The sequence below is a fragment of the Ochrobactrum sp. C6C9 genome, from assembly GCF_022627935.1.
GTDB lineage: Bacteria > Pseudomonadota > Alphaproteobacteria > Rhizobiales > Rhizobiaceae > Brucella > Brucella teleogrylli.
In genome coordinates, this window is record NZ_JABXGB010000010.1 from 1 (window position 1) to 115,343 (window position 115,343).

The following is a 115,343-nucleotide window of genomic DNA, read 5'->3' on the forward strand; positions in this document are numbered from 1 at the left end:
GGGCAGGTCAACGCGGGGCGCATTTTCTTCGAGGGGCGGGATGTCACCCGCGAAACGCCGGCAGGTCTCGTGCGGCTCGGTCTGGTGCAGGTGCTCGAAGGCCGCCATTGCTTCAAAAGCTTGAGCGTCGAGGAAAACCTCGTCACGGGCGGGATCGGGCGGAGCGGTTCACGGTCTGAAATCGCGACGGACCTTGAGCGAGTCTATACCTATTTTCCACGGCTGCGTGATAAGCGCCAGGCGCTTTCCGGTCTCACTTCCGGCGGCGAACAGCAGATGACCGCCATCGGACGCGCCTTGATGTCACGCCCCCGATTGCTGGTGCTTGACGAGCCGTCGATGGGTCTGGCACCGCGTGTCGTACAGGATATTTTCCGCACATTGCGCAAGCTTAATCGCGAAGACGGGCTTTCCATTCTTGTCGCGGAACAGAATTCGGCAGTGGCGCTTACCTACGCCGACAAGGCCGTCATTCTTGAAAACGGTGTCAGCGTACTCTCCGGCAGTGCCGCCGATCTCAAAGCGCGTGACGACGTGAAGGCTTTTTATCTCGGACAGAAACCGGTCTCGGGTTCTGTGGCGCTCGCCCATTGAAATTCAACGAAAACGAGGAGACATGCGATGACCATTTCCAATGTGAATACGAAGGACGTGAGCCAGGGCGTGCCCGCTGTGCCACGACCGGGCAAACCCGCCTATGTCATTAAAAGCGATGCGGAGGCCATCGAGATTGCGAAGAAGCTGGCGGCAGAAATCGCTCCGGGTGCAGCCATCCGCGACCGCGACCGCATCTGGCCGGTCAAGGAACTGGATTCCTTTTCGCAAAGCGGTCTGTGGTCGATTAACGTGCCGAGGAAATTTGGCGGTCCGGAGGTCTCTTACGCGACGCTCGCCAAGATGATCGAAATTGTCTCCGCTGCCGATTCCTCCATAGGGCAGATTGCGCAAAACCATCTTGGTGTTCTCGCCGCCGTGCGTACGGTTTCTGACGAGGCGCAGCAGAAGTTGCTCTTCGGCGAAGCACTGCGCGGCACCCGCTTCGGCAACGCGTTTTCCGAGTTCGGGTCCAAGCGTGCCGCCGATTTTGAAACGAAATTCGTCGATGCCGGTGATCATGTTGTGGTCAATGGCCAGAAGTTCTATTCGTCTGGTGCTTTGCTGGCGCATCTGGTGCCTATCGTCGCGCTCGATGAACAGGGCCGAGCCTGGTATGCAATTGCCGAGCGGGATGCTCCGGGTCTGAACGTTATCGACGATTGGTCATCCTTCGGCCAGCGCACAACCCTGTCGGGCACCGTCATCCTCAATGATGTGAAGGTCCCGAAAACCCATCTGGTGCCGGGTTACAAGGGTTATGAAGTGCCGACTGCCGATGGGGCCATTTTCCAGATCATTCAGGTCGCCGTGGATACGGGTATCGCCAGTGCGGCTATCGCCGAAACGATCTCTTTCGTGCGAACCAAAAGCCGTGCATGGGTGGATAGCGGTCTCGAACGCGCTTCGGACGATCCTTATACGATCCACGCTATCGGCGATCTCACGCTTCGCCTTCATGCGGCTCAGGCGCTGCTCGAAAAGGCGGGTTATGCCATCGATCGCGCCATTGAGAACCCCAACGCAGAGACCGTCGCAGAAGCGCAGATTGTGACGGCTGAGGCGAAAATATTGTCGACGGAAATCGCGATCGCTGCGACCAACAAACTGTTCGAACTTGCGGGTACGCGCTCGACGCTCGCCGAACATCAGCTCGACCGCCATTGGCGCAATGCCCGGACGCATACGCTGCATGATCCGGTGCGATGGAAATATGCGATACTCGGCAATTATTTCCTGAACGACGAAAAGCCGCCGCTTCATGCCTGGAGTTGATAACTCACCCCGACGCATGGAGCGCGGTTAGAGGCGCTCCATGCGTTTGGTGTCGAAATGCGACGGCTAAAACACGCCACAAACGCCTGCTCCGTTTCTTATCGTGGTCATTGTCAATTGAGTTCTGCGACCTTCTCGCCGGACTGCCAATAACCGGACTTCCCGGCATCTAATCAAAGAATTGCGGCGAACCCTCAACGGGGCTCAGAGATATTTTCACGTAGTCCTTGCAAGTGTATCGCAACTTGTATACTAGAATATATCAGGCCGGAGGGAGTGCTGGCCGTTGTATGGGAGGAGTGATTTCAATGAAAAAGTTGCTATGGGCAGTGGTGGCCGCCACAGCTATGAATATGGTGTCTCTGCCTGGCATGGCGCAGGCGCAGGAAGTTCCAGCACCCGGTAAGAGTGCGCGTATCGACGCCATCAAGAAGTCGGGTGAATTGCGTGCCGGTGTTCTGGCCAATCCGCCATGGCTTGTGGAAGATACCACCGGTTCCGGCCAGCCATGGCGCGGACCGGCCTGGACGCTTGCGCAGACCTATGCCGAAAAGCTTGGCGTCAAACTGGTTCCGGTGCTCGTTTCCCACGAAACCAAAGTGCCCGTTCTGGCCGCCAATCAGGTGGATATGACGATTTCGCCACTCTCCATGACCAAGCAGCGGCAGGAAGTTGTTGATTTCGTCACCTATTCGCGCACGGCTTTGTGCGTGTTCGGAAAGGCGTCCAACCCCAAGGTTTCGGGTGCCAAGTCGGTTGACGATTTCGACAAGCCGGAAGTGACCATTGCCTATTTCACGGGTGGCGGCGAGGAAAACTGGGTCAAGGAACGTTTCCCCAAGGCCACGCTGCGCGGTGTGACGAGCGCTGGAACGGCGGCTCCGATGGAAGAAATCATGGCGGGGCGCGCGGACGTGGCGCCGATCAATCGCATTCCCTTCGTGGCTCTCAGCCGCAATGTGAAGGGCCTTGAAGCGTTGCCGCGTGAAAATAACTGTCAGGACAGCACCGAGGCCGTCAACGAAATTGGTCTGGCTATCGACAAGAACCAGCCTGAATATCTCGCATGGCTGAAAGCCGTGGCTGAGCCAATGCTTCCAGAACTTCTCAAGGAAGAAGAAGCCGAAGTCTCCAAAATGTAAGCCATTATGGACTTTGCGCGCGCCGGATCCCGGCGCGCGCAGATCATGTTCTGTTCAGGCAGAACTTTCAGGGTCCCGGATCTCTGGATATTGACACATGGAATTCAATTTCAGCGCTATTTTTGATAGCTGGCAGTTCCTGCTCAGCGGCTTGGTGGTGACGCTTTTGCTGGCTGCCAGTGTGAGCGCGTTGAGCTTCTTCCTGGGGCTGCTGCTCACCGTCGCCCGCCTTTATGGTCCCAACTGGCTGAGCCGCATCACGATCTTCTATATCGATACCATGCGCGCCATTCCGGTTCTGGTGGTTCTTGTCTGGGTTTATTTTGCGCTGCCAATCGCAACGGGGATCAATCTGCCGCCATTCTGGTCGGCGCTGTTCTCGCTGTCGCTGCATCTCGCCGCCTATGTTGCCGAAGTGATGCGCGCTGGCATTCAGTCCGTGCGCCCCGGTCAGATTCGCGCCGGTCTGGCGCTCGGCATGTCGCAGGCGCAGGTTCTGCGCAAGATCGTGCTGCCGCAGGCTTTCGTGCGCATGCTGCCATCCTTCGGCTCGCTGCTGTCGCTCGCGGTAAAGGACACGGCTATTGCCACCGTGATCGCCGTACCAGAACTCATGCGCCGCGCCGAAGCTATCGCCGGGCAGAAATATGCGCCTGTCGAGGCCTACACCACCGTCATGATCCTCTACTTCATCATCATCTTCCCGCTCACCCGAGGCGTCGACATGCTCTATCGCCGCATTTCCTTCCTGGGGCGCTCATGAGTTTCGACTGGTCTATCATCTGGAAAAGCCTGCCCGCATTGGGGCATGGTGCTTTGATCACCATCGCGCTGACCGTGCTGACAATGCTGTTTGCCACGCCGCTGGGTATCCTGATCGCGGTCATGCGGGAATCGCGCTTCAAAATCGTCGCGCTGATTGCGACCTGTTATGTGGAACTGTTGCGCAATTTGCCGATCATACTGGTCGTCTATTGGGCGTTCTATGTGCTGCCCATGATGAGCGGTCTTGCACTTTCGCCATTTCTGACTGGGCTTCTCGCGCTGGTGGCCAACAATGCCGCCTATAATTCGGAAACGTTCCGCTCTGGCATCCGTTCAATCCGCAAGGGGCAGACCGAGGCAGGGCTGGCGCTCGGAATGAGCGAATGGACGGCTTTCCGCAAGATCGTGCTGCCGCAGGCTTCGCGCCGTGTTTTACCGGTGCTGGCAACCACATGGGTCACGCTGTTCAAGGACACCTCGCTGGTGTCGGTGATTGCGGTTGGTGATCTGGCGCATACGGCGCTGCAAATCCGCTCGCAGACTTTCCGCGTAATCGAACTTCTGACCGCAATGGCCGCGATTTACTGGCTGCTGGGCTATCCGCAGGCCAAAATTGTTGACTGGATTCACCGCAAATACGGGGTTACCGAATGATATCTTCCAACACAGCACCCGTAAAGACCGGCGATGTCGTCATTGAATATCGCAATGTCTGCAAATCCTATGGCACATTTGAAGCTCTCAAGAATGTCAGCCTGAAAGTGCATCGCGGACAGGTCGTGTGTCTCATCGGCCCGTCCGGCTCCGGTAAATCCACACTGCTTCGCTGCACCAATGGTCTGGAAGCAATCAATAGCGGCGAGATCAGGATCGATGGCACCGTGCTAACGCAGGACCCCAAACAGGTTCGTGCCATGCGCCAGCGCATGGGCATGGTGTTTCAGAATTTCGAGCTGTTTCCGCATAAGAATGCGCTCGGCAACATCATGATGGGGCCGACCACCGTTTTGGGCCTCTCGGAACGTCAGGCAAAGGAACGCGCTCTGGCTTTGCTTGCCAAGGTGGGGCTTTCGGACAAGGCGGAAAATTTCCCGTCCAACCTGTCCGGTGGGCAGCAGCAGCGGGTCGCCATCGCCAGAGCCCTTGCAATGGAACCGGAAGTCATGCTCTTTGACGAACCGACATCGGCGCTCGATCCCGAAACCATCGGCGAGGTGCTCAATGTCATGAAACGGCTGGCGGATGACGGAATGACCATGATTGTCGTGACCCACGAAATGACCTTCGCCCGGCGCGTTGCCGATCAGGTCGTGGTCTTTGCCGATGGGCAGATCATCGAACAGGGGCCGCCGGAGCAGATTTTCGAAAATCCGAAAACTGCGCGCACGAAGGATTTCCTGAGCCATCTCGGCTGGGACGGCTGACGCATGGCAGTGCTTCCCGGATCGACCCATAATCCCGAAAAGCCGGTGCCTGGCGCGGGCGCTCCTCCCACAGTAGGGAGCATTCTCGACGCCATTCGTAACGATATCATCACCCTGCGTCTCATGCCGGGCAAACGGGTTTCGGAAAACGAACTCGCCCGACATTTCGGTACGAGCCGCACGCCGGTGCGTGAGGCCCTGTTGCGGCTGGTCGATCAGGGGCTTGTCGAGGTCTGGCCGCAGCGCGGCACCTTCATCATGCCGATTTCACTGGCCGCAGTACAGCGCGCGCGTTTCGTGCGCAATGCGGTGGAAGTTGCGGTTTTCAAACGTGCCGCCGAAGAAGGGCTTGCTGCGTCTATATCGGATGAACTCGACGCCATTATCGCGATGCAGGAAGGCTCAAAGGACTCTCCTGAGAATTTTACCATCGCCGACGATGCCTTTCATCGCACTGTCGCCAATGGAATCCGGATGGGCGACATATGGAGCCTGTTGGAACGGGAAAAAGCCCAGTTTGATCGCTTGCGCTTTCTGAGCCTGCCCAATGTTACCCCCGTCGAATTGCTCATCGAGCAGCACAAGGCCATGCTATCAGCGGTTAAGCGTCGCGATCCGATTGCGGCGGAAGCCGCCGTGCATGTTCACCTTTCGGAAGTTTTGAAAGTCACCGAACATCTGGCCCAGCGTTATTCCGATCTCATCGTCAACGATCTTTGAACGGCTCGATCAACAGCTCTCCGCTTCATGATGTATGGCTGCGACTATGCTATCGGCAAGCATTCGATTGAGACGTGAAACCACCTGTTCGGCAAATGGCCCTTCTTTCAGCTTGGGCGGCATAAGACCCGGCAACGCGGCAAAAGCGGCAAATATATCCGATGCGGACTTTGTATTGGCCAGTGCTGCGGTGATTTCCTCATCACGGGGATCATTCAGCGGATATGGCTGGCCGTTCTCATGCTGGCCCAGACCATAACGCATCCACGCCGCTGTGGCGAAGGCGAAGGCTTTCGTGTCACCGCCTTGTTCAATCAATTCGACGGCTGGCGCAAAGATGCGCTGTGGCATTTTTTCGGTGCCGTCCATGGCAATCTGGCGGGTTTCGTGCGCAATGGCCGGATTCGCAAAACGAATGGCCAGTGCCTGCGCATAAGCGTCGAGATCGGTTTCCATCGCGGTCAAGGTCTGTGCTGCGGCGTGCAAATGGCGCTGCACCAGCCTGTTGAGCGCCGCGTCCGCCATTACATCGCGTACATAGGTCTTGCTCGAGAGAAACCCGGCATAGGCCAGCATTGAATGACTGCCATTGAGCATGCGCAGTTTCATTTTTTCAAAGGGGCGGACGTCTTTCGTAAAGGTGGCACGCATCGCCTCCCATGCCGGACGCCCGGCAGGAAAGTGATCCTCGATCACCCATTGCGAAAACGGTTCTGTCTCGATTGCAGCTTCGTCTTCGCAGCCGATAACGCGCGCGGCGTCGGCGCGGGTCTGGTCGGTTGGTTGCGGTGTGATCCGGTCCACCATGGTTGCCGGAAACGCGACCTCTTGCGCGATGCGTTTCGCCAGTTCAGGGCCATGCGCGCGCGCCGCAAAATCGATGACCGCAGCGCGTAACAACGCGCCATTGTCCGGCAGGTTATCGCAGCTTAAGACGGTAAATGCAGGCAAGCCCAATTCGAAGCGTCGTTTGAGACCCAATGCGATGAGGCCGAGTACGCCTCGTGGCTGGTCCGGCGTTTGCAAATCGGCCATGACCGCGGGATGTGCGGGATCGCAACCACCGCTGCGCAAAAGGCCATAGCCTTTTTCCGTCACGGTGATGCTGACAATCCGGCAGTTGGGTTCTGTCATAAAAGACAGCGCTTCAGCGCCAGCCGTCGGCCCGGCAAGCGCCTGTCTTACTGAGCCGATGACGTGGGCGCGGCTTTCCTCGTCACGCACGATCAGTGTGTAATAGCCATCCTGCGGATTAAGCGCCTCGGCCACGTCGGTTCCACGCAGCGAGACGCCGACGATCCGCCAGTCAGACGGTGTTTGTGTCAGGGCTGCGTCGGTATAGGCGGCCAGATGAGCACGGGCAAAAGCGCCCAGACCCAGATGCAGGATACCTGCATCAAGAGCCTGTGGATCATAAGCGGGCCATGTGGCTCCATCCGTTGGGCTGCTTTTGGCCGACAGTCTCATCACGCGTTTCCTGTCGTCAACGGATGCTCCAGCGCGGTCATGATTCCCCGCAGTTCCGCCAGACCTTTCAGGCGACCGATGGACGGATAACCCGGTTGTCCGCGTCGTCCAAGATCATCCAGAATATCCTGCCCATGGTCGGGGCGGAACGGAATTTGCCAGTCTTTGCGACCTGCTGCCTTGCGGCGGCGTTCTTCGGCCAGAATGGCCGCGACCATGGCGACCATATCGGTGCCGCCTTCCAGATGTCCTGCCTCGTGGAAAGAGCCATACTGGCCCGCATCTTCAATAGTGACATTGCGCAGATGCAGGAAATGGACGCGGTCGCCCAGACGCTGCATCATTCCGGGCAGGTCGTTATCGCGCCGTGTGCCAAGCGAGCCGGTGCAAAGCGTGATGCCGTTGGCTGGAACATCGACTGCCTCGATGATCTGACGGTAGTCGTCCTCGGTGGACATGATGCGGGGCAGGCCCAACAGTGGGAAAGGGGGGTCGTCCGGGTGGCAGCACAGACGCATACCGAGTTCCTCGGCAAGCGGAGACACTTCCGATAGAAAATCAATAAGATGACGACGCAGCCTGTCCGCGCTGATATTGTCATATTTTGCCAGTTGGTCGCGCACATCGGCAAGGGTAAAGTTTTCGGCTGCACCCGGCAGACCGTAAACGGTATTGGCGGCGAGTTCCTCGCGCCGCGCATCGCTCATCGTTGTAAAGCGCTCTTTTGCGGCAAGCGCCACATCGGCAGGGAAGCTTTCCGCTGCGCCTTTGCGTTGCAATATGTAAATGTCGAAAGCGGCAAAATCGACGAGATCGAAGCGCATGCATGTCGCGCCGCTGTCCAGACGGAAGGCGAGATCCGTGCGCGTCCAGTCCAGCACTGGCATGAAATTATAGCAGATGACCTCTATGCCAGCGCGGCTGAGATTGGTCATGCTGGTTTTCCAGTTGGCGATATGGGTCTTCCAGTCGCCAGTCTGCCGCTTGATATCTTCAGATACGGGCAGGCTTTCCACCACTTCCCATGCCAGGCGGGAGGGTGCGCCGTCATTCATGCGTCCGATCTGAGCCTGCCGCAGCGCAATTTCGTCCGCAGTCCATACCTCGCCGGTCGGCATGTGGTGCAGGGCCGAAACGACACCTTCCACGCCGGCCTGCCGCATATCGTCAATTGACGTCAGATCCTTTGGACCGAACCATCTCCAAGTCTGTCGCACGTTTTGCCTCCATAGTTTATCCTTTAACTAGCAGATGGTAGACTAGTATGGAAGATGAAATGCATCAACGTGAAGCGTGAATCGAGGAAAGTTCTCTGTTGCTGCATGTGAGGGGGCGGTGTTTGGTGCAGATCAGCCGTCGACCCTGATCTTGTGGGGGCCGCAGGATGGCTATATGCCTGCAGACTCTGCGCGCGCCTATCGAAGCGATCTGCCGGACACTGAGGTTAATTTTCTGGAACAAGCAGGCCACTGGTTGTTGGAAACCTATTTTGACGAAGCGCTGCCGATCATCCGCGGTTTTCTCGCTCGAATGATGACTGCTGAGAAGCTGTAACAAGACATATTGGTCCAGCATCACTAAATAAGGTGTTCAGGCGCGTTGATGCTACGAAACTCTTCCTCGGAGGGCCAGAAAGTCGAGAAGTGCCCTCACGCGGGAGGGCACTGGGCCGCCCTGACCGATATGTATGGCGTGGAAGGATTCCCGATCCCCGGGATTAAATTCCTCCAAAACCGGTACGAGACGTCCACTTGCAATGTCCTCCCGTACGGTGAAGTTCGGCGCGCGGACAAGGCCCACGCCGCTCAGCGCCAGTCGGCGCAGAGCTTCGCCGTCGCTGGCTTGAACACGTCCAACGACCGGCACCACGACGGTCTCGCCATTCCTCATGAGCGGCCAGCCATCTCCAGAGCGCACATAGCCAAAGCCGAGCCTGTTGTAGCCTTCAAGGTCTTCGATTGTTTTCGGTTCGCCCAATTGGTCGAGATAGGCTGGGGCGGCAACAATCAGCATGGCGGAGTCGCCCAGTTTTCGCGCAACAAGGCTGGAACTCTTCAGCGGTCCCGCACGCACCGCTACATCGGTTCTTTCGGCAAGCAAATCCACGACGGTATCAGTTTGTATAAGATCAAGCGAGACGCCGGGAAATTGCGCCAGAAACTCCGGAAGAATAGGAGCGAGGATATGGGTGGCATAGGATGCGCTGGTGTTGAGGCGGATGCGACCGACGGGCTCTTCGCCTGTGCCTGCGCCCCTCTCGGCGTCGGCGATATCTGCGAGAATTCGCATGGCGCGTTCGTAGAACACGCATCCCTCCGGGGTGAGTTGGAACGCTCGTGTGGAGCGGTTCACCAATCGTGCGCCAAGGCGGGTCTCTAACCGTGTTATCAACTTGCTGACTGCGGACGGTGTCATGCGACAGGCGCGTGCCGCCGCCGAAAATCCGCCCCGCTCGACCACGCAGACAAACACTTCCATTTCACCCGAGCGATTGATTTCAGCGCGCGCCATTTTCTTTCCTTAGATACGTCGACTAGCTGATGAGGGAAGCGCGACGACGGTGGTGCTGGAATTGGTCTTTGAATTCACAAATGATATTACAATGAGCAATCTATATCACTATCGTAACACGATCTATTCTCTCGCGAACGAAACATCGCGAGCAAAATGCATCGCCCAAGCGATGCGCTCGTAACGAGAGGATAAGAAGATAATGTCGCTTCGACTAAACAGCGCGCGCACTGGCCGTCGAGCTGGTCGGAAATTCCTATTTACTGGCTGGATTGCAAGCGCCCTGGCTATGGGAGCCATCCTTCTCGGCCCAGCGCCCGCGATCGCCGATGATGGGCAGTGGGTCGGCACGTGGACGGCCAGTCCACAACCGGTCTGGGGAGGGGATTTCGCCTTCCCGACAAAAATCCCTGCAAGGGTGAAAGATCGTACTTTCCGCCAGATTGTTCGAATTAGTCTTGGAGGCATGAGACTGAGGTTCGTTTTCTCAAACATCTATGGAAAACAGCCTTTGAAAATTGGCGCAGCCAGCGTTGCCCCCGCTGGTCAGCAGGCGGCAGTAGCCCCGTCGACTATCCGAAAGCTCACTTTTGGCGGTAAATCGAGCGTCGTCATGCTGCCCGGCGCACCGGTGGTTAGTGATCCGGTGGATTTGCAAACCGATGCGCAATCGCGGCTCGCGGTTTCCATTTTTCTGCCGGATGAAACGGCTCTGGACACCTTTCATTGGGATGGCCGTCAGACAGCATGGTTCGGCCATGGTAACCTTACTGCGGCGGGCGACTTCACGGCATTTGACACGACCGATGCACGCATTCTTTTAACAGACGTTCTGGTCGATACCCCTAACGAAGGTGCAGTCGCCATCATCGGCGATTCCATTACCGATGGTAACGGAGCGACAGTGGATGCAGACTCGCGCTGGCCCGATTTTCTTGCAAAGCGGCTTGCGCCCCGACGCATCGCCGTCCTTAACGCGGGTATTTCCGGCGCCCGCCTGCTCGAGGACAAAATGGGTGTTAACGCAGTTGCCCGTTTGGAGAGCGATGTACTGTCCAAGCCCAACGTGAAGGCGCTCATCGTATTCATCGGCATCAACGATATTTCGTGGCCAGGCACTGCCTTTGCTCCGAACTCCAAGCGACCGAGCGTTGAGGCTATGATCGAGAGCTACGGGCAGCTCATCGCGTTGGCACACGCGCACAACATCCGTGTCATTGGCGCAACACTGACACCATTCGAGGGTGCGCTTTCTGGGACCCCACTCGAGGGCTACTACAACGCCGACAAGGACGCGCTTCGCAACGAGATCAATCAGTGGATTCGCAAGAGCGGTGCGTTCGACGCGGTGGTCGATTTTGATGCGCTTCTTCGCGATCCAGACAATAACGCCCGCATCGCGCCAGCTTTCGATTCCGGCGATCATCTTCACCCCGGCGATAAGGGCAATCTGACAATGGCCGAGTCGATTAATCTCGAAACGCTGCTCGGGCGCTGATCGTCAGTGGGGTTCGGGCAGTGCTTCGCGCTCGAGCCATTCCGGGTCGATTTCCGGCAGTGGGATCGCGTCGAGCAGCGCGCGGGTATAGGCTGACTTCGGATCAGCGAAGACTTGTTCGCACGCTCCCGCCTCGACGACCTTGCCGAAACGAAGCACATAGACGCGGTCGCAGATGGCCCGAATGACGCTAAGATCGTGACTGATGAAGGCCATGGAAAGGCCCATATCACGCGACAGGTCTTTCATCAAGTTGAGTACCTGCGCCTGCGTCGAAACGTCAAGGCCGGAGACGATTTCGTCAGCTAGAACGAAGTCCGGTTCGAGAAGGGCGGCGCGGGCGATGCCCACTCGCTGGCGCTGACCGCCCGAGAGTTCGTGGGCATTGCGGTCAAGCACGACCTCGGGCAGGGTGAAGCGGTCGAGAATTTTGAGAACCTTCGCCTCGGCCTCAGCGGCGTTGGCCGCCAATCTGTGCAACAGCATTGGCTCCACCAGAATGCGGCGAATGGAATGGCGCGGATTGAGCGATGCCATCGGGTCCTGGAAGATCATCTGCATACGTCGGCGCAGTGGTCGCATCCTGTTATCGGGCAGACTGGTAATATCCTGACCGTCGAACCGGATTTCGCCGGCGGAGATGTCGACGAGGCGCAGCAGCGCCCGGCCAAGCGTTGTCTTACCCGAGCCGGACTCGCCGACGATGCCGATCGTTTCTCCGCGCGCGATGTCGATGTCGATGCCATGCAGCACCTTGTGGCCAGCAGACCTGCCGAAAAGGCCACCCGCACCGTAAGCGACTTCTATGCCGCGAGCTGTGAGAAGCATGTTGGTCATCAGCTTTTTCCGATCTCGGCGCGCAGTTGCTCGAACACCGATTGTGGCACCGGTTCCAAGCCGCTATTGGGGCGGTCGTAACGCGGGCCAGCGGCCATCAGCGCCTTAGTGTAGATGTGCTTGGGTCGCTGCAGGACATCGGCGGTGCTGCCCTGCTCGATCACCTTACCGGAGTAGAGCAGCGTTACGCTGTCACAGATTTGGGCAACGACGCCCAGATCATGCGTCACGAATATGACGCCCGTGCCATGAGTGCGCTGCATGCCGCGAATGAGGCGAAGGATCTGCTTTTGCACGGTCACGTCGAGCGCGGTTGTCGGTTCGTCGGCAATCACGAGCTTGGGTTCGAGCGCAAATGCCGAGGCAATCAGCACGCGCTGGCGCATGCCGCCCGATAGCTCATGCGGATAAGCGCGCAAAACCCGCTCCGGATCGCGGATATGCACTTCCTCCAGCAGGGTCAGCGCGCGTTCACGGGCCGCCTTGCTTGACAGGCCGCGCTTGAGGCGCAAGCCGTCGGTCAGTTGGGCCTCGATACGACGGCCTGGATTAAGCGCCGTCTGCGGGTCCTGCGGGATGAGCGAGATTTCACTGCCCATAATCTGGCGTAATTGGGGAGCCGGTATGGTCAGGAGGTCGCGGCCCTCGAAATTGATGGTGCCGCGGGTAATGCGGACCGTGTGCGGCAGGATACCAAGCAGCGCCTTGGCGATGGTCGATTTGCCGGCGCCGCTCTCACCGACGAGGCCGCGGACCTCGCCGCGCCCGAGTGTCAATGCGACATCACGAAGAACGGGCGAGCCGCCATCCCGATCCGAGACCGCCGACAGGCTGTTGATGGAGAGAAGGGGTTCGGTCATCGGCGCATCATCGGGTCAAGGGCGCGGCGCAGGCCGTCGCCGAGCTGGTTGAAGGCAAGAACGGTCAGGAAAAGCATCACGAGAGGCGCCACCAATACCCACCATCCCTGATAGATGATCTGTCGGCCCTGCGCGATCATGCCGCCCCAGGTTGGCGTGTCGGACGAGACGGAAAGACCGACGAATGAGAGAATAGCCTCGACGATGACGGCGATACCCATTTCCAGGCTGATGAGCGCGATCAGGACCGGGGCGACATTCGGCAGGATCTGGCCGATCAGGATCTTGAAGCGGGAGAAGCCCAAAACTTGCGCTGCCGTTACATAGTCCATCCGCGCCTGCGCCATCGTTTCCGAACGGACGACACGACAGAAACGCGTCCAGTCGATGATGACGATGGCTGCGATGACCGAATGCACGCCCGCGCCGAAGACTGCCACCAGCAGGATCGATAACAGTACCGGCGGGAACGCCATCCAGATGTCGACGAGACGCGAGATGACGGAGTCGACCCAGCCGCGATACCAGCCTGCGAGCAGCCCGAGCGCGGTGCCAACCAGCGCCGCAAGACCTGCGGCGATGAAGGCGACCAGCAAGGCGACGCGCGTGCCGTGGATCAGGCGCGAAAGCACGTCGCGACCAAGATCGTCGGTGCCGAACCAGTAACCGGGCTCGGTGCCAGAATAGCCTGCTGGCGGCAGCGTGGCGAGCATCAGGTCCTGTTCGAGCGGATCCTTGGGCGCGAGCCACGGCGCAAAGATCGCGACCAATATAAGGCAGAGGATAAAGCCGCCGCCGAGAATTACCTTGGGTTCAGAAAGCGCCGCGCGCAGTGACTTAACCATGGCGCAGCCTCGGATTGAATGCGGCGACGAGGACGTCAACCATAATATTGATAACGATGAACAGGGCGCCGAAGACGAGGACAAGGCCCTGAATGAGTGGCAGGTCGCGGTTGATGACAGCGTCGATTGCCATATTGCCGATGCCGGGATAGGCGAAGATACGCTCAACGATGACTGTGCCGCCGATCAGGAAGGTGAACTGCACTCCGGTCAGCGCGATGGTGGGGCCAACGGCATTGCGCAGTGCCTCTTGCAACACCAGCCGTAACGAGGACATGCCCTTGAGCTTGGCGAGCAGCACATAGTCCTGCACCATGGCTTCGAGCAGCGCCTCCTTCAGCACGCGGGCGATAATCGCCGCGAGTGGCAAACCGAGCGCCAGTACTGGCATGGTCATATGGGCGGCGATGTCGGCGAACTGCGCGAAGCGCAGGCGTAGCAGGCTTTCGAACAGATAGAAGGGGGTTGCAAAATTGCTCTGCACGCTCGGATCGATCCGCCCGGAGAGAGGTAATATGGGGAAGAACACACCCAACACCAACACAAGCGCCAGTGCCCAGACGAAGTCGGGCACAGCCAGCACCACGCCGTTGACGGTATCGATGACGGGTTCGGCAGGGGTGCGGCGCACGAGCGTGCCAGCAATCGCCACGGCAGCGCCGAGCAGAATAGCGAAGATCAGTGCGATGAAGGCGAGCTCAAGGGTTGCTGGCAGGCGTTCGGACAACAGTTCCAGAACATTGCGGCGCAGCGAGATGGAGGTGCCGAAATCTCCTGAAAGCAGTGACGTCAGCCAGATACTGAACTGGCTGAAGATACTGCCATCGAGTCCATAGTTCGCGCGAAGCTGCGCGATCTGTTCCGGTGTAGCGCCCGGCGAGATCATCATGGCGATAGGGTCGCCGGGAACGACGCGCAACAGGACAAAAACCACAACTGCAACCCCAAACAGGGTCACCGCCGCGAGAACCAGACGGTTCAGGATAGAAAGAGCAAGCAATTGCATGGTTATGGAGTCTCGCGCAGGCAGACGTAGACACTATACTGGTGTGTCCGGCCAAGCAGGCCGGACATCAATCAAGCAATGGAAGGCTGGCACAGCGCGTGCCCGGCCAACATGCTATCAAGCCTTTGATACCAAGGTTGGTTGCAGCGCGCCCGAAACATTCGGGGTGACCTTCAGCGTTGATTTATAGACAATAGGCTGTGCGTATTGCAGCAACGGCAGCACGTAACCTTGCTCCGCAATATACTTGCAGACGGCTTTCCAGCCAGCGATGCGCTTGGCCTCGTCTTTCTCACCCCAAAGCGGAGCGATCATGCCATCCAGATCGTCGGTGTTCCATACCGAGTGGGGCGAAGGGCCGAACATGGCGAAGCCTGTTGAGGTGGTCGGGTCGCCGATCGCATTGCCCCAGTTGTAGAAGGCAGCTGGTGCAAGCTGGTCGGCGGCGCGCAGCTCATAGTGCTTGGCTATCTCGTAGACCTCGATTTCGGCTTCGATGCCGACCTTGCGCCACATGCCCACAATGGCCTGAACCATTTCGTAGTCCTTCGGCTTCAGGCCACGGGTGGTCTGAATCTTGAACTTCACGGGTTTGTCGGTCGAATAGCCGGAGTCGGCCAGCAGTTTTTTGGCGAGTTCGGGATCGTAAGGAACCTTGATTGATGGATCATAGGCCGAATATTCCGGCGCTTCGAGCGTGTCGATTGGTACGCCGTAGCCACGCAGCAGGCGCTTGACGATAGCTTGCTTGTCAACGGCGTGACAGGCGGCCAGGCGCACGTTCTTGTCGTTCATGACTTCGATATTGTTAAGGAAGATCATGCCGATATCTGAGATCGGAGTCGCGACGCCTGCCAGACCGTTCTTTTCCTTCAGGCGGTCGAATTCTTCATACGGGATTTCAAGCGTGACGTCGGACGAGCCGGATTCGATCTCGGCAACCCGGCTGGTGCCATCCGGCACGAACTTGAAGATCACAGTTTCGAAAGCTGGCTTGCCGCCCCAATAATTTGGGTTGGCCTTCAGGCGCAGGAAGGCATTGCCTTCATAGGCGTCAACCATATAGGGGCCTGTGCCGACAGGCTTCTTCTCGAAGCCCTCCGCGCCCACTTTCTCATAATAGGCTTTGGGCAGGATGTAGCCTGTGAGGAAGGCCATCCACATGAAATAGGTGGGTTCGAAGCGCAGCACATCGCCAGTGATCTTGTTGCCTTCGATCTTGTAGTTGCCGACAGTGGACCAGACAAACTGGATCGGGTTGCCGGTCTTTTCGTCGGCGGCGCGCTCCAGCGCCCAGACCACATCTTCCGGGGTGAACGGCGAGCCGTCATGCCAGGTCACACCCTCGCGAACATCCATCCAGACCTTGGTCTTGTCGTCGTTCCAGCCCCAGCCTGTCAGCAGGCCCGGAACGAATTTGAGGTCGGGGTCCTGGCCGATATACTGGTCGAAAATCGAGCGGTAGATTGCCTGAATCGTCGGATTGACCGCTGACGGACCGACGGTCGGATCGAAGGACGGAAGATTGACGTTGAAAGCGATGGTAAGCGTGTCGGTTTCTGCCGCCTGCACCGGCAGACGCCCTGCCAGAATGCTCGTCAAAAAGGCAGCAGCGCCCATACCCAACGTCTGGCGACGGGTGAATTCAGTCATGTTTTGCTCCGCGTTCCCCTGATCCCGGCTTTTTTGAGCGTTCCCGCGCTCGCCAAGGTTATTTATTGGTCGGAATATTTTAATCTTAAAATAGCGGCGTTTGACTGGCAAGCGAATTGTACGGTCAGGAAACAATTTTAGGTCGCACTATATGCTTACGCATATTACTTCTTTATCAATTTCGCCCTTTGACCTAAGTAAGTACAAGCTCAAACAGCCCTAATTTGCAGTTTTGCGGACTTGAAGAGCCAGAAATATGATTCTGCATGGGTTCAAAGATGCAGTCGCAGATGCGAGCGCACCCGTCTTACGACAATCCTATTTCAGCGAGGCCGCGAGCAGCATTCCCGAGCCGCCTCCCAGCCCCGGGCCGGGATGGGTCGATGCGCCGATATGATAAAGACCGGGAACGTGGGTGCGGTGGTTGACCGATGACTTGAACGGACGCCAGATGAAAAACTGATCGACGCCGCAGAAGCCCCCGTAGGGGTCGCCGCCCACGAGGTTCATATTCATGGATTCAAGATCGGCTGGTGAATACGCCTTGCGGGCGATGATCGTCTCGGCGAAGCCTTCGATGTGCTGGGCGAGGATGCGCTCGACACGGTCGGCATAGTGTTCGCGCAGTTCGTCGGTCCAGCGGCCATCGGCAGGCGTGGCGAGTTCTCCGGCAGCATCGCCTTCGATGTGTCGCGGGGCTTCAGGCAATTGTAGCCAGAGGATCGCCTGGCCTTCCGGCGCGCGGGATGGGTCGAGCGCGGTCGGCTGGCCGACGCAGATGGTTGGCACCGCTGGCAGCATGCCACGGTCACATTCATTCGCCGCACGAGACACACCGTTGAGGCCCGGTGTAAGATGCAAGAGCGCAACTTTCGACAAGTCCTCGCCGCCCTTCCAGCGCGGCGGCGACTTGAGCGCGTAGTGTATCTGCATGTCGCCCTTGCCATAGCGATAAGCCCGCAGCCCATCCGCAATATCTGAGGGCAGCGGCCTGCTGGAGCCCTTCAGCAGGTGTCCATAAAGCTGGTTGGGCGTGACCGATGCAATGACACCCTTGCCTGCCTCCAGCACCTCGCCATCGGCAAGCTTAACACCCGTGGCCTGTCCTTTGTGGTCCTCCAGTATTGCATCCACATCCGCGCCGGTGCGAATGGTGCCGCCCTGATCCGTAATGAGCTGCGTGAACGCCTTGACGAGATTTTCGGCGCCGCCTTTGACAATCGGACAACCCGCCAGTTCGATGGCAAAACCGATGACCCGGAGCATTGCCGCAGAATAAGTGCTTTCGGGATTGAGCCCGCAATGGAGGACCCAAGGGGCAAAGAGCCCGCGCATCACATCCGACCGATAGGTGGTTTCAAGATGATGGCGGCCATTGACGAGCGCCTCGCCGAACCACGCGGCGAGATTGCGGGGCCCGCGTTTCCAGGCTTCCTTCAGCACGGTCTTGAATATGCCGCCGGACCAGAGCGAGCCGCCTAGCAGCGAGAACATGAAGGGTGCGTCGGCACCCATCCGGTCCATCTCACGGGCAAAGGACTTGCCGTCGCCCTCGGCGAGCGCGTCGAAGGCAGCGATGTTGGCTTTACGGTCTTTGGACAGGATTGCATGTCGCCCATCCGCCAGTACGACGCCGGTGGGGAGGTCTGCGTGGGCGAATTCGAGGCCTCGCGCCTCCAGATCCTTGCCAAGCGCAGCATAGGCGGGCGAGGTCAGGAATAGCACCATGGTTGTTGCCATGACGTCGTGACGGAAGCCCGGTGCAGTGATCTCTTCCGTGCGCAGGCAGCCGCCGAGCCGGTCATTGCGCTCGAGCAGCAGAACCTTTTTGCCCTTTTTGCCAAGCATGGCTGCCGCTACCAGTGCGTTTATGCCGCTGCCGACCACGATATAGTCATGTGCTGTCATAGTGTCGTCGCTCCCCGAAAAATAGCCTCGCGCTGGCTCGATTCCGATTACTTTATTACCCGTGTTAGCGCGCGTATCGGCGAGCCTGTTCACTCGAGTCCAACTGAGAATTTTGCGACATGGCGCCCCTCATTCGCTTTTTAAAAAAGCTTGATATGAATTTTCTTGAAGCTTAAAAGATATCATATGTGAATGCAACGAAATGCCTGCTCTCAAAGGTGAACTTTACAACATATCGGGCCTTCAATATCCGCGATGACCTGATGATTTAAATCTGCGAGGTCAGAAGCCTGCCGAGATCGATCTACACTATTATATGCATTTGAAAATAATGGGGGCCTGAATGAGTGGACATGACGTTGAGTTCGATGCGGTGGTCGTAGGCGCGGGGCATAATGGCCTCGCTGCGGCGGTGCATCTGGCGGCAAAGGGTTGGCGTGTTGCTGTTGTCGAAGCGGCAGCTTCTCCTGGCGGGGCGGTGAAGACCCTGGAGTTGACAGAGCCGGGCTTCCGTCACGACTGGGCTGCCATGAACCTTTCGATGTTCGCTGGCTCAGCTTTTCACGCAACCTATGCCGCGGATCTTGCTGCACAGGGTCTCGAATTCGTACCGGCGCAAAATTGCTTTGCCAGTGTCTTTCGCGACGGTACTCATCTTGGCGTTTCCAGCGATGTGACGGTAACGAATGCAAGGATTGCGGAACTGTCGCCCGTCGACGCCGAGGCGTGGGCGACTATGCTTTCTGATTTCGAGCGCAATGCGCCGCATATTTTCGGCCTACTCGGCTCGCCGATGCCTTCTCTAGCCGCGGTAAGGACAGTCTGGAAGGCCTACAGGTCGCTCGGCATGGATAATCTCTGGCGTATCGCGCAGCTTCTGCTGGCGACGCCACGTGATTTTCTTGACGCGAATTTCGAAAGTCCCAAACTTAAGGCCATGATGGCCGCTTGGGGTCTGCATCTTGATTTCGCGCCCGACGTTGCAGGCGGAGCACTATTTCCCTATCTCGAGTCAATGGCAAATCAGGCGTTCGGCATGGTTATTGGCAAGGGAGGCGCAGATACGATCATTCGCGCGATGGCGGGTCTCCTGCAGGAGAAGGGTGGACAACTCATTCTCGGTCAGCGTGTCGAAAAGATCAGTCTCGACAAGGCCGGAAGAGCGACGGGCGTGGTGTTGTCCGACGGACGCACGTTGAGTGCGAAGCGGGCGGTGATCGCCAACCTCAATCCCAAGGTGCTGTTTGGCAGTGACATGTTGCCCCGGTCGGCGGTCCCCCAAAAAGTTAACAAGGCGACGAATGCTTTTCGGGCCGGACCCGGCACGATGATGATCCACCTCGCCATGGACGAGTTGCCAAACTGGACTGCGGGCGCTGAACTCAAGCGCTTCGCTTATGTTCATATTGCCCCGGACCTTGCCATGATGGCGCGGGTTTACGCGGAAGCTATGGATGGATTGCTGCCTGGAGAACCGGCCCTTGTGGTTGGCCAGCCCACGGCCATTGATCCATCGCGTGCACCGGAAGGCAAGCATGTTCTCTGGGTGCAGGTCCGTGTCCTCCCGGCGGAGATCAAGGGCGATGCGATGGGAGAGATCGCTGTTGCGGATTGGAACAGTGCGAAGGACGCCTATGCCGATCGGGTCATCGGAATCCTTGAGCGCTATGCGCCCGGGATCAGCGGCATGATCCGGGCGCGCTCGGTCTTTTCACCCGCAGACCTTGAACGTGAGAACGCCAATCTTATCGGCGGTGACAATTTGAGCGGCTCACACCATCTCGATCAGAATTTCCTGTTCCGCCCCATTGCAGGATACTCGCGCTACAAAACGCCCGTCCGCTCACTTTATATGTGCGGCGCCTCCACCTGGCCCGGTGCTGGCACCGGCGCCGGCTCTGGCTTCATGCTTGCAAAGATGCTTGCCGGAAACTGATGGGTGGCGGGGTCAGGTTCTGACTCCCAATCCGACTATGTTGAATATCGCGCCAACGCGAACTGTTCTATTGACCAGGACGGTTGGCGCAATTCTACCAGATCCGCGATAATACGAGCCATGCCCGGACCTATGCCGAAACCGTGGCCGCTCATTCCTGTGGCAATCGTAAGCCCGCTTATACTGGCTTGATCCACGACGGGCAACACGTCTGGCATGGTGTCGATCATGCCAGCCCAACTTCGTATAATGCGCGGTGTCCCGATCTTCGGAAATGCCGCAGCGAATTGCTTGAGAACCCGGCTGAGCTCTTTCTGGTTGGGCTTCGGATCCAGTACACGGCACCGCTCAAACGGCGTTTCGTCTATTTTCGACCAGCGTCGGGGCGTTCGCCATGCATCTGGATAATTCTGCGGAGCGGAAAGCCGGAACCGCGTGCTTGTAAAGTCCTCGCGCAACTGTGGAATGTAAGCTGAAAAGTTTCTGAAGGCATCCGGACCGATGAAGAAATCATGTGTGGACCAAGGTGTTAATGTGTAGCTCCCGTCAGTGCGACGCCGGAACGCGATGCGGTCATCGGCGGCAGCGGCATCGTGCGGCGCTGTCGCCAGTTCTATCTGCAAGGCAGAAGATAGGACGGACAGTTGGGGGAGATGAATGCCGTGCCGTTTCAAAAACAGGGCGCTCCACGCGCCAGCCGCAACTACCACTCTCTCACATTTTACATAGCCGCTCTCAGTGGCGACACCTTGAATGTGATTGCCTGTAATGTCCAATGTGCGAATGGCGCAATTTTCGCGAATGATGACACCGTCTTCAGCGGCTGCCTGAGCCAATGTCGGGACCGCAACGAACGGTTCAGCCATAGCATCGGACGGTGTGGTCATGCCGCCAATCCAGCCTCTACCTTCGGATATCATCGCGCCAACTTCGCGTTGGGATAACATGCGCGTATCGACGCCGTATTGGCGCGCACCGTCGAGCCATTGCTCGAATTTTGCGAGCTTGGCTTTGCTGCGTGCGAGATAAGTGATGCCTTTCTGGCGAAAGCCGATCTGCTCGAGGATCTTCTCGTTTAAGCTTTTCCAGAGAGGGATCGTGTCCATCATGATGGGCAGTTCTGCGTAATCACGACCCTGTTGACGGATCCAGCCCCAGTTTCGGCTGGATTGCTCGCCAGCGATGCGACCTTTCTCGCAGAGAAGGACCTTCAATCCACGTTTCCGCAGTTCCCAGGCCGCCATAACTCCGATGATGCCACCGCCGATGATTGTTACGTCAACAACATCAGGAAGGGGGCCATCGAATTGCGGAGTGTTATCAAGATTAATAGGAAATGCAGACATCGGATTTCAGAATCTCGTGGGGCTGTATGGTGTAATATCGATAGCAGGCGTACGTTCGCCGACCAGATCAGCAACAAGCTGGGCGGTTATAGCGGAGAGAGTCACTCCCAGATGCCCGTGTCCGAACGCATAGATCACGTCGCGGCATTTATGGGCTCGGCCGATCACCGGTAATGTGTCGGGCGTTGAGGGTCTATGGCCCATCCATTCAGATGCCGGGCGCCAGTCCTTGAGGGCTGGTACGGCCATCATAGCCTCCGGCAGTAGCGCGCGAATGCGCTTGTAGTTTGGTGGTGCTTTCAGTCCCGCCAGTTCATCGCCGCTTATCAGGCGCAACCCGTCATGCATTGGAGACAAAACAAAGCCTTTGCCGGGAATGACGACCGGACCACGTAACAATGACTGGGACCCTTCACCGAAGCTGATGTGGTATCCGCGTTCGCTCTCAAGCGAAACCTTGTCTCCAAGTTGCCTTGTTAAAATGGAGGACCATGCACCCGCTGCAATGACCACACGATCAAAGTGCTGCTCTCCGGAGAAAACCCGGAGCGCGACGCCGCCCCGTTCTGAAGGTCGAACTGAGCTGACGTGCTCGCGAACGAAGGCCGCACCAAAAGTATGTGCTGTTTCCAGATAGACGCTTGCGAGTTTCTTCGGAAAGCGGACATTTCCTGCTTTCGGCTGATAGAGGCCCTTAAAACACGAAGCGGGATTGAGCGCCGGTTCAAGATCCAGAAGCGAGGATTGGCTAAGGATTTTGTGGCAGACGTCGTGACGTTCCATAAGTTGGCGTTCAAGTGCAGAGCTTTGGAAATCCTTGGCGCTGTCATAGACTTTCAGCCAACCTTCTTGCGTGATCAGATCCTTGACTGCAGCAATCGCCGTCAGTTCCTGATGCGCGACCAGAGCTTGGGAAACGAGAGGATGCATCGCTGCAGCAATGCGATCAACCGCTGTTGTGGTGCCCGCCGCGATGAAGCGCTTTATCCAAGGCAGCGCTTTCGCGGTATGATGAAGGCGCAAGACTGCCGGAGAGTTGCAGTTAAACATATAGGTTGGCAGAGAGCGGACCACCGCGGGTGTTGCGGTAGGCGTAATCGAACCCGTGACAATAGCGCCCGCGTTTCCATAGGAAGTCCCGGCCCCCGGCTCCTCATCACCAAAAACCGTGACGCTGTGACCTTCTTTGGCAAGAGTGAGTGCGGCGCTACATCCGACAATTCCCGCGCCGATGATGGCAACAGAAAGTCGTTCACCGTTTTGCTGACGATGCTGCATGAGGATCGATCTATCTCAATTATGCGACGAAGGTCGCGTCAGTGGTGGAGGACTTTGCTCAGGAAATCGCGCGTGCGCTCATTTTGCGGGTTCTTGAAGAAGTTTTCCGGTTCGCCGCTTTCAATAATCGAACCACGATCCATGAATACGACACGATCAGCAACGCTTCGGGCGAAACCCATTTCGTGGGTGACAACCATCATTGTCATGCCTTCTTTGGCAAGGCTGACCATGACATCCAGCACCTCGTTGATCATTTCAGGATCAAGCGCTGACGTAGGTTCATCGAACAGCATTATCCGGGGCTGCATGCAAAGTGAGCGCGCAATGGCGACACGCTGCTGTTGACCACCCGACAGCTGGTTCGGATAATTATTCATGCGGTCGGCGAGGCCTACTTTGGCAAGCAGTTCCCTGCCGCGTTTCTCGGCTTCGGCTTTTGATAATCCACGCACATGAATGGGAGCGAGGGTTACATTCTCAAGTGCTGTCTTGTGCGGATACAGATTGAACTGCTGGAAGACAAACCCGACTTCCATGCGCAACTCACGCAAGGCAGCTGCCTTGGAACTCAAATCAATGCTGTCTACGACAAGCTTTCCAGACTGAAAGGCTTCCAGTCCATTGACACATCGAATCAGCGTGCTCTTGCCGGAGCCGGAAGGTCCGCAAACCACGACGACTTCGCCCTTGCTGACTTTCAGATCGATATTGTTGAGCACATGAAGCGCGCTGCCGAACCATTTGTTCAGACCCTGAAACTCAATCATTAGACCTGTCCAATTACAAAATAGGAGATTGCGTGCCGCGTTCGATGCGACGTGAAAGATAGATCATCGGATAGCAGACGATAAAGTAACCGATACCGACGACGCCAAAGACCAGCAGACCGTTAGGAATATTCTGTACGATCATCCAGCCGGAGCGGGTGAGGTCCATGATACCGATCGCGGAAACAACAGAGGAATCCTTGACGAGCAGGATGAATTGTCCAACCAGAGAAGGGCGAACAATACGCAAAGCCTGCGGCATGACGATCAACCGAAGCTGTTGAGCATAGGTGAAGCCCGACGCAATTGCCGCCTCGGTCTGCCCGCGCGGAACCGCCTTGATGCCGGAAGCAACGATTTCACCAATAAAGCACGCTGACAGATTCGAAAGTGCTATCACGCCCGCATTGAATGCAGTGAGTTCAATCCCAATCGTTGGCAGAATGAAGAAGCAGATGAAAACCTGAACCAGAAAGGGCGTGCCGCGAAACAGATCGATATAGAACCCGGTTATCGCTGATAGCCATCGATTTCCGCTGCCGCGAAGCACTCCAAAGATCAGTCCAATCACCATCCCGATGACGAGGGACAGGAGTGACAGCGCAACGGTCATCCCAAGGCCCTTCAGCAGAACGGGCCAGAAGTTCAACAAACGTTCGACTTGAAACCAAAACATATGCGCCTCCTGTTAGCGTTCCGGCATGCGATTGAAACGCGACCAGGTGCCAGCCATTGCCTTGAGCAGATAATAGATCAGCAGGAAGCCCGCAGCTGTCGCTGCAAGCCCTTCAACGGGCATGAAGCGATCAAGCGCGATCTGTTGCCCGACGCGGGTAAGCTCAACGACGGAAATCAGAGAAAGAAGGGACGAATCCTTCACAAGTACGATTGCCTGTCCGATCATCGGCGAAATTGTCGGTCGCACCGCCTGCGGCAGAACGATAAGGCGCATACGCTGCATATAGGTGAAGCCAGAACTTAAAGCCGCTTCGAACTGGCCGCGCGGAATGGAAAGGATGCCCGAGCGAATAATCTCAGCAACATAGGCACCGGAATTGATTGACAGGGCTATGATGCCGATGACCATTTCCGGCAGGATGACGCCGAGACGCGGCAGCCCGAAATAGAGAAAATAGAGTTGCGCGAGCAGCGGGGTTGCCCGGATAAGATCGATATAGGCAATGCCGATCGTACGCAGCCAGCGGGTGGGCTGGATGCTGAGCGCACAAGCAACAATGCCTATGATCATTGCGCCGGTGAACCCGGCTGCCGACAACATCATTGTATTCAGAAAACCCTGCCAGAGATCTGGGAGATATTCCGAAATGACCCGTATGTTCAGATTGCCAAACATGTCTCACCGGTTGGATTCAATTTTTGATCAAAGGTGCGGAACGGAATGGTTCCGCACCTCTGTCGGTATCAGTGGTCAGCTTGCCACTTGTTTGAATTGACCCAATAATCCATGTTTTCTTTCAAACGGCCATCGAGCGTCACGTTGTCAAGAAACAGGTTCGTCCAGATCATCAGGTCCTGAGAGTCGTAGCGCACTGCATAGGCAAGCGGTTCTGCGCTAAGCATTTCCGGAAAGACTTCAAATGTGCCTTCAGGATAGTTCTGCACCTGGGCCGCGACCGCCGTGTTGTCGTTTACACCGCATTGGGCTTGGCCGGATGCAACCGCGTCAAGAACCACCGTACCGCCGCCTTTGAACGCCTTCACGGTCGCTTCTGGGAAGTATTTCGGCATGTTCTTTTCCGCAGTCGATCCGAGAATGACAGCGACCGTCGTTCCGGGCTTTTTGCAGTCTTCCACACTCTTGAAGTCGCCGCCTGCAGCGGTGAAAGCAACAGTGCCGACGTGAATCCATGGCTTGGTGAACGCAACCTTGGTCGCACGGCTCATCGTGGCGGTCATATCTGCTGCCAATATGTCAGCCTTACCGGAAAGGAGCGCCGGGATGAGTCCATCCCAATCGAAATCGAGATATGTTACCTTAACGCCCATTTCCTTGGCCATCAGTTCGGTCAATTCAATGGCGCTTCCTGTCCGCTTACCGTTCCTGTCCATGAAGGAATAGGGTGGGCCCTGGGTTTGAACCGCAACGCGCAGTTCGCCGCGGGCGAGGATATCGTCAAGTGTTCCAGCGTGCGCTGTCGTGGTCTGCGCAGCTGCTCCCATGAGCGCAACAAACATTGCAGACGCCATGAGTGCATTGATTTTCTTCAACATTTTGTTTCAGTTCTCCCTCGTTAGGCAATAGTCGGTCGTCTCCGCGCAAGGCGGCCAAATAGAACGGTCATTTTGGTGGCGGATTATTGAGCCTGCTTGTCGCTCTCTTCGTCTTCCCATACACCGCGCGGCAGGCTCAGCCACTTATTATGGGATTTCATGACAACGAAGGTTTCGCTGCCTTGAATTGTTCCTGGCTCTGCCAGTCCGGGCAGCAACTCACTCGTCACCCGGTATAATTCTTCCATATCTCCCTCGAACATCACTTCGCAAAGAATGTCGTATCTGCCGGTGACGATACTTACGGAAGTGACGAAAGGCAGCTCGGACATCTTTCGCGCGATTTCGTCGAGACGGCCCTGTCCATTAGCGTGAATGCCCATCATCGCGACGACAAGCTCGGGACGCTCCGAAACGTTCACAACGCCGGAAATCTTGAAAAGCTTATTCTCGATAAGGTTTTTCAGTCGCGCCCTAATTGTGGGTGGGCTGAGCTCAAGCCGCTCGGCGATCTGGTTGGCGCCATCGCGTGCGTCGTCTGACAGAAGCTTGACGAGCTTCCGATCGATTTTGTCCAGCAATGCACGCATTTACTTAACGCCCCTCTTATTTTGTTGAGGCATAGATATTTCAAAATGACGTGCGGAGTCAACAGAAATTTTCTAATAGAAAAATATTGAGGTTGATTATTTTGGTTTTGGAAAAGTGCAAGGCCTTTCAGTTTGGCGGCTTGCTCATCCCGTTTCATGCGTTGTCGCAGCCATCGAGATGGGGAAGTGCTGATTTTTGTCTGACAAAGCGCGTGTCAGATCATCGAACGACTGAGGCCTCCGTCGATTGGCAATGCCACACCGTTGACATAGCTTGCCGCCTCGCTGGCAAGGAACGCCACAACCTCGCCGAATTCCTCCGGTGTGCCATAGCGTCCGACGGGAATTTCTCGCTGGCTCTCGGCAGCAATGACCGCTGGATCTACACCTCGCTCGGCGGCATCCAACTCGTCCAGACGGGTTGTACGCTCGGTCGCAAAACGGCCCGGCATGACGACATTGACAGTTACGCCATCTCCAGCCACTTCAGTGGCAAGCGTCTTGGCCCATCCCGCGAGGGCAGATCTTAAGGCATTGGATGCAGCCAGATTGGGAATGGGTTCCCGGATGCTTGTCGAGGATACAGCGATGATCCGACCGAAATGACGTTTCCGCATGGCTGGCAGATAGTGAGCGGCGATCTCGATTTGGCTGAGGAACATGCTTCTGATCTGCGTGTTCCAGTAGGCTTCGTCATATCGTGACGCTGCGATTGGGGCGGGGCCGCCGCCATTCAGAAGCAGGATATCGATGCTGCCAATGGCATTGTCCACATTTTCCATCATTCTGGTGACACTGGCAGCATCGGTTAGATCGCAGGTGAACGACTTCACCGAACCAGCATGTGTGCCAAGGCGCTCTTCCGCTGCGCGCATGGCGACCTTGTCCCTACCGACGAGTGCAACATTCACGCCGCGCCTTGAAAGAGCCTCTGCAACGCCCAAGCCAAGTCCTTTGTTTCCACCCAGAAGAAGTGCAGTCTGCTTTCTGTGATTCATTTTGATACTCGAACTCTGGAACTGGTGATTGATCTGACTGCATTGACGATCACGGCGATATGTTCATCGGTAGTGCTCAAATGTACGGAGGCTCGAAGTAGTTCCGAAATCCCGCGTATCGACATGTCGTAAGGCGTGTAGCCCGTTCCGTTCATGCCGATGTTGATGCCCATATCAGCGAGATGTTGTTTTACAGGCGCGCAAGGAAAGCTATCAATTACAAAGGTGACGGCAGCGCCTTTACTGTCTCCAAGATCAAGTAAATGGACGCCCGGTATTTCACCAAGTGCCCGACGAAGAACGCTCGCTTTGTGATCCAGATCCAGTCGGATGCGGTCCACACCCAAAGCGAGGGTTTGTTCTATTGCTTTCCCGAGACCGAGTTTGAGGGCCACCGATTCCTCACCAAACTCAAAAGCCCGAGCGCTGTTTGCCACCAAAACGTTTCCGGTGCTCAAGGTTGAGGACAGGTTGTCGATGCTACGCGGCACGATTTCTGCTGCAAGGCGGGGAGAAATATAGGCCAATGCCGTTCCGCGCGGCCCGCGTAGAAATTTCCGCCCGCACGCGATCAGAGCATCACAGCCTAATTCGGCAACATTGATCGGCACCTGTCCAATTGCCTGACTGGCATCGATGATAAAAAACGCTGATGAACCGGCCTCACGAATGGCGGCGCCAATCGCGGCCGCAGGATTGATCAATGCGCTTCCTGCTCCAATCCAGGTAAGAGCGACAATGCGCACCTCCGATGAGAGGTTTTCAAGGAGCGCAACGGGGTCCACAGCGCTCGTATCATCCGAAGCCATCAAGGAGAGCGAAGCGCCGCTCAAATCTGCGGAGCGTTGCAGGCATAAAACATTGCCAATCCATTCCTGACGGCTGACAACAATCTTGTCGCCGGCAGATAGCGGTATCGAAGCAATCAGGTTGCCATAAAGCTGGCCATGGCTGGTTCCGAAGGCGACATCCTGTGGCGAGCAGCCCAGCAGTTGTGCTGCCGCCTGATAGGTGTTCTGGATGGCATCGGATGCAAACGCACCAGCCTCCATCGGACCGCGTTCCGCTTCGACGCGCAGATGATCAACGACCGCTTGAACCGTTTCGGCGGATGGCAGCCCCGCGCCGCTATGATTGAAATGCACGACGGACATTTGCAGGTCCCTTGATCAACGAATGTGAAAAACGGCTTCAACTTCGACTGGCACGTTGGCTGGCAGCCCCGCCACGCCAATGGCACAACGCGCATGCTCGCCGCGTTCGCCGAAAACCGCGTTCATGACCTGCGAGGCGCCATTGCCGATCTGCGAATAGGCGGTGAACCCGGGCACGGCATTGACGAAGACCGTAAGCTTGGCCAGCCGGACGACGCGATCAAGATCGCCATCGAGAGCTGCATTCGCCCAGAATATGACATTCGCGGCGCAAAGTTTCGCGCTCTCGAGTGCGGTTTCTATATCAATATCGCGACCGACCTGCCCGACATAAGCAATGTCGCTGCCCTTTTCGGGTATCTGGCCTGAAACATAGAGAAAATTATCGACTTTCGTTGTTGGCGAGAAGGGCAAATCAGGCCGGGCTAGATTGGGCCAGTCGATACCGCAAGCAGCCAATTTATCTTTATAGTGGGACATGTGATGCTCCATTTCCTGGTTTCTGGTGTGATATTGCCAAAGGCCTCGCCCCTCGTGTACCCTTATAATTATTAGTGAGGTATAAGGATTCATTATGGACGCGAGTTACGATCTCAGACTTCTCAGGATGTTCATCGCCGTTGCCGAAACGGGCGCCTTGAGTAAGGCAGCGGATCGTCTTGCGCGCACACAGGCTGCCGTCAGCATGCAATTGCAGCGGATAGAAAAGGAGCTGGACAGGGAACTGTTCACGCGATCCTCGCGCGGGGTTTCTCTGACTGAAGCTGGAGAGGCCTTTCTGACTTATGCGCGGAGGGTCATTGCGCTCACCGAGGATATGCAGCGTGGATTGCTCGATAAGAAACTGGTGGGTCGTATTCGGCTGGGGCTCTTCGAAGATCTCGCCGTCACGCGTCTGCCAGGCGCGATTGCTCAGTTCCGGCAGAAACATCCTTCGGTTGACATTGAGCTCAGTTCATCCAATTCGGCGCAGCTTGCGCGCTCCTTTCATGAAGGGCAGACCGACATTGTTGTCGCCGATCCCGCTCGGTTCGCTCTACCGCCGCTCAGTTTCATATCCTATCAACTGGTCTGGTGCGCAAGCCGATTGCTCGACGTGGACGAAAAGAACCCGCTTCCCGTCGTTCTTTTTGAAACATCCTGTTCGTGGCAGGACCGGATGATCGCGTCCCTCGCAGAAGCAGGCATTGCATGGACCGTTGGCTGTCGCGTGAAAAGTTTACCCGCCATGTTAACGGCTTTGCGGGGAGGGTTGGGCGTTGGGGTGCTGTTTTCCGAAGCAGTCCCATCAGATTGCCAGACTATCAATGGAAGATACAACCTGCCCATAGCGCCGATCGCCGAATTTGGCATATACACAGTCGATGCCCCTTCACCGCTCATCAGCGAACTCGCGAAAGCACTGGAGACGCTATCATAACGTCTCGAAGCTGAAAGCTCGGCGGAAGGATAACGCAATATCACGCCTGACGGCTGTCGAACTCTGCCTGGAGATGCCGGATCGTATCCATATGCTCAACCGTCCAGTGATAGAGGCTCGCGAAGGGTGCCTGTAGTGAACGCCCCAGTGGGGTCAGGCATATGCTTGCAATGAAGGAATGGGGGGAAAGCTACATCGAAGAGAGGCACATCGTGTCCTAGACTAACCGCAATCATTTGATTTGGAGTACTACCAGAATACAAACATTGCGACGGCAGCTGCCGCCATCGCGACGGTCGCAATCCATCCGAACAATCTTGTTGCAAAACCTATCGTGAATTTGCCCATTTCATCGCGCCTGCTCGCTACGATCATCATGGCCGCCATTATTGGAACCGCGACGATACCGTTGACAACCGCGCTCCAAAATAATGCGGCAATAGGGTCGATGGACGAAATCGCAATCGCAACTCCCACTAGGAAAGCCAGTGCGATTACGCCGTAGAATCCAATCGCTTCCCAGGGCTTGTTCGCCAGACCGCATTTCCAACCTTGGGATTCGCCAAAGGCGTAGGCGACCGAGCCCGCAAGCACAGGTAACGACAAAAGCCCAGTTCCAATAATCCCCAAACTGAAGATGAGGAAAGCAAAATCGCCTGCCAATGGCTTGAGGGCTTCGGCGACCTCGGCTGCGGAATTGACCTCGGTCTTTCCCGCCGCATGCAGGGTTGCTGCTGTGCTCATGATGATTGCGATAGCCACAATATTAGAAACAGCCATGCCAGCGAAAGTATCGATACGAATACGTTTCAGTTCCTTCTTTGCTTCTGCGGGATTTTTACGAAGCGGCTGCTCATCTTCTGAATTGTCGATTTCTTCTACCTCCTGAGAGCTTTGCCAAAACAGGAGATATGGGCTTATGGTCGTTCCGAAAATGGCAACGATCATCGTGAGGCTTTCGCCTTGGAGCGGAAAGTTTGGCCAGAAAAAGCCTTTTAAAGCTGCCCACCAGTCGACATTCGCCACGAACAATACTGCTACATATGCAAGTAAAACGAGTGTAAGCCACTTGAGATAGCGAGCATATGTTTCGTAGGTTATGAAGAGTTGCAATCCGAGCGATAAAACCCCAAAAGCTAACGTGAACACGACGGGAGAGCCGTTTGTCACCAGACTGGCGGCTGCGCCCATGGCGGATAGATTGGCACCCATATTGATGGTGTTGGCGATCAGTAGCAGCCCAACAAGCGAAAGCAGCGCCCAGCGGGGAATGATTTCGCACAAATTTGCAGCGAGCCCCTTACCGGTAACTCTACCAATCCGGCCGCTGACCAGTTGGATCGCTGTCATAAGCGGAAACGTAAACAACATGCTCCACAGCATGTTGTATCCAAACTGGGCACCTGCTTGCGAATAGGTTGCTATGCCGCTCGGGTCGTCATCCGCTGCGCCGGTAATAAGGCCAGGACCCAGCTGCTTGAAAAGCGCTGCGCGACGCCAGCGTGGGAGTGTTTGATTGATGTCCGAAGATGAATCATCACTTGCGTCTTTGGGCACGACCATATCCTAATCCATGGACACCATAGGAATCCTATGATTTTCGCTGGGTCGAACAATTGGCGGGCAAATTTGTTCCAATGCCGGATCGCTTGTGATGCCATGAACATGCAGGAACAAAGGCAATCGCTTGCGGTTGGGAAGAGCGGCTTTGAGCCGCTTTGACGTGACGTCTGCGGTACATGCGAGATTGAGGCATATAGGATTGAGCCACGAAGAACTGGATATAATTGCTGAGAAAGCGCGTGTTCGCTATCTAAAAGCTCGCAATCTTCTCATTCTGGAAGCAGCGATTGCGGCTCTGTTGGACACTGAAACGCCCCATGAAGCTGCCGCTATTTTGCGAGAGCAGGCTGATCTGCTGACCCGCTATCTATAACGTATCCCACAATTTGTCGTCGATTATCCGGCTGAGCGATAACTCCGATTGTCCATCTGTGTTAATTCAGCAAACCAGAATGGCTGTTCGTCCGGAATCTCTTGATAAATCCGAAGCCTATGGCAAATCCTTTCAGGCAGATAAGTCAATTTGTCGGGGCAATGTCGAATGGGCGATTTGAGACAGCTGAAGTTCGGTTTTCTCAGACAATGCGTTTTCGGTGCAGAGACGGCGTCAACCAAAATCGACTGTGGCAAACGTCGGTTGGCGAGTACAACCGCGCTCGGTCGGATTTTCTGCGCGCTCATGGTTTCTGCGACAGTTATCGGTTCGCCCTTGATGGTCAGAAATGCTGATGCACAACAGCAATCCGGGACTGGTGGGGCAGGTGGAGCTGAAGGTACGCCGCCGTCGCATTACGATGCGAAAGGCAACCCGGGTGGGCAGGGATTGGGCGCTTCCGCTACATCGGGCGGTGGCGGCGGAGGAGGAGGTGCCGGTGGCGCCGCGGGCGGTGTCCATAATGGCAATCATGCTTCCTCGACAAGTGGCGGCGCCGGTGGCGAGGGTGCAAGAAAAGCTTATGGCGGCGCTGCGGGCATCAACGGTATTTTCGGATATTCAGGAGTTTCAGCGCCCGATGTTCTCGTGGTGCACGGCTTCGATGGCGATAGCGGCAAGCCCGGCGAGGGTGGGAAAAAGGGGCAAGGCGCTTTCGCCACCGGCAATGGCGCTTCGGGCGGAGGCGGTGGTGGCGGTGGGGGTGGTGGGAACGGCGCGATCTTCACCGATTCCGTGACGACGCTTTCCGGCCAGACCTTCATCGGCGGCGCGGGTGGGGCTGGTGGTGGTGGCGGGCAGGGTGGCGATGGCGTGACGGTATGGAACGTTTTCACCGTTACGCCCGGCGAGGGTGGCAGTGGCGGTGGCGGTGGCGGCGGTGGTGGTGGTGGTATCGGCATTTCCACATCGTCCGACCTCACAGTCAGCAACGGCAGCACCATTATGGGCGGCAATGGTGGGGCAGGTGGTGCAGGCGGAATTTCTGGTATGCACGCCGACGAAAACACTAGTGGCAGCGTGATGGTTTGCGAGGACGATGAGGGCGAAATTGAATGTTCAAGCCCCATATCGCTCCCATCTGCTCCCTACGATACCCTGACAACAGGTGGCGGACGTAGCGGTAATGGCGGCGGAGGCGGTGACGCTATCAGCTCCTTCGGCCAGTCTACGATCGCGATCGAAACAGGTGTTACCGTAAAAGGCGGCGATGGCGGAAACGGCGGAGCGAGCCTTCCGGGTGGCAATACAGCTTCTGATGGTGGCGATGGCGGTCGTGGTGGAAATGGTGTTACCGCGACGGCAACGGCTGCTGCGGTTTCGAATGCGGGCACGATTACAGGTGGAAACGGTGGTGATGGCGGTCGCGGCGGCGGTGGTGCAGACACTGGTGGCAATGGCGGCCGTGGCGGTGATGGTGGCATTGGCGTTTCCATGGCCGCGGGGGGCACACTGACCAACAGTGCCGGTGCAAATATTACGGGCGGCAATGCAGGGGCGGGCGGAAAAGCGCCTTCGACGCCGTCGTCGCCACCTTCCTGGTGGTATAATGGCTCCGACGGACAATCTGGTGCTGCCGGTGTGGGGGTCTATTTCTCTTCGGGCGACGCAACCCTTTTCAATGCCGGAACGATTTCCGGCGGCGTCAATCAGGACGGTTCGCGTGCCGCCGCCGTGCAATTCAGCGGTAGCAATAATACGCTGGTTCTGGGGCCCGGTTATGCCTTCAGCGGCAAGGTCGTCGCGGATAAGAACGGCCAGAACACTTTGGTTTTTGGTGGGGCTGGTGCGGCCCAGTTCGACCTGACCGGTTTTGAAAAAAGGTTTCAAGGATTCGATGCGCTCGAAAAGCGTGATACCAGTACGTGGACTTTGACCGGGTCGCCCGAAACATTCAACGGTAACCTCGGCATACATGGCGGCACGCTGGCCCTGATTTCGGGCGCGCAACTGAATGCCGAGAATGTTGTTGTAGGGTCTGCTCAGGGCGAAACGGCATCCGGGCAAGTAAGCGGCATCGGCACTAGTCTTAATGTCAGCGGAACTTTGTCGGTGACGGGCTATGGCAACGACTCACTTGGCATAGCGAATGGCGGCAGGGTGAATGTTGGTGGAGACGTCGTTGTGGGCGACACGCCATCCGTTGTTGCCGGCCCAGAAAACTCATTGACTGTCAGCGGAGCAGGATCAAGCCTTCATGTCGGTGGCGCCGTCAATATCGGTGATCTGCTTTCCATCACTGAGGGCGGCGTGGCGCATGGCGGTCAGTTGATGCTTGGGACGGGCGATCCCGGCAGCAACACAGCGCGGGTCCTGGTGGACGGGGCCGGTTCGCTTCTGAATATCGCCGAAGTCAATGTGGGCTATGCCGGTATTGGAACACTGACCGTTTCCAATGGTGCACGCATTGGCCTGGCGGCAGGCGGCAGCATCGTGCATGTTGGACAGAACGGAGCGCAGGGTACAGTGAATATTGGCGCAGCTGCGGGCGAGACAGCGGTCGCAGCCGGAACGATCTACAGCACCATAGTGCTCGGTAGTCAGGGAACGCTCAACCTCAATCATGATACCGCTGGCTACCGCTTTGATACGACGGTGCAGGGCACTGGCACAATCAATTTTCTGGGCGGTGAAACCACAATCATTGGTCCGCGATTGGCCCAGTTCGCCGGTCAGTCGACCGTTTCCAACAGCAGTGTCGTGCTGAAAAGTTCGGCTGTTGTCGGAGGCACGATCACAGTTAATGCAGGCGGGGCGATCAGCGGTTCCGGCACATTGGGCAACACCACGATCAACAATGGTGGCAAGATCGCACCGAGCTTGCAATCACCGTTGACGGTTAATGGCGACTTGACGCTTCAAAGCGGTGGCACATTTGTCTATGGGTTCGGCGCCTCCAATGGGGAGAAGGCGGCGTCCATTCAGGTTAACGGCGATCTGGCGTTGAACGGCGCGACGCTGAAGGTCGATGGAAGTTCGACCAGTTCGCTGCTCGGCTATCATCGCATGATTTCCTATAGCGGCAGCCTGACGGAATCCAATGGCGGTTTGATAGTCGGCGAGACGCCGGCTACCGGTCCCATCGCGTATAATTATAGCATTGAAAACGCGCCGAACGCCGTGGACCTTCTGGTCTCAGCCAACGGCCTCAATATTCTTCAGACCTGGGGCGATACCGGCACATGGTCCGCAACAGAACAGAACTGGTACGATCCTGTCGGCGGTAATCCTTCGCTTCTTTCCCAATGGGGAAGCGGCTACGCGGTTTTCCGCGGTGCTGGGGGCACGGTCACGCTGGATGGAACGCAAACAGCCGTCGGGCTCCAGTTCGCAGGCGGTGACTATACGATCACGGGTGGCGCGGCCCTCAATCTCACCGGCTATTCGGACAATGTCATAACCATAGCCGTGCCGGAATTGCGTGTGCTGGCCGGTGAAACCGCAACTATCGCATCGACGATTACAGGCAGCGACGGGCTGGAGAAAACCGGCGACGGCCTGCTTGTTCTGTCGGGTTCCAACAGCTATTCCGGTGATACGATCATCAGTGCGGGAATATTACAAGTTTCTGCCGCGAATAATCTGGGACAGGCCACCAATGGTCTGACGATCAACAATGGCACGCTGCAGACGACTGGCGCACTCTCGCTCGCCAGCTTCGTGTCATTGGGCGGTGAAGCGGCATTCGACGTGGCGTCAGGGACCCAACTGCAACTGAGCGGAAGTATTTCCGGCGCGGGTTCGCTGACCAAGCAGGGCGATGGAACATTGCTCGTCGGAAATGCGGCGAATAGCTGGTCCGGCGGCACGCTGATCGAGGCTGGCACGCTCCGTATGGCGGCCAATACACCCGGCGCGCTGCCGAACATGACCGATTATCTGATGACAGGCGGCACGCTAGATCTCAACGGCAATGCGCTCACCATACGTTCCTTGTGGGGAAGCGGCGGCACCATCGCCATCGACAATGCGAGTCTCACCGTCAATCAGGGCGGTGATACGGTTTTTGCGGGCGACATCACCGGCGCGGGCGTCAATAGCAGACTGACCAAGGATGGCGACGGTATTCTGGTCCTGACAGGCAATAACAGTTTTCAGGGCGAGGCCAATATTCTCGGCGGCACGCTTGCGATCTATGAAGCGCAGAATATCGGCACCGGTTCGGCGACCATTCAGATCAGTGACGCGGCGCTGGCGACGCTCGGCAATATCACTCTCACGCGGGATGTGGAACTGTCCGGCACGGCCACGATCGACACATTGCTGGGAACAGCGCTCGACCTGTCGTCCGATGTCTCGGGCAGCGGAGCCTTGTACAAGGAGGGGGCGGGTTCGCTCATTCTCAGTGGCGAGGCCACCCATGGTGGAGGCACGACCATTGCCAATGGTTTCCTCCAGATTGGCAATGGTGGCGCAACGGGTTCGATTGCGGGAAATATCGTCAATAATGGCGGTCTCGTATTCAACCGGCAGAACAGCTACGCCTATTCGGGGATGGTTTCGGGTGCAGGCGCGCTGTTTCAGGCAGGCGTGGGCACGACGGTTCTGACCGGCGACAACAGCTATACCGGCAATACGTTCATTTCTGATGGCACATTGCAGATCGGTGACGGCGGAACGACAGGCTCCATCATCGGTGGGATTTTGAACGAAGGGGTTCTGACAGTCGCCCGGTCGGACAGTTACAGTATCGAAGGCCTAATCGTCGGAACTGGTTCGTTCGTGCAGGCCGGGTCCGGTACGACCATCCTTGCAGCCGACAACGCCTATTATGGCGGAACGACCATCGCCAATGGTGTCCTGCAACTCGGCACAGGCGGCAATTCCGGCTGGATCGAAGGCAGTGTCGTGAATAATGGCGCACTTGTCTTTAACCGTTCGGATGCGGTGCTTTTCTCCGGCGATATCAGCGGTAGTGGTGGGGTAAACCAGATCGGGTCAGGCGCCACAATCCTGTCAGGTTACAACAGCTATACGGGCGGCACCTCTATCACCTTGGGTGCGCTGGTTATCGGCAATGGCGGCACAACCGGCTCCCTTATGGGCAATATCAGCAATAACGGCATTCTGGGCTTCAACCGCTCCGACACAATGACCTATGCAGGTGCGATCAGGGGTACGGGTAGCGTGCAGCAGATCGGCACAGGCACAACCGTTCTGACTGGCAGCAACACCTATACCGGTGCGACGACGATTACCGCCGGACGTTTGCAGATCGGTGATGGGGGTACGTCCGGCTCGATCACAGGTCACGTCATCAATAACGGAACACTGGCGTTTGATCGGTCCGATACCGTGACATTCGACGGAATGGTGTGGGGTGACGGCAAACTGGAGCAGGCGGGTAGCGGCGCTCTCGTTTTAACTGGCCGCAACCAGTATGGCGGCGGCGTCACCGTATCCTCCGGCACGCTGCAACTGGGCGATGGCGGTGAAAACGGCACGCTTGCGGCAAATGTCGAGAATAACGGGCAGTTCGTCGTTAATCGTTCGGGAACTGTTGTGCTGAAAGGCGATATTTCCGGCTCGGGTTCGTTTGAGCAAATCGGCAGCGGCGTGACGGTGCTAGCCGGCAATAACAGCTATGGCGGCGGCACGACGGTAGTGGCCGGTACGCTGGTGGTCGGACTTGGCGAAACGGGAAGCATTGCCGGTAATATCGTCAACAATGGCACGCTCGCCTTCAATCGCTCCGACAATTATGCCTTTTCGGGAGCCATTTCCGGGTCTGGCGCGTTCTGGCAAATCGGTGAAGGCACAAGTGTTCTGAGCGGTAACAACAGCTATTCAGGCGCGACGGAGATTTATGCCGGTCGTCTTGCGGTCAACGGCTCGATTGCGTCTTCATCGCTGGTCACCGTCCATGAAGGCGGTGAACTTGGCGGAAACGGCATGGTTTCCACCACGCATATTGACGGTGGCACGCTTGCGCCCGGCAATTCCATCGGCACGCTGACGGTCAACGGCGACTTGAGCTTCACCGGCGCATCGACCTATGCCGTGGAGGTTTCTGCATCGGACGCCGACCGGGTCAATGTCAGCGGTCAAGCCGATCTGGGCGGGGCGATGGTGGCCGCGACTTTCGCGCCCGATAAATATGTCATGCGTCGCTATACGATTCTGAACGCGGAAGGCGGAATTGGCGACAGCCGGTTCAGCACGGAACTGACGACGGATCTGCCTCAAAGTTTTAGCTCTAACCTGAGCTATGATGCCGATAATGCCTATCTTGATCTGACCTTGAACCTGACTGGCCTCAATGTGAACCAGCGCAATGTCTCTGCGGCGTTGGTCGACTATTTCAATCGGGAAGGTCAAATTCCGCTGGCTTATGGTGGGTTGGATGCGGAAGGCCTGACAGTCGCATCGGGCGAACTGGCGACCGCCGTACAACAGACAACCGTGGATGCGATGAGCCAGTTCATGACGACGCTGACCGATCCGTTGGTGGCGGGTCGAGCGACTTCAGCTACGCGCGATACGTACGACCCGTTTATGGGACGATGGAATCTGTGGGGCGCAGGTTATGGCGCGTCGCGCTCGCTGGATGGCGACAACATCATCGGTTCGCATGATCTGCGCAGCAAGATCAACGGCGTGGCCGTGGGTGCGGACTACCAGCTGTCAACCAACACCTTGCTCGGCTTTGCCGTGGCTGGCGGACATGGCAGTTTCAGTCTCTCCGATGGTCTGGGCAGCGGTGATTCCGATCTGTTCCAGCTTGGCCTTTATGGTCGTCAGACTGTCGGAAACGCTTATTTCAGCGCGGCGCTTGCCTATGGCTGGCAGGATATAGAGACAGAGCGCGCCGCCGCAATGAATGGCGTGGATACATTGCAGGCCGACTATAATGCCAATGCATGGTCGGGCCGTTTGGAAACTGGTTATCGTTTCGATACGCCATGGATCGGGATTACGCCCTATGCCGCCGGGCAATTTGTCAGCTTCAACCTGCCGTCCTATGCCGAAAAGATCGGCGGTGGTCAGGATAGCTATGCGCTGGATTATGCATCGAAACACGAAACAGCCGGTCGCAGCGAACTGGGTTTAAGAGCGGATAAATCCTTTGTGCTCCCTGATGGGGTTCTCACCCTTGCAGGCAGGGCTGCGTGGCTGAGAAACTTCAATAATGACCGTGCCATGACGGCTGTATTTGCAGGATTGCCGGGAGCCGGTTTTGTCGTGAATGGCGCAACCATGCCCCGTGATACCGGGCTCGCCAGTGTTTCAGCGGAAATGCTCTGGAACAACGGGCTGTCATTGGGCGCTGCATTCGATGCCGAATTTTCCGGCAATAGCAGTAACTATGCCGGAAAAGGTACGCTGCGCTACCATTGGTAGCGCCGACGGTCAGGAAGGTTTATGAACGCGGAACCCTAGTCCAGTGGCCCGCGCCACCGCCATTGTAGAAATCAATGTCGAAGCCCTGCACCTGACCCTGATCGAGTTTGAAGACGATGGATGCGAGCGAACCAACCAGTTCGGCCTCACCGACCGGGACAAAGGCGAAAGTGTCGCCGTCCCAATGTTGCAGTGGGAACTGCATTTCCTTCGGACCCAGGACCAGTGTCAGCGTTCCGTTGATCTCCCTGATTTCCGTCTTGCCGAAATAGGCGTTGTCGAAGCTGCCGGTATAATCGTGTAAGGTTTTGGCGGGGACTGGTTGGGCCGGCTTTTCCTTGAAGGACAGGTCGCCTTGCGGTTGGAAAAAGCCTTTCATGGCGCCATTATAGGCGACAAACCAGTCGCGGGAAGATTTGCCGTAAAGTGCAGTGTCGGTGAACTGCGCCACGACAGATTCCGCAGCGCCCACCGGTGCGCCATTCGTCAGGACGATAATGCCGATATCGGCTGATGGCACGATCTTGAAGGCGGTGCCTGCGCCGAGCAGGAAAGCGCCGGAGTGTCCCATGGATGGCCGTCCGCCCAGTTCCGTATTGACGTTGAAGCCATAGCCGTAAAAGCCGGAACGCGCGCTGGTGTCATGTGCCCGCGCGCTGAACGACTGCGGCGAAAGTGCTGGCAAGAGCGCGTCTTCGGTGATCATTCGCTTGCCCTTGTATTCGCCATTGGCGAGCAGCAGTTTTAGCCACTCCGCCAGATCAATGACATTGGATGAGACACCGCCAGCTGGCGCCTGTTCATCCGCATTGCGTTGCCCGAGCGGCAGAAAAGCGTCATTTTGATAAACATGCAATGCGGCGCGGTTGTCATGGGCCGTATAATCGGCATAGCGATAGCTGGTCGATTTCATGCCAAGCGGCTTCAGCAGCTGCTCATAGGCGAGTTTTTCCCACGGTTCACGCGCCGCTGCGGCAACGGCTTCCGCGCCGATGGTCGTACTGAAATTCGCATAGTGATAAGAGGTGCGGAACGGATCGAGCGGCAATTGCTGCAAGCGGGCAATGACACCGTTGCGCTTGAAGCCTAAATCTTCCAGATCGTCACCCGCCGTACCCGGCAGGCCGCTGCGGTGTGCAAAGAAATCCCCGATTGTTCCGTTTTCAGAAACATAGTCATTGGCGAGCTTGAAGCCGGACAGGTGTTTTGCCACCGGGTCGTCCCATGCAACCGTGCCCTTTGACACTTCAATGGCGGCGACCGTCGCAGAAAGCGACTTGGAAATAGAGGCAATCTGGAAAACAGTCTCGGCATCGACCGCGGCCTCTTTGCCGACCTCGCGTTTGCCATAACCCTTGGCGAAAACGGTCTTGCCGCCGCTCACGACAGCAACCGCCATGCCGGGAACGTGGCTGCGTTTCATGATGTCGGCAACAATCTGTGGCAGAGCCTTTAGGGCTTTCTCTGTGCTGCCCTTTGGAATCTGTATCGCGTCGGCAGCCGGATTTGGCTGGTTCTGTATGGAAACCGACTGCGAGAGGGCTGCTGTCGAGCAGCCAAGTGCAAGCAGGAAGGCAAGGATGATGGACGATGTTCTGGTTCTCATGACTGCCTTAAAACCCCGTTTGATAAGCGATGCGGAAAACGCCCTGATTGATATTCAGCGACTGGTCGCGCTGATGAATCAGTCCTGATTGCAGAATGATGCCGATGGGCGTGACATAAGTGACCGTGCCGGCTGCGCCCCAGTCCCAATCGGATTGAAGCCCGTATTGCGCCAGCTTTTCATCTTCGCCGGATAGTTTGCGCAGCGCGGTTGTCGCCGTGAACTGCCAGCGGTCATAAGACAGCGAGAGAGATGTCACGCCATTGCCGTTGGAAACCGGCGCGCCACGAAAGGCGCTTGAAAAGGTCGCCTCGTTAAACCAGCTCAGGTTCCACTTATCGGTGAGCGCCGTGTCATAGCGCAGCCGGGCTGAAATCGTATTGGCGCTTTCGCCATAGCCCGGTTCAGCCTCCAGGCGTCCGATATCGACACCGCCGGACGTTTTCTTCAGGCCGGGGAGATTGCGGAAGTCATAGGACAGGATGAACGAGTTCAGATCGTTACTGAACGCTGGCGGTTGTCCGCGCGTGGGCGAGATAAAACCGTCATCGAAGGTGAGACGGCGGCTGAGAGCCGAATCGTCACGTTTAAACACCAGGCCGGCGAAGGAATGCGCGCCCATATTCTCTGTGTTGAACGTGTAGCGCGCGCCAAGCCCGATCGAGCCGTTATATTGAAAGTCGTCGGTATAACCGTTGTAGAGTCCGTCAATCGCATGCCAGCCGTCACCAAAACCCATATCCATCTTGCCGCCATAGAGCGCAAAATTATCGGACGTATAGGACGCAAACAGGTTTTTCAGCGTGAAGCCGAGATCGGAGAAAGCGTTGTCCTCCGTCGCCTCGACGGAGGAATCAAAGGTGATTTTCGACAGAACGGAAAACCGCTGTGACAATTGCCAAACGAGTGCGGCTTCCGCTGTCGGCTGAACACTGTTCCAGTGCGAACGCGGAATCTGGCCGTTCTCGTCCTTGATGCCAAAATAGCCGGTATAGCCAGTCATGAACAATAACTGACCGTTAAGCTTCGGATAATCACCCGCAGCATCCGCATCGCCCAATTTGCTATAGGGCGTGAGAAATATCTCTGTCTTGAAGATATCCCGTTTCTCTTGAGCAAAAGCCCCCGGCGCTCCAATGCCGAGAGCAAATGCAGCGCCGAGCAGCGCGCAGCGCGCGTTCATCATCGCGCCAGTTCGGCTGCCAGTTCGCGTACTTGCGAATGGATATTCTCGAACATGGCGAAGTTCACGCGGCTGGCCACAACAAATATTCCGAGCTTGCGGTTCGGCGACAGAACCACATAGCTCATAAAGCCGCCGAGACCGCCACTTTTGCCAAGCAGGAACGGAGTTTGGTTGCTAGGCAGGGTGGCGACCCAGCCAAGACCCATGCCATCGCCAGCGGTGACTTCGGTGCCCACCACATGCTTCAACCCGTCATAGGGAAGCCACAGTGTATGATCGAGCAGGGCGTCTTCTCGCAACTGACTGGCACCATCGAGATGCCAGCGCATCCAGCGCACCATGTCTTCGGCGGACGTGTAGATACCGGCGCTTGCATACATGATGTCGGGAACAGGGCTGTTCGCGTCCGGCTTGTCGAGCGGATCAAGCCCCGTCATCAGGCGTTTCTTCTGCTCGTCGCTCAGCACATTGGTTGTGTCGGTAAGACCAGCCGGTTTCAGCACTTCGTTGGCGAGAACCGTGGAATAATCCGCACCGCCAGCCTTGGCGAGTGCGTCACCCAGAAGGCCGTAACCGAGATTCGAATAAATCGTCGTGGTTCCCGGCGCATAGGCAGGCTGATTGCTGCCCATCCACTTCCAGTAATAATCGCGATCGAAAGCGGCGAACGGGTTATCTGTGATTTTGGTGTCCGGGTTCGGCAGTTCGCGCGGCAAACCTGCCGAATGCGTGGCAAGGTCCAGCAGCGTGATCGGACGGCCATTGACTCCGACCTTGGCGCCCTCAGGTGCATATTTTTGCAGCGGGTCGGTCAGCTTGAGTTTGCCCTTGGCGGCAAGCGCGGCCAGCAGATCGCCCGCGAAAACCTTGGAGAGGGATGCAATGCGGAAGATCGAACGCGTGTCCGGTTCAGTATCGTTGCCCGGTGCAGTTTCACCATAGGCCTGAATGACGCTGTCGTCGCCCTGTACGACCGCAATGATAAGGCCCGGTGCACCAGAGTTCAGAAAAAGCTGCATGCCCGCCATGGAGACGGCATCTTTCAGGGCGAGGTCTTCTGCCTTCGCCTTGCTGCTGGCGGTGAAGATAAGACTGGTGGCGACCAGCGAGACAGTTGTGAAATAGGCTAGCATCCGTGACGACATGCGGGAACCCTCATAGAACCGTTGGGGAGGACGTTCTGATGCATGCACCATCCAAGAAATTGCGGGAATGACAATATTCCAAGGATGAAACGACGTGCCGGTTTGACGAATGACATGTCGCCAAAAGCGTAACGGACACAAAGCGCTAGGCGCTATATTCCCATGCGTTCGCGCAGTTGTCTTCGGTAGGAGCGCGAGACGGGCCATGCCTGATCGACAGCGCGCATCCTGATCTGCCACTTGTCGATTTTTCTGCGATCCACATCGACAACATGCAGCGTGTTGACGAAGGCGGTTCTGTGTATGCGAAGAAAGATTTTCGACGGCAGCAGGCTGGACCACATGCCGAGCGAGCGTGAATCAAGCAGCATAGACCCGTCTTCGAGCCATATTTCGCTGTAATTGCCCGCCGAGCGCACCCCGACGATGATTTCCGGCTGGACGCCGCGCACGACGCCGCGATTGCTGAGATAGACGAGGGGTGCTGTGCTTTCCGCAGCGATTGATTTTTCGGACGCTCGATTGGTCGAATATTTGGCTTGCCCAATCAGATTGGCGCACTGAAAGAGGGCGTTGACTTCGCTTGCCGACCAAATCTTGTTTGCGACGGTCGTATCGAAGCCGATGATGCCCCGCAGTTTATCATCGTAAAAAACCGGCACGCTGAGCACACTTTTGTTGCTCTGGCGCAGGAATTCAACCTGAATCGCCCGGGCGGTCCGGGGCAGGTCGGTAACATCGTGGACGGCAACTGCATGTCCCAGCATCAGATATTTGTGCAGCCAGGCAATGAGGGTGGTCGGTGTTTCCTGAAGCTCAGAAATATAGGCTTTTGTCTGGCCCCGGCACCATTCATGGGTGTTGCAGAAGCGGAGCAGGTCGGGCCGATATTCGATCATCCAGGCCCGGTCGGCGTTCGATGCATCGCCCATCAGAGCGAGTTGTTCGGATATAGCGTCGTTGACGGGATATTTGAGCAGGCTCATGCCGCAAAGGTAAGGCCAGTCCAGTGTAGCGCTACGCGCAAGATCAGCCTTTACGTGTATCCTGTAGGAGCCCGTTACCTCTGACAATTCAGTATGAAGCATGGACTTCCCTCCGCGTAGCCGGGAATCAAGTGAAATACCAGTACAGGATCTGGCTATCCGACCCAGTCGTCGAACTGTTGGTGGGCAAACAGCGCTTTTCCATCCGAGACGACTAAATCAGCTAACCTTATCATTACTGAAAAGCCATTGCCAAGTTGCTAAGACTGTACAGTTGCTGTGTGTCACGAGCGAAAAAACATTATCTCGTGGGACAGTGGATTTCAGCACGCCAAACGTCTATTGAGTGAGTTCCTCCGACCAGATTGATCACGCAATGAAGATCGCTTTCCATTCGCCGTTGAAATCGCCGTACCATCCGGTTCCGTCCGGAGATCGGCTGATGGCCAGGCTATTAGTCGCGGCTCTGGAGCGTGCAGGACATGAGGTTGAAGTTATATCGGAACTCCGCAGCTTCATGACGGCCCCGTCACTCGAAGTCCTTGCGGAGCTGGAAAGACAGGCCGAGCGGGAGATCGCAAGGATTTCAGCGCTTTGGAAGCATGAAGCCGTGCCGGATCTGTGGCTCACATATCATCCCTACTACAAGGCTCCCGATTTGCTCGGACCAACGCTTTCAGCGTCTTTCAGCATACCTTATGTGACGGGAGAAGCATCGTACTCGGCAAGGCGTAACACGGGGCTCTGGACCGAGATACAGCAAGGGCTGCTGAAAACTCTTGAACAGGCCGCAGTCAATATCTGCCTGACCAACCGCGACCGGAGGGGATTGCAAGAGGTGTTGCCCGGAGCCCGCTTCGCGATGCTGGCGCCATTCATCGATTGCGCGATGTTTACAGAAACGGTGCCCTGTCCAAAGCCGGATAGGCTGGTAACGGTGGCGATGATGCGCAGCGGCGACAAAATGGAGAGCTATCGGATGCTGGCAAGGTCGCTGTCACTGCTTGATGATATTCCGTGGTCACTCTCCATTGTCGGCGATGGCGCCTGTCGGGCAGAGGTCGAGACGTTGTTTGCTCATTTCGCGCCGGAAAGAATCCAGTGGCACGGGAAACTGGAACCGTCTGACATTGCAACATTGTTCGCGCAGAGCGCTCTGTACGTGTGGCCGGGATGCGGCGAAGCTTATGGGCTTGCTTATCTGGAAGCACAGGCGGCTGGCTTGCCCGTTATCGCTCAGGCTATTGCCGGGGTGCCTGAAGTCGTGCGCGATGGGCGCACCGGCATTCTCACGCCACCGGGCGACATTGACGCCTATGCTGACGCGATACGCTTAGTGCTGGCGAATGCCGCGATGCGCAATGATATGGCTTTTGCAGCGCTACAGTTCGTGCGGGACGAGCGGTCGCTGGAAGTGGCGTCCCGACGTCTTGACGATATTCTCAAACAGCATGTGGGCATTTTATAATGGTGACTGACATCTGGGAGCCGCTGAACCGCGAATTGGATCGATGGTATGAAGCTGGCAAAGTCGCAGACTTTTGGCTGCGTGATGACGATGCCGTCGCTCCCACACCGGCCTTGACGCAACTGCTTGATCTGAGCGCACGCCATTCGGTTCCGGTCGCGCTGGCCGTGATCCCCGAAACCACTGGACAGCCGCTTGCAGAGTATCTTGGCAACCGGCCGCTGGTGACGGTGGTTGTTCACGGCTGGTCGCACAGCAATTTTGCGGGCGACGGTGAGAAGAAGCAGGAACTTGGCCCACACAGGCCAATTGAAGTGGTCACAGCGGAATTGACGGCTGGTTTAACCCGTCTTGAGGCACTCCATGCTGGACGCTTTGTCCCCGTTCTGGTGCCGCCATGGAACCGCATTGCGCCGTCCTTGGTGGACATACTTTCCGGTCTTGGATATTGCGCCCTGTCGGTTTTCGGAGCGGAGAAAGAAGGTTCACTGCCGATGATCAACACCCATGTCGATCTGATGGACTGGCATGGAACACGGGGCGCCCGTGATCACGCGGCGCTGATTGACGATATCGTTCGTCGTCTGCAGGTGATGTTCGACGGTGGCGGGAGCATGGGCTTTCTAACCCATCATCTGGTCCACGATGAGTCCGCTTGGCAGTTTATCGAGGCGTTATTCGCACAAACAGCATCTCATCCTGCCAGCCGCTGGATTGCACTACGGGATATGCACATTCAGCTTCAGGCTTAGACGTCGAAAGCCTGGCCTTCCCGGGCCGAGAAGGCGCCAGCAAACTCACTCGCGGCCTGTCGATCAATCGCCTCGAGTTCCGCGTCTGTACGCAGCGGCGAATGGTGGATGAAAGCAACGTTTTTTGCGCCCGCTGCTTTGGCGAGCCGGATGGCATGCTGCCAGGAAGAGTGCCCATAGCCAACATGCCGCGGCATTTCCGCGTCGGTATAGGTGGTGTCGTAGAGGAAAAGGTCTGCGCTCTGGATCAGATCCAAAACGGCGGGATCAAGAATGCCGGGTTCATGCTCTGTATCGGTGATCAGCGCTACCGAACGACCTCCCCATTGCACCCGATAACCGATGGCACCGCCGGGATGATTGAGCCTTCCGGTCTTAATCTCAACACCGGGATGGGGCTGCAGAATGTCGCCGGGTTTAAAATCCCGGCAGATCATTTTCGCGGGACAGACATCTATTTCAACGGGAAACCAGGGGGGGCGAATAAATTCCGAGACAATCTCGCTTGTGCTCATCTTGCCATACATATGCCCGGACCAGAGTTCCACCGCAGAGCCGGCATCAAAGAGTGGAGCGAAATAGGGCAGACCGATAATGTGGTCATAATGACAATGTGAAAAGAACAGGTTGAAATTGGAAATGCCGTCCGCGAGCAATGATTTTCCTGCGGGTAGCAGGCCAGATCCGGCATCGAACAACAATCTGTGTTCACCGCATTGCATTTCTATGCAGACAGTATTGCCGCCATATCGCTGGAAATCCGGTCCGGAAACCGGAAGGCTGCCCCGCACTCCCCAAAAACGCACCCGAAACACTGTATCCCTCTTCTTTCCGCCGTCGTGCAATTCATGGCATGTTAGCCATGCGGCGAAGCATATGCGAGTACCGAATCTACGTTACTACGAAATATCTAGCACTCTTGTCAGTGATATGAAGCGTGAGACGATGGAAAGGAAATTTCTAGAGGATGGCATCCGAACTCCCGTCTATCGCCGTGATTGCCGACGCGCATTTTCACGATATTTTTGGCGACTATGGCAATGCTGGGGTCACAGTGAGCGAACGGGCTATGGCGTTGCGCCCATTCGCCAACATGGTGCGTTCGACACGAGTGTTCAACGAGAGTTCCGCAGCATTGCCCTACGCGTTGGATGATATAGCTGCCCGAGGAATCCGCCACGTTGTCCTTCTGGGCGACTATTCGGATGACGGCCAGCTGATGACGATGGCAACGCTGCAGAAACTTCTTGACGATTACGCAAGGCGCTTCGGTATGCAGTTCTACGCAGCGCCCGGCAATCACGATATTTTTGGCCCCGGCGGGAGGCATCGGTCAAAACGCTTTTTGAATGCTCGCGGCGGCCATGACTTGGTGACCAGCAATCCGGCGCGCAGGGCCGCTCCTGATGACGATGCGGTGATTATCAGCGAGAGCATGTATTGCGCGGGCTATCCAGAGGGGCTGCGTTCGCTGGGCGATGTCGGGTTTTTCCGAAAACCGGACTATCTGCATTGGGAGACCCCTTTTGGCATTGACGATCATCCATCGGCGAGAGAGTTCGAAATCCGCTCGCCTGATGGCGCGACGGTTCGCAGGCTGATGGACGCTTCCTATCTCGTCGAGCCATTCGACGGTGTCTGGATGCTGATGATCGACGCCAATGTGTTTGTGCCGGTGGATGGAGAAACCGGCGATGATGAGGGGGCGTTCGCGGACAGCACCGATGCCGGTTGGAATGCCATGCTGGTACACAAACGCTTTATTCTGGACTGGATACGATCGGTCACGGATCGGGCCCGGACAATGGGAAAGACGGTCATCGCATTTTCCCATTATCCGGTACTTGATCCACTGGACGGCACGCGGAACGACGAACTGGCCGTGCTCGGGCAGACGAGCCTTATGGGACGCATCCCGGAACTGGAGGTCGGCCATGCCCTGATTAATGCCGGTGTCCGCCTGCATTTCAGTGGGCATTTGCATGTCAACGACACTACTCGCCTTCGAAATGCCGACGGCTTTCTGTTCAATGTGTCCGTTCCCTCGCTGGTCTCTTTCCCCGGCGCCTACAAGATCGTTCGCATTGAGCCCAATCGGCTGCACATAGAGACGATTAGCATTGACGATATGGCGCTGGACGCTGGCATTCTCCGTCAATATGCGGACGAAGTGGAAAGAGATAAGGTTAATCCCGGCGCGTTGCTTAGTGCCGTCAATTACGGAGATTTCCTGTCGAAGCATCTGGCGCATCTTGTCGGCAGGCGATTTTTGCGCCGGGAATGGCCGGAGGCGCTCGCGGAAGCCGTGAAGACCCTTGGACTATTGGATCTGGCAGCTCTGGCGCGGGTCGAACGCCCCATCTCCGCCGGTGCGCTTGCCGATATTAAGGCAGTCATTGCTGATTGTGATATCCAGCAACAGCTGGCGATTTCCGCCACGGGACATGGACTTGATCCTGTCTCGTTGTCGCGGATTGACGTCATGACTTTTCTGGGCGACTGGTATCGCGTCCGGATGGGGAGTGAGCTTGGGCTTCACGCCATAACAGCGCCACGTCTTGCCGCTTATAAATGGGTATCGGGCATTTATGCCCGCCGTATCGATACAATGGCAGTTGGATCGATACAGGAATCCCTCGGTAGGCTTTTTCGGATGTTTGATTGTTTCATCTCCGGTTTGCCGTCACGAAACTTTGCCATTGATCTCACAACAGGCGAGATACAGCCGTGATGACCAGCGCATTTCTGTATGCAAACCAGCCATAGGAATTGACCAGCAATAAATGTCTGGCCTACAACATATTGATGATGGATACACTTGGCGCTAACGCGACTACCACCGACTGGCATGAAAGCGCATTTGATATTCTGCGTGGCGTTGCCGCATACACTTCAAGCCCGTTGATCAAGGGTTTGTCGAAGGTCCTTGCCGACCACCCGGAGGCGGACCTCGGCAATGCCTTCAACCACAAGCAGGTGGGTTGCAAGATATGGGCGCGGCAGTCGCTGTTCGAGACCTTTGGCGGGAGATTCAATCGCATCGCTATACTGGGCGGCTGGTATGGTGTTCTGGCGGCGATGTTTTTCGAAGACCAGCGCTTTGATATCGAAGCGATAGACAGTTTTGATATTGATCCCGATGTCGGCGCTGTCGCTGAAACTTTGAACAATGCATGGAAGGATCGGTTTCGGGCATTGACAGCGGATATGTATCAGCTTGCCTATCCGGAACTCGGAGCCGATCTGGTTATCAACACTAGTTGCGAACATATTGCGGATTTGCCCGCCTGGCTGTCGCTATTGCCCAAGGGGACCCGCGTTCTCATACAGTCGAACGACTATTTCAGCGAGCCCACCCATGTGAATTGCGTAGCTTCGCTCGATGAATTCGTCGCTCAGGCGGCGTTGGAAACAACAGCGTTTGCTGGCGCGCTGCCGATGAAGAAATATACCAGATTCATGCTGATCGGTACTGTCTAACGCACATCCCGAAAAGTGTGAAACGGTTTTCGGACAAGATGTGCGTGAAAACAAAAAGCTAGCGCCCCGCCAGAAGTCCATGCAGAATCTCTGCCGTGCGATGCGCGCCATCGAGATCAAGTTTGTGAGCGGGCAAACGAGGTGCGGCAAGCGCCTTGGCGATGGCGTCGGTCATGCTATCGACGGATAGCTCGTCTTCTGTGAGAACCGATGCGAGGCCCAGCTTTTGCAGATTGTGTGCGCGTGCGGTCTGTTCGGTTTCGCCACCCGCCGTAAATGGAATGAGCAGCGCTTTGCAGTCCGCACGAAGAATGTCGCAAACCGTATTATATCCGGCCTGCGAGACGGACAGGCGAGCATCGAGCAACAGGCTCGGAAAATTCTGCAGGAAGCGGAAGATGTGGGCATTATTCGGTGCTTCAGCAGTGATTTCGTCAAAATCTGATTGCTGCAGATTGGGACCGGTCACAATGCACCACGAAAGGTCGGGTGACAGGCGCTTTGCAGCCCCAAGCGCTGCGCGGATGAGCAAGGCGCCTACAGCCCCACCTCCAGCCGATACCACGATATTGAAGGTTTCCGATGGTGGCGAGGGCGCGGGCGCGGCAACGAGACCGGTATAGATCACCTTGTCGGCAATATCCGCGTGCAGCGGAAAACTGTCCTCCAGACGCGCAAACTGCGGATCGCCATGAACCAGCACGTGATCGAAATAGCGCTGTACGAGGGCGACGCTTTCCTCGTCGCGACCGGGCTTGGCGCGCTCTTGCAGGATGTCGCGCAATGAGGTCAGCACCAATGGCTTTTGTGTCATCCTGCTGATTTCATCGAGCAGGGGGATCAGTTCGAAACGAACCTGCCGACGCCCGAAGGGAAACGCCTCGATGATGACGATATCGGGTCTGACATCGCGAAAGGTGGCAAGCAGTTTGTCCCGGCGTTCCGCCTTGAACTTATCGGTCACCGGATTGCCGAAGGCGTCGGCAAGGCCCGAAAAACCGGCGTCGCCGGAAGCAATCGCCGGTAGCGCCACATGGTTGACTTCCGGTCCCGGAAATCCGGAAACAGGCATGCCGCCGGTGACCACGGTGACGTCAAAGCCATCTTGGGTCAGCGCACGGGCAATGCGGCTGGCGCGCGCAAGATGACCGATGCCGAGCAGATGCTGGACATAGAACAACACCCGCGGACTTGTCGTCGACTGCCTCATTTGCTTCGCTGCCATTCCGTTTCGAACAAGGACCTCAATTGACGGATACTGTTGTGGAAGTTGAACTCTGTTCGCACCCGCTTTTCGGCAGCGCGTCCCAGACGATGGCGGAAATCCGCATCGCGGATCGCAGTTTCCATAGCAATCGCTAGCGCCTCCGGGTCCTCAGGTGCAACGAGCAGGCCATTTTCTCCATCCACCAAGAGTTCGGGTACGCCAGAGATGTTGGTGGAAACCGATATCAGGCCCTGGCTTGATGCTTCCACCAATACGTTGGGCAAGCCATCCCTGTCGCCATCCGTAGTGATCCTGCAGGCGAGTACGAAAATATCGGCGGCTTGATAGCCAGCAAGGACTTCCTTTTGGTCGAGCGCGCCCTTCCATACGATTTTGTCGGCAATGCCGAGCTTGTCTGCAAGCGCTTTCAAGCTGGCGATCCTGTCGCCATCACCGATGTGCTCAAACCGCCATTGGAGGTCTTTGGGCAGCAGGCTGAGTGCTCTCAGCACGATGTCATAGCCCTTTTTCTCAACGGCACGACCGACGCTCAGGATTCTGACCGGATCGTCCGCGTCGCTGCCGTTGCGCAGTGAACGGTTGCCCTCAAAAGGCCCGAACCGGTCAAGATCGAGGCCGTGATAGCTTAGATGTACGCTGGACGAGGGCCCTCCAAGCTGACGGAGATGATCGAAGCCCGAATGTGTGCAGGTCACCGTCCATCGCGTGCTGGTGAGCTTGCCCTGCAGTTCCCAGTCTGGCGAAGTCCAGATATCCTTGGCGTGAGCGGAGCACGTCCATCCAATGCCGGTGATCTGGCTGGCATAAGCGGCAACGGATGCGGGCGTGTGGATAAAATGCGCGTGAATCCATCCCGCGTCATCGGGCCATTCCGCTGCCAGAACTGCGGCCTGTCCGAAACGCCTGATACGATTGCGCGTCGGGTCTTTCCGAAAGTCCTTGAGCACAGTTACCAAGCCTCGCCAGAAACCGGGGCGCGGCATACAGGCGATCAAGGCCGATAGAACACGGCGCGGTTCTTCGCGCAGATATTCAGGCAGGTAATGGACTGGCGCACGTATTTCGTCGTGCACCGGATGCGTTTTCTTGTCCGTCGGTCGCCGCAATGCCACGAGAACCAGATCAAAACCCGATTGTTCCAGCCCAAGCAATTCCTGAGCAATGAATGTTTCGGACAGGCGCGGATATCCCTTCAGCACCACCACAATTTTCCGGCGATATGACAATTGATTATCCCTTGACGAGCGACAGGTGGTTCGGCTGACGTCGATCCATCAGATCCCCGACAATTTGCGAGATATGCGGTAAGCCTTCGAGCCTGAAACCTTTGGGCGCGCTCTTCGAGGGCGCTGGCCTGCTGGGCAAGGCCTTGAGTGCACTGGCCATGCGGACAGGATCTTCGGATTCGCTGGGAAGCAGCATGTCAATCAGCCCGAGTTCCGCAGCGCGCCGGGCGCGGATCAGCTGTTCCTCACGTGGAAGGATGCGGGGAACGATCAATGCCGGTTTGTCGAAGGAGAGAATCTCGCAATAGGTGTTGTAGCCGCCCATGGCAACGACAGCCTTCGCGCCCGCCACCAGTTCTTCCATCCTGTTATCGAACTCGATGACCTCGATATGAGGGATCGCCTGGCTCTTGCTTATCATCTTGCGGCGCTTCTTCGCGGGCATGTAAGGTCCGAGCACGACCAGCGCCTTGTGCTGGAGCGTGTGATCGTGCTGGTAGGCCCGCACGACATCGTTGACGAGATCGGCGCCATCGCCGCCTCCGCCGGTGGTGACAAGAATATAGTCGCCCTTGGGGCGATGGTCCGGGACTTCCTGATTGGAAACGCTGCGCTGCAGGAAGCCGACGAAATTCATCTTGTCGCGGACACCCTTCGGGACGTCGAGACCCACGAGCGGATCGTAGAAATCCGGCGGCCCATAGACCCAGATCGAGTCATAGAACCTGTCGATCTTATCCATCACGTTTTTGCGCTTCCACTCGGCATCGAGCAAATGCGGCGCATCCATGACTTCGCGCAGGCCCAGAATCAGTGTTGCTCCACGGGTCTTGAGATAGGTGAGCGTCTCCTCGACTTCGCCCTTCATGCCCATCGGTTCCTTATCGACGATAAAAATATCGGGTTGGAACGTTTCGGCGGTATGGCGGATAATCGATTGGCGCATCTTCAGCGTGTCATGGAGATCGGTGTGCCGTTCCATCGACTGGTATTCGCCATTGCGCAGCTTGATTACGCTTGGAATTTTGACGAAATCGACGCGCGCGCGGTAGTCAAAGGCGCCAGCGATCGTGGCGCCCGATATGATGATAATATTGAGACCGCGATAGTCCTCGACAAGCGAATGGGCGATCGTTCGGCAGCGGCGCAGATGGCCGAGCCCAAACGTGTCGTGGCTGTACATCAGGATGCGGACATGCTCCAGGCGGCGCGTCATGATGCGAACCCCGCCGCAACTACAGCATTTCCAGCAAAAGTGCGTAGCGTCTCCGCGGGGAAATCAATTCGCTGGACTGATTTCTTATCCCGCTTCGATGCGTAGGATAATGCGCAAAAACAAATAGATATAGCGGTTCCACGTTTCCGCTTTAACGGGAACCGCTCTAGGTGACGCAACCCGTGATATGGGAAATTTTTCAGCATGCGAACATCCATCTCAACTATACGGATCAGCGACATCGCGAAGACCGTCACCTAGAAAATTGAAGGCCAGAACCACCAGAATGACCGGAATGATCGGAAACAGCAGCCAGGGGTAGAAGACAATGACACTTACACTTCGGGCTTCCGTCAAAAGGATGCCCCAACTGGTTATTGGTGCCCGTAACCCCAGGCCGAGAAAGCTCAGCGCAGTTTCACCCAGGATCATACCGGGAATAGACATGGTTGCAGTTGCGATCAAGTGCGACATGAAGCCGGGAATGAGATGCCGTCCGATAATGCGGGGGCTCTTTGCGCCCATCAGCTGGGCCGCTAGCACGTAGTCTTCCTCGCGCAGTGAAAGCAACTTGGAACGCACGGCGCGCGCCAGCCCAGTCCAGTCAAGCAGTCCAAGGATGGCGGTAATACCGAGGTAAATCAGCATCGGGCTCCATGTAATCGGCATGATGGCGGCAAGGGCCATCCACAGGGGAATGCTTGGAATAGACTGCAGCACCTCTATGATTCGCTGGACGATGAGGTCGAAAACGCCACCATGGTAACCGGCAAGGCCACCGATAACAATTCCGAGAGTAAAGCTGATGACAATGCCGATCAGCCCAATTGTCAGCGAGATTCGAGCGCCATAGAGGATGCGGGATAGCACGTCTCGCCCGAGTCGGTCTGTCCCGAGAAGAAACAGCTCGCCGCCCTTTGCGGGGCAGACCAGATGTAAATCAGTCGAGAATATGCCCCAGAATTTATAGGCATCGCCCGAGCAGAAAAAACGCAGCGGTTCGATCTGGTCTTTCTGATCCACATAGACCCGTCGCAGCGTGTCCATATCGAGCGTCATCTTGCGGCCATAGACGAACGGCCCGATGAAATTGCCGTTGTCAAAAAGGCGGACCGCCTGCGGCGGTGCATAGATGAAATCGACATTGCGTGTATGAAGATTATAAGGCGCGAGGAATTCAACGAAGGCGATCATCACATAAAGCGCGCCGAGGAAGATGGCGGAGGCAAGCGCCAGCTTATGCTTTTTGAATTTCCACCACATCAGCTGGAGCTGAGACGCCCGATAAAAGCGGCTCTGCTCTTCGGTCATGACATCGACCGAATGCGGATCAAAAGGCTCTGTCGAAACAAAGTGAGGCAGGCGTGCGCCCGGTTCGGGGAGGGGTGATGATGTCACTTTGTGCTCCCACCCTGCAATCTGATACGCGGATCAAGAAAGGCGAGCGCAATATCGGAGATCAACACGCCTATGACCGTCAGCGTTGCGAGAAACATCAGGAACGAACCTGCAAGATACATATCCTGGCTCTGCAAGGCCTTTATGAGCATTGGCCCTGTCGTTTCCAGCGAAAGAACGATTGCGGTGATTTCAGCACCGGAAATGATCGCTGGCAGGATCGAACCGATGTCCGAGATGAAAAAATTGAGCGCCATGCGCAGGGGATATTTCACCAGCGTGCGAAAAGGATGCAGACCCTTGGCGCGCGCCGTTACCACATACTGCTTTTGGAGTTCGTCGAGAAGATTGGCGCGCAAACGCCGGATCATCCCGGCAGTGCCTGCGGTGCCAACGATCAGCACGGGTATCCAGAGATGGGACAGGATTGAGGACGCCTTGGCCCAGCTCATTGGTTCGGCCAGATATTTCTGGTCCATGAGATGTCCAATCGAAGTGCCGAACCAAATATTGGCAAAATACATCAGGATCAGCGCGAACATGAAGTTCGGGATCGCTATGCCAAGCAGACCGATAAGCGTCAGCCCATAATCCGCCCAGCTATATTGATGCGTCGCCGAATAGATGCCGATCGGGAAAGCAATCAGCCATGTGAAGATGATCGTGAAGAACGACACCATCACTGTCAGCCAAAGCCGGTCGCCCACAACGTCACTGACGGGCAGCTGATACTCGAACGAATAGCCGAAATCCCCCTGCAACATCCCGGCAACCCAGTGGAAGTAACGCAGCACCGGTGGTTTATCGAAGCCGTACTGGACGCGTAGCTCCTCGATTTCTTGCATGTCCACGGCTTCGCCCTGCGCGCGAAGCTCCGACACATAGCTTTCGAAATAGTCGCCCGGCGGTAGTTCAATAATGGTGAAAACCAGAGCGGAAATGATGATGAGCGTGGGGATCATTGCTGCGATGCGCCAGAGAATATATCGCAGCATGGTCAGGCGTCCTTTCCATACCAGAACGCATCCGGCATAAAAACGCCGAGAAAGCTGGTCGGGTCGAAGCCGTAGAGCCCTTTCTCCGGTACATTCTGGAGGCTGGCCGCGCGCAAGACGGGCTGGGGGGTGCTGTTGACGATACCGATGGAAAACACCTGCTGCGAATAGATATCCAGCATCTGCGTCCAGATAGTGGCCCGCTCGGCTATGTCGCTGGAGTCCCGCCATTGGCTGAGAAGCTCGATCAGCTGCTTTACTTCGGGAATTTCCGGAGGATGGCCCTTCATTCCGTTCGACATGTAATACATGCCCCAGACCGGCCATTGCAATTGGTCGTCCGAGGTTGGGGCGAGCTCGCCCGGGTTCATATCGGCGGTCGGTATGCCGTTATCGAGCCCCGACCACATGGACATCATGATTTCGCCACCCATGGCCCGGCTACGGAAAACGTCACGCTGGGATGTCCGGATGAACAGCGAGATGCCGACCTTCGCCCAGTGATCTGTGACAAGCTCAAGGATATCTGTTTCCAAGGTGCTTTCGCCCGCGGTTTCCACCACGATCTTTGCGGAGCGACCGTCTGGCAGCAGGCGAATCCCGTTCTCGTCCCGCCGTTGCAGGCCAGCCGCGTCCAGCAGGACGTTCGCTTGTTCAGGATCATGGGCGCTCCACGCCGTTTTATATCCTGGTTTGTAGAGCGGGCTTTCGGGCAGGATGGAGTTGGCGCTGTCAACGGCAAGACCGTAGAACACCGCCTTGTTGATTTCGGTCCGGTCGATTGCGAGCGATAGGGCGCGGCGCACGCGCACATCCCAGAAGAGCGCCCGCCAAATGGCGTCCCCAGCATTGAGGTTGGGCATAAGGCTCACCCTCGCACCTTCCGTCCGCTTCCACAAGCTGACCCTGACCGGAAAACGCTTTTCGGAATCCTTCAGAAAGGCGTAGTCGGAAAAGTCGATGCCGTGTGCCTGCAGATCGCTTTCACCAGCGCCGGTCTTGGCGGCAATGATTGTCGGGGAGCTGATATTCAGGATCACTTTGTCGACATAGGGCAATTGCACCCCGTTTTCATCGACGCGGTGGAAATACGGGTTGCGCTCGAAAACAAACTGCTCGGCAGGCGACGCGGTTGTGTTTCGCCATGGATCGAGGGTCGGCAGTTCCGGGTTTTCGGGCCGATAGCTGCGCGCCATATTGAAATGAAGGTCAGTCCATTTCTTGACGCGGTATTGCTTCATCAGGGCCGAGAGCCGGAAATTGTCCTGATAGGTCTTGTGAAATTGTTTCAAATACTGCGACGGCAGAACAATCGTTAGCGCCTGCGGCGCCGCCAGTTGTGGCAGGAAATCCGGATTAGGCGCGTCCCAGCTATATCTGACCGTCAACTCGTCAATGACTTCGAAACGCGGCGGCCTTCCATTGACCAACAAGACCCTCGGCGGACCCCCTCGCTTCAGCTCCGTGTTGAGCATCACGTCTTCCCAGCAATAGCGGAAATCCTCCGATGTCAGATAGGAACCATCCGACCAGCGGTGCCCCGGGCGGATTTTGAAGGTAAAAGCCCTGTCCTCGACTGTCTCGAAGCTTTCGAGAATATCCGCATGCATGTTGAGCTTTTCGTCATAGCCAACCAGACGGGAATAGCCGTAAAGCGTCATCAACCGGATGTCTTTCTGGTTGCCGATCAGGGTGCGGATGACACCTCCGTTGACACCGGGTTTGCGACCAAGCGCCGCCATATTGACGATCCTTGGTGTTTTGGGGAGGCGGTCAGCCCGATCGGGTAGCGCGCCCGGCTGCGGCAGTGAATAGTTCGGCAAAGGCGGATCCGCCCGCGAAACACCAGGTAGAAAGCAGGAAGCAAGCATGCCCAGTGTCGTTCGCCGATTGATCAAGGCTTCAACTCCCGCATGTCTGCGGTCTTGCGTGCAAGCACAAGGTGCCCGTCGCCCAGATCTATTGGTGTCAGCATGTCGTCCGGTCCGTCGTTGCGGAACTGGATACCCCAGTTGCGTTTGTCGGATGCACCGCTGGCACTGAGCTTGCCGAAGTCAAGTGGACGGTCGAGATCGGGAAATGGAACGGCGGCAAGCAGCGATTTCGTATAGGGATGGACAGGCGCCCGCATCAAGGTGCGGCGTGGAGCGATTTCGACAATCCGCCCGCCACACATCACGGCGATCCGGTCGGCCATATAATCCACTACCGCCAGATTGTGCGAAATGAAGATGTAAGTAAGCCCGAGTTCCTTCTGCAAATCTTTGAGAAGGTTGAGGATTTGCGCCTGTACGGATACATCGAGCGCCGATACGGGTTCATCGCACAAGATAAGTTCCGGACCGAGCGCCAGAGACCGCGCGATGCCGACGCGCTGGCGCTGGCCGCCCGAGAGACCGTGCGGGTAGCGATTGAGATAGCGGCGGTTCAGGCCGACCACGTCCATCAGGTCTGCTACCTTGTCCAGTCGGGATTTGGCGTTTCCGCGCCCGTGAATTTCCAGCGGTTCGCTGAGAATATTCTGGATGGTCATGCGCGGCGACAGCGACGATACCGGGTCCTGAAACACCATCTGGATTTTGGTGCGTAACGCCTGCAGGTCGTTGCCGCTGGCGTCTAGGATGTCAATCGGGCCTGTGTCGCCGTTGAAAATTACGGAGCCTGCGTCCGGCGTGACGGCGCGCATCAGGATTTTGCTCAGTGTGGTCTTGCCGCAGCCGCTCTCGCCGACGAGGCCGAAACATTCGCCGCGCAATACGTCGAAACTGACGTCATTGACTGCCCGCGTCGGCGGCCCGCCATCTTTTGCGAAAAGGGTTTTGCGGGCTGCGAAGGTCTTGGAGATATCGCGCACGGAGAGCAGCACATTGTTGCGATCCGTATGGACGGCTTTGCTCTTGCCCATCAACTTGGCGACATCGACTGGCACGTCGCGTAAGGATTTCAGACGTTCGCCCGGCTTCATGTCGAAATGCGGCACGGCAGCCATCAGGCCCTTGAGATAGGGATGGGCTGGTTTGCGGAAGATGGTTTCGACCGGTCCCGATTCCATGATCTCGCCGTGATAGATGACGACCACCTCGTCGGCGACATTGGCGACAACGCCCAGATCGTGCGTGATGAGCAGCATTGCCATGTTAAGCTTGGCTCGAAGCTCGCCGAGCAGTTCGAGAATTTGCGCCTGAATGGTTACATCAAGCGCCGTGGTCGGTTCGTCGGCGATCAGCAGGGATGGCTTGCATATGAGCGCCATGGCAATCATGGCGCGTTGGCGCATACCACCGGACAGTTCGAACGGATATTTGTCATAGGCCTGGGTCGGGTTCTTGAAACCGACGAGGCCAAGCATCTCCTCTGTCTGCTCACGCCGCTCGGCTTTTGTATCCCTGGTATGGATCGACAGTACTTCCGAAATCTGGTTGCCGATCGTGTGGAGCGGCGACAGCGATGTGAGCGGCTCCTGAAAAATCTTGCCGATGCGATTGCCACGGAGCGCCCGTATCTCTGGACCGTCAGTAGGCAGGCTGAGAATGTTGATAGGCGGCTGGCCGGGCATGTCGGGGTCTTGGAAAAGGATTTTGCCACTCGCGGAAGCAGTGCGCGGCAGAATTCCCATAACCGATTGACTTATAACAGACTTTCCAGAACCAGATTCGCCGACGAGGGCGGTGACTTTGCCTGGCAGGACACGCAGATCGGCTTTTTTCACGGCCATGATCTTCCCACCAAGCAAGGTGAAGGAAATGCTCAGATTTTCGATCCTCAAGAGATCTGTCCCTGAGATCATGCTTGCAGGCCTTCACTGTTGCGTGTCCCCGGTGCGGGCACCCCCGACCTGAACGCTAGCGCACGAATGCCTATGAGTCCATGACTAGATTTCACGCATCCAGCAGTTGTCACGCCCCTGCGCGAAGATACGCGCGGGACAATGCTTTCAGCTCGGAAGGATTACTTGATGAGGTCACATGCGTTGCTGTCGCGAAGAACGTCCTTGCAGTTGGCTGACCTGCGGAAATCATCATAAAACAGCGACCATTCGCCGGTTCCAGCCGCACGATATGGCCCGAATTTGAAGTACTGGTTCTTGCCCAATCCGGGATCGTTGTGGCCGATATAGCCTTTGATTGTCGAGATCCAGAGGCCGTTGGCGAAAATTTCGATATGGCCGGTTCCGTCCGGGCCGGGTTTCGTCATGATCGCAAAATCGATCCACCCGGAGTCGGGAGAGGGGAGGCTGTTGCCGCGGGGCGTGATAGTGATTTTGTCGGTGCATGCCGAGAAGAGGCCGCCATCTTCCGCGACCCAGTTGTCGTCGGTCGCGACAAGCGCCCGCATCTGGTTGGTTTCTGGCCGCAACCAAACCGGGGTTGACCCTTTATCGCATGTCGCGGCTGTGCCCTTGGTCCCGGCGGAGACTGGCGGGTGATAATTCGTTTCTACAGTGATGAAGAGCTTGCCCTTGTTGAGCCGCACCGCCAGAAACGGGCTGAAGTCGCCTTTTGTTCCGGGGCCGATCTCACGCTTCCACTGCGCAATCACATAGCGATGGTCGTCTTGTGGGATGGGGTCGGCAAACTTGACTGCGAAACCGTACCAGACGGCTTGGTCGTATGGAATGCGAAGCTCGGTTTTTTCCCAGATTTCCGCCCTTTCGCTGCAGTTTTCCGTTGTTGCCTTGCAACCGGATCGCACGCTCAGTTTCAAGGCGCGCGGTCCGGTGCGGGTGACCGCACTCTGGAACTCGACCGTTCCCGCTTTCTGTTCATCATTATCGCGGTAATAAAGCCCGCCGGTGGGTGAAAAATCTTCACCATCGAAAGTATCGAAAAGGGGTGTGTTCAATGGATCGGCAATCGCTGAGACTTGGACAAACACGGTGGATAGAAGCAGTGCCACAGCACATGTCTTGATCATTGAAGAAGGTTCCCCTCAAGCTTCGGGGGCTTCCGGTCGCGGGAGTTGCGGAAAAGCAGCATCACTTGCTCGGCTTCGGAGCCTGCATCCGGCTTGTTCCTTCCGGTTGCCTCAATACTGCTCATCTTCAGGTTTTCCCCACCCGGCGCCAATATCGTCACCTTGTCCTGTACGCCGCGCAGTTTCTTCGCACCCAGCGTCACCCAGTCGCCACCGCAATAGTTGGTGAACGCCTCGCTGGCGATAATCGGATGGTCGGGATAGAGCCTCGTCAGCCCCTGCAACCGCGACACTTCATTGACGGCGCTGCCGAATGTGGAGAACGTCAGCCGGTCCTTGAGGCCGACATTGCCGAACATCACGTTGCCGACATGCAGGCCCATTCCATAGCGGACCTCGTCGAGGCCCTTCCTTTTTCGTTCGTTGTTCATGTCGACCATGGCTGCAGTTGCCTGCCGCACTGCCGCCATTGCCGCGCGCGCCGCGATCTGCGACGGCTCCCGGTGACGTCCGCAGGGATAGACTGCGAGGAACCCGTCTCCGACAAAACTCGTAATCTCGCCGCCATTCTTGTTGAAGGGCGCGGCGATTGCATCGAAAAACTCGTTGAGCGTGTCAATATAGACCTGCCTGCCCGCCTTTTCGGCAAGGTCCGTCGACTGTCGCATGTCGCCCATGACGAGCACAGCGCGAATGGTCTCTCCATCCCCGCGACGAATCTGGCCGGATAACACGCGCTTGCCAGCATTACCGCCAAGATAGGTGGTGACCATATTGTCTGCGAGCTTGCCGAGCACCGCCATCTTTGCGGCGATTGCCAGGCTGTTCTGGATATTCAGCAATGTCTCCACCACGTCGTCACCGAAGCCGCCGGGGATATCTGTGGTCCAAGAGCCGACCATACCCTGACTGTTGCCATCGCCGAAGGATTGCACGAAGGCGAGATAATCGGTGGCTCCGATTTCCTTCAATTCATCGAAAACCGGGAACTCCGATGGCGCAGATGGGTCGATCTGACGACGCAGATATTGCAGGTTGTTGCTAAGCAGATGGAAATAGGGGCTCGTGAGAAACCGCTCTGCATCCTTCTCGCTGGTGGAAGCACGAAAGCCCTCGATTTCCATGCCCTTACCGCGTATCCAGGTGAAGCCGAGCGCGTCGTAAAGCGGATGCAACATCGAAAAACTTAAATGGACGCGCATCAGCGGCACGCCAGCCGCCGCCAACCTTTCACAAAATCCTTCGGCCAGAGTTTCGAGGCTTGCGCCATTGAGCGCAGATTGTTGTAGCCAGTGTAAAACCGGGCTCAGCAATGTTTCGGAAATAGGAATCCGGGGGACATCCATCGCTTGTTATTCTTTCTAGCCGTCAGCCATGTCATGGCCGGTCGTCAGCAAATCATTGCGACCAATATAGCGTGTTATCGTGGCAAAGCCAGTTTCACTAAAGTAAAATCGCTCGGTTTCCGGTGAACATATAGTTACCCCTCGGCGGCGTCCTTGACAGCTGGCCCGTAAATCCGCCACTGAAGGATATCAATTGCCGGAGAGCTATGATCTTGACCGACTCTGCCCCGCTTCATGGGAACCTGTTTTCAGCTATCGCCAATCGCTCGGCGCGCGTGGGGGTTATCGGCCTCGGCTATGTTGGCTTGCCTCTGGCGATGACCATCGCCAATAGCGGTTTCAGCGTCATAGGGTTCGATATCGACCCCGGCAAGATCGTCATGATAGACGATGGCAAATCCTATATCGAAGCCGTGTCCGATACGGTGCTGGGGCGTCATGTTGGTGAAGGCCGTTTCAGTGCGACGACTGACTTTTCAAGTCTCGGCGATTGCAATGTCATCATCATTTGTGTTCCGACGCCGCTGACCAAACAGCGGGACCCCGATCTGTCATTCGTTGTCAAAACCTGTGACGCGATTGCCAGAACGTTGAAAGCCGGTCAGCTGATCGTGCTGGAATCCACCACCTATCCCGGCACCACCAATGAGGTGGTACGGCCTGTTCTGGAAAACACGGGCCTGCGTTCCGGCGTGGATTTCTTCCTCGGCTTTTCGCCAGAACGCGAGGATCCCGGCAACCGCGATTTCGAGACCTCAAGTATCCCGAAGATTGTCGCCGGTGATGGCCCAGAGGCCTCGCAACTTATGACCGCCTTTTACGGAGCTGCGGTCAAGACTGTCGTTCCGGTGTCATCCAATGCCACCGCCGAGGCGGTAAAGCTGACGGAAAATATCTTCCGGGCAGTCAATATCGCTCTCGTCAACGAATTGAAGGTCGTCTACGAGGCCATGGGCATCGATATTTGGGAAGTTATCGAAGCCGCAAAGACTAAGCCGTTTGGCTACATGCCGTTTTATCCGGGGCCGGGACTTGGCGGTCATTGCATTCCCATCGATCCGTTCTACCTGACCTGGAAATCGCGCGAATATGAATTGCCGACGCGTTTCATCGAACTTGCCGGTGAGATCAATTCGGCTATGCCGCGTCATGTCGTCGACCGTCTTGCCGAAGCGCTTGATCGCCGCCACGGAAAAGCCGTCAGCCGCTCGAGCGTGTTGATAATCGGCCTCGCCTACAAGAAAAATGTTCCCGATATCCGCGAAAGCCCGTCGCTTAAACTGATCGAACTGATTGAGGCCCGTGGCGGAACGACCGATTATCACGATCCCTTCGTCTCAACGATCCCGCCCACGCGCGACTATATCGAACTTCGCGGTCGCGCCTCGGTCGAGCTGACCGAAGAGGTTGTCAGAAATTTTGACGCTGTGCTGATCGCCACCGATCACGATCAGATCGACTATCAGGCGCTGGCCAAATGGGCGCCGTTGATCGTTGATACCAGAAATGCGTTCGGACGCCGCGCCATCAGCGGCGATAATATCGTCAAGGCATAGTCACCCTCAGGTCGGGTCGCAACCGTGCATCATCGGTCGCGGTCGACTTTATGTCCGCCGTTGTATAAGCGGACGTCTCGGACATTTGCAGATTGAAGAACAGATCATGAGTCGTCTCGACAGTTTCATCCGCCGTCTTTGCGCCCAGCGTGATATCCTGAACAGCATTGCGGACGATGTCCGCGCAATTCCCGGAACGATCATGGAGCTTGGTCTCGGCAATGGCCGCACATATGATCATATCAGGGAGCTGTTTCCGGATCGCCGGATTATCGCTTTCGATCGCGTGGCCCGTTCTTTCGAAAGTTCGACACCTCAGGGCGACAATCTGGTCGTCGGTGAGATCAAGGACACGATTGGCGATTATCTCGGCATCGAGGCAGCGCTCGTGCATGCCGATATTGGCACTGGTCATGAAAATCTGGATGCGCTGACCCTAACATGGCTCCCCGACGCTGTGGCCTCGCTCCTGAAACGTGGCGGCATAGCCGCCTGCGGATTGCCGCTCGAACATCCTGAATTGACGCCCATGCCTCTACCGCAGAGCGTCGCCGCGAACCGCTATTTTCTTTATCGCCGTCGTTAGCAACATTAAAGCTGTGCAGTTTGCGGCACTAAGTTCTCTCAACCATTGTTATCTCGCTTTTAAGTGAGGCGAGATACTTCCATTTTGCTGCGAACGCACTACAAATATACTGGCAAAAGCGGAGGAGGTTTCGCGAATGCATAGGTATAGACAGAGCGATTGACCGCGTTGGCGCGATAGCAGCACGGCCCGGCGGGCCATCGATCTCAAAACGGGACTTCATGGAAAAGAACCTCGCTCGCTATATCTGGTCCACGACACGCGCCCAGCAAGCCTGGATCCTCTTTGTCGTCGCCGTGTCGATGATCCCCTATTTTCTCTCGTTCGATCTGCCTAAGCAGATCATCAACGGCCCCATTCAGGGCATAGGGTTCGAGAAGCCTGGCGCCACACAGACTTTCATGCGCATCACCTATGATTTCCCGATCCTGGGCGAGGTGGTGTTCTTCAACGGGCTGCAGCTTACCCGCATCCAGATGCTGATCGGCCTCAGCATGGTTTTCCTGCTGCTGGTCGTAATCAACGGGCTCTTCAAGCTCTATATCAATACCTATAAGGGCAGGCTTGGCGAACGGATGCTACGCCGCATCCGTTTCGAGCTGGTGGACCGGGTGCTGCGTTTCCCGCCATTCCATTTCAAACGCGTCCGCTCGGCGGAAATCGCCACCATGATCAAGGACGAAGTCGAGCCGCTTGGAGGCTTTACCGGCGACGCCTTTGTGCAGCCGGCGCTTCTCGGCGGGCAGGCCCTGACGGCGCTCGTCTTCATTCTGATGCAGAATTTCTGGCTCGGCATGATCGCGGCGATCATTGTTGCCGCGCAGGGCATTATCATTCCCCGGATGCGAAAGCGGCTTCTGGAACTGGGGCGCCAGCGTCAATTGTCGGCGCGGGAACTTTCGGGCCGCGTCGGCGAGATCGTTGACGGCATCAGCGCCATTCACAGCAACGATACGTCGAATTTCGAGCGGGCCGATATCGCCAACCGGCTGGGGCACATCTTCTCTATCCGCTATGATCTTTATCAGTGGAAATTTCTGGTCAAGTTCATCAACAATTTTCTGGCTCAGGTCACACCGTTTCTGTTCTACATGATCGGCGGTATTCTGGCGCTTCAGGGTAGGCTCGATATCGGCCAGCTTGTTGCCGTCATCAATGCCTATAAGGACCTACCGGGTCCACTCAAGGAACTGATCGACTGGGACCAGAACCGCCAGGATGTGCAGGTCAAGTATGCACAAGTGGTCGAGCAGTTCAGCGTCGATAATCTCATCGCCCCGAAGGTGCAATCGGTCCACTATGACACTGTTCCTGCGCTCGATCAGCCGGTCGTCATCAGCAATGTCACGGTGCAAGACGACAGCGGCGCGCCGATTCTGGAACATGTCAGCCTGGAGCTGAAGCCGACCGAGACCGTCGCGCTGATCGGGCCTGCGGGCAGTGGCAGCGATGTATTTGCCGAACTGTTGGGCCGACTCGTCTGGCCTGCAACCGGGCGGGTCGCCATCGACGGTCATGATCTACTCGAAATGCCTGAATCGGTCACCGGGCGGCGCATCGCCTATGCGTCGGGTGATGGCTATTTCTTCAGCGGTTCCCTACGCGACAATCTGCTTTACGGGCTCAGACATGCGCCCCTGACCAAGGTTGCCTATGAAGGCGATGACGCGAAAAAACGGCAATGGCAAATTGCCGAGGCGCGCCGGGCGCGAAATCCCGATTTCGATCTCAATAGCGACTGGGTGGATTACGCGGCGATGGGCATTTCGGGACGGGACGGGCTCTACGCCGTCGTGCGCCCCATCCTCGACGCAGTGATGGTTACCCATGACATTTTCGATATAGCGCTTCTGTCGAAGGTCGATACGATTGCGCATCCGGAATTCATCTCCCGCATCGTGGAACTCCGGCAGGCGTTGCGTAAGCGGCTTGACGGCGGTGATATGGCGGCGTTGGTCATTCCCTTTGAGCCGGATGTCTATAACGCGCAGGCGACGGTGGGTGAAAATCTGCTGTTCGGCGTGCTCGACCGCTCCTCCATGACCATCCGGCAACTGGCGGCGCATCCGTTTTTCCGCGAGGTAATCGGCGAGGACGATCTTCTCGCCGATCTTTACGCCATGAGCCTCGAAATCGCTGAAAACGCTATCGAGCTTTTCCGCGATCTGCCGCCCGACCACCCGTTCTTCCAGCAGCTAACCTTCATGCGGCCGGAAGACATTCCCGAATATGAGACGCTTTTGCAGCGGGTGAAGGGGCTCAGTGTTGATGCGGTTTCGGACGAAGACCGCGTCAACATCGTACGTCTCAGCTTCTCCTATATTGAGCCACGGCATCGTTTCGGCCTTCTGACCGACGCGTTGAAGGCCAAAATTCTCAAGGCAAGAACACGCTTTCTGCGCGATACGCCGGATGACCTGCGCGCCGTGATCGAGCCATACGAGCTGGACCGCTTCATCAAGCACGCCACGCTGCTCGACAATCTGCTGTTTGGCAAGATCAGTTATGGACAGATGAATGCGTCGGACAAAATTCGGTCGATCCTCATCGATCTCTTCGAGGAAACGGGCCAGCAGCGCACAATCCTGATCATCGGGCTTGATTTTGATGTCGGCTCGGGCGGCAAGCGACTGACCAGTGTGCAGCGCCAGAAAATCAATATGGCGCGAGCGCTGCTTAAACATGCTGATTATGTCGTGTTTAACCGGCCGCTGCCATCACTGGATCAGCGTATCCAGTTTCAGATCGCTGGAAATATTATGCATACGCTGCATAAAGAAGGTCATAAACCCGCAATAATATGGGCGTTGAGTAATTTTTCTCTCGCCAGAGATTTCGACCGCGTTATCGTGTTTGATCATGGGCGGGTGGTTCAGGATGGCACCTATGAGGCGCTGATGCAGGAGGATGGACCGCTCAAGGATTTGCTGTCGTAAGGCGGGATGAAAGGGAAGATCGATGTTGTTGAAGGATGAAGTCGAAATGCTGCGGCGCATGCCGTTCTTTGGTGGAATAGAACCGGCGAAGCTAAAGCTTCTCGCCTTCACCTCTGAGCGCGTGACTTTCAAGCCCGGTGAAACGCTGTTCCATCAGGGCGACATATCCGATGCCGCCTATGTGATCCTTCTGGGTGGCGCGGATATTCTTGTCGATTCACCAAGCGGGCCCATCAAGGTTGCCGATGCACAGCCCAATTCCATCGTTGGAGAAATTGGCATCTTGTGCGATATGGGGCGCACCGCGACGGTGAGAGCAGCGACGCCTCTGGAGACCTTGCGCATCAGCAAGGAGCATTTCACGAAAATCCTCGGTGACTATCCGGAAATGGCCATCACGATCATGCGAGAATTGGCGAAGCGGCTCGGCCAGACCACCGCAGAACTGACGCAGGAGCGTAGCCGCAACCAGAATATGCACTAATTGAAAGAAGGTTTTGGCGCGATGCTGGCGGTCCGAAACATCGCTCTGTTCATTTGGCTGTCGCGGAGTTGATGATAATTTAATCCGCTGGCGGACGATGATTGTATCGTGGAATAAGCTGGCTTTGTTAAATCCCTTTCGTAAGTTACTATCGAGTGAGCCAGCCGCGTTCTGAAAAACTTCTTTGTTAGATGAATAGGACGCCTAAGCCAAACGCTGAAAGGCATTTGTCAAATGTGCCAGCAGGCTAAACTATTGAAAAGCTTTTACCTCGTCATTGAATGCAGCGTTGCGGGGGAGTTTTATGAGGCCGTTTCGCGCAGTTGTACTGGTATTTTCGGTGGTTGTGGGATGTGCCGGGCCTCGCGCTGTCACTGGATTGGGGACGGCTGAGCAGTCGTATTCGCGGTCAGGCGATGTGGTTCCTCTCATGGTTGCTACGGTTCGGGATCGTTCAGACGACCCAGAAATCGCCTATACACGCGCGCGTTCGGATGCGCTGAAGTTCTCCACCATAGATGTTCGCATTCCACACAATCACCGGCCCGGATCGGTGGAAACGTCTGCGTCCAGGCCAGATCCCCGACGGCAGTTCAGCGCAACCAACTATTTGAGCCTTCCAAATGGAGAGGCCATGGTTCGTGAAATCAACCGGAGATTATCCGAGCGGCCTGCATCGCAGCGCGAAGTGTTTATCTTCGTTCACGGCTATAATAACAATTTCGCAGAGGGGCTCTTTCGCAACGCCCAGATCGTGCATGACTATGACGTGGGGTCTTTACCCGTTTATTTTTCATGGGCTTCAGCCGGTGCACTGACACGTTATCTGTATGATCGTGACAGCGCGCTCATTGCCAGAGATGGACTGGCTGAGACGCTTCAACTTGTGGCGCGCTCAAAGGCGACCGGGATCATTGTCGTCGGTCATTCAATGGGGGCGGTTGTCGTGATGGAAGCGCTGAGAACCCTTTCCATCCGGAATCAGAGAAAGGTGCTTCAGCGGATCAAGGGGGTGCTTCTTGCTGCGCCAGACCTCGACCCCGATCTCTTCAGGAGCCAGGTGAATGATATTAGTCATTTGCCGCGACCTTTCACTATCGTTGTTTCGCGCCGCGACCGTGCCCTCGATATTTCGCGCCGATTGACCGGAGGTGAGCCTCGTGTTGGGAGCGGAGCTGATATAGGGTTCCTGCAAAACAAGGACATTCAGGTTCTTGATGTCTCGCAGGTGGATCGTGGCGGGCACACCCTGTTCGCCAGTTCTGACACCCTGATCAAGCTTCTGGGATCGGGTAACTTCTTGCGTCAGTTCTTGACTGATGAATATGCAAGTATGGACGATGCATTTGCCGTGGCGGGGCAGGGTACACTCGAACAAGCTTCGCTGGTGCTTTATCTGCCAGCCAGGATGATCAAGCGCCTCGCCAATCGATAGAAGAATTTCGAGGGACGCCGCCAGTGATTTTATACGCTCTTGAAATTAAAATGAATTGCAGCTGCGAACTCAATTTTCACACACTGATATTTAAATTGGCGGTCGCCATGAGTGTCGATAACTTTAAACTTGTAGCAGTCATGGCACCTTGTTATTATCGACTTACTTTACTGCCTTGCCCAGTTTTTACCTCATGCGTCAACAGCGCAATTAAGTTCTCCAATAGCACAGAGGTGGCTTTTGTAGATGAACAAGGGTTGGCATGCAGAGCTTGAACTTCGGTTTGAGCATAATCGTGAAGTGACGCGGCTGATGCGGCGGCGCCATGTGGGTCCCCTTGCGGTTCAACAGCCTTTTTATCCTGAGAAAGACGGCAGCGCGCATGTCTATCTCCTTCATCCGCCGGGTGGAGTTGCAGGGGATGATATTCTTGATATTTCGTGCTTTTTGGGTCGCAAGGCCAGGGCTGTTCTGACAACACCGGGCGCCACGAAATTCTATCGCAGTGAGCGAGGCCAGAGCGCACAGACGACTAGGATCGATGTGAGTGAAGGTGGCATATGCGAGTATCTCCCTCAGGAAGCAATCGTTTTTGACGGCGCCAAAGCATCCATAAGCACGCATGTCTCCCTGAGCGGTGATGCAGTCTATCTGGGGTGGGACATTTTCAGTCTGGGGCGTCCTGCCTGTCAGGAAAGCTTCGACAGGGGCGAAGTCCGGCAACGGGTCGAAATATTCAGGGACGGAAAGCCAATCTGGTTCGAACAATTTCGCCTTCGTGGTGCCGCACCAGCAGTGAATGCGGCTTATGCATTTTGCGCCAAACCAATTGTTGCCACGATGGTTTATGCCGGTCCGGCTGCGGAAAACGCACTTCAGGCCATTCGCGAAGCGGTGGGTGACACAGCCAGAAATCTGTTTTCGGCGTCGCGGCTCGAAAGGGTGATTGTCTGCCGCTATCTCGGCGGGCGGATGTCGGAAGCCAAGGCGCTATTTCGCAGGGCGTGGGAGGTTCTACGCGAAATGGGATTAGGAAAACCGGCCACTGCACCGCGCATCTGGGCCACATAACTGACTTTGGAGAGGGTCTACCGATGGAACTATTGCCACGTGAAAAGGACAAACTTCTGATTTTCACTGCAGCATTGGTTGCGGAGCGACGCCGAGCCAGAGGGTTGAAACTGAACTATCCAGAGGTTGTGGCTTACATCTCCGCTGAAATTCTGGAGGGTGCCCGCGACGGTAAAACGGTCGCGGAACTCATGTCCTACGGGGCCACGCTTCTCAGCCGGGATGAGGTGATGGAGGGCGTGCCTGAAATGATCCACGACATTCAGGTGGAAGCCACTTTTCCAGACGGCACCAAACTTGTGACCGTTCACAACCCGATTCCTTAGTGCGTTTCTGAATGACCGAAATTGCTCTTGCTTTTGGTTCTGCCCGCATCTTGTACCGAAAACGCTTGGCGCTTTTCGGTACGCGCTTCAGGAGACGATCATGATACCGGGTGAATATTTCATCGAAGACGGGTCGATCGACCTCAACGACGGTCGCGAAACCTGCACCATTGCCGTTGAGAACACCGGCGACAGGCCGATACAGGTTGGCTCGCATTATCATTTCTATGAGACCAATGAGGCACTCGTCTTTGATAGGGAGCGAACGAGAGGTTTCAGGCTCAATATTCCCGCCGGGACTGCCGTGCGGTTTGAGCCGGGACAGGATCGTGAAGTCGAACTGGTTGCGCTTGATGGCGACCGGGAAGTCTATGGCTTCAACGCAAAAATCAACGGGAAACTTTAGGAGGGACAGATGGGGAGGATATCAAGGCAGGCCTATGCCGAACTCTATGGCCCGACAAAGGGCGACCGTGTGCGTCTGGCAGATACCGAACTCATCATCGAGGTCGAGGATGACCGTTGTATCTATGGCGAGGAAGTAACCTTCGGCGGCGGCAAGGTTATTCGCGACGGCATGGGGCAGGGCCAGCGGCCTTCAGCCGAAACCGCCGATTTGGTGATCACCAATGTCATTATTCTCGACTATTGGGGCATCATCAAAGCCGATGTAGGTATCAAGAATGGTCGTATCTCAGGGATCGATAAGGCAGGTAATCCCGATATCCAGCCCGGTGTCAACATCATCGTTGGACCTGCAACCGACGTAATTGCGGGCGAGGGCAAGATTCTCACCGCAGGCGGCATCGATACACATATTCACTTCATTGCGCCACAGCAGGCGGAAGAAGCGCTGGCCAGCGGCACCACCACTTTGGTTGGCGGTGGAACGGGACCAACGGTTGGCACGCTTGCAACGACGGTTACGCCTGGTCCATGGGCTATCCATCGTATGCTGGAGGCTGTGGAAGCGCTTCCGATCAACGTGGGTTTGTTGGGCAAAGGCAATGCAAGCAAGCCTGAACCTCTGCGTGAACAGATAAGGGCCGGTGCTGTTGGCCTAAAGCTGCACGAGGATTGGGGAACCACCCCTGCCGCCATCGATAATTGTCTTAACGTCGCCGACGAAGAAGATATTCAGGTGGCCATTCATACAGACACGCTGAACGAGAGCGGGTTTGTCAAGGATACTTTTGCTGCCATGAAGGGCAGGACCATTCACAGTTTCCATACGGAAGGTGCCGGCGGCGGGCATGCTCCCGACATCATTACGGCGGCGGGCGAAGAAAATATCCTGCCGTCCTCCACCAATCCGACCCGTCCCTACACCATCAATACGGTCGATGAGCACCTCGATATGCTGATGGTCTGCCACCATCTCAGCCCGAAAATCCCGGAGGATGTGGCATTTGCGGAATCCCGCATTCGGCGAGAAACGATTGCAGCAGAAGACATTCTCCATGATCTGGGTGTGTTTTCGATGATGTCATCGGATTCTCAAGCCATGGGCCGTATTGGGGAGACAACGCTTCGCTGTTGGCAAACCGCCCATAAAATGAAGGTGCAGCGCGGCCCTCTGAGTCAGGATAGCGGCCGGAACGATAATTTCCGCGCCAAGCGGTACGTCGCGAAGTATACGATTAACCCGGCGATTACGCATGGATTCGCTCATGAGATTGGGTCTGTCGAAGTTGGAAAGCGGGCTGATCTTGTATTGTGGAAGCCGGAATTCTTCGGCGTGAAACCCAGCCTTGTGATGATCGGCGGTATGATTGCGATTGCGCCGATGGGCGATCCCAACGCATCGATCTCGACGCCCCAACCGGTCCATTACCGTCCAATGTATGGTGTGTTGGGGCGGGCGCTTGGCTCCACAGGCGTCACATTTGTTTCCAAATCAGCGCTTGATGATGGTATCGGCGAAAAGCTGAAACTCAGCAAGCAATTGGTTGCGGTCAAAGGGATTAGAACGGTCCGCAAGAAGGACATGATCCACAACGGTCTTACGCCCAAATTGGAGGTCGATCCGCAAACCTATCAGGTGCGGGTGGATGGCGAATTGATCACCTGTGAACCAGCCGATGTTCTGCCGATGGCGCAACGCTATTTCCTGTTTTAAGCGACTGACGGGCGTTAGCGAAACCAAAGCAATAGAGCATTTCCTTATTCTTTAGAAACGGGGATGTTTACCGGTATACGAAGGAACAAAATTCATGCAGTTCAATGCGATGCGGGATCATCCTTCTCTGGGGTTTATCGATTGGACGCTGCGCGGTATCGGACAAGTGGTGTTCCAGAATAACCCGCTTTCCGGGCTGGTCATTTTGTTCGCCATTCTGGTCAATTCCTGGATTTATGCCCTTATTTGTGTGGTGGGTGTGGTCGCCAGCACACTGACGGCAATCATCCTCAAGGCCGACAAGGGGCTCATTCGTGATGGCCTGTTCGGATTCAATGGAGCTTTGGTCGCGCTTGCGCTGATCGCATTTACCAGTGCCGATTTTCGCAGCGGCGCGCTGCCGTCACCGGCCATGACGATCTATCTCATCTTTGGCGCAGCTTTTTCCACAATGGCTTTCGCGAGTATCGGAGCGCTTCTGGGCCCGCACAAGGTTGCGCCTCTAACAATGCCATTCGTGCTTGTCGGTTGGCTGTTTCTGTTCGCAATTCTCAAATTTGATGCCATTGATGCGGGGCCAATGGCGAAACCGGTGTCACCGGAACAGTTTTCCTACGCTGTCCCTTATGTGCTCCCAACCTGGTATATGGGAATCGGCACTGCCATCGGACAGATATTCTTTCAGGATAACTGGATAACAGGTTACATCATTCTTGCTGGTATCGCGATCCATTCCCGGATAAGCGCGCTGATGGGCCTTTTGGGAGCGATAACCGGAGCTTTGGTCGCCGCCGCATTCGGCGGACCGGAAGGGGCCATTCGCGATGGGCTTTTCGGTTACAATGCCGCGTTAACGGCAATTGCGCTTGGCGGCTTCTTCCTTGTTTTCAGCTGGAGCAGTTTTCTTTACGCGATCTTCGGCGCTGTCGTGGCCACATGGCTTTGGGCTTCGGTGGCCATCTTCCTGAAACCGATCGGAATGCCGGTGCTGACTTCGACATTCGTCCTCGTCACCTGGGTTATGCTGATCGGTCAGTATGCTTTCAAGGCATTGGTGCCCGTCGCTCCGGCTGATGCAAGTTCGGCAGAGGAAAATCTCGAGCGATATCGTGAAACGCAACGCTTACGACCGGAATAGTCGGCTGTATTGCGTCTCGTGCCAGGCACTGGCCATAGCCAGTGCGGGCGCTGTATTGCCGATTTTGTCGTCTTCGAGCGTGCATGCTTTCTCGACGGCCCGCTCAATTCTTGCTGCTCCAGCAATAAGTATCCTCTGGCCTGCCATGTGGCCGAGCGGAACGAGCCGGATTGCCGCCATGATCTGGCTTTCCACCACGCTCCACATAAGGCCGCGCAGCGCATCGACCGGCTCTATATTCCAGTTAAGCGCTGCGATGGCGAAGGCTGCGGGGTAGGTGGCACGTTGTTCCGAAGCGAAGTTACGCGCCCGCTCGACACCGAGTTCCGATAGCAGAGTAAGCAAGCTTTCGCCCATGCGGCGATCCTCAAGCTCGAGTTCGCTGCTTTCTCGACTTGCCCCAAGCCAGTCGTTCAAGCGGCAGAATTCGGCATCGTCGCTTCGCGTCAGTGCCGAAAACATTCGCCAGAAAATTGCCCCGTCAAGCGCAGCGTAGCTGTGTTCCAGAAGACCAAAAACCCACGCTGCACAGTTTTCTTCATTCGTGACGGTGCCAGTGTGGACAGCCCATTCAAGACCACGCGAATAGGAAAAAGCGCCAACCGGCTGGCTGGGACTGACAAGTCGCATGAGGTGCAGCATAGGCAGAGCCGGAGAGTGCACGGGCAAGTCCGGTTCCGGTCCAGCATTATTACCATCAACTTCAGCGTGTCTCTTCGAATGATCCAGCAAGATGCGGCTCACATCATCCAGCCATCAGGTAAAGCCCGCTGAGCGCGGCAAAGCCGCCCGCCGCCCGCATTATCATCTGCCCCGTCCGACCTTGCAGGATGCGTCCTGCTGCAAGGCCCGCACCAATACCTGCTGCGTGGAGCAATGCCGTTGCAAGCGCAAACCCAACACCATAGGAAAGAAACGCCGCGATGCCGATTTCCCCACCATGGGCATAGCCATGGAAGAATGCGAAGAAGCCGACGACGAGCGCTGCAGTCAGGGTCGATGCGTGGAACGCCATGGCGACAATGAGGCCAAGCACAATTACCGATGTAAGGATGACTGGTTCGACATAGGGAAGAGTTATCCCACTGAGTGCCGTCATAAATCCCAGCAGCATGACGCCGACAAAGCTTAGCGGAACGACGACAAGCGCGCGCCCACCGAGCATCGAAGCCCAAAGGCCAACGGCAACCATTGCAAGGATGTGGTCGGCGCCCGAAAGAGGGTGAGAAAACCCAGCGGCGAAAGAACCATGCTCGGCTGGGTTGAGATGTGCGAATGCGGGGCTCGCCATCAAGGAGAGCAGGACGGCAATCAGGAGAGATGTCCTTTTCATTTCAACTTCCTTTCAACAACAATGGCCATGCTCAGAAGGAGCCAAACATTGAACCCAGCACGAAAACCGCCGCGAGCGAGATAATCACGCCGACAATCACAGTCATGACCATGTCAAAATAGCTTGATGCATGGGTTTGTTTGCTGATCTGAAGGAGCAGAAGCACCGTACCATTGTGCGGCAGCGCATCCAGTGTACCAGCGCTGATGACCGTCAAACGGTGCATGAGATCAGGATTGATCCCGTACTGGATCGCCAATCGCATATATTCGTCGCCCAGCGCATTGAGTGCGATGGCCATGCCGCCGGATGCTGTTCCGGTGAGGGCCGCCAGCGCATTCATGGCTACGACCAGAGAGACAAGCGGACCGCCCGGCACCTCAAGCACCGCATCGCGAACCACGGCAAAAGCAGGCATCGCTGCCACAACTGCACCGAACCCGACGAGGCTCGCTATGGTGAGAATGGGCAGAACAGAGGAGTTGGCGCCTGCGTCGAGGCTTTCGCGGATCGCCCGAAGGCGGCGAAAATTGACCGCTATAAGGGTCAAAATGGCGGCCGCTAGTGCAATAAGCACCGCCCACAAACCTATTGATGATCCGACATCGATTCCCCAAGGCTCCTGCTCCAGAAATGAGAAATCAATACGGGGCAGGATGATGAGCGCCATCAGGAAATTGACGACGATGACGACAAGCAGGGGCAGCACCGCGAAGAAAAAAGGCGGCTGGTTGTCGGCGCGTGCGCCGTGTTCGAGTTCTGCGGGGTCGAAATCACCTGAAAGCGTCGATTGTTCCCTGACCTTTTCCGTTATCTCCAGTTCGCCGGTGTCATCGACATAATTTTCACCTGCAGCCCGCGCCTTGGCTTCCGCGCGTTGCAGCCACCACATGCCGAAGACCAGTGTTATGATTGATGCAATGATCCCCAGTCCCGGCGCTGCAAAGGTCGTGGTTTCGAAATAGGGCATCGGAATGGCATTGTTTGTGGAAGGCGTGCCCGGCATTGCCGACATGGTGAAGGTAAAGGCACCAAGCCCAATGGCCGCAGGCATCAGACGGGCTGGTATATTGGCTGCCTTGAACATTTCCCGCGCCATGGGCACGAGAACGAAGAAGGCAACGAATACGCTGACGCCGCCATAGGTGACGACTGCCGATGCCAGCACGACGGATAGCATCGTGCGTTTTACGCCGAGTTTTTCCGTCAGATATCGTGCAATCGAGGTGATGGAGCCGCTATCATCCATCAGCTTTCCAAAAATACCACCCAGGAGAAAAAGTGGAAACCACCGTCCCACGAAACTGGCAGTCCCGCCCATGAAGGTCGATGTCCAGTTTGCCAGAAGAGGCTCCCCGGAAATGAGCGCGGCGAGAAGAGCAGCTACAGGAGAAAGCAGAAGCACACTCCAGCCGCGATAGGCAAACCACATGAGTAGCGCTAGTCCCAGCAGTATTCCAAGCAACCCCATGCTATCTGACCCCTCAGCCGATGTTGGAGAGAATGCATTCGGAATTATTGAATGAAACTACTTTAGACGGAATATATCAAGAAAATAATGCTTATATCGAATTCTTAAAAATTCGACGGGTCTAAGTTTTCTAATTCTACTTGAGTATTTTAAAATAGTAGACGTCTATGAACCTTCCTCTCACATCGTTATCGACACGTCCTCGGATTTCGATTTGATCTTTTCGACCTATTTTTCTGCCTCGCCAAATTTCTCGTTCGATGCGGACTCTTGTCGTTCCAGTTTGATCTTGAAAAATATAATGAGCTCTTCTCATATTGCCCTTGATCGAACCGGTGAGCACAACGCGAGTTCCGATGGGAGTTCTGCTTACAACACTGGCGGTTATTCCATTACCGGCTTTGACGGAATCCAGAAACTGAGCGTATGAAACGCTGCCAGAGCCTAACAAGAAAAGGCTCAATAAGAGTGCCAACTGATGAAAGCGCTGTTTTACAGAGTTCATGGGTTCAACCTCCTCATGGCGATGATCGAGCTTTTCACCGTATGCTTGCCGGAATGAAAACAACTGCTGCGCCGTGACGCTTGCGATACAGTTCCGTCATTGATCACGGCGGTTTCCCAAACGCTCGGTTATTCGTTGCACAATGAAATACAAACCCGGTGTAAGTAACAGACCAATCGTCGTTGCTGCGACCATCCCTCCAAAGATTGTCACACCCACGGCCTGACGAGCGCCCGCACCCGCGCCGGAAGAAACGATCAAAGGGATGATGCCCAGAATGAAAGATACAGCTGTCATCATCACGGCACGGAAGCGTTGCTCAGCTCCCGTCCGTGCCGCTTCACTCGCCGACAGACCTGCTTCCCGCTTTTCTTTTGCAAACTCCACAATCAGAATTGCATTCTTGGCGGCAAGGCCGATCAACAACACCATCGCAATCTGCACATAGAGGCTATTTTGCAGCCCGAAGATTTTCAGGGCTGTGACTGCTCCAAGCAATGCTGCGCCCAATGAAACAATCACCACCGCAGGCAAGGCCCAACTTTCATACTGAGCGACCAGAAAGAGATAGGCGAAAAGAAAAGCAAGGACAAAGACGATGCCTTCCTGACCGCTGCTTCTGCTTTCCTGAAAGGATAGGCCCGACCACTCATAACCATAGCCATCAGGTAGTTTTTGGGATGCCACGGTCTCCATTGCCGCCATCGCCTGGCCACTGCTCGCACCGGGAGCCGGAACCGCATTGACCTGTGCTGAGACCGAAAGGTTATAACGCGTAATGACGAAAGGGGCCAGAACGGTGGTCAAGGACACGACACTGCTCAACGGGACCATTGTTCCGTTTCGGTTTCTCACGTGGAGCTTCAAAATGTCTTCGCTATGCGCGCGAAAATCGGAATCCGCTTGCAGATTCACCTGAAAGACACGCCCATTAAGCGTAAAGTCATTGACATAGCGTGAGCCAAAATTGGCGCCGATCACCGCGTAAATATCAGACACACTGAGCCCCAGCGCTTCCGCACGGGAACGGTCAACGTCGACATAGATTTGCGGTACATTCGCATTGAAAGTCGTTGCTGCCCCGCCGATCTCGCCGTTCTGGTTAAAGTAGCCAAGCAATGCATTTGTAACCTGTGCAATTTCCTCCGTAGACTGTCCTTGCAATGCCTGGAGGCGGAAATCGAGCCCGCCAACGGACCCAATACCGGCTATCGCCGGTGGCGCAAAAACTGAGACAATGGCACCGGGAATCTGCGCGAATTGAGACCGGAGAGTGCCGATAATATTATTAAGCCGCAGCTCTTCTTTTTCCCGGTCTTCCCAGGGTAGCAATGCGGCAACCGCCATGGCGCCATTGGGCGTGCTCGTCGATTGCAGAATACTGAAGCCCGCAACCGTGATCACATCCTGAACCCCGGCGGTCTCGTTTAGCACCTTTCTGACATTCTCAACGATGCGATTGGTGCGGTCGAGCGAAGCCGCACTTGGCAGCTGGATATCAACGAACAAAGCTCCCTGATCCTCGTCAGGCAGGAAAGTGGCGGGTAGATTGACAAAAATGAGATAGGCACCGGCAAAGCAGGCCACAATGGCTGCAAGTGGCACATACCAATATTTGACGAGAATGCCCACGCCCCTGCCGTAAGCATCACGGCTTCGTTCCATGAAGTTAGTAAACCACGCCAGTGGTCCTCTCTTGAAACCGCTTTGCCCGCGCTTGAGCAGCAACGCCGCCAATGCCGGACTTAGCGTGAGGCCAACGAACGACGAAATGACCAGCGCCGATGAGATTGTCACTGCGAACTGGCGGTAGAGCTGTCCGCCAATACCCGCGAGAAACGCTGTGGGTGTGACCACGGCGAGAAGCACGAGCGTCGTTGAGATGATCGGTCCGGTGATCTGAGACATCGCCTTGCGCGTCGCATCGACAACGGTGATGTCGGGCGTGTCGTCCAGAACGTGTTTGACGTTTTCCACGACGAGAATAGCGTCATCGACGACAAGCCCGATAGCGAGAACCAAGGCCAGCAACGAAATCATATTCAACGAATAGCCTACCGCCAATAGAACCGCGACCGCACCAAGCATGGAAACCGGTATGGCAAGGGCCGAGATCAGTGTCGCGCGCCAGTCTTGCAGGAAGATAAATGTCACCGCGAGCACGATTGCAAAGGCTTCAAACAATGTGCGCGTCGTCAATTGCAAGCTAGCGTCCACAAACCGCGTTGCGTCATAAACCACGTGATATTGCAGGCCTGCCGGAAATCTGGCGGAGAGCCGCTTCAGTTCGGCCTGAACGGCTGTCGCAGTCTGTATCGCATTGGCGCCGGGCGACTGATTAATCTGCAGCATCGCCGATTCATGACCAGCAAAACTGGCTCTTGAAGCATAATTGCGTGCACCAAGTTCAAGACGGGCTATGTCGCGGAGAAATACCTTGGCTCCGTCGGCGCCGGTGCGAATGACGATAGCTCCAAATTCGTCGGCATCTCGCAACCTCCCCTGTGCAACCAGCGTATATTGCAGTTCCGTTCCAACCCGCATGGGCGGTGCACCAGACTGCCCGAGGGTAGCCTGGATATTCTGGCGTTGGATTGCCGCGGAAACCTCATCAATGGTTATTCCGAGCGCATCCATTCTTTGAGGATTGAGCCAGACGCGCATCGAATATTCAGACGCGCCGGTGACACTAGCCTCACCGACACCTGCCACGCGTGAAATCGCGTCGACAATGGTCGTCGTGGTGAAGTTGGTGATCTCAAGCGCGCTCAAACTGTCATCGGGAGAATAGAAAGCGATGCCCAGCACAAAATCGGGTGAGCGTGACCGAACAGAAACGCCCTGTTGCGCGACAGCGGCAGGCAGTCGCGAGATTGCCAGCTGCGCACGGTTTTGCACATTGATCTGCGCAAGTTCCGGATCAGTCCCCACTTCAAAGGTGACTGATAATGAATATTGACCGGCATTCGAGCTCGTGGATGACATATACATCATATCATCCGCGCCATTGATGGCTGTTTCCAGTGGACCACCCACAACGTCGGCAATCACTTCCGCACTCGCGCCGGGATATATCGCCGAAACAGAAACCGTTGGAGGGGTGATCTGCGGATATTGCTGGATGGGCAATGAGAAAACGGCGATGGCGCCAGCAATGGAGATGAGAAGCGAGATAACGATTGCGAGGCGCGTTCGTCGGATGAAGGTTTCCGAAATCATTGAGCAGCCCCCGGTTCATCCGGTGACGATTCATGAGGTGATACGGACTGCCCATCCGCAATTCTTTGCAAGCCTTCGATGACGATCGTTTCTCCCGCGCTGATCCCGTCTTTGACGGACCAATCGTTGCCGATGCGTATGCCGGTCACAATCTGCCGCCGAGTGACAGTGTTATTGTCGTTCAACACAAAAACAAACTTGCCCTCGCGGTCCTGCAGAACAGACGCCATTGGAACAATCGGCAATGTTTTTGCCGTTTCATCCAGCAGGCTGACAGCGACGGTCTGGCCCGGAACCAGAATATGGTCCGGGTTTGCAAACAGCGCGCGTACAGCAATTGTGCCCGTTTGCGGATTGACCTCGTTGTCGATGAACTGGATGTTACCTTTGGAGCCATACTGCTTGCCGTTGGCGAGGGTAAGCGTTAGTTGGAATCTGTTCAGATCAACGGTTCCACCGCGCGCCTCTTTCTGGCGAATGGCGATGAGCGTTCGATCGGTAATGGAAAAAACAACGCGGACAGGATCGAGCTGAACAATACGCGCCAGGGACCCGGCGCTGGGGCCGACCAGATTTCCAACCGTAAACAAAGACCGGCCGATTGTGCCGTTGATCGGTGAACGGATCTGCGTGTAAGAAAGGTTCAGTCGGGCTGTATTCAGCGCAGCCTCTGCACTTTGAACGTCTGCCGAAGCGATATCGAACGCTGCCTGAGCATCATCCAGAGAGGCTTGTGAAGCGGTGTTCCGGTTCGCCAGTGTGCGTGTTCGCGTCAGGGTCTGTCGGGCAGCATTCTGGGCCGCCTGTGCGCGAGCGACCTGCGCTTCTGCTGAAGTCTCCGCCGCCCGCATTTGGTCTGGTTCGATCTCAAAGAGGAGATCGCCTGTCTTGACTGCGCTTCCCTGTTCAAAGCTCTTCACTTTGAGAAAACCTGTAATCCGGGCCTGAATGTCAACGGCTTCTATTGCTTCGACTTGTCCGTTGAATTGGAGCGGGGCCGTGGAAGGCGCCGAGCCCGCCTTTCTGACGACCACCGATGGCGCGGGCTGGGTTGTTGTGCTTTGTTGGGCGGCGGCAGGAGGCATGAACGACAGCAAAAGCAACCCGGAAAGGGCGACATTCGCGGAGTAATAACCGAGGGTCTTAATCAATGTCGGGTCCTCCCTGCGGTCATGCAATGACCTGTCATTCATGCATTTCGAGTACTCAGAGCTATTGCGACATAGGCAAAACCGGCAATCAGCAGGGCAATTCCAGCGATTGATCCCGATGCGAGTTCACGCGTCAAAGGCCATTTCAGGAAGAGTGCGGCGCTGGCTATCCAGGCGATGAACCCGGAGACTGCGAACCAGTACCAGCCTTTTGTTGGATGGATTTTGAACGACAAGGCAATCTGCAGAAATCCATGCACAAAAACCACAATCGCGATCAACAGCGTTATCGCAAGCGCGCCTTTGAGTGGATTGAGATAGATCATAATTCCGCCGACCAGTTCCACCACACCCGTCAATTCTTGCCAGACAAACCCCGCCCAGCTTTTTACCCTAAGCGACTGGATGATCTTCACGAGACCAATTGCCATAAGGACCACACCGAAGACGGTGCTTGCCGCAAATTCCGAAAAGACCGGTAGAAACAGACAGAGCGCGCCTCCAGCTAACAGGAGGACGCCAATGCCAAGAAACCCCTTCCATTTCTTCTGTTCAATTGCTTTGCGCTCCAGATGGCTTAATTCGTGAACTTCCATGCGTAAGCCCTTCTCTTCACGAAGTAATTCAAAGAGCATCCCCGGCTATAACCGTGTTATCAGCGACGCCATCTCACAGTGTGGACGTTGGTTATGCGTCCATCACGCGCGCGCACCGTTACATCGTAAGTTCGTCTGAAACGATCTCCACGATAGAGGAAATGACTTCCCCTGCAGTCTATTGCGCGAACATTTCGGAAGCCCCGTATTCTCAAGAGCCTGGCGCCCTCCGAACAGCGGATTCTGTGGCCGTTATTTATTCTGGTGCCGACCAGAGCGGATTGGTTCTGGCTGAATGCCGGAACCGGCTCGGCAATAGAACCCACGATGGTTAAGGCTAGCAATGCAAGGATAGCGGCAATGGATCGAAACATGTCTTTTCCTTCCGAAGCCTTTATTGAGACGTTCTCAACTCGCTATTGATGCAAGCCTCATCGACAAGGCGCTTCAAAGACGCGACCGTGCTGATCGCGATAGCGACAATATTGAACGCCGTTTCGGGTCTGGGCGACACCAACCAAGGTTCCGGCCGCAGCACCGATTGCAGCGCCGGTGAGCGCTCCGCGCGTATTGCCGCCAATCGCAGCACCGGCGAGCCCACCGACTGCAGCGCCGCCGACACCATATCCGGCAGTTCTCTGTTCAGACGACGTACAAGCGCTCGTTCCCAAGCTGACAGCGGTAACAACCAACAAGCTGAACATATATCGGTTCATGATATCCTCCATCTGAAGCAGTAAGCGTCAGAAATAATTGCAAGTTAAGCAAGACAAAGTCAGAAAACGAAAGCGATGAGCAACGGGCCAAAACCCACGGCTAATTAACCCACCATGCTTAATTTCAGAGATCCAAATTCTGCTTTTGAATCTGGGGCAGGCGACGAAAATACTATCTGCGGTGGGGTCTGTGCCACCGATCAACGCGCACAACGCGTCCATCACGCGCCCGAACCTCAACCCGCAAGGCCTGTTGATTACGCACGCCCCGGATAACGTAGTTTGGTCTCCGGCAATCGATTTCCCGGACATTGGTAAGGCCACGCATTGCAAGACGCCGGGTAGCTTCTCTGCAAGTCAAAGATCGCCCGTTGTTCAACTCCGTACCGACAACGACGCTTCTGGGAATAGGACGCGCGTTCGCGTCAATGGAGAAAAAAAACGTAGATAACGCTGCCAGAAGGATTGCGGCTTTCGATACAGAAGCAAATGCATACATCTGTGACCCTCCATTCTGCTATGGATAATTACAGTATAACTACATTTAAAAAATAACAGCAATCGTTTTTATATAATAAGTAGCCTGTCTTGGATTCAGACTATCTTTAACGCGTTGATCGGGGAAGCACCCCCGGAGTGCATCGCGCCTGCCCAGGTATTTCACTATGCAGCTTCCTGTAAGGGAGGCGAAGGCCTCTAACGGGAGCATGCCCGAAGCTTTGGATGAACGCCCCCGCGCGCAAAATTATTTCTGTTCTTGTCGTCAATCAAACAAGAACGGATTTGCTATGTTGAAAACGTTCGACCTTAGAGCCTGTTCCAAAAGTCGCCCTGTGTAGCTGCAAATGGCAATTTTCTGCGTTCCGGTGCTCACGTACCTTGAGTACGCTCCGCTCCGGTACTCGAAAATCACCATTTTCGCACACACATGCCGCTTTTTTGATTCAGGCTCTTAGCGCCGCGAGAAGGCGCGCGCTTATTCATAGAGCTGGCGGTAGCGCTCCCGCAGGATATTCTTTTGCACCTTACCCATAGTGTTTCGAGGCAGCTCGTCTACAAACAGAATTCGCTTCGGCAGTTTGTAGCGCGCCAGTCGTTCGCTCAAAGCCGCCAGCACTTGGTTTTCCTCTAACGAAGAGCCAGTTTTTTTAACAACAACAGCTGTGGTGCCTTCGCCAAAATCCTTATGTGGCAGGCCAATAACTGCGCTCTCAAACACGCCATCCAACAGATCGATTTCGCTCTCGATTTCTTTTGGATAGATATTATAGCCACCCGATATCACGAGGTCCTTGCCTCGACCCACAATGTGAATATATCCTCTCTCATCGATAAGACCGAGATCGCCTGTGATGAAGAAGCCATCGTCACGGAATTCCGCCTTGGTCTTTTCCGGCATATTCCAATAGCCTTTGAATACATTCGGCCCTTTGATCTCCAGCATCCCGGTCTCTCCGTCCGGGAGTGCCGTGCCACTTTCCATGTCTACCACGCGAATATTCACACCGGGCAGGGGAAGGCCCACGGTTCCTGCTACTCGATCTCCGCGATAGGGATTGGAGGTGTTCATGTTGGTTTCCGTCATGCCATAGCGTTCGAGAATGGCATGCCCTGTATTTTCGAAAAAAGTCTGGTGGGTCTCGTTCAGAAGAGGAGCGGACCCCGAGATGAAGAGCCGCATACGTGCGGTGCTTTCACGGTTTATGCGCGCATCCTGCGACAAGCGCACATAGAACGTCGGAACCCCCATCAACACGGTTGTTTTGGGTAGGCGAGCGACGATTTGGTCCGGGTCGAATTTTGGCAACAGAAACATTGATGCGCCTGAGATCAAGGTTACATTGCTTGCGACAAACAGGCCGTGCGTGTGAAAAATCGGCAACGCGTGGATGAGCCGGTCTGCCGAGGTAAAGTGCCAGCTATCGCGCAGCGTCAATGCGTTGGAGAGCAGATTGCCATGACTGAGCATCGCGCCCTTTGAGCGCCCAGTCGTGCCTGACGTGTAAAGAATGGCGGCAAGATCGTCCGGTCCGCGATCGACATCGTTAAATTGTGGCTCGGCGTCTTGTGCTTGGCCCATCAAAGAACCACTGCCCGTTTCGTCCAGCGTTTCAAGAACTGCGCCGCAGGCGCGGACCGTTTCGGCAAGCTTTTCCGCATTTTGCGGTGAGACGACCACAACGGCTGGCTTGGCGTCGTTAAAAAAGTAATCAAGTTCGGCGACCGTATAGCCCGTGTTTAGCGGCAGATAGACAGCGCCACACCGCAAGCAGGCCAGATAAAGCATTAAGGCTTCGGCACTTTTTTCAACCTGAACGGCGATACGGTCGCCGGGTTTAACGCCTTGCTCGACCAGCACATTGGCAAGACGTGCGGATAGCGCCAGCATATCCCCATATGTCCAGATCTTTCCCGCTTGTGTTTCTATGAAGGTCGCGTCGGTGGTGGAAATTGCGCTGCGAATGGCATCAAACAGGTGATTAGGCATATGTTGTTCCCGGGAAATTTTTGGATGCTTTTAGAGGAGGCTGTACCGATGGTGATTTGTGGATGTTCGCAGAGGTGCCGACCTCTCCTCTTTCGGCATGAGCTTCGTAATTGCGCTCGATGTAATCAAACTTTTAAAGATAATTGACCATCAATCCATGGGATTCTGGCATAGTTTTGGCGGAAACATCTCCATATAATTGAGGCGCTCCAGTCGGGCGCCATTGCCAAGGTGTAAGCGGGCGACCGGGTCGATAAGCCGTCCGTTAGCCGTGCGTGCGGGCAGCAAATAATGCAAGGCCGCGCGCAAAAACAGCGGTCGGATTTCTGCTAAGGGGTAGTCAACGGCTGAACGCGGCCTTGCTGGTGGCGGCTTCTGCGTGAAATCTATCGGCGCGAGGGCAATCCTGTCGCTCGCGCGTTGCCTGGTCAGCAGAATTGTTCAATGTTGCGCGCCGTTAATCTTCGACCCACCGGCGTTCGGATGCCGCGAGATGGGCATGCATGGCGGCTTGCGCTGCAAACGGGTCTTTTGCCCTGAGGGCAGTCAAAATCGCGCGATGTTCTTCAACCGCCAACCGCCAGGTATTTGGCGTCTCCGTATGCCTTTGCATGCGTTCAGAGATTGGGCTGTGTCTCTCATCGAAGAGCTTGATCACCAGATTGGTCAGAACGCTGTTTCCCACTGCCGATGCAAGGCTGATGTGAAACCTTCGATCATGTTCCAAAGGCTTTCGATTGATATCGATATCCCGCAACATGGCTTCAAGGATACTCTCCAATTCCGACAATGCCGGCTCGCTGATGCGTGCCGCACATTGCGCGATCAAGCCACATTCTATCAAAACGCGCGCCTGCATCAATTCAGCAGGGCTTTCGCCCAACGATTGTTCATTCAGTTCCGACCCGGTGGGGTTCAGGACATAGATGCCTGATCCTGATCGAATGTCGATGACCCCCTCGATTTCGAGCGCAATAAGCGCTTCGCGAAGCGACGGGCGTGAGATTCCCAATTGCTGCGCAAGTTCCCGCTCAGCCGGTAGCCTTGATCCCGCCGTGAGTGAGCCGTCGTCGATAAGCGCGCGGATTTGGTCGGCGATCTGTTGATAGACACGTCTCGTTTCAAGCATGCGGTAAGACCAAATTTGTTATGAACGGATAGTTTCACCACTATTTTCCTTATTTTAGCGCTATTCTCAAGAAATTTCGATAAAGTGGCTTGACCAGATTTCTCTTTTCCCCCTATCAAATGACAACTTTTTCAGAGCACCAGGAGGAGGAGCGCGATGAGAGGTCATTCTGCAAAGAAGCCATCTGAAACGGCTCGCGTGCTGCTCACGCTCGAAGATGTGTCGAAAGAATTTCCAGGCGTAAAGGCTCTTTCGGGCGTTAGCTTCGATCTGCGCGCCGGAGAGGTTCACGCTGTCTGCGGTGAAAATGGCGCTGGCAAATCGACGCTGATGAAAATCATCAGCGGCGTATACCAACCAAATTCAGGTTCGATCACCTATAAGGGATCGCCGGTTCAGTTCGCTTCGACGCTGGAGTCGGAAGCAGCTGGCATCGCTATCATCCATCAGGAACTCAACCTCGTGCCGCATTTGAGCGTTGCGGAGAATATCTATCTCGCACGTGAACCCCGGCGGGGCTTCCTGGTTGATCGAAAGAAGTTGATCGCAGATGCCAAGCGCTGTCTGGATCGGCTTGGGGTTAATATCGATCCGAACGTGCAGGTGCGGACGCTGTCGGTTGCCCAGTGTCAGATGGTCGAAATCGCGAAAGCGCTTTCGCTCGACGCGAATGTACTGATTATGGACGAACCCACCTCGTCTTTGACCGAACAGGAAGCGCAGCTTCTCTTCAAGGTGATCCGTGACCTGAAAAGCCAGGGCACCGGCATTATCTATATCTCTCACCGGCTGGATGAGATGCAGGAGATCGTTGATCGCGTTACAGTTTTGCGCGATGGGCGATATGTTTCAACGGACGATTTTGCCGACCTCACCGTCGACGAAATCGTTGCGCGCATGGTTGGGCGCTCGCTGGAGGACAAGTTTCCGGAGCCGACCCGTCAGCCCGCTGATGAAGTCATATTCTCCGTAAAAGGCCTCACAAGACGCGATGTTTTTGAGGATATCAGCTTTGATATTCGTCGTGGCGAGATTCTCGGCTTTGCAGGGTTGATGGGCGCAGGGCGAACCGAAGTGGCGCGCGCAATTTTCGGCGCGGATCCGCTTGATGCGGGCACCATCATGCTCGACGGCAGTGAATTGAAAATCACAGATCCACGCAGTGGTATCGATGCCGGCATCGCTTACCTGTCTGAAGATCGCAAAGCTCAAGGTTTGGCCATCGCGATGCCTGTCGATGCCAATCTGGTCATGGCACGCATGCAGGCGGTTAGTAACAGTCTCGGTGTCATCGACCGCAAGCAAGAGCGGGATGCGAGCCAGCATTACGTCGATCTCCTGAGCATCAAGACACCGAGCCTCCATCAGCCGGTTCGTCTTTTGTCGGGTGGCAATCAGCAGAAAATCATCATTGGCAAATGGCTGTTTCGTGAGCCGCGGGTCATGTTTTTCGACGAGCCGACACGTGGCATCGACGTTGGAGCGAAATTTGCGATCTATCAGATCATGGATGAGCTTGCGGCGCGCGGTATCGCTGTCGTTTTGATAAGTTCCGAATTGCCGGAAGTGCTTGGGATGTCTGATCGCATCGCTGTCTTCCATGGCGGGCGTATCGCTGCGACTCTCAAAACACGCGACACCAATCAGGAAGAGATCATGCATTACGCGTCCGGCAGTGGTCGACGCGGCGAATAAGGATAATCAGCATGACGGAAGTAACCAACGGTAAACCGGTAGAGCAGGGCCAAGTTTCGGCAGATAAGGGACGACGCCTTAGCGAGCGGCAGAAGGATATCATCCAGAAATTTGCAGCACTTGGCAGTCTTGTCGTGCTTGCCGCAATCTTCTCCGCGACGAGCAGCGCCTTTTTCTCCGTCGGCAATGGCATGACAATTGCGCTTCAGGTCACGTCGATTGCTTTGCTCGGTATTGGTGCGACCTATGTGATCATTACGGGGGGTATCGATCTTTCCGTTGGCTCGGTGCTCGCGCTCGCTGGCGTTGTGGCTGCACTTGCCGTCAAGGAACTCCAGCTTCCCATCTGGATTTCGATGCTGCTCGGCATTTTGACCGGGTCGCTTTGCGGCCTGATCAATGGTCTCGCTGTCACCAAGTTGCGACTGCCTCCCTTTATTGCCACTCTTGGCATGATGTTGATTGCCCGTGGTGTTGCCTTGCAGATCACAGGCGCCCGCGCCGTGTCGGGACTGGGAGAAAGCTTCGGTGTTCTGGGTAACGGTTCGCTGTTTCGGATGGAGTCGATCGATGAACAGGGGTTTCCGGTCGTCACTTTTCCGGGCATCCCGTATCCCGTTGTCCTGATGATTGTGATCGCCATCATCGCCGCGTTTGTTCTCAATCGGACCGTCTTTGGCCGTCATATCTATGCCATTGGGTCCAATGCCGTTGCAGCGCGTCTGTCGGGCGTCAACGTTTCCCGGATCACGATCTACACCTACCTGATTTCCGGCACATTGGCCGGGCTGACCGGTTGTGTACTGATGTCGAGACTTGTCACCGCGCAGCCGAATGAAGGCGTCATGTACGAACTTGACGCCATCGCCAGCGCAGTTATTGGCGGGACATCATTGATCGGCGGGGTCGGTACGATCTCCGGAACCTTCATCGGCGCATTCGTCATCGGCATTTTGCGTAACGGTTTGAACATGAATGGCGTCTCCGCCTTCACGCAGCAGATCATCATCGGCCTTGTCATTCTGGTCACCGTCTGGATCGACCAATTGCGCAATCGTCGCTGAAGAGGAGGACGGGAAGGGTAGGGCCTTCCCCCGTTTCGAACTCCGGTCGGGTTCGGTTAGTTGGAGGAAATTATGGGTAAATTTAAAACTGCGCTTCTCGCTTCGGTCATGGTCTTCGGCGCTTTGTCCACTGCTTCAGCCGGTGAAATTGCGGTTATCGTCAAGACGGTCAATTCGACCTTCTGGCAGAACGTTCAGAAGGGCGCCGATGCCGCCATTGCCGAGGCAAAGGGCGAGCACACAATGACGTTCCAGGGACCTGCATCGGAATCCGCTATTGCTGATCAGGTCAACATGGTCGAAAATGCCGTCAACCGCAAAGTCGACGCCATTCTCCTTGCACCGTCTGATCCCGATGCGCTCGTACCAGCCGTGAAGAAGGCTTGGGAAGCGCGTATCCCGGTTGTCATCATCGACAGCCAGCTCGCCAGCGGTGCCGAGAAATACTATCAGTCCTTCTTGGCGACGGATAATAAGAAGGCTGGCGAACTCGCCGCGAAGGCTCTGATCGATAAGGTCGGAACGACGGGCAAGATCGCCGTCATGTCCTATGTTGCTGGCGCCGGATCGGAAATCGGTCGTGTGGGCGGCTTTACCGACTACATTAAGGCTAACTCGAAGCTGGAAATCGTCGGCCCATACTATTCGCAGTCGCAGATGGCTACCGCGCTTAACCAGACGACCGATGTTCTTGCTGCCAACAGTGACCTGAAGGGTATTTTTGGCGCAAACGAGCCGACCGCAATCGGCATGGGCCGGGCGATCAAGCAGGCCGGCAAGGCGGGCAAGGTTACTGCAATCGGTTTCGACGGAAATCAGGATTTGCAGGAATTCGTCAAGGACGGCACGCTGGCTGCAACCGTTGTCCAGGGCTCCTACCAGATGGGCGATATCGGCGTTGCAACGCTGCTGAAGCTGCTCAACAAGGAAAAGGTCGAAAAGACGATCGATACTGGCGTCGTTGTTGTCACAAAGGACAATGTCGACAAGCCGGAAGCGAAGAACGTTCTTTACTAAGTCAAAGCCGGCGCGCGGAGCATATCCGCGCGCTCTTTTTCGGTCAGATTGGGGAATTCAGCACATCATGAAGGTTTCAGACAGACGCAAATTGCGCAATCGTGACGTCTCGTTCACGCTTATGGGTCTTGGCTGCGCCCAGATGGGCAATCTCTATCGGGTGACGAGTTATCAGGAATCTCTGAGTGCTTTCGATGCAGCTTGGAATGCTGGTATCCGTTATTTCGATACGGCGCCTTTTTATGGCTATACGCGTTCAGAGCGCCGCCTTGGCACGATGGTGACGGAGCACAAGCGCGACGAGTATGTGCTTAGCACCAAGGTTGGGCGCATCATGGTGCCGGATGAGACGGTCGGGCCGGAAGAAGACGCTTACGTCGAGCCGCTGCCTTTCCGACCGAATTATGATTACAGCTACGATGCAATCATGCGTTCCTTCGAAGCAAGCCGCCAGCGCATTGGCGTGTTCGCTCCTGACGTGCTGTATATTCACGATATTGGACGCGCCACCCACGGCGATCGTCATCAGCACTATTGGGACCAGCTGACCAAGGGCGGCGGGTTCAAGGCGCTTGGAGAACTGCGTTCTGCGGGCTTGGTAAAGGCCGTTGGTCTGGGCGTCAACGAATGGCAGGTCGTTTCCGACACGATGCAGGAATTCGACATCGACGTTTCGATGCTTGCTGGCCGCTACACCTTGCTGGAGCAGGACAGCCTTGCACTTCTCGACCGTTGCCACCGCGACGGCGTTGGTATCGTCGTGGCCGGTGCTTTCAATTCCGGCCTTCTGGCGGGCAATCGGAAGTTCAACTATGCCGAGGCGCCGACCGATCTTCTGGCGCGTGTCGATGCAATCCAGGCGGCATGCGAATCCGAGGGCGTTACCATGCAAGCCGCGGCGTTAGCCTTCCCGACACTGCATCCAGCTGTGGTCACGGTCGTTTCGGGCGCCCGCAATGGAGAGCAGATGAAGGCAAATGTCGATTGGTTCGAGCAGGAAATTCCGGCCACCTTCTGGGCTCGCCTGAAGGACAAAGGCGTCATTTCCGCCGACGCACCGATCGGTAGCAACTAAGCAGGTCAGTAACTGATGCGCTCTGGTCGTTTTCATATCAGAGCGCACAGGGTGGGCTCGAAAATTTGTCATCTGGCTAGTTTTTGATCAGGCTCGCTTTGCCTGAATGAGACCCTAAGCGTTTTGTGGCGCTTGAGCGAATTACGTGTGGGGCTGCGATTGCGCTCAAATTTTGCTTAGCCGCGCCCCATACTAGTATTATATACTCCAAACGATAATTCCCAAAAAAGTGGCATAAAAACTGCTTGTGTAAGGTATCGCTCTATGGGATGCCTCGCATGTTTTATTCGATCTTGATGCCAGCCTTGCTCAGTATGTCAGTTGGTTTTAGCTGGAGTACATTTACTTCGTTCTTTTCGTCACGCAGTAACGATGAAAATAGCGAACTGACATTGATTATGACGGCAAGCCCCGTTTGCATCACCGCAATGGCGCTTTCTGTCTCTGACTTTGGATTGCTTTGGAGCAGTGCCATTGTAACTATAGGGTGGATGGTTTCATCATCGATGAAACGTCTCTTCCGCCCCATGTTGATGCTCACGTTGTCAGCTTTTGCTTTAGTGGCTTATGTTCGTTTTGGTAGACCCATCGCCATCTGACACGAGATATACGACGCGGCAGTTTGGGGGCCACGATCCCTGCTGGGACCTATCCTCAACCTGAATGCGCATCGCTTCGCGCCGCCCAAATTGCAGTATTTCCGGCGCAATGCCTTTATCAAAAAAAACCACATCGGCGGTTTGCAATCCGCGTATTGCTTTCAGCGTCATTAGTTCCGGATCTATCGGGTTGACGGAAAAGACCTTTACGTCGCCCGCATCCAAGACCAGTTCTGAAGCAGTTGTCAGCAGTTCGACTTCTGTCTGGGCGGTGTGCTTTTCCGAAAAAGCTTTCTCCACGAAGATTTCCCAGAAGCGCCTGCGCGCCGCTGCCGTTGGTAAAAGTGATCCGATGCGGCTGCGGATTGTCTGCGCCAGTTCAGCCCAGTTTTGGAGTGAAGCTGGCAAAAGCACTTCAATTTTACTCCGGATCGTCTGCGCCAGAACAGGAGCTGCGCCATCCGTCGAAATGGCAACGATCACCGGCGACCGGTTGACGATGGAACCGAACTGGAACTGGCAATATCCTGGCTTGTCGATGACATTCACTGGAACGCCCATCGCTCCGCAGGCCGTATAAAATCGATCTGCTTCATAGCTATCATTACAGTCGGCGACAGCCATAGCAGCACCCTGCAAATCACTTTGCCGCCAAGAACGGCCAATCAGCGATATGCGCGCTCCGATGTGAGCCGCTGGACGGCTGGCGAGTGCGCACATCATCTCATCAGGTTCCCTGGTAAAGACTTTGACATGCGCGCCACAGGCGGCCAGCAGTTCTGCCTTCCAGGCGGCTGCATCCGAACCACCCGAAACAACACAAAGCTTGCCTTCAAGTGCCCAGAAGACCGGAAGCTTTGCCAATGCTTCGATACGAGCTGGTGTTTCATTCAGCGGCGGTTGCGAGACACCCATCGATGATACCCCTGATTTCTGCGCGGCAGGAGCCGCAATTGGTTCCGGCATTGAGTTCCTTACCGATAGCTTCAACACTGTGGCAGCCGGAACGGATGGCAGCGGCGATCTGGTTGACGCCGACACCGAAGCAAGAGCAAACCGTGGCACCGGGATCCGGCTTGTCCACACCGGGGCGACCAGCAACGATAGCAAAGCGTTTGCGCAGATCGTCATGGGTGACTGTCAGTTGCTGGATGGCCCAATAGCGCGCGACAGCAACCGGTTGTGGCGCGATAAACAAAGCTGCGAGCAATCGGGAACCCGCAAAGAATGCGAGCCTTGTTTCGCCGGTCGCGGTGTCGGTATAGCCGATCGGATGAATATCTTCGGGGATGGCGAAGTGTACGTAACACCATTCCACCCAATCTCCGATCTCGGTAAGTGGCGCCAGTTCCAGCCGCCAGCCGCCGTCTGCGCGAGCCAGCGACCAGTAATCGCAGTCGATAGCGAAAGGCTTTGCGAGCGAAACGGCAAAGCCGTAGCAGGTCGCCGAAAACGGTCTTACAGTGACGGCCACATTCTTGGAGGCGGGCTGGCCTGAAACCGGATCGACCAATGGCGCGACGACCGCATCAATACGGGCGCGGGCGGAAAACTGGTCGTTCCAATGCATTGGGACAAAGACATTGCCGCGCGCCTGCCGCTCCGTTGCAAGTGCACGCACGATGGCTTTCCCGTGCGAGCTTTCGATTTCCACCAAGCTGGCGTTCTCGATGCCAAGCTCTATCGCATCGCGTGGATGAAGTTCGGCAAAAGGCTCGGCGATATGGGATGATAGCCGCGCGCTTTTGCCGGTTCGCGTCATCGTATGCCACTGATCGCGGATGCGACCCGTATTGAGTGTGAACGGAAAGGCGCTGCTTGTGCGAATTGTCTCCGGCACAGTGGTGGCGATGAAGCGCGCGCGCCGGTCCGGGTGGAAATAACCACCCTTCGCAAAAAAGCGAGATGCAGGCTCTGCGCTGTCGGATGCCTTCGGCCATTGAAAGGGCGTCATGGCATCGTAAGCGGCGAGGCCGATCTCTTCAAATGCGCCGATATCGAAATCGCGGCAGCCGTCGTTTTCAAAAGCGGACAGCGCCGCGTGCTCGGCGAAGATGGCCGCCGACCCGCTATAATTGAACGGAGCGGCATGGTTCATACGGCGCGCGACCTCAGCCAGTTGCCACCAGTCCGCCCGTGCTTCGCCCGGAGCGGTCAGAAATGCTCGCTGCCGGGAGATGCGGCGCTCGGAATTGGTAACGGTGCCGTCCTTCTCGCCCCAGCCGAGCGAGGGAAGCAGTACATGCGCATGACGCGTCGTATCGGTGTCCTGCATAATGTCTGAAACGACAACGAAGGGACAGGCGGCTATGGCTGCCTCGACCGCATCAGCGTCCGGCATGGACACAACCGGATTGGTGGCCATGACCCACAACGCCTTGATGCGCCCATCCGCCACCGCGCGGAACATGTCGACGGCTTTCAGACCCGGTTTGGTTGCGATGGTGGGCGAGGACCAGAAACGCTGGACGCGATCGCGGTCGTCGGCATTCTCGATAGCCATATGCGCGGCAAGCATATTGGCTAGACCGCCCACTTCCCTGCCACCCATGGCGTTTGGCTGGCCGGTCAATGAGAAAGGTCCCATTCCGGGGCGCCCGATCCGGCCCGTCGCCAGATGGCAATTGATGATGGCGTTGACCTTGTCGGTTCCAGATGACGACTGGTTAACACCCTGACTGTAGCAGGTTACGGTCTTGTCGGTGGTTTCGAACAGCCGGAAGAATTCATTGAATTCTGCCGACGAGAGCCCGGTGCGTTCGGTCAGCGTTTCGTGGTCCAGTGCGGTAGCCGTTTCCACAGCGACCGCAAAGCCGGATGTATATGCATCGACATAGCCCATGTTGAGCGCGGGGCTTTTCACGAGATGCGCGAGCAGCCCCATGAACAGGGCGACATCGCCATCGGGACGGATCGCCAGATGCAGATTGGCAATATCGCAGGTCATCGTCCGGCGCGGATCGATGACGACGACTTTCATCTGTGGGCGCGCCGCTTTCGCTGCGGCAAGCCGCTGGTAAATGACGGGATGGCACCAGGCGAGATTGGAGCCGGTCAGGACCACCAGATCCGCCAGTTCGATATCCTCATAGGTGCCGGGCACGGTATCGGACCCGAAGGCGCGACGATGCCCCGCCACGGATGAAGACATGCAAAGCCGCGAGTTGGTGTCGATATTCGCCGAGCCGATGAAGCCCTTCATCAGCTTGTTCGCGACGTAATAGTCTTCGGTCAAAAGTTGACCTGAAACATAAAAGGCCACGGAATCCGGCCCATGTTCGGCGATTGCTTCCGAAAATTTTTGGGCGACGAGATCGAGCGCCTGATCCCAGTCCGCACGTGGCCCGTCAATCTCAGGAAAAAGCAGACGCCCATCAAGGTCGATCGTTTCCGCCAGAGCTGAACCTTTCGAACACAACCGCCCGAAATTGGCCGGGTGATCCGGGTCGCCGCGAACTGAAACGGAGCCGACTTCATCGACCCTGGCGATGACGCCGCAACCGACGCCGCAATAAGGGCAGGTGGTCTTTGTTTCAGTGGTCGTTGCCATGATCGTCGCCTTACCGGGCTGCATATCGAGCCCGCACAATTGGAGCGCGCTTTACCAGCTGTTGTAGGAAAGGAATTTGCCGCTCATGCGGATTTCAATGCGCTCGCCCTTCGGGTTGGGCACCTTGTCCACGCTCATCTCGAAATCGATAGCGCTCATGATGCCGTTGCCGCTCTTTTCCTGAATGAGTTCCTTCAGCGTTGGACCGTAGACCCCAACGATCTCGTAAAGCCGATAGATGCAGGGATCGGTCGGAACCGCGCGGTCCCATTCCTTGGTCGGATATTCCGCCAAAACCACGGCGGCCTCCTGCGGCAGGCCAAGATTGACCACCAGCTTGTCCGCCTTGTCGCGCGGCAGCGCATTCATGCCAAGACAGGCCGAAGTGACAAACACCTCGCTCATGCCGATGTCTTCGGCAATCGATGCCCATGTCAGACCGGCCAGCCGTTTCTTTTCATAGATCATGTCGATCACATCGCTTTTGCTAAGCATGTCGTCTCCTCTTATGTTCGATTGTCAGCGCCGGTTTGTTCAGAAACCAAGCGCGAGATAAATGGTGTTGCCTTCCTGCTTGACGGGGAACGTCTGCGTCGCACCTTCATCCGCGCCTTCAGCCTTGCCGGTCGCCAGATTGATGACCCAGTTATGCAGCGGGCAGGTCACACAACCGTCATGGACAATGCCCTGACTGAGCGGCCCGTTCTTGTGCGGGCAACGATCTTCAATGGCGAACAGACGGTCGTCGAACGTGCGAAAGACGGCAATCGTCGTCGGTCCGTTTTTCACGCAACGCGATCCTTGACGGGGAATGTCGTCCAGCGTGCCGATGGCAATCCAGTTTCTGATTATCTCGTTCATTCCGCAGCCTCCGCATTCAAAACAGCAATGGGTTTGAATTCGTGTTTGTCCTTGCCGGAAACACGTTCGGACCACGGATCGACCTGTGCGAACTTCTGCGAAAAGACGAAGCGGTCATAATAGGTCTGGCGCTTGTCAGTATCCTCCATGATCTGGCGGCGGATTTCATCGAGACCGATGCGCTTGGCCCATTTATAGATGCGCTCCAGATAACGGGCCTGCTCGCGATACATCTGCGTCAGCGCCACGATATGCTCCAGAGCTTCGTCTTCCGTCTTTACCAGCCCCAGAACCTCCGTGCCCTTGATGTCGAGACCGGCTGCTCCGGCGAAGTGAATCTCGAAACCGGAATCCACGCAAATAACGCCGATATCCTTGCAGGTCGCTTCCGCGCAGTTGCGCGGACAACCGGAAACAGCCAATTTCAGCTTGGCGGGGGTCCACGAACCCCACATGAATTTCTCGATGCGGATACCAAGACCGGTGGAATCCTGTGTGCCAAACCGGCACCAGTCAGAGCCAACACAGGTTTTCACCGTGCGCAACCCCTTGGCGTAGGCCTGACCGGAGATGAAACCCGCCTTGCCGAGATCAGACCACACCGCTGGCAATTGTTCCTTTTCAATCCCCAGCAAGTCGATGCGCTGGCCGCCCGTGACCTTGACCATTGGAATGGCGAACTTGTCCACCACATCGGCAATGGCACGCAGTTCGCTGGAATTTGTCACGCCGCCCCACATGCGAGGAACAACGGAATAGGTGCCGTTCTTCTGGATATTGGCGTGGACGCGCTCATTGATGAAACGCGACTGGTAGTCGTCGGCATATTCGTCCGGCCAGTCGCAGACGAGGTAATAATTGAGCGCCGGGCGGCATTTGGCGCAGCCGCAGGATGTCTTCCATTCCAGTTCCTGCAGGACGGCGGGAATGGTCTTCAGCTTCTTGGCCTTGATGAGCCTGCGCACATCGTCATGCCCAAGATCAGTGCAGCCACACATGGGCTGCACGGCCCTGGGATTGTAGCTGTCCCCGAGCGTCAACGCCATGAGCTGCTCGACCAGTCCCGTGCATGAGCCGCAGGACGCGGACGCCTTGGTATGCGCCCGCACGTCGTCGAGCGAGGTCAGGTCTTTGCCGGTTATCGTCGAGACAATTTTACTCTTGCAAACGCCGTTGCAGCCGCAGATTTCCGCATCATCCGGCAAGGCTGCAACGGCCGCCATAGGGTCCAGGGGGGTCCCTCCCTGATAGGCCTGACCAAAGATCAGCGTATCGCGCATCGCCGAAATATCGGTCGCCTTTTTCTTCAGATCATTGAACCAGGCGCCATCCCCCGTTTCGCCATAGAGAACCGTACCGATGATCCGGTTTTCCTTGATCACAAGCCGCTTGTAGATACCCGCTGTTGCATCGCGCAGCACGATCTCCTCCCGGTCCGCGCCATCCGCAAAATCGCCGAGCGAGAACAGATCAATACCCGTCACCTTGAGTTTGGTCGGCGTGTCGGAATGGGTGAAGGCTGGCGTAGTGTCGCCTGCCAGATGCGAAGCCGCCACACGTGCCATTTCGTAAAGCGGGGCGACCAGCCCATAGACCATGCCGCCCACTTCCGCGCATTCCCCGAGCGCCAGAATATTGGCATCCGACGTTCGCATGCCCGCATCGACGACAATGCCGCGATTGACCTCCAGTCCGGCCTCTCGGGCGAGCCCGACATTGGGGCGGATGCCGACGGCCATCACGACCAGCGTGGCCGGTATGGTGGTTCCATCATCCAGCTCAACGCCTTCGACCTTGCCGCTACCGACAATGGCTTTCGTGTTCGCCTTGCAGATAACCTTGATGCCGCGCTCCTCGACCGCCCGTTGCAGCAGATAGCCTGCGGCGGGATCGAGTTGGCGTTCCATCAATGTTGGCATGACATGCAGCACCGTCACGTCCATGCCGCGCTGAGCCAGACCTGCCGCCGCTTCCAGCCCGAGCAGGCCGCCGCCGATGACGATGGCCTTCTCGCGCGATTGTGCGGCAATCAGCATCGCATCGACGTCATCCAGATCGCGGTAGCTGATGACACCGGGCAGGTCCTTGCCCGGAACCGGAATGATGAACGGAACCGAGCCAGTGGCAATGACCAGCTTGTCATAGCTTTCCGTAACACCATGATCCGATATCACAGTTTTGGCATCGCGGTCGATGGAGACGACCTTGTGGCCCTTATAGAGCGTGATGCCGTGCTTGATGTACCAGCCATCGCCATGGATGACGATTTGTTCATAGGTCTTCTCGCCGGAGAGAACCGGCGACAGCATGATGCGGTCGTAATTGACGCGCGGCTCGGCGTTGAAAATAGTGACTTCATACTGGCCCGGCGCGTGCTCAAACAAATGTTCCAGCATGCGGCCGGGCGCCATTCCGTTGCCGATGATAACGAGTTTCTGTCTGGTTTGGTCGGGCATTGAATTTACTCCGCAGCTTCCACGAAGCGGTGACGCTCGTAAAGGAACTTCAGAACAGCCTCGCGGCATTTCAGATAGGTGCGGTCGGAGGCCAGCTCGATGCGGTTGCGCGGGCGGGGGATGGCGACATCCAGAACCTCGCCAATTTTCGCCGCCGGGCCGTTGGTCATCATTACGATGCGGTCGGAGAGCAGCACCGCCTCATCCACATCATGAGTGATCATCACCATGGTGTTGCCGAGCCGGGCATGGATTTCCATCACCGCATCCTGAAGATGGGCACGGGTCAGCGCGTCGAGCGCGCCGAATGGTTCGTCGAGCAGCAGAATTTTCGGTTCCATGGCCAAGGCGCGAGCGATGCCGACGCGCTGCTTCATGCCACCCGAAATTTCCGACGGGCGCTTGTCCTTGGCATGCGCCATCTGGACAAGATCGAGATTTGCCATCACCCAGTCATGCCGTTCGGCTTTGGTCTTTCTGGAGCGGAAAACCTTCGTCACGGCAAGGTTGACGTTTTCATAAACCGACAACCATGGCAGCAGTGAATGGTTCTGAAAAACCACCGCCCGTTCCGGTCCCGGCTCGTTGACTTCCTTGTTTTCAAGCAACACGGCGCCGGACGAAACCGGCGTCAGCCCGGCAATCAGGTTCAAAAGCGTGGATTTTCCGCAACCGGAGTGACCGATGATGGAAACGAACTCGCCCTTGGAGATTGAAAGATTGATGTCTTTCAGGACTTCCGAGCGGTCAAAATGCTTGTCGATATGGTCAAGCTTGAGATAGGCGCTCATATCTCTTCTCCTCAGCTTGCAGAAGTGCTGCGGGTGATGAGCCGCCCGAGGGCCGCAACCAGCTTGTCGAGCGCGAAACCGACAAGGCCGATATAGGCGAGAGCGACGATGATGTCGGACAGGCGTGACGAGTTCCACGCGTCCCAGATGAAGAAACCGATGCCGACACCGCCGGTCAGCATTTCGGCAGCCACAATGGCGAGCCATGAGAGGCCGACACCGATCCGCAGACCCGTGAAGATGTAGGGCGCCGCCGATGGCAACATGATCTTGAAGAAGAACTCGAACTGGTTGAGCCGCAGCACCTTGGCGACGTTGCGATAATCCTGCGGAATATTGCGCACGCCAACTGCCGTGTTGATGATGATCGGCCAGATCGATGTGATGAAGATGACGAAAATCGCCGATGGGTTGGCGTTCTGGAAGGCGGCAAGCGACAATGGCAGCCAGGCCAGCGGCGGCACCGTGCGCAACACCTGAAAGATCGGATCGAGGCCCCGCATGGCCCAGACGGACTGACCGATGACTGCGCCGATCACGATACCTGCTATGGCCGCAAGACCGAAGCCATAGGCAACGCGTTCCAGCGAAACGAGTACGCGCCAGCCAAGCCCGATATCCTGCGAACCGTAATTGAAGAAGGGATAGGCGATCAGGTCGTAACTGTCCTCCCAAACCTTGGATGGCGCGGGCAGGGAAGCGTCGGGGGCCGCGCACAATATCTGCCAGACGCCGAGCAGCACGGCGAGCACCACCAGCGGTGGCAGAATGTTTCGCGCCGCGCCGCGTACGAGCGCGCCGATATCGAAAACGTGTTTGGGCTGTTTGGCCAGCCGGACGATATTCCCGGTGGCCTTTGTCGTCTTGGGCGTCAGCGGCGTAACGATGGTTTGATCTTTCAGCACGGCGGACATGCAACGCTCCTGTTCGAAGGTGGGAGAGGCGCGCTGTCGCGCGCCCGATTTGCTCAGGACGCAACCTTGATCGCGAGACTGTCGAGATAGGCGGAAGGGTTTTCAGGATCGAAGACCTTGCCGTCGAAGAATGTTTCCTTGCCGCGCGAGGTCGAAGCCGGAATATCGGCTACCGCAACGCCTAAATCCTTGGCGGCTTCGCGCCAGATATCTTCACGGTTCACCTGATCGACCAGCGCCTTGATATCGGTGTCCGGCGCGAACTTGCCCCAGCGAATATTCTCGGCAATGAACCAAGTGTCATGGCTCTTGAACGGATATGACGCCCCATTCGCCCAAAATTTCATTTGCAAATCCGTGCCTTGCGCAACACGACCGTTGCCGTAATTAATATCGCCCTTGAGGCGGCCCAGCACGTCTTTCGGTGGTACGTTGAACCACTGGCGCTTGCCGAGTATCTCAGCCATTTCGGCCTTGTTATCCATGCTTTCGCACCACTGCTGCGCTTCTATCACAGCCATGAGCAGTGCCGTGGCGGCATTCGGATTTTTCTCAATCCAGTCCGCGCGCATGCCAAGCGCTTTTTCCGGGTGATGCTTCCAGATTTCGCCCGTCGTCGCGGCTGTGAAGCCGATGCCCTGATTGACGAGTTGTTCGTTCCACGGCTCGCCAACGCAGAACAGGTCCATATTGCCGACCTTCATATTGGCGACCATTTGCGGTGGCGGCACCACGATGGTGGAAACGTCCTTGTCGGGATCGATACCGCCAGCAGCGAGCCAATAGCGAATCCACAGATCATGCGTGCCGCCGGGGAAGGTCATTGCGGCCTTCACCTCCTTGCCCTCAGCTTTCTTCTTTTCGAAGGCGGCCTTCAGCTTTGATGAATCGAGCTGAACACCGGTGTCGGCATATTCCTTCGCAACCGAAATGGCCTGACTGTCGTAGTTCAGCCGCGCCAGCAGGGCCATCGGCACCGGCTGGTTGTTTTGCGTTACCTTACCAGCATGGATCAGATAGGGGAGCGGGGAGAGAATGTGTGCGCCATCAATGCCGTTCGATGCTCCGCCCAGCACAAGATTGTCGCGCGTGGCGCCCCATGACGCCTGCTTGGCAACCTCGACGTCCGGCAGGCCGTGCTTGTTGAACAGACCTTTTTCCTTGGCCACAATCAGCGGGGCTGCATCGGTCAGCGCGATGAAACCAAGCTTCGCGCCGCTGACTTCCGGCCCGCTGGCAGCCGCGAAAGCGCCGCCGGGAAAGGCCGAACGGATGGCGGTGAAGAGTGCCGCTGTGGCGCTGGCTTTCAAAATGTTGCGCCGGGTGATCCCGGTCGTGGTTTCTGCCTTCTCATGCATTGTCATCAGCTGGCTTCCCCTATGCTGGCCTTGGTGACTGTTCGTTCCGCCGTCTCAAATCTGGGCACAAAAAAACGTCGCCTGGAGATCGCATCCCCGAACCTTGCGTTCGTGGTGCAATTCCTTGCGACGTCGGTGTCGTGACAGGAGCGGTATGTGGCTCGCTTGTTGCTCCGGTCGCCGTTGACCGGTGCATAAATCTAACAAGCAAGGAACGTGCCAGACTTTTAAAATATTTGCAAGTAATTGAAAATACGAAGTTTAAAGGGATGCGAAAATAGACAGCCGTGGCTAGGCGTCAATATAGATATGACTTTAATTTAGGCGATCACGACAAGATATGCGGCCCGGCGTGCAATCAATTTGGGCATCGCGGGTTAATCTTCTGCTGCGTGCGGATCGGCGAATGTCTCGCGCCGCACATCGAAATCGCGCACATACGCATCGATATCAGCCGGATCGAAAACCCTGCCGTCCATAAAACGATCATCCGCATGTGTCCCCTCTACCGTGCCCGGTATGAAGGGTGAATGGGCGATCCCGAGCGCTGCACAGTAAAGATCTGGCCGGTAGGACTGGGTCACTTTTTCCCGCACCTCTTGCGATGCCGCTACCTGTCCCCAGCGCACCATCTGGCTATAAATCCACATCGCATCGTTGGGGCGGGGGCAATTGGCAAAACCGGCATGGAAGTCGAAATAATGTTCGATGACACGCTGGTTCCCGCGCGCATCGAGATTGAATGTCCCGGCAAGTACGTTGCGGATGATATGCTGCGGCACGCCGAGATAGCGCTCGTCTGCCAGAGTCTCGGCCAACGCATCATGGTTTTCGATGCGGTCGCACCAGCGCGCAGCCTTATCAAGGGCGACGATCAAACGGGCAACGGTTTCGGGGTGGGTCTCAGCCCATTCCGGGCGCATGCCGATGACTTTTTCGGGCGCGCTTGGCCAGATATCCTGTTTGGCAGCGACAATGCGCCCGGCGCCCCGTTCTGAGGCCACCATGTTCCATGGCGCTCCAACGCAGAAGCCGTCGATAGCACCTGACGCCAGAGCGTCCGAGGTCAATGGCGGCGGCACGACAACCAGTTTTACATCGCGGTCAGGATCAATGCCTCCTGCCGCCAGCCAGTAGCGAAACTCGTAATTATGCGACGAGAAAGGATAGGTCATTGCCAGCGTCAGGAGTGGTTCGCCGCGTGATTTCATGTCGTGCACGACGGATGCGAGCGCCTGCGCATTTTCCAGCGCATCAGCGGCTTCCGGTAGATCGGCGATTGTGCGCATCCGTTCATAAAGGCGCACTGACAGGGTGATGGCGTTGCCACCGCGCCCCAGCGAGAACGGAGTTATCGTCGGCGATGGATTGGAGCCAAGCCCCAGCATGGATGCCACGGGCATGGGTGAAAGCATGTGTGCAATGTCGAATTGCCGGAAAGCGAGCCTGTCACGGACATTCGCCCATGAGACATCCTTGACGAGATCAAGGTTCAAGCCTTCCGCTCGAGCAAAACCAAACTCTGCCGCTGCAATTGGCACGGAAGCGTCCACCAGAGGAATAAACCCGGCGCGCAGCGTCCTGATTTCCTTGCCTGCTATGCCTGCTGGCGCGGCAAGCCCGCTTCCGGTCTTGGTCAATCTGGTCGGCATGTTCACTTGCATACTCCCGGAATATTTGCCCCGGTTCTGAAATCTAAAGCTATTTCATCAGCAGTCCGGCTGCGGTCACGATACTTTGCGCAATGTCGGACATTTTCTTCTTTTCATTCATCGCAGTCTGTCGCAGCAGGGCAAAAGCGTCTTCTTCGGACAGGCCGCGCATTTTCATGAGAATGCCTTTGGCGCGCTCCACCACCTTGCGCTCCTCCAGTGCCGACTTTGCATCCGCAAGCTCACGCTGTAAGCGACTGAACGCATTGAACCGGCTGACGGCCATATCGAGAATGGGCTTCACGCGTTCTTTCTTCAGCCCATCCACGATATAGGCGGAAACGCCCGCCTCCACCGCTGCCTCGATAGAGGCTGTGTCAGAACGGTCGACAAACATGGCGATCGGACGGCTTACGGTGCGGGTCAGCTGAAACAGATGCTCCATCATGTCGCGATTGGGGTTTTCTATGTCGATCACAATCACATCGGGATTTAGCGTTTCAATTATTCGCGCTATGCCGTGCATCTCGTTGATCACCACGACTTTCCCGTGGCCTGCCTCGCGCAATCCTTCCTCAATAATCGAGGAGCGAATGGCGTTCTCATCGATAATGAGAATGGTCAGGTCCGGCTGCTTCATGCTGCATTGATGCCGTAGCGGCGTTGCATTGGCAATAGCTATCGGTCTATTTATTAATCAATTTTCTAGTTGATTATTTTTTAATCTGAATTGATTGAATTGATTGCAGATTTGCTAAAAGTGCGGCGATCGTTCACAAGACGCGGATCAATGGCAGCTGGAGTTTCTGCAGGAATTTCTGGCCAAGGCTAACGGAAATTATCATGCACGAAATCATCTGCCCGCATTGCAACAAGGCATTCAAAATCGATGAAGCTGGATATGCAGATATTCTAAAGCAGGTTCGAGACAGTGATTTCGAGAAGCAATTGCGCGAGCGCCTGGAGTTAGCAGAGCAGGACAAGCGGAATGCTGTCGAGCTTGCACAGGCCAAGGTTGCCAATGAACTGCAGAAAGCCGCCGCAGCCAAGGATTCAGAAATCCAGGAACTGAAGACAAGGCTTGAATCCGGGGAAGTCGCGAAGAAGCTTGCCGTAGCCGAGGCTCTGGGGGCCATCGAGAAAGAACGTGATGCTCTTTTGCACGAGCTTGAAAGCGTCAGGCGTGACAACGAAGCCACGTCTAAACTGGCCGAGGCAAAGCTTCTTTCTGAACTGCAGAAAGCGGCTTCCACCAAGAATGAAGAGATTCAGGGCTTGAAGACCAGACTCGATGCCGGCGAGATTTCTCAAAAACTTGCCGTCACCGAAGCCGTCAGCGCGATTGAGAAAGAGCGCGATGAACTGAAGAACGGGCTTGCCCGGGTGGCACTTGAAAAGCAACTTGCCGAGACAGCGCTCAAAGACAAATACGAGACGCAGCTCAAGGATCGCGACGAGGCAATCGAGCGCCTGCGGGATATGAAAGCGAAACTATCGACAAAAATGATCGGCGAGACTCTGGAACAGCACTGTGCAACCGAGTTCGACCGTATTCGTGCGACTGCTTTCCCTCGCGCATATTTTGAGAAGGATAATGACGCGAGCAGCGGTAGCAAGGGCGACTTTATCTTCCGCGATATGGACGATGCGGGCACTGAAATCGTTTCGATCATGTTTGAGATGAAGAATGAGAACGACGAGACCGCGACCAAGAAAAAGAACGAAGATTTTCTCAAAGAGCTCGACAAGGACCGGTGCGCGAAAGGTTGCGAATATGCGGTTCTGGTCTCGCTGCTTGAGCCTGAAAGCGAACTCTACAACACGGGGATCATCGATGTATCCCATCGTTATCCGAAAATGTACGTCGTCCGGCCGCAGTTCTTCATTCCAATCATCACGCTGCTGCGCAATGCAGCGATGAACTCGCTCAGATACAAGTCCGAACTGGCATTGGTGAAGGCACAAAATGTCGACATCACAAATTTCGAAAGCCAGCTCGACGACTTCAAAGCTGCATTCGGGCGCAATTGGCGTTTGGCTTCTGACGGTTTTGAGGAAGCAGTCAAACGCATAGATGAAGCGATCAAGGATCTCGAGAAAACAAAAGAAGCGCTTCACAAGTCGGCCAATAATCTAAGACTGGCAAACGATAAGGCTGAGGACCTGACGGTCAAGCGGCTTACCCGCGGTAATCCGACAATGGCTGCCAAATTTGCCGAACTCCAGCAAGGATTGCCCGACGATGAATAGACATATCTGAAACCGCATAAACGCTCAGAGCGCATCGTGACAAATGATGAAGCTCCGGCATATAAGGGAGCGGGGGCTCTCGCGGAGCCAAATGGCGACCAGATCACAGAAAGAGCTTCGGCGATCCGGCGTGGCTTTGGGGGAAGGATAGCGCATGGTTTTCGGGGCAACACCGCTCGACGAGGCATTGAACGCTATTCTCGCACATCGGCTGGTTGTGGGTGGGAGGAGTTTCCCCAAAGGGCATGTTCTCAACGCGCATGATATCGAATTTCTCCGAAAGGAGGGACATGGCAGCGTGGTGTCGGCCCAACTGGAAGCAGGCGATGTTACGGAGAACGACGCTGCTGCCCAGATCGCATCTGCAATATCGGGAAAGGGCATTATTTGTTCTGCGGCCACGACCGGGCGGGTGAATTTTCTTGCAAGAGAAGCCGGTGTCTTCACCGTCAACCGGAAGCTTGTGGACGCGGTGAATTTTATCGATCCGTCGATAACACTGGCGACCTTGCGCGAGTTTGACCGCGTTCGTGCCGGGCAGGTGGTTGCGACAATTAAGATCATTCCCTATGCCGTCCCGGAGAGTTCCGTCGCAGCAGTGCTTGCGCTGTGTCGCGACAAGAATATGCTCGGCGTTGAACCCTTCAGCGGACGCACTGTCGGGCTTGTTCAGGGAACGGACACGGCTTTGAAAACAAGTGTTCTGGATAAAACCCGTCAAGTGCTTGAAGCGCGTTTGACGGTGAATCTTGGAGCCGTGGCGACAGAACTTCGGGTTGCCCATGCGGCGGAGCCGATGGCGTGCGCCATACAAGATGCAGCTGAGGTTTCCGACATTGTCGTTGTGTTCGGCGCATCGGCTGTTGCGGACAGGAACGATGTCCTCCCGACTGCCATTCGCGAGGCTGGGGGCACGGTTACTTATGTCGGGATGCCCGTGGATCCCGGCAATCTGCTGGTCCTTGGCGAAATCGACGGTAAGCCGGTGATCGGCGCTCCCGGCTGCGCCCGGAGCGTCAAGGAGAATGGGTTCGATTGGGTTCTCGACCGCTTGATGGCGGGGATGAGTGTCATGCCAAAGGACATTGCAGCGATGGGCGTCGGCGGTCTTTTGCTCGATAGCCCGGCGCGCATTGCGCCGCGCGATGGTAGAGCGAGCAGAAAACGCGATCTTGCGGTCATGATTGCTGTGCTGGCCGCCGGGCAATCCTCACGTATGGGCGGGGCGAACAAGCTTCTCGCCATTTTTGATGGCAAGCCGCTGGTGCGCCGGTCGGTTGAAAATGCGGTAGAAGCTGATCGTGGCCGGGTGATTGCCGTCACTGGTCATATGGCAGACGAAATTGCGGCTTCGCTTCGAGGGCTTGACGTCTCTATCGTTCACAATCCGGCTTATGCCCTTGGGCTTGCAAGTTCGATCAAAGCTGCGCTTGGGGCAGCACCGGCGGACTGCGACGGGCTGATGATCCATCTGGGAGACATGCCTGCGGTCAGCGCGCAGCACATTCGCATGATGATTGATCGTTTCCGCCAGCACGACGGAAACGCTGTCATTCGCGCCGTTACCGACGAGGGTGAGCGTGGCAACCCCGTTATTATCCCGCATCAGCTTTTCGAAGCCATTTCCGCCCTGTCGGGCGATGTGGGTGCAAGGCATATCATTGTGGCGAGCGAACTCCCTATCGTTGATGTACCCATTGGGTCTGCTGCTAGAATTGACGTGGATACGACAGAGGCTGTCGTGAATGCCGGTGGACGAATTGTCTGAACATAGTTTTGGTATTGCCAAGGACCCGTTGGCTGTCGCGCTCCATTGGCGCCAGAATGGCAAAGGGGTAGCGATCGCCACCGTCATTGAAACGTGGGGATCGGCGCCACGTCCCACAGGCAGTCATCTTGTTGTCGACGCATTGGGCAATTTTGAAGGCTCGGTTTCCGGGGGGTGTGTCGAAGGTGCAGTCATTGAAGAGGCTCTGGAAACGATAGTGTCCGGAAAGGCAAAGCTGCTGGAGTTTGGCGTTGCCGATGAAACAGCATGGCGCGTGGGGCTGTCTTGTGGGGGCAAGATCAGGGTCTATGTGGAGAAGCTCGATTGATGCAAAGCTCTCTTCTTGCGGAACTGAATGAGCTACGCGCCAGCCGTTTGCTCGTAGCGACATTGACCGATCTGGACCAGGGACGCACTGAGCTTGTGCGGGATTCTGAGAATGTTTCTAGTGCGTTTCAACTGCACGTTCGACAGGCGTTTCAAACCGGTAAGGCGCTCTCTTTTGTGGCCGACAATCGACGGTATTTCATCAATATATACCGACCGGCATTGCGGCTGAAACTGGTGGGGGCAGTTCACATCGCTCAGCATCTTGCACAGATGGCCACCATGACGGGTTTTGATGTGGAGGTCATCGACCCGCGGACCGCCTTTGCAATGCCGTTGCGGTTTCAGGAGGCCGCTCTTAAGGCAGTCTGGCCGGAGGAGGCGTTTCGCGACAGCCCGCTGGACCGGTATACTGCGGTTGCCACGCTTACACATGATCCCAAAATTGACGAACCGGCGCTATCACTGGCAATGCAGTCGGATTGCTTTTACATTGGCGCATTGGGCAGTCGTCGAACCCATGCCCAACGCATGGAAAACCTGAAGAAACTCGGGCACGATACCACTGATCTGGCGAGGATCTCATCGCCCATAGGGCTGGATATCAAAGCCGCGACACCTGCCGAAATCGCGGTCGCCATATTGGCCGAGATCATTCAGAAATCAAACGAGGCAAGCGACAGGTGAACATGACCGCAACAGCCCGTAGCATTCTGCCCGGAACCGCCGAAGGGCCAATCCTGGCGACAACCGAACCGCTCAGCTTTTGGGGTGGGATTGATCCTGCTTCTGGTAAAATCATCGACGTGCACCATCCCCTCCACGGGCAGAGTATCAGAGGCGCTGCGCTGATGATGCCATCAACGCGTGGTTCCTGTACGGGCTCGGGCGTGCTGCTTGATCTGGCATTGAATGGCATGGCACCGGCTGCGCTGATTTTCTCCCAGACTGAGGATGTGGTGACTCTGGGGGCACTAATCGCCGACAAGATGTTCGACCATCCTCTACCCGTTTTGCGCCTGCCACCGGAGGACTGGGAGCGCTTACGAAAGGAGCCGGAGGTCAAGATCACGCCGACCAAGTTAACCGCTCCCGGCTTTACCCTGCCGCTCGTGGGGTCAAAGGAAACGAGGCTCGAACTTTCGGCAGCTGATCAAGCCATGATGGCGGGCGCAGATGGAGATGCCACCAAGCTCGCCATGGAAATTATCTGCGCGATGGCAGAAAACCAAGGTGCAGAACGCCTGATCGATGTTGCGCAGGCGCATATCGACGGCTGCATCTATGCAAGCCCGGCCAACTTGATCTTCGCCGAGAAGATGGCGGATATGGGTGCGCGGGTTCGCGTACCGACGACAATGAATGCCATTTCCGTTGATCGCGAACATTGGCAGGCGCAAGGTGTGCCTGCATCCTTTGGGGGGCCCGCCGCACGGCTTGCCGATGCCTATGTGCGGATGGGGTGTCAGAACACATTTACCTGCTCGCCCTACCTTTTGGACACGGCGCCGAAAATGGGGGAAACGATTGCATGGGCCGAAAGCAATGCAGTCATCTATGCAAACACTGTGCTTGGGGCCCGCACGGCGAAGCATCCCGATTTTCTTGATCTCTGCATTGCCATGACGGGACGCGCGCCACTGTCGGGCGTTTATCTTGATCAACGTCGATTTGCGCAGCGTATCATTCACGTGGATATACCCGAAGGGTTCGACGACGCTTTCTGGCCCTTGATTGGTTATCTCGCGGGCAAGGTTTCGCCGGATCGGATTCCACTCCTGAAAGGGCTCAGGGAAGCCAAGCCGACACCGGAAAATTTAAAAGCCATGTGTGCGGCCTTCGGTACGACTTCCGCTGCACCCATGCTGCATGTCGAAGGCGTTACACCGGAAGCGCATTTTGTTTCGCCCTCAGCCGATACCGCCTCCATCACAAGTCACGACATGGCGGACGGATGGAAGTCTCTGAACGATGGTCCAGATGCAGTGGAACTGGTAGCCGTCGGCAGCCCGCACGCTTCGCTTGAGGAATGCCGCGCTTTTGCAGACGCTCTACGAGACGGTAAAGCGGTCACAACCACCATTATCACCGCGGGGCGTCAGGTTATAGCTGTGGCGCGCGAAGATGGAACATTGCAAAGGCTGGAAGCCGCGGGCGTTCAGGTGATCCCGGATCTCTGTTGGTGTTCCATTTCCGAACCGGTTTTCCCGGTCGCGGCCAAAGCGCTGATGACCAACTCCGGAAAATACGCACATTATGGGCCGGGTCTGTCTGGCCGTGCGGTGCGTTTTGGTAGTCTTGCGAGCTGCGCAGAGGCCGCAAAGACAGGTCACGTAGCACTTGGGTTACCAACTTGGCTTGAGGCATAAGGGTAGGGTGCATCCTTATGTTTTGGATTGTAGCAGCGGCTCATGACGATCAATGAGCGGCGAGGGCGATGCAAACTGCCAAAGCTTGTTGTAGTCCCCAATTTTGATGCTGGAAGACTGGGTTGTCACCCCATAGTCGGCAAGGCTGGCAAAGCTGCGTGACAAGTTTTCCGGTGTCATCCCGAGATAGGAAGCCAGAACTCGCTTTTCATATTGTAAGACCACAACATCATTGTTCTCGGCAGTGAGCGATTCCCTGATGATCCAATTGGCAAGGCGTTGCGCGCTGCTGCGCAGTTTGTGTGCCTTCAACTCCTTGACCAGCTTCCGGTAGGCTCTCGCCGTCTCAAACACGACGGCGCGCATAAACCCGTTATCTTCGTTCAATATACCGCGAACAAGACTGGATGGGACCATCAATATACGGGACGAGGTCAGAGTCTGGGCTGTCTGCAGGCAGATGTCGTCGTTCAAAACGGCGGCCAGTATGAAAACATCGGCCATGCGCAACACTTCAAGGACAGTTTCGCTCTCACCAGACTTTGCGGACATGACGACAAGTCCGTCCAGAACCACAAACAGGAAGTCAGCCGCTTCGTCCTCCTTGAGAAGAACTGTTCGTGCGGGGAAGGACTGAACGAAGCTCGGCCGAATAATTCGCTCGAAATTCACGTCCGCCATCTCTGCGAAGAGCGGAAGCTTTCTAAGTCTGTCGACATCGTCCTTATGCATAAAGCATACTCACTCGTTCAAGTTATCGGTATATCTGTTTGATAATTATCAATCATAAAAAGACAAAAAGTCAATCACTAGCCATAAATAATTCTTATGAAGACTTATTTCTTGTCATTGCGTTTTTTAATCTTGAAAAATCAAACAATTTTGATCTTAATCAATGTATTTATCAGACAGCAGGCGCATAAGTGCAAACGAAACCTGTAACGGTATTCAATTCGGAGTACGCCTATGCCAAACGTCGAGGGAGCTGCCCCCAAAGGGCAAACTACAGCTCTTGCTATGAGCACCATCGCGTTCACGACATGTTTTGCGGTTTGGACAATATTTGCAATCATTGGAATTCAGATACGTTCTGAACTCGGTTTGTCCGAAACACAGTTCGGTCTGCTTGTCGGTACACCAATACTCACCGGCTCTCTTATCCGCGTTATTCTGGGCATTTGGGCGGATCGCTATGGCGGTCGACTGATTTTCGCGCTGACCATGCTCATTTCGGCGCTTGCAACCTATCTCCTTACTTTCGCGACCAACTATCCGCAGATGCTGATCGCCGCGCTCGGTGTTGGCGTGGCGGGTGGCTCATTTTCGGTCGGTGTCGCCTATGTGTCGCGTTGGTATCCTCCTGATAAGCAGGGCGTTGCGCTCGGCATTTTCGGCGCCGGGAATGTCGGCTCCGCCGTTACGAAGTTTTTCGCACCCATCGTCATGGTTGCCTTCGGCTGGCATGCGGTTGCGGAAATCTGGGCGGCGGCTATGGTCGTCATGGCCTTGGTCTTCTATTTCACGACCAGCGATGATCCCGTTCTGGTCGAACGTCGCCGCACCGGTGAAAAGCCTGCCAGCACACTTATGGAGCTTGAGCCGCTCAAAAACATACAGGTCTGGCGTTTCTCGCTTTATTACTTCTTCGTCTTTGGCGCGTTCGTGGCGCTTGCCCTGTGGCTGCCGCAATATCTGATCCATGTTTATGGCGTCGATATCCGCGTGGCGGGCATGATCGCGGTCTTCTTCTCCGTTCCAGCCAGCCTTTTCCGAGCCTATGGCGGGCATCTGTCCGATGTCTATGGTGCGCGAAAAGTCATGTACTGGACGTTTCTTGTCTCACTCGTGGCAACGTTTGTCCTGTCTTACCCACCGACGGATTACGTTATTCAAAGCGATAAGGGGCCGCTCAGCTTCCATGCTGAAATGGGTATGGTCGGCTTTACGATCACCGTTTTTATCCTTGGCTTCTTCATGGCTTTGGGCAAAGCCGCTGTGTTCAAGCACATCCCGGTTTACTATCCGGGCAATGTCGGCTCTGTTGGTGGTCTGGTCGGCATGATCGGTGGGCTGGGTGGCTTTATCCTGCCCATTCTGTTCGGTGTGCTTCTGGACCTGACTGGCCTGTGGACGAGCTGCTTCATGCTGCTCTTCTTCATCGTCGCGGTTTCCCTTGTCTGGATGCATGTTTCGATCCGCCAGATGGAACACGCCGCACAAGGCACGACGACGGAAGAGCTTCCAGCCTTTGCCGAATTGCAGGGACTCAAGAAAGCCGAAATCAAACCAACCAGGAGCGACGCGGTTTTGACCGATTGGCGTCCCGACGATCCGGTCTTCTGGGAACAGAAAGGCAAGAAGATCGCCAAGCGCAATCTGTGGCTTTCCATTCCCGCACTGCTGTTGTCCTTCGCTATCTGGCAAGTCTGGTCTGTGGTGGTGGCAAAGCTGCCGCTGGTGGGCTACCAGTTCACGACCGACCAGTTGTTTTGGCTGGCGGCGCTCCCCGGCATTTCGGGTGCAACCTTCCGCATTTTCTATTCCTTCATGGTGCCGATCTTTGGTGGACGCCTCTGGACCACATTGACCACATGGTCGCTGGTTATCCCGGCAATCGGCATTGGTTATGCGGTGCAGAACCCGACCACACCGTACTTCGTGTTTCTGCTCCTGGCCCTGTTCTGTGGCTTCGGCGGCGGTAATTTTGCCTCCTCCATGTCGAATATCTCGTTCTTCTTCCCGAAGCATGAAAAGGGCAATGCAGCGGCGCTCAATGCGGGCCTCGGCAATCTCGGCGTTAGCGTGGTGCAGTTCGTGGTTCCGCTTGTCATCACCGCCGGTATCTTCGGCAAGCTCGGTGGCAACCCGGCCATGGTCGCCACCGAGGCGGGCAACGCGCCACTCTGGCTGCAAAATGCCGGGTTCATCTTTGTGCCATTCATCATCATCACGGCTTTCGCCAACTGGTTCGGCATGAACGATATCGCATCGGCCAAAGCATCCTTTGCCGATCAGGCTGTTATCTTCCGCCGCAAGCACAACTGGATTATGTGCTGGCTTTATACCGGTACATTTGGTTCGTTCATCGGCTATTCGGCTGGCTTCCCGCTTCTGACCAACATCCTGTTTCCAGAGGTCAATGCTCTGCACTATGCCTTCCTTGGACCGCTCGTTGGCGCGCTGTCGCGGTCGGGTTCAGGCTGGCTCGCCGATAAATACGGCGGCGGCCGCGTCACCATCTGGGCATTCGTGCTGATGATGATCGGTGTCGCGGGCGTGCTGTGGTTCGTCGGTGTCAAAGACCAGCCGAACGCTTTCTGGGGCTTCTTCGCTTCCTTCGTCCTGCTGTTCTTCGCCACGGGTATTGGCAACGCTTCCACCTTCCAGATGATCCCGGCGATCATGTCAAAGGAAATGGTCCGGCTCATGCCAAATGCCACGCCGGAAGAACGTCGCCATGAGGCCGAAAAGGAATCTGCGGCCATCACGGGCTTCACCTCCGCCATTGCAGCATTCGGCGCCTTCTTCATTCCAAAAGGCTACGGCACCTCGATCAGCATGACCGGCGGACCGGAAGCGGCACTGTGGGCGTTCCTGATTTTCTACGTGACCTGCCTCCTGATCACCTGGGGCGTCTACACCCGAAAAGGCGGACTGCTCTACGACGTTGAGCATGGCCGCAAGCCAGCGCCTGCCGTGGCCTAACGATATAATGTGAGGATAAAATCATGAGTCTGCTCCTCGATCGCCTGAATTTTCTTGCGCGCAAGAATGTCGGCACCTTTTCGGAAGGCCATGGGGTCACAACCAATGAAAACCGTGATTGGGAAGACGCCTATCGCAAGCGCTGGCAGCACGACAAGATCGTCCGCTCCACCCATGGTGTGAACTGCACCGGCTCCTGCTCGTGGAAAGTTTACGTCAAGGGCGGGATCATCACCTGGGAAACCCAGCAGACGGATTATCCGCGCACCCGCGCCGACCTTCCCAACCACGAGCCGCGCGGTTGTTCGCGCGGGGCGAGCTATAGCTGGTATGTCTATTCAGCCAACCGGGTGAAATACCCGTTGATCCGCTCGCGCCTCCTGAGATTGTGGCGCAAGGAACGTGCGGTAAAAACGCCGGTCGCGGCTTGGGCAGCGATCCAGCAGGACCCGGCAAAGCGGGCTGACTATATGAAAGTGCGTGGGCTTGGTGGTTTTGTCCGCGCCAGTTGGGCGGAAGTCAACGAGATCATCGCTGCGGCCAACGCCTATACGACCAAGACCTACGGGCCGGACCGCGTGATCGGCTTTTCTCCGATCCCGGCCATGTCGATGGTGTCCTATGCGGCGGGTTCGCGTTATCTGTCGCTGCTTGGCGGCGTCTGCATGTCGTTCTACGACTGGTATTGCGACCTGCCACCTGCTTCGCCGATGACATGGGGCGAGCAAACCGACGTGCCGGAATCTGCCGACTGGTATAATGCCGGGTTCCTCATGCTCTGGGGCTCCAATGTCCCGCAGACCCGCACGCCGGATGCTCATTTCTATACCGAGGTACGCTATAAGGGAACCAAGTCGGTGGTGGTTTCGCCGGACTATTCGGAGGCGGCCAAGTTTTCCGATTTGTGGCTGCACCCCAAGCAGGGGACGGACGCAGCGCTTGCCATGGCGCTCGGCCATGTCATCCTGCGCGAATATCATCTGGACCGTCAGGTTCCATATTTCGAGGATTATTGTCGTAAATATTCCGACTTCCCGATGCTGGTCATGCTCAGCCAGAAAGACGGGCGCTATGTGCCGGATCGTTTCCTGCGTGCTTCCGATTTCAAGGGTGATCTCGGC

Annotated in this window: 95 protein-coding genes (1 of these 95 running past the window's edge); 39 read left to right on the forward strand and 56 right to left on the reverse strand. The window is 56.1% G+C overall.

Annotated features, from left to right (window positions below; genetic code table 11):
* From HWD97_RS09810 to HWD97_RS09840, 7 genes are all read left to right on the forward strand, one after another.
* Nucleotides 1–594, forward strand: a 594-nt coding sequence (locus HWD97_RS09810; RefSeq protein WP_371834975.1) for an ABC transporter ATP-binding protein, incomplete at its 5' end; no start/stop codon positions are given.
* 27 nt (nucleotides 595–621) lie between these two features.
* The gene (locus HWD97_RS09815) at nucleotides 622–1,869 is read left to right on the forward strand and encodes an SfnB family sulfur acquisition oxidoreductase (RefSeq protein ID WP_371834976.1); all 1,248 of its coding nucleotides are present in this window, start codon (nucleotides 622–624) and stop codon (nucleotides 1,867–1,869) included.
* Nucleotides 1,870–2,177: 308 nt separating this feature from the next.
* Complete coding sequence (locus HWD97_RS09820; RefSeq protein WP_140025609.1) at nucleotides 2,178–3,011, forward strand: ABC transporter substrate-binding protein; 834 nt, start codon at nucleotides 2,178–2,180, stop codon at nucleotides 3,009–3,011.
* A 97-nt stretch (nucleotides 3,012–3,108) separates the two neighbouring features.
* The gene (locus HWD97_RS09825) at nucleotides 3,109–3,774 is read left to right on the forward strand and encodes an amino acid ABC transporter permease (protein ID WP_121537645.1); all 666 of its coding nucleotides are present in this window, start codon (nucleotides 3,109–3,111) and stop codon (nucleotides 3,772–3,774) included.
* Nucleotides 3,771–4,430, forward strand: a complete 660-nt coding sequence (locus HWD97_RS09830; RefSeq protein WP_109366176.1) for an amino acid ABC transporter permease — start codon at nucleotides 3,771–3,773, stop codon at nucleotides 4,428–4,430. The genes HWD97_RS09825 and HWD97_RS09830 overlap by 4 nt, the downstream gene beginning before the upstream one ends.
* Complete coding sequence (locus tag HWD97_RS09835; RefSeq protein WP_371834977.1) at nucleotides 4,427–5,200, forward strand: amino acid ABC transporter ATP-binding protein; 774 nt, start codon at nucleotides 4,427–4,429, stop codon at nucleotides 5,198–5,200. Before HWD97_RS09830 ends, HWD97_RS09835 begins: the two co-directional genes overlap by 4 nt.
* A gap of 3 nt (nucleotides 5,201–5,203) precedes the next feature.
* The gene (locus tag HWD97_RS09840; RefSeq protein WP_109366174.1) at nucleotides 5,204–5,920 is read left to right on the forward strand and encodes a GntR family transcriptional regulator; all 717 of its coding nucleotides are present in this window, start codon (nucleotides 5,204–5,206) and stop codon (nucleotides 5,918–5,920) included.
* Between the two features lie 9 nt (nucleotides 5,921–5,929).
* Here HWD97_RS09840 and HWD97_RS09845 read toward each other — a convergent pair whose 3' ends face one another.
* On the reverse strand, nucleotides 5,930–7,387 hold the full coding sequence (locus HWD97_RS09845; protein ID WP_121537649.1) for a mannitol dehydrogenase family protein: 1,458 nt from the start codon (nucleotides 7,385–7,387) through the stop codon (nucleotides 5,930–5,932).
* Nucleotides 7,387–8,604 (reverse strand): mannonate dehydratase, encoded by a 1,218-nt coding sequence (gene uxuA / locus HWD97_RS09850; RefSeq protein WP_171317720.1) that lies wholly within the window; start codon nucleotides 8,602–8,604, stop codon nucleotides 7,387–7,389. The genes HWD97_RS09845 and uxuA overlap by 1 nt, the downstream gene beginning before the upstream one ends.
* A gap of 118 nt (nucleotides 8,605–8,722) precedes the next feature.
* On the opposite strand from uxuA, the gene HWD97_RS09855 reads away from it, so the two are divergent.
* Nucleotides 8,723–8,941: an alpha/beta fold hydrolase gene (locus tag HWD97_RS09855; RefSeq protein ID WP_209445974.1), complete on the forward strand. Its 219-nt coding sequence runs from the start codon at nucleotides 8,723–8,725 to the stop codon at nucleotides 8,939–8,941.
* Nucleotides 8,942–8,992: 51 nt separating this feature from the next.
* On the opposite strand, the gene HWD97_RS09860 is transcribed toward HWD97_RS09855, so the two are convergent.
* Nucleotides 8,993–9,898: a LysR family transcriptional regulator gene (locus tag HWD97_RS09860; protein WP_121537652.1), complete on the reverse strand. Its 906-nt coding sequence runs from the start codon at nucleotides 9,896–9,898 to the stop codon at nucleotides 8,993–8,995.
* 289 nt (nucleotides 9,899–10,187) lie between these two features.
* Here HWD97_RS09860 and HWD97_RS09865 point away from each other — a divergent pair, with 289 nt between their 5' ends.
* Nucleotides 10,188–11,396: an SGNH/GDSL hydrolase family protein gene (locus tag HWD97_RS09865; RefSeq protein ID WP_371834978.1), complete on the forward strand. Its 1,209-nt coding sequence runs from the start codon at nucleotides 10,188–10,190 to the stop codon at nucleotides 11,394–11,396.
* A gap of 3 nt (nucleotides 11,397–11,399) precedes the next feature.
* Here the strand turns inward: HWD97_RS09865 and HWD97_RS09870 are convergent, their stop codons facing one another.
* From HWD97_RS09870 to HWD97_RS09895, 6 genes are all read right to left on the reverse strand, one after another.
* The gene (locus HWD97_RS09870; RefSeq protein ID WP_109366168.1) at nucleotides 11,400–12,233 is read right to left on the reverse strand and encodes an ABC transporter ATP-binding protein; all 834 of its coding nucleotides are present in this window, start codon (nucleotides 12,231–12,233) and stop codon (nucleotides 11,400–11,402) included.
* The gene (locus HWD97_RS09875; protein ID WP_121537654.1) at nucleotides 12,233–13,093 is read right to left on the reverse strand and encodes an ABC transporter ATP-binding protein; all 861 of its coding nucleotides are present in this window, start codon (nucleotides 13,091–13,093) and stop codon (nucleotides 12,233–12,235) included. The genes HWD97_RS09870 and HWD97_RS09875 overlap by 1 nt, the downstream gene beginning before the upstream one ends.
* Complete coding sequence (locus tag HWD97_RS09880; RefSeq protein WP_109366166.1) at nucleotides 13,090–13,938, reverse strand: ABC transporter permease; 849 nt, start codon at nucleotides 13,936–13,938, stop codon at nucleotides 13,090–13,092. The genes HWD97_RS09875 and HWD97_RS09880 overlap by 4 nt, the downstream gene beginning before the upstream one ends.
* The gene (locus HWD97_RS09885) at nucleotides 13,931–14,938 is read right to left on the reverse strand and encodes an ABC transporter permease (protein ID WP_371830811.1); all 1,008 of its coding nucleotides are present in this window, start codon (nucleotides 14,936–14,938) and stop codon (nucleotides 13,931–13,933) included. The genes HWD97_RS09880 and HWD97_RS09885 overlap by 8 nt, the downstream gene beginning before the upstream one ends.
* 123 nt (nucleotides 14,939–15,061) lie before the next feature.
* Nucleotides 15,062–16,597, reverse strand: a complete 1,536-nt coding sequence (locus HWD97_RS09890) for an ABC transporter substrate-binding protein (protein WP_109366164.1) — start codon at nucleotides 16,595–16,597, stop codon at nucleotides 15,062–15,064.
* Nucleotides 16,598–16,915: 318 nt separating this feature from the next.
* The gene (locus HWD97_RS09895) at nucleotides 16,916–18,505 is read right to left on the reverse strand and encodes an NAD(P)/FAD-dependent oxidoreductase (protein WP_121537656.1); all 1,590 of its coding nucleotides are present in this window, start codon (nucleotides 18,503–18,505) and stop codon (nucleotides 16,916–16,918) included.
* 343 nt (nucleotides 18,506–18,848) lie between these two features.
* On the opposite strand from HWD97_RS09895, the gene HWD97_RS09900 reads away from it, so the two are divergent.
* Complete coding sequence (locus tag HWD97_RS09900; protein ID WP_109366162.1) at nucleotides 18,849–20,441, forward strand: NAD(P)/FAD-dependent oxidoreductase; 1,593 nt, start codon at nucleotides 18,849–18,851, stop codon at nucleotides 20,439–20,441.
* Between the two features lie 35 nt (nucleotides 20,442–20,476).
* Here HWD97_RS09900 and HWD97_RS09905 read toward each other — a convergent pair whose 3' ends face one another.
* The 10 genes from HWD97_RS09905 to HWD97_RS09950 all read right to left on the reverse strand — a co-directional run bounded on the left by HWD97_RS09905 (nucleotide 20,477) and on the right by HWD97_RS09950 (nucleotide 29,289).
* A complete protein-coding gene (locus HWD97_RS09905; RefSeq protein WP_109366161.1) occupies nucleotides 20,477–21,787 on the reverse strand; it encodes an FAD-binding oxidoreductase in 1,311 nt (436 codons plus the stop codon).
* A gap of 6 nt (nucleotides 21,788–21,793) precedes the next feature.
* On the reverse strand, nucleotides 21,794–23,065 hold the full coding sequence (locus HWD97_RS09910) for an FAD-binding oxidoreductase (RefSeq protein WP_121537660.1): 1,272 nt from the start codon (nucleotides 23,063–23,065) through the stop codon (nucleotides 21,794–21,796).
* Nucleotides 23,066–23,103: 38 nt separating this feature from the next.
* Nucleotides 23,104–23,835: an amino acid ABC transporter ATP-binding protein gene (locus tag HWD97_RS09915; RefSeq protein ID WP_109366159.1), complete on the reverse strand. Its 732-nt coding sequence runs from the start codon at nucleotides 23,833–23,835 to the stop codon at nucleotides 23,104–23,106.
* 13 nt (nucleotides 23,836–23,848) lie between these two features.
* On the reverse strand, nucleotides 23,849–24,511 hold the full coding sequence (locus HWD97_RS09920) for an amino acid ABC transporter permease (protein WP_121537662.1): 663 nt from the start codon (nucleotides 24,509–24,511) through the stop codon (nucleotides 23,849–23,851).
* Nucleotides 24,512–24,523: 12 nt separating this feature from the next.
* Entirely contained in the window at nucleotides 24,524–25,189 is a 666-nt protein-coding gene (locus HWD97_RS09925; RefSeq protein ID WP_109366157.1) for an amino acid ABC transporter permease, read from the reverse strand.
* Between the two features lie 68 nt (nucleotides 25,190–25,257).
* Nucleotides 25,258–26,067, reverse strand: a complete 810-nt coding sequence (locus HWD97_RS09930) for an ABC transporter substrate-binding protein (protein ID WP_171317717.1) — start codon at nucleotides 26,065–26,067, stop codon at nucleotides 25,258–25,260.
* A gap of 83 nt (nucleotides 26,068–26,150) precedes the next feature.
* Nucleotides 26,151–26,657 (reverse strand): Lrp/AsnC family transcriptional regulator, encoded by a 507-nt coding sequence (locus tag HWD97_RS09935; RefSeq protein WP_109366156.1) that lies wholly within the window; start codon nucleotides 26,655–26,657, stop codon nucleotides 26,151–26,153.
* Between the two features lie 215 nt (nucleotides 26,658–26,872).
* Nucleotides 26,873–27,655: an SDR family oxidoreductase gene (locus HWD97_RS09940; RefSeq protein ID WP_121537664.1), complete on the reverse strand. Its 783-nt coding sequence runs from the start codon at nucleotides 27,653–27,655 to the stop codon at nucleotides 26,873–26,875.
* The gene (locus HWD97_RS09945) at nucleotides 27,652–28,809 is read right to left on the reverse strand and encodes an aminotransferase class V-fold PLP-dependent enzyme (RefSeq protein WP_121537666.1); all 1,158 of its coding nucleotides are present in this window, start codon (nucleotides 28,807–28,809) and stop codon (nucleotides 27,652–27,654) included. The genes HWD97_RS09940 and HWD97_RS09945 overlap by 4 nt, the downstream gene beginning before the upstream one ends.
* 15 nt (nucleotides 28,810–28,824) lie before the next feature.
* The gene (locus HWD97_RS09950; RefSeq protein ID WP_167836061.1) at nucleotides 28,825–29,289 is read right to left on the reverse strand and encodes a RidA family protein; all 465 of its coding nucleotides are present in this window, start codon (nucleotides 29,287–29,289) and stop codon (nucleotides 28,825–28,827) included.
* A gap of 94 nt (nucleotides 29,290–29,383) precedes the next feature.
* Here HWD97_RS09950 and HWD97_RS09955 point away from each other — a divergent pair, with 94 nt between their 5' ends.
* The gene (locus HWD97_RS09955; RefSeq protein ID WP_109366152.1) at nucleotides 29,384–30,229 is read left to right on the forward strand and encodes a LysR family transcriptional regulator; all 846 of its coding nucleotides are present in this window, start codon (nucleotides 29,384–29,386) and stop codon (nucleotides 30,227–30,229) included.
* A gap of 249 nt (nucleotides 30,230–30,478) precedes the next feature.
* On the opposite strand, the gene HWD97_RS09960 is transcribed toward HWD97_RS09955, so the two are convergent.
* The gene (locus HWD97_RS09960) at nucleotides 30,479–31,792 is read right to left on the reverse strand and encodes an Nramp family divalent metal transporter (protein ID WP_121537670.1); all 1,314 of its coding nucleotides are present in this window, start codon (nucleotides 31,790–31,792) and stop codon (nucleotides 30,479–30,481) included.
* Between the two features lie 199 nt (nucleotides 31,793–31,991).
* On the opposite strand from HWD97_RS09960, the gene HWD97_RS09965 reads away from it, so the two are divergent.
* Nucleotides 31,992–32,165 (forward strand): hypothetical protein, encoded by a 174-nt coding sequence (locus HWD97_RS09965; protein WP_167836062.1) that lies wholly within the window; start codon nucleotides 31,992–31,994, stop codon nucleotides 32,163–32,165.
* 264 nt (nucleotides 32,166–32,429) lie between these two features.
* Nucleotides 32,430–39,566: an autotransporter-associated beta strand repeat-containing protein gene (locus HWD97_RS09970; RefSeq protein WP_371834979.1), complete on the forward strand. Its 7,137-nt coding sequence runs from the start codon at nucleotides 32,430–32,432 to the stop codon at nucleotides 39,564–39,566.
* Between the two features lie 19 nt (nucleotides 39,567–39,585).
* On the opposite strand, the gene HWD97_RS09975 is transcribed toward HWD97_RS09970, so the two are convergent.
* The 4 genes from HWD97_RS09975 to HWD97_RS09990 form a co-directional block, all read right to left on the reverse strand.
* Nucleotides 39,586–41,172: a serine hydrolase gene (locus HWD97_RS09975; RefSeq protein WP_371834980.1), complete on the reverse strand. Its 1,587-nt coding sequence runs from the start codon at nucleotides 41,170–41,172 to the stop codon at nucleotides 39,586–39,588.
* Between the two features lie 7 nt (nucleotides 41,173–41,179).
* On the reverse strand, nucleotides 41,180–42,358 hold the full coding sequence (locus HWD97_RS09980) for a hypothetical protein (protein WP_235942833.1): 1,179 nt from the start codon (nucleotides 42,356–42,358) through the stop codon (nucleotides 41,180–41,182).
* Nucleotides 42,355–43,503 (reverse strand): D-alanyl-D-alanine-carboxypeptidase/endopeptidase AmpH, encoded by a 1,149-nt coding sequence (gene ampH / locus HWD97_RS09985; RefSeq protein ID WP_371834981.1) that lies wholly within the window; start codon nucleotides 43,501–43,503, stop codon nucleotides 42,355–42,357. Before ampH ends, HWD97_RS09980 begins: the two co-directional genes overlap by 4 nt.
* A gap of 152 nt (nucleotides 43,504–43,655) precedes the next feature.
* Nucleotides 43,656–44,591, reverse strand: a complete 936-nt coding sequence (locus HWD97_RS09990) for a LytTR family transcriptional regulator DNA-binding domain-containing protein (RefSeq protein ID WP_171317712.1) — start codon at nucleotides 44,589–44,591, stop codon at nucleotides 43,656–43,658.
* 274 nt (nucleotides 44,592–44,865) lie between these two features.
* On the opposite strand from HWD97_RS09990, the gene HWD97_RS09995 reads away from it, so the two are divergent.
* On the forward strand, nucleotides 44,866–45,957 hold the full coding sequence (locus tag HWD97_RS09995; RefSeq protein WP_371834982.1) for a glycosyltransferase family 4 protein: 1,092 nt from the start codon (nucleotides 44,866–44,868) through the stop codon (nucleotides 45,955–45,957).
* Entirely contained in the window at nucleotides 45,957–46,709 is a 753-nt protein-coding gene (locus HWD97_RS10000) for a polysaccharide deacetylase family protein (RefSeq protein ID WP_371830803.1), read from the forward strand. The genes HWD97_RS09995 and HWD97_RS10000 overlap by 1 nt, the downstream gene beginning before the upstream one ends.
* Here HWD97_RS10000 and HWD97_RS10005 read toward each other — a convergent pair.
* Nucleotides 46,706–47,524: an MBL fold metallo-hydrolase gene (locus HWD97_RS10005; RefSeq protein WP_235858927.1), complete on the reverse strand. Its 819-nt coding sequence runs from the start codon at nucleotides 47,522–47,524 to the stop codon at nucleotides 46,706–46,708. The two genes, HWD97_RS10000 and HWD97_RS10005, sit on opposite strands and share 4 nt — an antisense overlap.
* Nucleotides 47,525–47,676: 152 nt before the next feature.
* On the opposite strand from HWD97_RS10005, the gene HWD97_RS10010 reads away from it, so the two are divergent.
* Together HWD97_RS10010 and HWD97_RS10015 are read left to right on the forward strand one after the other, a co-directional pair.
* Complete coding sequence (locus HWD97_RS10010) at nucleotides 47,677–49,440, forward strand: metallophosphoesterase (RefSeq protein ID WP_371834983.1); 1,764 nt, start codon at nucleotides 47,677–47,679, stop codon at nucleotides 49,438–49,440.
* Between the two features lie 74 nt (nucleotides 49,441–49,514).
* Entirely contained in the window at nucleotides 49,515–50,189 is a 675-nt protein-coding gene (locus tag HWD97_RS10015; RefSeq protein ID WP_235858928.1) for a class I SAM-dependent methyltransferase, read from the forward strand.
* A 58-nt stretch (nucleotides 50,190–50,247) separates the two neighbouring features.
* On the opposite strand, the gene HWD97_RS10020 is transcribed toward HWD97_RS10015, so the two are convergent.
* The 9 genes from HWD97_RS10020 to HWD97_RS10060 form a co-directional block, all read right to left on the reverse strand.
* On the reverse strand, nucleotides 50,248–51,414 hold the full coding sequence (locus HWD97_RS10020; RefSeq protein ID WP_371834984.1) for a glycosyltransferase family protein: 1,167 nt from the start codon (nucleotides 51,412–51,414) through the stop codon (nucleotides 50,248–50,250).
* A complete protein-coding gene (locus HWD97_RS10025) occupies nucleotides 51,396–52,643 on the reverse strand; it encodes a glycosyltransferase family 4 protein (RefSeq protein ID WP_121537686.1) in 1,248 nt (415 codons plus the stop codon). The genes HWD97_RS10020 and HWD97_RS10025 overlap by 19 nt, the downstream gene beginning before the upstream one ends.
* A 4-nt stretch (nucleotides 52,644–52,647) precedes the next feature.
* Nucleotides 52,648–53,859 (reverse strand): glycosyltransferase family protein, encoded by a 1,212-nt coding sequence (locus HWD97_RS10030; protein ID WP_121537688.1) that lies wholly within the window; start codon nucleotides 53,857–53,859, stop codon nucleotides 52,648–52,650.
* A 219-nt stretch (nucleotides 53,860–54,078) separates the two neighbouring features.
* Nucleotides 54,079–55,257 carry an ABC transporter permease gene (locus HWD97_RS10035; RefSeq protein WP_371834985.1) on the reverse strand — a complete coding sequence of 393 codons (1,179 nt, stop codon included), beginning with the start codon at nucleotides 55,255–55,257 and terminating at the stop codon, nucleotides 54,079–54,081.
* The gene (locus HWD97_RS10040) at nucleotides 55,254–56,252 is read right to left on the reverse strand and encodes an ABC transporter permease (protein ID WP_109366139.1); all 999 of its coding nucleotides are present in this window, start codon (nucleotides 56,250–56,252) and stop codon (nucleotides 55,254–55,256) included. Before HWD97_RS10040 ends, HWD97_RS10035 begins: the two co-directional genes overlap by 4 nt.
* A gap of 2 nt (nucleotides 56,253–56,254) precedes the next feature.
* Complete coding sequence (locus HWD97_RS10045; protein ID WP_235858930.1) at nucleotides 56,255–58,150, reverse strand: ABC transporter substrate-binding protein; 1,896 nt, start codon at nucleotides 58,148–58,150, stop codon at nucleotides 56,255–56,257.
* Nucleotides 58,147–60,039 carry an ABC transporter ATP-binding protein gene (locus HWD97_RS10050; protein WP_371834986.1) on the reverse strand — a complete coding sequence of 631 codons (1,893 nt, stop codon included), beginning with the start codon at nucleotides 60,037–60,039 and terminating at the stop codon, nucleotides 58,147–58,149. Before HWD97_RS10050 ends, HWD97_RS10045 begins: the two co-directional genes overlap by 4 nt.
* A 161-nt stretch (nucleotides 60,040–60,200) precedes the next feature.
* Nucleotides 60,201–61,166 carry a polysaccharide lyase gene (locus tag HWD97_RS10055; protein ID WP_124915376.1) on the reverse strand — a complete coding sequence of 322 codons (966 nt, stop codon included), beginning with the start codon at nucleotides 61,164–61,166 and terminating at the stop codon, nucleotides 60,201–60,203.
* A complete protein-coding gene (locus HWD97_RS10060) occupies nucleotides 61,163–62,512 on the reverse strand; it encodes an adenylate/guanylate cyclase domain-containing protein (protein WP_124915377.1) in 1,350 nt (449 codons plus the stop codon). The genes HWD97_RS10055 and HWD97_RS10060 overlap by 4 nt, the downstream gene beginning before the upstream one ends.
* A gap of 212 nt (nucleotides 62,513–62,724) precedes the next feature.
* Here HWD97_RS10060 and HWD97_RS10065 point away from each other — a divergent pair, with 212 nt between their 5' ends.
* From HWD97_RS10065 to HWD97_RS10110, 10 genes are all read left to right on the forward strand, one after another.
* A complete protein-coding gene (locus HWD97_RS10065; protein ID WP_371830804.1) occupies nucleotides 62,725–64,068 on the forward strand; it encodes a nucleotide sugar dehydrogenase in 1,344 nt (447 codons plus the stop codon).
* Nucleotides 64,069–64,174: 106 nt separating this feature from the next.
* Entirely contained in the window at nucleotides 64,175–64,654 is a 480-nt protein-coding gene (locus tag HWD97_RS10070; protein ID WP_371834987.1) for a class I SAM-dependent methyltransferase, read from the forward strand.
* A 221-nt stretch (nucleotides 64,655–64,875) separates the two neighbouring features.
* Complete coding sequence (locus HWD97_RS10075) at nucleotides 64,876–67,590, forward strand: ABC transporter ATP-binding protein (RefSeq protein WP_124915379.1); 2,715 nt, start codon at nucleotides 64,876–64,878, stop codon at nucleotides 67,588–67,590.
* Between the two features lie 22 nt (nucleotides 67,591–67,612).
* Nucleotides 67,613–68,074: a cyclic nucleotide-binding domain-containing protein gene (locus tag HWD97_RS10080; RefSeq protein WP_371834988.1), complete on the forward strand. Its 462-nt coding sequence runs from the start codon at nucleotides 67,613–67,615 to the stop codon at nucleotides 68,072–68,074.
* Between the two features lie 634 nt (nucleotides 68,075–68,708).
* The gene (locus tag HWD97_RS10085; protein ID WP_235942830.1) at nucleotides 68,709–69,509 is read left to right on the forward strand and encodes an alpha/beta hydrolase; all 801 of its coding nucleotides are present in this window, start codon (nucleotides 68,709–68,711) and stop codon (nucleotides 69,507–69,509) included.
* 246 nt (nucleotides 69,510–69,755) lie between these two features.
* Nucleotides 69,756–70,580, forward strand: coding sequence for an urease accessory protein UreD (locus HWD97_RS10090; RefSeq protein WP_371834989.1), 825 nt, complete (start codon nucleotides 69,756–69,758; stop codon nucleotides 70,578–70,580).
* Between the two features lie 23 nt (nucleotides 70,581–70,603).
* Nucleotides 70,604–70,906, forward strand: a complete 303-nt coding sequence (gene ureA / locus HWD97_RS10095; protein WP_109366128.1) for an urease subunit gamma — start codon at nucleotides 70,604–70,606, stop codon at nucleotides 70,904–70,906.
* A 100-nt stretch (nucleotides 70,907–71,006) separates the two neighbouring features.
* Nucleotides 71,007–71,312, forward strand: coding sequence for an urease subunit beta (locus HWD97_RS10100; RefSeq protein WP_109366127.1), 306 nt, complete (start codon nucleotides 71,007–71,009; stop codon nucleotides 71,310–71,312).
* 9 nt (nucleotides 71,313–71,321) lie between these two features.
* Nucleotides 71,322–73,025, forward strand: coding sequence for an urease subunit alpha (ureC, locus tag HWD97_RS10105; protein WP_124915383.1), 1,704 nt, complete (start codon nucleotides 71,322–71,324; stop codon nucleotides 73,023–73,025).
* A gap of 94 nt (nucleotides 73,026–73,119) precedes the next feature.
* On the forward strand, nucleotides 73,120–74,163 hold the full coding sequence (locus tag HWD97_RS10110) for an urea transporter (protein WP_124915384.1): 1,044 nt from the start codon (nucleotides 73,120–73,122) through the stop codon (nucleotides 74,161–74,163).
* Here the strand turns inward: HWD97_RS10110 and HWD97_RS10115 are convergent.
* The 11 genes from HWD97_RS10115 to HWD97_RS10165 all read right to left on the reverse strand — a co-directional run bounded on the left by HWD97_RS10115 (nucleotide 74,149) and on the right by HWD97_RS10165 (nucleotide 86,771).
* Nucleotides 74,149–74,907 carry an urease accessory protein UreF gene (locus HWD97_RS10115; RefSeq protein ID WP_121537708.1) on the reverse strand — a complete coding sequence of 253 codons (759 nt, stop codon included), beginning with the start codon at nucleotides 74,905–74,907 and terminating at the stop codon, nucleotides 74,149–74,151. The genes HWD97_RS10110 and HWD97_RS10115 overlap by 15 nt on opposite strands.
* 1 nt (nucleotide 74,908) lies before the next feature.
* Nucleotides 74,909–75,496 carry a HupE/UreJ family protein gene (locus tag HWD97_RS10120; protein ID WP_121537710.1) on the reverse strand — a complete coding sequence of 196 codons (588 nt, stop codon included), beginning with the start codon at nucleotides 75,494–75,496 and terminating at the stop codon, nucleotides 74,909–74,911.
* Nucleotides 75,497–75,527: 31 nt separating this feature from the next.
* Nucleotides 75,528–76,967, reverse strand: coding sequence for a GntP family permease (locus HWD97_RS10125; RefSeq protein ID WP_121537711.1), 1,440 nt, complete (start codon nucleotides 76,965–76,967; stop codon nucleotides 75,528–75,530).
* A 136-nt stretch (nucleotides 76,968–77,103) separates the two neighbouring features.
* Entirely contained in the window at nucleotides 77,104–77,472 is a 369-nt protein-coding gene (locus HWD97_RS10130) for a NirD/YgiW/YdeI family stress tolerance protein (RefSeq protein WP_121537713.1), read from the reverse strand.
* 96 nt (nucleotides 77,473–77,568) lie between these two features.
* The gene (locus HWD97_RS10135) at nucleotides 77,569–80,691 is read right to left on the reverse strand and encodes an efflux RND transporter permease subunit (protein WP_371834990.1); all 3,123 of its coding nucleotides are present in this window, start codon (nucleotides 80,689–80,691) and stop codon (nucleotides 77,569–77,571) included.
* Nucleotides 80,688–81,842: an efflux RND transporter periplasmic adaptor subunit gene (locus HWD97_RS10140; protein WP_371834991.1), complete on the reverse strand. Its 1,155-nt coding sequence runs from the start codon at nucleotides 81,840–81,842 to the stop codon at nucleotides 80,688–80,690. The genes HWD97_RS10135 and HWD97_RS10140 overlap by 4 nt, the downstream gene beginning before the upstream one ends.
* A gap of 38 nt (nucleotides 81,843–81,880) precedes the next feature.
* Nucleotides 81,881–82,477 carry an HdeD family acid-resistance protein gene (locus HWD97_RS10145; RefSeq protein ID WP_371834992.1) on the reverse strand — a complete coding sequence of 199 codons (597 nt, stop codon included), beginning with the start codon at nucleotides 82,475–82,477 and terminating at the stop codon, nucleotides 81,881–81,883.
* Between the two features lie 392 nt (nucleotides 82,478–82,869).
* A complete protein-coding gene (locus tag HWD97_RS10150) occupies nucleotides 82,870–83,154 on the reverse strand; it encodes a glycine zipper 2TM domain-containing protein (protein ID WP_124915387.1) in 285 nt (94 codons plus the stop codon).
* A 976-nt stretch (nucleotides 83,155–84,130) separates the two neighbouring features.
* Nucleotides 84,131–85,642 (reverse strand): malonyl-CoA synthase, encoded by a 1,512-nt coding sequence (locus HWD97_RS10155; protein ID WP_121537723.1) that lies wholly within the window; start codon nucleotides 85,640–85,642, stop codon nucleotides 84,131–84,133.
* Nucleotides 85,643–85,792: 150 nt separating this feature from the next.
* Nucleotides 85,793–86,080: a malonyl-CoA decarboxylase domain-containing protein gene (locus HWD97_RS10160; protein ID WP_371830812.1), complete on the reverse strand. Its 288-nt coding sequence runs from the start codon at nucleotides 86,078–86,080 to the stop codon at nucleotides 85,793–85,795.
* Between the two features lie 19 nt (nucleotides 86,081–86,099).
* Nucleotides 86,100–86,771, reverse strand: a complete 672-nt coding sequence (locus HWD97_RS10165) for a FadR/GntR family transcriptional regulator (RefSeq protein ID WP_121537725.1) — start codon at nucleotides 86,769–86,771, stop codon at nucleotides 86,100–86,102.
* Nucleotides 86,772–86,927: 156 nt separating this feature from the next.
* Between HWD97_RS10165 and HWD97_RS10170 the strand changes: the two genes are divergently transcribed.
* The 5 genes from HWD97_RS10170 (at nucleotide 86,928) to HWD97_RS10190 (ending at nucleotide 92,221) form a co-directional block, all read left to right on the forward strand.
* Nucleotides 86,928–88,466, forward strand: coding sequence for a sugar ABC transporter ATP-binding protein (locus HWD97_RS10170; protein WP_109366113.1), 1,539 nt, complete (start codon nucleotides 86,928–86,930; stop codon nucleotides 88,464–88,466).
* A gap of 11 nt (nucleotides 88,467–88,477) precedes the next feature.
* Nucleotides 88,478–89,530, forward strand: a complete 1,053-nt coding sequence (locus tag HWD97_RS10175) for an ABC transporter permease (RefSeq protein ID WP_109366112.1) — start codon at nucleotides 88,478–88,480, stop codon at nucleotides 89,528–89,530.
* A gap of 72 nt (nucleotides 89,531–89,602) precedes the next feature.
* A complete protein-coding gene (locus tag HWD97_RS10180) occupies nucleotides 89,603–90,547 on the forward strand; it encodes an ABC transporter substrate-binding protein (RefSeq protein WP_371834993.1) in 945 nt (314 codons plus the stop codon).
* Nucleotides 90,548–90,614: 67 nt separating this feature from the next.
* Nucleotides 90,615–91,622: an aldo/keto reductase gene (locus HWD97_RS10185; protein WP_109366110.1), complete on the forward strand. Its 1,008-nt coding sequence runs from the start codon at nucleotides 90,615–90,617 to the stop codon at nucleotides 91,620–91,622.
* A gap of 278 nt (nucleotides 91,623–91,900) precedes the next feature.
* Nucleotides 91,901–92,221, forward strand: a complete 321-nt coding sequence (locus HWD97_RS10190; protein ID WP_146200157.1) for a hypothetical protein — start codon at nucleotides 91,901–91,903, stop codon at nucleotides 92,219–92,221.
* Here the strand turns inward: HWD97_RS10190 and HWD97_RS10195 are convergent.
* The 10 genes from HWD97_RS10195 to HWD97_RS10240 form a co-directional block, all read right to left on the reverse strand.
* Nucleotides 92,180–93,187: an NAD(P)-dependent oxidoreductase gene (locus HWD97_RS10195; RefSeq protein WP_109366108.1), complete on the reverse strand. Its 1,008-nt coding sequence runs from the start codon at nucleotides 93,185–93,187 to the stop codon at nucleotides 92,180–92,182. The genes HWD97_RS10190 and HWD97_RS10195 overlap by 42 nt on opposite strands.
* A complete protein-coding gene (locus tag HWD97_RS10200; RefSeq protein WP_371834994.1) occupies nucleotides 93,108–95,771 on the reverse strand; it encodes a molybdopterin-dependent oxidoreductase in 2,664 nt (887 codons plus the stop codon). Before HWD97_RS10200 ends, HWD97_RS10195 begins: the two co-directional genes overlap by 80 nt.
* A gap of 51 nt (nucleotides 95,772–95,822) precedes the next feature.
* Complete coding sequence (gene cynS / locus HWD97_RS10205; RefSeq protein WP_171317702.1) at nucleotides 95,823–96,266, reverse strand: cyanase; 444 nt, start codon at nucleotides 96,264–96,266, stop codon at nucleotides 95,823–95,825.
* Nucleotides 96,267–96,305: 39 nt separating this feature from the next.
* The gene (gene nirD, locus HWD97_RS10210; protein WP_109366106.1) at nucleotides 96,306–96,632 is read right to left on the reverse strand and encodes a nitrite reductase small subunit NirD; all 327 of its coding nucleotides are present in this window, start codon (nucleotides 96,630–96,632) and stop codon (nucleotides 96,306–96,308) included.
* Complete coding sequence (nirB, locus tag HWD97_RS10215) at nucleotides 96,629–99,088, reverse strand: nitrite reductase large subunit NirB (RefSeq protein WP_109366105.1); 2,460 nt, start codon at nucleotides 99,086–99,088, stop codon at nucleotides 96,629–96,631. Before nirB ends, nirD begins: the two co-directional genes overlap by 4 nt.
* A gap of 5 nt (nucleotides 99,089–99,093) precedes the next feature.
* Nucleotides 99,094–99,879, reverse strand: a complete 786-nt coding sequence (locus HWD97_RS10220; protein WP_371834995.1) for an ABC transporter ATP-binding protein — start codon at nucleotides 99,877–99,879, stop codon at nucleotides 99,094–99,096.
* Between the two features lie 11 nt (nucleotides 99,880–99,890).
* Nucleotides 99,891–100,793, reverse strand: a complete 903-nt coding sequence (gene ntrB / locus HWD97_RS10225; RefSeq protein ID WP_319080252.1) for a nitrate ABC transporter permease — start codon at nucleotides 100,791–100,793, stop codon at nucleotides 99,891–99,893.
* Nucleotides 100,794–100,846: 53 nt separating this feature from the next.
* Nucleotides 100,847–102,157 carry a CmpA/NrtA family ABC transporter substrate-binding protein gene (locus HWD97_RS10230; protein WP_124915396.1) on the reverse strand — a complete coding sequence of 437 codons (1,311 nt, stop codon included), beginning with the start codon at nucleotides 102,155–102,157 and terminating at the stop codon, nucleotides 100,847–100,849.
* A 371-nt stretch (nucleotides 102,158–102,528) separates the two neighbouring features.
* Nucleotides 102,529–103,803, reverse strand: a complete 1,275-nt coding sequence (locus HWD97_RS10235) for a CmpA/NrtA family ABC transporter substrate-binding protein (protein ID WP_371835005.1) — start codon at nucleotides 103,801–103,803, stop codon at nucleotides 102,529–102,531.
* A gap of 49 nt (nucleotides 103,804–103,852) precedes the next feature.
* Nucleotides 103,853–104,443, reverse strand: coding sequence for an ANTAR domain-containing response regulator (locus HWD97_RS10240; RefSeq protein ID WP_124915397.1), 591 nt, complete (start codon nucleotides 104,441–104,443; stop codon nucleotides 103,853–103,855).
* A 203-nt stretch (nucleotides 104,444–104,646) separates the two neighbouring features.
* Between HWD97_RS10240 and HWD97_RS10245 the strand changes: the two genes are divergently transcribed.
* The 5 genes from HWD97_RS10245 (at nucleotide 104,647) to HWD97_RS10265 (ending at nucleotide 110,517) form a co-directional block, all read left to right on the forward strand.
* Complete coding sequence (locus HWD97_RS10245; protein WP_371834996.1) at nucleotides 104,647–106,053, forward strand: DUF2130 domain-containing protein; 1,407 nt, start codon at nucleotides 104,647–104,649, stop codon at nucleotides 106,051–106,053.
* A 154-nt stretch (nucleotides 106,054–106,207) separates the two neighbouring features.
* Nucleotides 106,208–107,821 (forward strand): NTP transferase domain-containing protein, encoded by a 1,614-nt coding sequence (locus HWD97_RS10250; RefSeq protein ID WP_371834997.1) that lies wholly within the window; start codon nucleotides 106,208–106,210, stop codon nucleotides 107,819–107,821.
* Nucleotides 107,799–108,149 carry an XdhC family protein gene (locus HWD97_RS10255; RefSeq protein ID WP_124915400.1) on the forward strand — a complete coding sequence of 117 codons (351 nt, stop codon included), beginning with the start codon at nucleotides 107,799–107,801 and terminating at the stop codon, nucleotides 108,147–108,149. Before HWD97_RS10250 ends, HWD97_RS10255 begins: the two co-directional genes overlap by 23 nt.
* Nucleotides 108,149–108,835, forward strand: coding sequence for an XdhC family protein (locus tag HWD97_RS10260; RefSeq protein ID WP_124915401.1), 687 nt, complete (start codon nucleotides 108,149–108,151; stop codon nucleotides 108,833–108,835). The genes HWD97_RS10255 and HWD97_RS10260 overlap by 1 nt, the downstream gene beginning before the upstream one ends.
* Nucleotides 108,836–108,837: 2 nt before the next feature.
* The gene (locus tag HWD97_RS10265) at nucleotides 108,838–110,517 is read left to right on the forward strand and encodes an aconitase X (RefSeq protein ID WP_371834998.1); all 1,680 of its coding nucleotides are present in this window, start codon (nucleotides 108,838–108,840) and stop codon (nucleotides 110,515–110,517) included.
* 15 nt (nucleotides 110,518–110,532) lie between these two features.
* On the opposite strand, the gene HWD97_RS10270 is transcribed toward HWD97_RS10265, so the two are convergent.
* Nucleotides 110,533–111,249 (reverse strand): cyclic nucleotide-binding domain-containing protein, encoded by a 717-nt coding sequence (locus HWD97_RS10270; protein WP_319080250.1) that lies wholly within the window; start codon nucleotides 111,247–111,249, stop codon nucleotides 110,533–110,535.
* Nucleotides 111,250–111,483: 234 nt separating this feature from the next.
* On the opposite strand from HWD97_RS10270, the gene HWD97_RS10275 reads away from it, so the two are divergent.
* Both HWD97_RS10275 and HWD97_RS10280 read left to right on the forward strand, forming a co-directional pair.
* Nucleotides 111,484–114,222 (forward strand): MFS transporter, encoded by a 2,739-nt coding sequence (locus tag HWD97_RS10275; protein ID WP_109366096.1) that lies wholly within the window; start codon nucleotides 111,484–111,486, stop codon nucleotides 114,220–114,222.
* Between the two features lie 23 nt (nucleotides 114,223–114,245).
* A protein-coding gene (locus HWD97_RS10280) for a nitrate reductase subunit alpha (protein WP_109366095.1) crosses the window boundary here: on the forward strand, nucleotides 114,246–115,343 show its 5' portion. The gene runs 2,667 nt beyond the window's last position; only the first 1,098 of its 3,765 coding nucleotides appear in the window; it begins with the start codon at nucleotides 114,246–114,248; its stop codon lies beyond the right edge, outside the window.

Bases quoted from the DNA above. Each gene is read 5' to 3' on its own strand.
- HWD97_RS09995 (WP_371834982.1), top strand. From the start codon at position 44,866: ATGAAGATCGCTTTCCATTCGCCGTTGAAATCGCCGTACCATCCGGTT.
- ntrB (WP_319080252.1), bottom strand. From the start codon at position 100,793: ATGTCCGCCGTGCTGAAAGATCAAACCATCGTTACGCCGCTGACGCCC.
- HWD97_RS10120 (WP_121537710.1), bottom strand. From the start codon at position 75,496: ATGAAAAGGACATCTCTCCTGATTGCCGTCCTGCTCTCCTTGATGGCG.
- HWD97_RS10155 (WP_121537723.1), bottom strand. From the start codon at position 85,642: ATGCCTAATCACCTGTTTGATGCCATTCGCAGCGCAATTTCCACCACC.
- HWD97_RS09825 (WP_121537645.1), top strand. From the start codon at position 3,109: ATGGAATTCAATTTCAGCGCTATTTTTGATAGCTGGCAGTTCCTGCTC.
- HWD97_RS10130 (WP_121537713.1), bottom strand. From the start codon at position 77,472: ATGAACTCTGTAAAACAGCGCTTTCATCAGTTGGCACTCTTATTGAGC.
- HWD97_RS10235 (WP_371835005.1), bottom strand. From the start codon at position 103,803: ATGCCGACCAGATTGACCAAGACCGGAAGCGGGCTTGCCGCGCCAGCA.
- HWD97_RS10185 (WP_109366110.1), top strand. From the start codon at position 90,615: ATGAAGGTTTCAGACAGACGCAAATTGCGCAATCGTGACGTCTCGTTC.
- HWD97_RS10240 (WP_124915397.1), bottom strand. From the start codon at position 104,443: ATGAAGCAGCCGGACCTGACCATTCTCATTATCGATGAGAACGCCATT.
- HWD97_RS09940 (WP_121537664.1), bottom strand. From the start codon at position 27,655: ATGAATCACAGAAAGCAGACTGCACTTCTTCTGGGTGGAAACAAAGGA.
- HWD97_RS09875 (WP_121537654.1), bottom strand. From the start codon at position 13,093: ATGACCGAACCCCTTCTCTCCATCAACAGCCTGTCGGCGGTCTCGGAT.
- HWD97_RS09895 (WP_121537656.1), bottom strand. From the start codon at position 18,505: ATGACAGCACATGACTATATCGTGGTCGGCAGCGGCATAAACGCACTG.
- HWD97_RS10060 (WP_124915377.1), bottom strand. From the start codon at position 62,512: ATGGATGTCCCCCGGATTCCTATTTCCGAAACATTGCTGAGCCCGGTT.
- HWD97_RS10230 (WP_124915396.1), bottom strand. From the start codon at position 102,157: ATGACAATGCATGAGAAGGCAGAAACCACGACCGGGATCACCCGGCGC.
- HWD97_RS09870 (WP_109366168.1), bottom strand. From the start codon at position 12,233: ATGACCAACATGCTTCTCACAGCTCGCGGCATAGAAGTCGCTTACGGT.
- HWD97_RS10200 (WP_371834994.1), bottom strand. From the start codon at position 95,771: ATGGCAACGACCACTGAAACAAAGACCACCTGCCCTTATTGCGGCGTC.
- HWD97_RS10195 (WP_109366108.1), bottom strand. From the start codon at position 93,187: ATGCCGGAACCAATTGCGGCTCCTGCCGCGCAGAAATCAGGGGTATCA.
- HWD97_RS09835 (WP_371834977.1), top strand. From the start codon at position 4,427: ATGATATCTTCCAACACAGCACCCGTAAAGACCGGCGATGTCGTCATT.
- nirD (WP_109366106.1), bottom strand. From the start codon at position 96,632: ATGAACGAGATAATCAGAAACTGGATTGCCATCGGCACGCTGGACGAC.
- HWD97_RS10150 (WP_124915387.1), bottom strand. From the start codon at position 83,154: ATGAACCGATATATGTTCAGCTTGTTGGTTGTTACCGCTGTCAGCTTG.
- HWD97_RS10175 (WP_109366112.1), top strand. From the start codon at position 88,478: ATGACGGAAGTAACCAACGGTAAACCGGTAGAGCAGGGCCAAGTTTCG.
- HWD97_RS10100 (WP_109366127.1), top strand. From the start codon at position 71,007: ATGATACCGGGTGAATATTTCATCGAAGACGGGTCGATCGACCTCAAC.
- HWD97_RS09960 (WP_121537670.1), bottom strand. From the start codon at position 31,792: ATGGTCGTGCCCAAAGACGCAAGTGATGATTCATCTTCGGACATCAAT.
- HWD97_RS10275 (WP_109366096.1), top strand. From the start codon at position 111,484: ATGCCAAACGTCGAGGGAGCTGCCCCCAAAGGGCAAACTACAGCTCTT.
- HWD97_RS09955 (WP_109366152.1), top strand. From the start codon at position 29,384: ATGGACGCGAGTTACGATCTCAGACTTCTCAGGATGTTCATCGCCGTT.
- HWD97_RS10090 (WP_371834989.1), top strand. From the start codon at position 69,756: ATGAACAAGGGTTGGCATGCAGAGCTTGAACTTCGGTTTGAGCATAAT.
- ureA (WP_109366128.1), top strand. From the start codon at position 70,604: ATGGAACTATTGCCACGTGAAAAGGACAAACTTCTGATTTTCACTGCA.
- HWD97_RS10010 (WP_371834983.1), top strand. From the start codon at position 47,677: ATGGCATCCGAACTCCCGTCTATCGCCGTGATTGCCGACGCGCATTTT.
- HWD97_RS09975 (WP_371834980.1), bottom strand. From the start codon at position 41,172: ATGAGAACCAGAACATCGTCCATCATCCTTGCCTTCCTGCTTGCACTT.
- HWD97_RS10245 (WP_371834996.1), top strand. From the start codon at position 104,647: ATGCACGAAATCATCTGCCCGCATTGCAACAAGGCATTCAAAATCGAT.
- HWD97_RS10055 (WP_124915376.1), bottom strand. From the start codon at position 61,166: ATGATCAAGACATGTGCTGTGGCACTGCTTCTATCCACCGTGTTTGTC.
- HWD97_RS10270 (WP_319080250.1), bottom strand. From the start codon at position 111,249: ATGCATAAGGACGATGTCGACAGACTTAGAAAGCTTCCGCTCTTCGCA.
- cynS (WP_171317702.1), bottom strand. From the start codon at position 96,266: ATGCTTAGCAAAAGCGATGTGATCGACATGATCTATGAAAAGAAACGG.
- HWD97_RS10085 (WP_235942830.1), top strand. From the start codon at position 68,709: ATGGTTCGTGAAATCAACCGGAGATTATCCGAGCGGCCTGCATCGCAG.
- HWD97_RS09925 (WP_109366157.1), bottom strand. From the start codon at position 25,189: ATGTTTGGCAATCTGAACATACGGGTCATTTCGGAATATCTCCCAGAT.
- HWD97_RS09930 (WP_171317717.1), bottom strand. From the start codon at position 26,067: ATGTTGAAGAAAATCAATGCACTCATGGCGTCTGCAATGTTTGTTGCG.
- HWD97_RS09815 (WP_371834976.1), top strand. From the start codon at position 622: ATGACCATTTCCAATGTGAATACGAAGGACGTGAGCCAGGGCGTGCCC.
- HWD97_RS10265 (WP_371834998.1), top strand. From the start codon at position 108,838: ATGACCGCAACAGCCCGTAGCATTCTGCCCGGAACCGCCGAAGGGCCA.
- HWD97_RS09990 (WP_171317712.1), bottom strand. From the start codon at position 44,591: ATGCTTCATACTGAATTGTCAGAGGTAACGGGCTCCTACAGGATACAC.
- HWD97_RS09840 (WP_109366174.1), top strand. From the start codon at position 5,204: ATGGCAGTGCTTCCCGGATCGACCCATAATCCCGAAAAGCCGGTGCCT.
- HWD97_RS09890 (WP_109366164.1), bottom strand. From the start codon at position 16,597: ATGACTGAATTCACCCGTCGCCAGACGTTGGGTATGGGCGCTGCTGCC.
- HWD97_RS09920 (WP_121537662.1), bottom strand. From the start codon at position 24,511: ATGTTTTGGTTTCAAGTCGAACGTTTGTTGAACTTCTGGCCCGTTCTG.
- HWD97_RS10135 (WP_371834990.1), bottom strand. From the start codon at position 80,691: ATGATTTCGGAAACCTTCATCCGACGAACGCGCCTCGCAATCGTTATC.
- HWD97_RS10180 (WP_371834993.1), top strand. From the start codon at position 89,603: ATGGGTAAATTTAAAACTGCGCTTCTCGCTTCGGTCATGGTCTTCGGC.
- HWD97_RS09865 (WP_371834978.1), top strand. From the start codon at position 10,188: ATGGGAGCCATCCTTCTCGGCCCAGCGCCCGCGATCGCCGATGATGGG.
- HWD97_RS10250 (WP_371834997.1), top strand. From the start codon at position 106,208: ATGGTTTTCGGGGCAACACCGCTCGACGAGGCATTGAACGCTATTCTC.
- HWD97_RS10170 (WP_109366113.1), top strand. From the start codon at position 86,928: ATGAGAGGTCATTCTGCAAAGAAGCCATCTGAAACGGCTCGCGTGCTG.
- HWD97_RS10145 (WP_371834992.1), bottom strand. From the start codon at position 82,477: ATGCTCTTTGAATTACTTCGTGAAGAGAAGGGCTTACGCATGGAAGTT.
- HWD97_RS09950 (WP_167836061.1), bottom strand. From the start codon at position 29,289: ATGTCCCACTATAAAGATAAATTGGCTGCTTGCGGTATCGACTGGCCC.
- HWD97_RS10070 (WP_371834987.1), top strand. From the start codon at position 64,175: ATGAGTCGTCTCGACAGTTTCATCCGCCGTCTTTGCGCCCAGCGTGAT.
- HWD97_RS10255 (WP_124915400.1), top strand. From the start codon at position 107,799: ATGCCGGTGGACGAATTGTCTGAACATAGTTTTGGTATTGCCAAGGAC.
- HWD97_RS10000 (WP_371830803.1), top strand. From the start codon at position 45,957: ATGGTGACTGACATCTGGGAGCCGCTGAACCGCGAATTGGATCGATGG.
- HWD97_RS10015 (WP_235858928.1), top strand. From the start codon at position 49,515: ATGATGGATACACTTGGCGCTAACGCGACTACCACCGACTGGCATGAA.
- HWD97_RS09880 (WP_109366166.1), bottom strand. From the start codon at position 13,938: ATGGTTAAGTCACTGCGCGCGGCGCTTTCTGAACCCAAGGTAATTCTC.
- HWD97_RS10110 (WP_124915384.1), top strand. From the start codon at position 73,120: ATGCAGTTCAATGCGATGCGGGATCATCCTTCTCTGGGGTTTATCGAT.
- HWD97_RS10020 (WP_371834984.1), bottom strand. From the start codon at position 51,414: ATGGCAGCGAAGCAAATGAGGCAGTCGACGACAAGTCCGCGGGTGTTG.
- nirB (WP_109366105.1), bottom strand. From the start codon at position 99,088: ATGCCCGACCAAACCAGACAGAAACTCGTTATCATCGGCAACGGAATG.
- HWD97_RS10260 (WP_124915401.1), top strand. From the start codon at position 108,149: ATGCAAAGCTCTCTTCTTGCGGAACTGAATGAGCTACGCGCCAGCCGT.
- HWD97_RS10030 (WP_121537688.1), bottom strand. From the start codon at position 53,859: ATGACGCGCCGCCTGGAGCATGTCCGCATCCTGATGTACAGCCACGAC.
- HWD97_RS10125 (WP_121537711.1), bottom strand. From the start codon at position 76,967: ATGGGGTTGCTTGGAATACTGCTGGGACTAGCGCTACTCATGTGGTTT.
- HWD97_RS10190 (WP_146200157.1), top strand. From the start codon at position 91,901: ATGTTTTATTCGATCTTGATGCCAGCCTTGCTCAGTATGTCAGTTGGT.
- HWD97_RS10220 (WP_371834995.1), bottom strand. From the start codon at position 99,879: ATGAGCGCCTATCTCAAGCTTGACCATATCGACAAGCATTTTGACCGC.
- HWD97_RS09910 (WP_121537660.1), bottom strand. From the start codon at position 23,065: ATGCAGCATCGTCAGCAAAACGGTGAACGACTTTCTGTTGCCATCATC.
- HWD97_RS09830 (WP_109366176.1), top strand. From the start codon at position 3,771: ATGAGTTTCGACTGGTCTATCATCTGGAAAAGCCTGCCCGCATTGGGG.
- HWD97_RS09935 (WP_109366156.1), bottom strand. From the start codon at position 26,657: ATGCGTGCATTGCTGGACAAAATCGATCGGAAGCTCGTCAAGCTTCTG.
- ampH (WP_371834981.1), bottom strand. From the start codon at position 43,503: ATGTCGTCACGGATGCTAGCCTATTTCACAACTGTCTCGCTGGTCGCC.
- HWD97_RS09900 (WP_109366162.1), top strand. From the start codon at position 18,849: ATGAGTGGACATGACGTTGAGTTCGATGCGGTGGTCGTAGGCGCGGGG.
- HWD97_RS09845 (WP_121537649.1), bottom strand. From the start codon at position 7,387: ATGAGACTGTCGGCCAAAAGCAGCCCAACGGATGGAGCCACATGGCCC.
- HWD97_RS10165 (WP_121537725.1), bottom strand. From the start codon at position 86,771: ATGCTTGAAACGAGACGTGTCTATCAACAGATCGCCGACCAAATCCGC.
- HWD97_RS10075 (WP_124915379.1), top strand. From the start codon at position 64,876: ATGGAAAAGAACCTCGCTCGCTATATCTGGTCCACGACACGCGCCCAG.
- HWD97_RS09945 (WP_121537666.1), bottom strand. From the start codon at position 28,809: ATGTCCGTCGTGCATTTCAATCATAGCGGCGCGGGGCTGCCATCCGCC.
- HWD97_RS09820 (WP_140025609.1), top strand. From the start codon at position 2,178: ATGAAAAAGTTGCTATGGGCAGTGGTGGCCGCCACAGCTATGAATATG.
- HWD97_RS10040 (WP_109366139.1), bottom strand. From the start codon at position 56,252: ATGCTGCGATATATTCTCTGGCGCATCGCAGCAATGATCCCCACGCTC.
- HWD97_RS10050 (WP_371834986.1), bottom strand. From the start codon at position 60,039: ATGATCTCAGGGACAGATCTCTTGAGGATCGAAAATCTGAGCATTTCC.
- HWD97_RS10080 (WP_371834988.1), top strand. From the start codon at position 67,613: ATGTTGTTGAAGGATGAAGTCGAAATGCTGCGGCGCATGCCGTTCTTT.
- ureC (WP_124915383.1), top strand. From the start codon at position 71,322: ATGGGGAGGATATCAAGGCAGGCCTATGCCGAACTCTATGGCCCGACA.
- HWD97_RS09860 (WP_121537652.1), bottom strand. From the start codon at position 9,898: ATGGCGCGCGCTGAAATCAATCGCTCGGGTGAAATGGAAGTGTTTGTC.
- HWD97_RS09915 (WP_109366159.1), bottom strand. From the start codon at position 23,835: ATGATTGAGTTTCAGGGTCTGAACAAATGGTTCGGCAGCGCGCTTCAT.
- HWD97_RS09980 (WP_235942833.1), bottom strand. From the start codon at position 42,358: ATGATGAACGCGCGCTGCGCGCTGCTCGGCGCTGCATTTGCTCTCGGC.
- HWD97_RS09905 (WP_109366161.1), bottom strand. From the start codon at position 21,787: ATGTCTGCATTTCCTATTAATCTTGATAACACTCCGCAATTCGATGGC.